Source organism: Flavobacterium aquatile LMG 4008 = ATCC 11947 (assembly GCF_000757385.1).
GTDB classification, from domain to species: domain Bacteria; phylum Bacteroidota; class Bacteroidia; order Flavobacteriales; family Flavobacteriaceae; genus Flavobacterium; species Flavobacterium aquatile.
Map to the genome: position 1 here is coordinate 1 of NZ_JRHH01000005.1, position 115,343 is coordinate 115,343.

98 protein-coding genes and 1 pseudogene (1 of these 99 running past the window's edge) are annotated in these 115,343 nt (G+C 32.2%); 52 read left to right on the forward strand and 47 right to left on the reverse strand.

What is annotated here, in order from left to right:
- A pseudogene (locus LG45_RS11915) lies at positions 1-1,523 on the reverse strand (hypothetical protein); the annotation flags it as partial.
- Between the two features lie 161 nt (positions 1,524-1,684).
- On the opposite strand from LG45_RS11915, the gene folE reads away from it, so the two are divergent.
- The 4 genes from folE to lgt all read left to right on the forward strand — a co-directional run bounded on the left by folE (position 1,685) and on the right by lgt (position 5,346).
- Positions 1,685-2,356: a GTP cyclohydrolase I FolE gene (gene folE / locus LG45_RS11920; RefSeq protein WP_035127512.1), complete on the forward strand. Its 672-nt coding sequence runs from the start codon at positions 1,685-1,687 to the stop codon at positions 2,354-2,356.
- Positions 2,357-2,550: 194 nt separating this feature from the next.
- Complete coding sequence (gene cysS, locus LG45_RS11925) at positions 2,551-4,032, forward strand: cysteine--tRNA ligase (protein WP_035127513.1); 1,482 nt, start codon at positions 2,551-2,553, stop codon at positions 4,030-4,032.
- 48 nt (positions 4,033-4,080) lie between these two features.
- Entirely contained in the window at positions 4,081-4,326 is a 246-nt protein-coding gene (gene yidD / locus LG45_RS11930; protein ID WP_035127515.1) for a membrane protein insertion efficiency factor YidD, read from the forward strand.
- A gap of 72 nt (positions 4,327-4,398) precedes the next feature.
- Positions 4,399-5,346 carry a prolipoprotein diacylglyceryl transferase gene (lgt, locus tag LG45_RS11935; protein ID WP_052087580.1) on the forward strand — a complete coding sequence of 316 codons (948 nt, stop codon included), beginning with the start codon at positions 4,399-4,401 and terminating at the stop codon, positions 5,344-5,346.
- 326 nt (positions 5,347-5,672) lie between these two features.
- Here lgt and secDF read toward each other — a convergent pair whose 3' ends face one another.
- From secDF to LG45_RS11975, 8 genes are all read right to left on the reverse strand, one after another.
- Positions 5,673-8,657 (reverse strand): protein translocase subunit SecDF, encoded by a 2,985-nt coding sequence (secDF, locus tag LG45_RS11940; protein WP_035127516.1) that lies wholly within the window; start codon positions 8,655-8,657, stop codon positions 5,673-5,675.
- A 224-nt stretch (positions 8,658-8,881) separates the two neighbouring features.
- Complete coding sequence (gene mdh, locus LG45_RS11945) at positions 8,882-9,814, reverse strand: malate dehydrogenase (RefSeq protein ID WP_035127517.1); 933 nt, start codon at positions 9,812-9,814, stop codon at positions 8,882-8,884.
- Between the two features lie 28 nt (positions 9,815-9,842).
- The gene (locus tag LG45_RS11950) at positions 9,843-10,829 is read right to left on the reverse strand and encodes a DUF6588 family protein (protein ID WP_089046954.1); all 987 of its coding nucleotides are present in this window, start codon (positions 10,827-10,829) and stop codon (positions 9,843-9,845) included.
- A 19-nt stretch (positions 10,830-10,848) separates the two neighbouring features.
- A complete protein-coding gene (gene gyrB, locus LG45_RS11955) occupies positions 10,849-12,789 on the reverse strand; it encodes a DNA topoisomerase (ATP-hydrolyzing) subunit B (protein ID WP_035127519.1) in 1,941 nt (646 codons plus the stop codon).
- A 428-nt stretch (positions 12,790-13,217) separates the two neighbouring features.
- Positions 13,218-14,834: an asparagine synthase B gene (gene asnB / locus LG45_RS11960; protein ID WP_035127521.1), complete on the reverse strand. Its 1,617-nt coding sequence runs from the start codon at positions 14,832-14,834 to the stop codon at positions 13,218-13,220.
- A gap of 193 nt (positions 14,835-15,027) precedes the next feature.
- Positions 15,028-15,477 carry a hypothetical protein gene (locus tag LG45_RS11965; protein ID WP_035127522.1) on the reverse strand — a complete coding sequence of 150 codons (450 nt, stop codon included), beginning with the start codon at positions 15,475-15,477 and terminating at the stop codon, positions 15,028-15,030.
- 90 nt (positions 15,478-15,567) lie between these two features.
- Complete coding sequence (locus tag LG45_RS11970) at positions 15,568-17,316, reverse strand: TonB-dependent receptor (protein ID WP_035127524.1); 1,749 nt, start codon at positions 17,314-17,316, stop codon at positions 15,568-15,570.
- Between the two features lie 30 nt (positions 17,317-17,346).
- Positions 17,347-20,361 carry a tetratricopeptide repeat protein gene (locus tag LG45_RS11975; protein ID WP_035127525.1) on the reverse strand — a complete coding sequence of 1,005 codons (3,015 nt, stop codon included), beginning with the start codon at positions 20,359-20,361 and terminating at the stop codon, positions 17,347-17,349.
- A 245-nt stretch (positions 20,362-20,606) separates the two neighbouring features.
- On the opposite strand from LG45_RS11975, the gene LG45_RS11980 reads away from it, so the two are divergent.
- The gene (locus LG45_RS11980; RefSeq protein ID WP_035127526.1) at positions 20,607-21,290 is read left to right on the forward strand and encodes a cell division ATP-binding protein FtsE; all 684 of its coding nucleotides are present in this window, start codon (positions 20,607-20,609) and stop codon (positions 21,288-21,290) included.
- Here the strand turns inward: LG45_RS11980 and LG45_RS11985 are convergent, their stop codons facing one another.
- Positions 21,291-22,112, reverse strand: a complete 822-nt coding sequence (locus LG45_RS11985) for a 2OG-Fe(II) oxygenase (RefSeq protein ID WP_035127527.1) — start codon at positions 22,110-22,112, stop codon at positions 21,291-21,293. It lies immediately after the preceding gene.
- A 46-nt stretch (positions 22,113-22,158) separates the two neighbouring features.
- Here LG45_RS11985 and LG45_RS11990 point away from each other — a divergent pair, with 46 nt between their 5' ends.
- Positions 22,159-23,055, forward strand: coding sequence for a glycosyltransferase family 2 protein (locus tag LG45_RS11990; protein WP_035127528.1), 897 nt, complete (start codon positions 22,159-22,161; stop codon positions 23,053-23,055).
- Positions 23,052-23,990 (forward strand): glycosyltransferase family 2 protein, encoded by a 939-nt coding sequence (locus tag LG45_RS16160; protein ID WP_131494661.1) that lies wholly within the window; start codon positions 23,052-23,054, stop codon positions 23,988-23,990. The genes LG45_RS11990 and LG45_RS16160 overlap by 4 nt, the downstream gene beginning before the upstream one ends.
- On the opposite strand, the gene LG45_RS12000 is transcribed toward LG45_RS16160, so the two are convergent.
- Both LG45_RS12000 and LG45_RS12005 read right to left on the reverse strand, forming a co-directional pair.
- Positions 23,977-24,381 (reverse strand): sugar 3,4-ketoisomerase, encoded by a 405-nt coding sequence (locus tag LG45_RS12000; RefSeq protein ID WP_035128389.1) that lies wholly within the window; start codon positions 24,379-24,381, stop codon positions 23,977-23,979. The genes LG45_RS16160 and LG45_RS12000 overlap by 14 nt on opposite strands.
- Positions 24,381-25,487 carry a glycosyltransferase gene (locus LG45_RS12005; protein WP_035127529.1) on the reverse strand — a complete coding sequence of 369 codons (1,107 nt, stop codon included), beginning with the start codon at positions 25,485-25,487 and terminating at the stop codon, positions 24,381-24,383. Before LG45_RS12005 ends, LG45_RS12000 begins: the two co-directional genes overlap by 1 nt.
- Before the next feature lie 34 nt (positions 25,488-25,521).
- Here LG45_RS12005 and LG45_RS12010 point away from each other — a divergent pair, with 34 nt between their 5' ends.
- Together LG45_RS12010 and LG45_RS12015 are read left to right on the forward strand one after the other, a co-directional pair.
- The gene (locus LG45_RS12010; protein ID WP_035127530.1) at positions 25,522-26,655 is read left to right on the forward strand and encodes a glycosyltransferase; all 1,134 of its coding nucleotides are present in this window, start codon (positions 25,522-25,524) and stop codon (positions 26,653-26,655) included.
- Positions 26,656-26,657: 2 nt separating this feature from the next.
- Positions 26,658-27,083, forward strand: coding sequence for a MaoC family dehydratase (locus tag LG45_RS12015; protein WP_035127531.1), 426 nt, complete (start codon positions 26,658-26,660; stop codon positions 27,081-27,083).
- 16 nt (positions 27,084-27,099) lie between these two features.
- On the opposite strand, the gene LG45_RS12020 is transcribed toward LG45_RS12015, so the two are convergent.
- From LG45_RS12020 to LG45_RS12050, 7 genes are read right to left on the reverse strand one after another with little or no spacing between them, the layout of a single operon-like run.
- Positions 27,100-28,452: a hypothetical protein gene (locus LG45_RS12020; RefSeq protein ID WP_035127532.1), complete on the reverse strand. Its 1,353-nt coding sequence runs from the start codon at positions 28,450-28,452 to the stop codon at positions 27,100-27,102.
- Between the two features lie 4 nt (positions 28,453-28,456).
- Positions 28,457-29,899 carry a hypothetical protein gene (locus tag LG45_RS12025; protein WP_035127533.1) on the reverse strand — a complete coding sequence of 481 codons (1,443 nt, stop codon included), beginning with the start codon at positions 29,897-29,899 and terminating at the stop codon, positions 28,457-28,459.
- Between the two features lie 21 nt (positions 29,900-29,920).
- Positions 29,921-30,646 (reverse strand): glycosyltransferase, encoded by a 726-nt coding sequence (locus LG45_RS12030; RefSeq protein WP_035127534.1) that lies wholly within the window; start codon positions 30,644-30,646, stop codon positions 29,921-29,923.
- Entirely contained in the window at positions 30,643-31,926 is a 1,284-nt protein-coding gene (locus LG45_RS12035; protein WP_035127535.1) for an O-antigen translocase, read from the reverse strand. The genes LG45_RS12030 and LG45_RS12035 overlap by 4 nt, the downstream gene beginning before the upstream one ends.
- Complete coding sequence (locus LG45_RS12040) at positions 31,926-32,495, reverse strand: acyltransferase (RefSeq protein WP_035127536.1); 570 nt, start codon at positions 32,493-32,495, stop codon at positions 31,926-31,928. Before LG45_RS12040 ends, LG45_RS12035 begins: the two co-directional genes overlap by 1 nt.
- A complete protein-coding gene (locus LG45_RS12045) occupies positions 32,496-33,593 on the reverse strand; it encodes a DegT/DnrJ/EryC1/StrS family aminotransferase (protein WP_035127538.1) in 1,098 nt (365 codons plus the stop codon).
- The gene (locus LG45_RS12050) at positions 33,590-34,567 is read right to left on the reverse strand and encodes a hypothetical protein (RefSeq protein WP_035127540.1); all 978 of its coding nucleotides are present in this window, start codon (positions 34,565-34,567) and stop codon (positions 33,590-33,592) included. Before LG45_RS12050 ends, LG45_RS12045 begins: the two co-directional genes overlap by 4 nt.
- Positions 34,568-34,684: 117 nt before the next feature.
- Here LG45_RS12050 and LG45_RS12055 point away from each other — a divergent pair, with 117 nt between their 5' ends.
- From LG45_RS12055 to LG45_RS12085, 7 genes are all read left to right on the forward strand, one after another.
- Positions 34,685-36,490, forward strand: coding sequence for a T9SS type B sorting domain-containing protein (locus LG45_RS12055; RefSeq protein WP_052087582.1), 1,806 nt, complete (start codon positions 34,685-34,687; stop codon positions 36,488-36,490).
- A 73-nt stretch (positions 36,491-36,563) separates the two neighbouring features.
- Positions 36,564-37,352, forward strand: coding sequence for a TrmH family RNA methyltransferase (locus LG45_RS12060; protein WP_035127542.1), 789 nt, complete (start codon positions 36,564-36,566; stop codon positions 37,350-37,352).
- A gap of 29 nt (positions 37,353-37,381) precedes the next feature.
- On the forward strand, positions 37,382-38,926 hold the full coding sequence (locus tag LG45_RS12065) for a serine hydrolase (RefSeq protein WP_035127543.1): 1,545 nt from the start codon (positions 37,382-37,384) through the stop codon (positions 38,924-38,926).
- A gap of 111 nt (positions 38,927-39,037) precedes the next feature.
- Positions 39,038-41,257 (forward strand): RelA/SpoT family protein, encoded by a 2,220-nt coding sequence (locus tag LG45_RS12070; protein ID WP_035127544.1) that lies wholly within the window; start codon positions 39,038-39,040, stop codon positions 41,255-41,257.
- Positions 41,258-41,361: 104 nt separating this feature from the next.
- Complete coding sequence (locus LG45_RS12075) at positions 41,362-41,826, forward strand: Fur family transcriptional regulator (protein ID WP_035127545.1); 465 nt, start codon at positions 41,362-41,364, stop codon at positions 41,824-41,826.
- Between the two features lie 44 nt (positions 41,827-41,870).
- Complete coding sequence (locus tag LG45_RS12080; RefSeq protein ID WP_035127546.1) at positions 41,871-43,142, forward strand: adenylosuccinate synthase; 1,272 nt, start codon at positions 41,871-41,873, stop codon at positions 43,140-43,142.
- A gap of 59 nt (positions 43,143-43,201) precedes the next feature.
- A complete protein-coding gene (locus LG45_RS12085; RefSeq protein WP_035127547.1) occupies positions 43,202-43,498 on the forward strand; it encodes a hypothetical protein in 297 nt (98 codons plus the stop codon).
- Positions 43,499-43,504: 6 nt separating this feature from the next.
- On the opposite strand, the gene LG45_RS12090 is transcribed toward LG45_RS12085, so the two are convergent.
- Positions 43,505-45,373, reverse strand: a complete 1,869-nt coding sequence (locus LG45_RS12090) for an alpha-amylase family glycosyl hydrolase (RefSeq protein WP_035128392.1) — start codon at positions 45,371-45,373, stop codon at positions 43,505-43,507.
- A 130-nt stretch (positions 45,374-45,503) separates the two neighbouring features.
- Here LG45_RS12090 and LG45_RS12095 point away from each other — a divergent pair, with 130 nt between their 5' ends.
- The 8 genes from LG45_RS12095 to LG45_RS12130 all read left to right on the forward strand — a co-directional run bounded on the left by LG45_RS12095 (position 45,504) and on the right by LG45_RS12130 (position 56,351).
- On the forward strand, positions 45,504-47,162 hold the full coding sequence (locus tag LG45_RS12095) for an OstA-like protein (RefSeq protein WP_035127548.1): 1,659 nt from the start codon (positions 45,504-45,506) through the stop codon (positions 47,160-47,162).
- Between the two features lie 85 nt (positions 47,163-47,247).
- Positions 47,248-48,378, forward strand: a complete 1,131-nt coding sequence (locus tag LG45_RS12100; RefSeq protein WP_052087614.1) for an aspartate aminotransferase family protein — start codon at positions 47,248-47,250, stop codon at positions 48,376-48,378.
- 516 nt (positions 48,379-48,894) lie between these two features.
- Entirely contained in the window at positions 48,895-50,289 is a 1,395-nt protein-coding gene (locus LG45_RS12105) for a tetratricopeptide repeat protein (RefSeq protein ID WP_035127550.1), read from the forward strand.
- A gap of 100 nt (positions 50,290-50,389) precedes the next feature.
- Positions 50,390-51,133: a shikimate dehydrogenase family protein gene (locus tag LG45_RS12110; RefSeq protein ID WP_035127551.1), complete on the forward strand. Its 744-nt coding sequence runs from the start codon at positions 50,390-50,392 to the stop codon at positions 51,131-51,133.
- A gap of 263 nt (positions 51,134-51,396) precedes the next feature.
- On the forward strand, positions 51,397-53,541 hold the full coding sequence (locus LG45_RS12115; RefSeq protein WP_081932079.1) for a DUF349 domain-containing protein: 2,145 nt from the start codon (positions 51,397-51,399) through the stop codon (positions 53,539-53,541).
- Positions 53,542-53,640: 99 nt separating this feature from the next.
- Positions 53,641-55,005: an oxygen-independent coproporphyrinogen III oxidase gene (gene hemN, locus LG45_RS12120; RefSeq protein ID WP_035127552.1), complete on the forward strand. Its 1,365-nt coding sequence runs from the start codon at positions 53,641-53,643 to the stop codon at positions 55,003-55,005.
- Positions 55,006-55,197: 192 nt separating this feature from the next.
- Positions 55,198-56,037 carry a 50S ribosomal protein L11 methyltransferase gene (gene prmA / locus LG45_RS12125; RefSeq protein WP_035127553.1) on the forward strand — a complete coding sequence of 280 codons (840 nt, stop codon included), beginning with the start codon at positions 55,198-55,200 and terminating at the stop codon, positions 56,035-56,037.
- A 38-nt stretch (positions 56,038-56,075) separates the two neighbouring features.
- Entirely contained in the window at positions 56,076-56,351 is a 276-nt protein-coding gene (locus tag LG45_RS12130) for an ATP-dependent Clp protease adaptor ClpS (protein WP_035127554.1), read from the forward strand.
- Positions 56,352-56,395: 44 nt separating this feature from the next.
- On the opposite strand, the gene LG45_RS12135 is transcribed toward LG45_RS12130, so the two are convergent.
- From LG45_RS12135 to LG45_RS12145, 3 genes are read right to left on the reverse strand one after another with little or no spacing between them, the layout of a single operon-like run.
- Entirely contained in the window at positions 56,396-56,830 is a 435-nt protein-coding gene (locus LG45_RS12135; protein WP_035127555.1) for a lipocalin-like domain-containing protein, read from the reverse strand.
- Between the two features lie 49 nt (positions 56,831-56,879).
- Positions 56,880-57,293 (reverse strand): DUF6691 family protein, encoded by a 414-nt coding sequence (locus tag LG45_RS12140; protein ID WP_035127556.1) that lies wholly within the window; start codon positions 57,291-57,293, stop codon positions 56,880-56,882.
- A gap of 9 nt (positions 57,294-57,302) precedes the next feature.
- The gene (locus tag LG45_RS12145; RefSeq protein ID WP_035127557.1) at positions 57,303-57,863 is read right to left on the reverse strand and encodes a YeeE/YedE family protein; all 561 of its coding nucleotides are present in this window, start codon (positions 57,861-57,863) and stop codon (positions 57,303-57,305) included.
- A gap of 100 nt (positions 57,864-57,963) precedes the next feature.
- On the opposite strand from LG45_RS12145, the gene LG45_RS12150 reads away from it, so the two are divergent.
- The 6 genes from LG45_RS12150 (at position 57,964) to LG45_RS12175 (ending at position 69,344) form a co-directional block, all read left to right on the forward strand.
- Positions 57,964-58,428, forward strand: a complete 465-nt coding sequence (locus LG45_RS12150; RefSeq protein ID WP_035127558.1) for a hypothetical protein — start codon at positions 57,964-57,966, stop codon at positions 58,426-58,428.
- Between the two features lie 95 nt (positions 58,429-58,523).
- Positions 58,524-59,342 (forward strand): 3-deoxy-8-phosphooctulonate synthase, encoded by an 819-nt coding sequence (gene kdsA / locus LG45_RS12155; RefSeq protein WP_035127559.1) that lies wholly within the window; start codon positions 58,524-58,526, stop codon positions 59,340-59,342.
- Positions 59,343-59,362: 20 nt separating this feature from the next.
- Positions 59,363-60,208 (forward strand): hypothetical protein, encoded by an 846-nt coding sequence (locus tag LG45_RS12160; protein ID WP_035127560.1) that lies wholly within the window; start codon positions 59,363-59,365, stop codon positions 60,206-60,208.
- A 74-nt stretch (positions 60,209-60,282) separates the two neighbouring features.
- Complete coding sequence (locus LG45_RS12165; protein ID WP_035127561.1) at positions 60,283-66,489, forward strand: choice-of-anchor L domain-containing protein; 6,207 nt, start codon at positions 60,283-60,285, stop codon at positions 66,487-66,489.
- 29 nt (positions 66,490-66,518) lie between these two features.
- Positions 66,519-67,460, forward strand: a complete 942-nt coding sequence (locus LG45_RS12170) for a PorP/SprF family type IX secretion system membrane protein (RefSeq protein ID WP_035127562.1) — start codon at positions 66,519-66,521, stop codon at positions 67,458-67,460.
- 18 nt (positions 67,461-67,478) lie between these two features.
- Positions 67,479-69,344 (forward strand): OmpA family protein, encoded by a 1,866-nt coding sequence (locus LG45_RS12175; protein WP_035127563.1) that lies wholly within the window; start codon positions 67,479-67,481, stop codon positions 69,342-69,344.
- 698 nt (positions 69,345-70,042) lie between these two features.
- Here the strand turns inward: LG45_RS12175 and LG45_RS12185 are convergent.
- Genes LG45_RS12185 through LG45_RS12195 form a run of 3 tightly spaced genes read right to left on the reverse strand, consistent with a single transcriptional unit; the run spans position 70,043 to position 74,894 of the window.
- Positions 70,043-71,440, reverse strand: a complete 1,398-nt coding sequence (locus tag LG45_RS12185) for a DUF5689 domain-containing protein (RefSeq protein WP_035127565.1) — start codon at positions 71,438-71,440, stop codon at positions 70,043-70,045.
- A gap of 13 nt (positions 71,441-71,453) precedes the next feature.
- Positions 71,454-72,071 (reverse strand): choice-of-anchor J domain-containing protein, encoded by a 618-nt coding sequence (locus LG45_RS12190; RefSeq protein ID WP_052087583.1) that lies wholly within the window; start codon positions 72,069-72,071, stop codon positions 71,454-71,456.
- Positions 72,072-72,080: 9 nt separating this feature from the next.
- Complete coding sequence (locus LG45_RS12195; RefSeq protein WP_035127566.1) at positions 72,081-74,894, reverse strand: TonB-dependent receptor; 2,814 nt, start codon at positions 74,892-74,894, stop codon at positions 72,081-72,083.
- A 136-nt stretch (positions 74,895-75,030) separates the two neighbouring features.
- Between LG45_RS12195 and LG45_RS12200 the strand changes: the two genes are divergently transcribed.
- From LG45_RS12200 to amaB, 5 genes are all read left to right on the forward strand, one after another.
- Positions 75,031-76,140, forward strand: a complete 1,110-nt coding sequence (locus LG45_RS12200) for an endonuclease/exonuclease/phosphatase family protein (RefSeq protein ID WP_035127567.1) — start codon at positions 75,031-75,033, stop codon at positions 76,138-76,140.
- A 112-nt stretch (positions 76,141-76,252) separates the two neighbouring features.
- Positions 76,253-76,807: a 3-hydroxyanthranilate 3,4-dioxygenase gene (locus LG45_RS12205; protein WP_035127568.1), complete on the forward strand. Its 555-nt coding sequence runs from the start codon at positions 76,253-76,255 to the stop codon at positions 76,805-76,807.
- A 186-nt stretch (positions 76,808-76,993) separates the two neighbouring features.
- Positions 76,994-77,920 (forward strand): magnesium transporter CorA family protein, encoded by a 927-nt coding sequence (locus tag LG45_RS12210; protein ID WP_035127569.1) that lies wholly within the window; start codon positions 76,994-76,996, stop codon positions 77,918-77,920.
- 10 nt (positions 77,921-77,930) lie between these two features.
- A complete protein-coding gene (locus tag LG45_RS12215) occupies positions 77,931-78,824 on the forward strand; it encodes a CorA family divalent cation transporter (protein WP_131494662.1) in 894 nt (297 codons plus the stop codon).
- Positions 78,825-78,871: 47 nt separating this feature from the next.
- The gene (amaB, locus tag LG45_RS12220) at positions 78,872-80,425 is read left to right on the forward strand and encodes an L-piperidine-6-carboxylate dehydrogenase (RefSeq protein ID WP_035127570.1); all 1,554 of its coding nucleotides are present in this window, start codon (positions 78,872-78,874) and stop codon (positions 80,423-80,425) included.
- A gap of 125 nt (positions 80,426-80,550) precedes the next feature.
- Here the strand turns inward: amaB and LG45_RS12225 are convergent, their stop codons facing one another.
- The 5 genes from LG45_RS12225 to LG45_RS12245 form a co-directional block, all read right to left on the reverse strand.
- Positions 80,551-81,126 carry a PhnA domain-containing protein gene (locus LG45_RS12225; RefSeq protein ID WP_035127571.1) on the reverse strand — a complete coding sequence of 192 codons (576 nt, stop codon included), beginning with the start codon at positions 81,124-81,126 and terminating at the stop codon, positions 80,551-80,553.
- Positions 81,127-81,138: 12 nt separating this feature from the next.
- Complete coding sequence (locus LG45_RS12230) at positions 81,139-81,705, reverse strand: DUF6646 family protein (RefSeq protein WP_035127572.1); 567 nt, start codon at positions 81,703-81,705, stop codon at positions 81,139-81,141.
- Positions 81,706-81,772: 67 nt separating this feature from the next.
- Positions 81,773-82,510 (reverse strand): metallophosphoesterase, encoded by a 738-nt coding sequence (locus tag LG45_RS12235; RefSeq protein ID WP_035127573.1) that lies wholly within the window; start codon positions 82,508-82,510, stop codon positions 81,773-81,775.
- Complete coding sequence (locus tag LG45_RS12240; protein WP_035127574.1) at positions 82,503-83,654, reverse strand: ATP-binding protein; 1,152 nt, start codon at positions 83,652-83,654, stop codon at positions 82,503-82,505. Before LG45_RS12240 ends, LG45_RS12235 begins: the two co-directional genes overlap by 8 nt.
- 78 nt (positions 83,655-83,732) lie before the next feature.
- Positions 83,733-84,602, reverse strand: a complete 870-nt coding sequence (locus tag LG45_RS12245) for an aldo/keto reductase (protein ID WP_035127575.1) — start codon at positions 84,600-84,602, stop codon at positions 83,733-83,735.
- A gap of 169 nt (positions 84,603-84,771) precedes the next feature.
- On the opposite strand from LG45_RS12245, the gene LG45_RS12250 reads away from it, so the two are divergent.
- The 8 genes from LG45_RS12250 (at position 84,772) to LG45_RS12285 (ending at position 93,911) form a co-directional block, all read left to right on the forward strand.
- Complete coding sequence (locus LG45_RS12250; protein ID WP_035127576.1) at positions 84,772-85,776, forward strand: AAA family ATPase; 1,005 nt, start codon at positions 84,772-84,774, stop codon at positions 85,774-85,776.
- Between the two features lie 51 nt (positions 85,777-85,827).
- Positions 85,828-86,694: a DUF58 domain-containing protein gene (locus tag LG45_RS12255; RefSeq protein ID WP_035127578.1), complete on the forward strand. Its 867-nt coding sequence runs from the start codon at positions 85,828-85,830 to the stop codon at positions 86,692-86,694.
- 102 nt (positions 86,695-86,796) lie between these two features.
- On the forward strand, positions 86,797-88,428 hold the full coding sequence (locus tag LG45_RS12260; protein WP_035127579.1) for a BatD family protein: 1,632 nt from the start codon (positions 86,797-86,799) through the stop codon (positions 88,426-88,428).
- A 2-nt stretch (positions 88,429-88,430) separates the two neighbouring features.
- Positions 88,431-89,435: a vWA domain-containing protein gene (locus LG45_RS12265; RefSeq protein WP_035127580.1), complete on the forward strand. Its 1,005-nt coding sequence runs from the start codon at positions 88,431-88,433 to the stop codon at positions 89,433-89,435.
- A gap of 92 nt (positions 89,436-89,527) precedes the next feature.
- Positions 89,528-90,568 (forward strand): VWA domain-containing protein, encoded by a 1,041-nt coding sequence (locus LG45_RS12270; protein ID WP_035127581.1) that lies wholly within the window; start codon positions 89,528-89,530, stop codon positions 90,566-90,568.
- Positions 90,569-90,608: 40 nt separating this feature from the next.
- On the forward strand, positions 90,609-91,331 hold the full coding sequence (locus LG45_RS12275) for a tetratricopeptide repeat protein (RefSeq protein ID WP_035127582.1): 723 nt from the start codon (positions 90,609-90,611) through the stop codon (positions 91,329-91,331).
- Positions 91,332-91,365: 34 nt separating this feature from the next.
- Positions 91,366-93,156 (forward strand): BatD family protein, encoded by a 1,791-nt coding sequence (locus LG45_RS12280; RefSeq protein WP_035128400.1) that lies wholly within the window; start codon positions 91,366-91,368, stop codon positions 93,154-93,156.
- Positions 93,157-93,161: 5 nt separating this feature from the next.
- A complete protein-coding gene (locus tag LG45_RS12285; protein ID WP_035127583.1) occupies positions 93,162-93,911 on the forward strand; it encodes a tetratricopeptide repeat protein in 750 nt (249 codons plus the stop codon).
- Between the two features lie 57 nt (positions 93,912-93,968).
- Here LG45_RS12285 and LG45_RS12290 read toward each other — a convergent pair whose 3' ends face one another.
- Positions 93,969-94,469, reverse strand: coding sequence for a hypothetical protein (locus LG45_RS12290; protein ID WP_035127584.1), 501 nt, complete (start codon positions 94,467-94,469; stop codon positions 93,969-93,971).
- Between the two features lie 8 nt (positions 94,470-94,477).
- Positions 94,478-94,990, reverse strand: a complete 513-nt coding sequence (locus LG45_RS12295; protein WP_035127585.1) for a CvpA family protein — start codon at positions 94,988-94,990, stop codon at positions 94,478-94,480.
- Positions 94,991-95,142: 152 nt separating this feature from the next.
- On the opposite strand from LG45_RS12295, the gene LG45_RS12300 reads away from it, so the two are divergent.
- From LG45_RS12300 to LG45_RS12315, 4 genes are all read left to right on the forward strand, one after another.
- Complete coding sequence (locus LG45_RS12300; RefSeq protein ID WP_035127586.1) at positions 95,143-95,499, forward strand: hypothetical protein; 357 nt, start codon at positions 95,143-95,145, stop codon at positions 95,497-95,499.
- A gap of 107 nt (positions 95,500-95,606) precedes the next feature.
- Positions 95,607-96,626, forward strand: coding sequence for a phenylalanine--tRNA ligase subunit alpha (locus LG45_RS12305; protein WP_035127587.1), 1,020 nt, complete (start codon positions 95,607-95,609; stop codon positions 96,624-96,626).
- 16 nt (positions 96,627-96,642) lie between these two features.
- Complete coding sequence (locus LG45_RS12310; RefSeq protein WP_035127590.1) at positions 96,643-97,881, forward strand: T9SS type A sorting domain-containing protein; 1,239 nt, start codon at positions 96,643-96,645, stop codon at positions 97,879-97,881.
- Between the two features lie 32 nt (positions 97,882-97,913).
- The gene (locus LG45_RS12315; RefSeq protein ID WP_035127592.1) at positions 97,914-98,321 is read left to right on the forward strand and encodes a hypothetical protein; all 408 of its coding nucleotides are present in this window, start codon (positions 97,914-97,916) and stop codon (positions 98,319-98,321) included.
- 93 nt (positions 98,322-98,414) lie between these two features.
- Here the strand turns inward: LG45_RS12315 and LG45_RS12320 are convergent, their stop codons facing one another.
- The 8 genes from LG45_RS12320 to LG45_RS12355 all read right to left on the reverse strand — a co-directional run bounded on the left by LG45_RS12320 (position 98,415) and on the right by LG45_RS12355 (position 104,804).
- Positions 98,415-98,639: a hypothetical protein gene (locus LG45_RS12320; RefSeq protein WP_035127594.1), complete on the reverse strand. Its 225-nt coding sequence runs from the start codon at positions 98,637-98,639 to the stop codon at positions 98,415-98,417.
- Between the two features lie 2 nt (positions 98,640-98,641).
- Entirely contained in the window at positions 98,642-99,637 is a 996-nt protein-coding gene (locus LG45_RS12325; RefSeq protein WP_035127595.1) for an NAD(P)H-dependent glycerol-3-phosphate dehydrogenase, read from the reverse strand.
- 405 nt (positions 99,638-100,042) lie between these two features.
- A complete protein-coding gene (locus LG45_RS12330; protein WP_035127597.1) occupies positions 100,043-101,209 on the reverse strand; it encodes an iron-containing alcohol dehydrogenase in 1,167 nt (388 codons plus the stop codon).
- Positions 101,210-101,275: 66 nt separating this feature from the next.
- Positions 101,276-101,857 (reverse strand): nicotinate (nicotinamide) nucleotide adenylyltransferase, encoded by a 582-nt coding sequence (nadD, locus tag LG45_RS12335; RefSeq protein ID WP_035127598.1) that lies wholly within the window; start codon positions 101,855-101,857, stop codon positions 101,276-101,278.
- A 96-nt stretch (positions 101,858-101,953) separates the two neighbouring features.
- Positions 101,954-102,526, reverse strand: a complete 573-nt coding sequence (gene gmk, locus LG45_RS12340; RefSeq protein ID WP_035127599.1) for a guanylate kinase — start codon at positions 102,524-102,526, stop codon at positions 101,954-101,956.
- 89 nt (positions 102,527-102,615) lie between these two features.
- Positions 102,616-103,476 carry a YicC/YloC family endoribonuclease gene (locus tag LG45_RS12345; protein WP_035127601.1) on the reverse strand — a complete coding sequence of 287 codons (861 nt, stop codon included), beginning with the start codon at positions 103,474-103,476 and terminating at the stop codon, positions 102,616-102,618.
- A gap of 82 nt (positions 103,477-103,558) precedes the next feature.
- Positions 103,559-104,452, reverse strand: a complete 894-nt coding sequence (locus tag LG45_RS12350; protein WP_035127602.1) for a DMT family transporter — start codon at positions 104,450-104,452, stop codon at positions 103,559-103,561.
- Positions 104,445-104,804: an arsenate reductase family protein gene (locus tag LG45_RS12355; RefSeq protein ID WP_035127603.1), complete on the reverse strand. Its 360-nt coding sequence runs from the start codon at positions 104,802-104,804 to the stop codon at positions 104,445-104,447. The genes LG45_RS12350 and LG45_RS12355 overlap by 8 nt, the downstream gene beginning before the upstream one ends.
- A gap of 71 nt (positions 104,805-104,875) precedes the next feature.
- Between LG45_RS12355 and LG45_RS12360 the strand changes: the two genes are divergently transcribed.
- Both LG45_RS12360 and LG45_RS12365 read left to right on the forward strand, forming a co-directional pair.
- Positions 104,876-105,313 carry an acyl-CoA thioesterase gene (locus tag LG45_RS12360; protein WP_035127604.1) on the forward strand — a complete coding sequence of 146 codons (438 nt, stop codon included), beginning with the start codon at positions 104,876-104,878 and terminating at the stop codon, positions 105,311-105,313.
- 5 nt (positions 105,314-105,318) lie between these two features.
- A complete protein-coding gene (locus LG45_RS12365) occupies positions 105,319-105,774 on the forward strand; it encodes a DinB family protein (RefSeq protein ID WP_035127606.1) in 456 nt (151 codons plus the stop codon).
- A 65-nt stretch (positions 105,775-105,839) separates the two neighbouring features.
- Here the strand turns inward: LG45_RS12365 and LG45_RS12370 are convergent, their stop codons facing one another.
- The 5 genes from LG45_RS12370 to LG45_RS12390 all read right to left on the reverse strand — a co-directional run bounded on the left by LG45_RS12370 (position 105,840) and on the right by LG45_RS12390 (position 109,860).
- On the reverse strand, positions 105,840-106,634 hold the full coding sequence (locus LG45_RS12370) for a YoaK family protein (protein WP_035127608.1): 795 nt from the start codon (positions 106,632-106,634) through the stop codon (positions 105,840-105,842).
- A gap of 4 nt (positions 106,635-106,638) precedes the next feature.
- Complete coding sequence (locus LG45_RS12375; RefSeq protein WP_131494663.1) at positions 106,639-107,097, reverse strand: hypothetical protein; 459 nt, start codon at positions 107,095-107,097, stop codon at positions 106,639-106,641.
- Between the two features lie 15 nt (positions 107,098-107,112).
- A complete protein-coding gene (locus LG45_RS12380) occupies positions 107,113-107,607 on the reverse strand; it encodes a hypothetical protein (RefSeq protein ID WP_052087585.1) in 495 nt (164 codons plus the stop codon).
- A gap of 157 nt (positions 107,608-107,764) precedes the next feature.
- Complete coding sequence (locus LG45_RS12385) at positions 107,765-109,141, reverse strand: sensor histidine kinase (RefSeq protein ID WP_035127611.1); 1,377 nt, start codon at positions 109,139-109,141, stop codon at positions 107,765-107,767.
- Positions 109,142-109,155: 14 nt separating this feature from the next.
- The gene (locus LG45_RS12390) at positions 109,156-109,860 is read right to left on the reverse strand and encodes a response regulator transcription factor (RefSeq protein ID WP_035127613.1); all 705 of its coding nucleotides are present in this window, start codon (positions 109,858-109,860) and stop codon (positions 109,156-109,158) included.
- Between the two features lie 188 nt (positions 109,861-110,048).
- Between LG45_RS12390 and LG45_RS12395 the strand changes: the two genes are divergently transcribed.
- Positions 110,049-111,191: a cystathionine gamma-synthase gene (locus LG45_RS12395; RefSeq protein WP_035127615.1), complete on the forward strand. Its 1,143-nt coding sequence runs from the start codon at positions 110,049-110,051 to the stop codon at positions 111,189-111,191.
- Between the two features lie 67 nt (positions 111,192-111,258).
- Here LG45_RS12395 and LG45_RS12400 read toward each other — a convergent pair whose 3' ends face one another.
- A complete protein-coding gene (locus LG45_RS12400; protein WP_035127616.1) occupies positions 111,259-112,047 on the reverse strand; it encodes a THC0290_0291 family protein in 789 nt (262 codons plus the stop codon).
- Between the two features lie 262 nt (positions 112,048-112,309).
- Between LG45_RS12400 and gdhA the strand changes: the two genes are divergently transcribed.
- Positions 112,310-113,653 (forward strand): NADP-specific glutamate dehydrogenase, encoded by a 1,344-nt coding sequence (gene gdhA / locus LG45_RS12405; protein WP_035127618.1) that lies wholly within the window; start codon positions 112,310-112,312, stop codon positions 113,651-113,653.
- 115 nt (positions 113,654-113,768) lie between these two features.
- On the forward strand, positions 113,769-115,343 hold the 5' portion of the coding sequence (gene porZ / locus LG45_RS12410; protein ID WP_035127619.1) for a type IX secretion system anionic LPS delivery protein PorZ. The gene runs 720 nt beyond the window's last position; 1,575 of the gene's 2,295 nt are visible here — the first part of the coding sequence; its start codon is at positions 113,769-113,771; its stop codon lies beyond the right edge, outside the window.

Here is a 115,343-nt window from a genome sequence, read left to right on the forward strand (position 1 = left end):
GGAGTTGGTGTAGCTGGTGCCGTATTTACTGTAATTACAAAATCACCTTCTGCACTACACGATGGTGTTGTAGCTGATTGTGAAAATACATAAACTACCTGTGAAGTCGTAATAACTGTTCCAACTGGAATTAAAGTACCTGCAGCTCCACCTGAAGCAAAATGATAAGTGCTTCCTGTTGGTAAAGCTGGTAATGTATAACTACCGCATACTGTTACGTCTGCTGGGTTGGGTGGTGTTCCAGTAATTATTGTTACTACAAAATCACCTTCGGATGTACAACCTGCTATTGCAGACTGCGAAAAAACATATATTGTCTGTGAAGTAGTTATAACGGTACCTGCAGGAATTTCGGTTGCAGGAAGACCTCCAGATGCAGAATGATACGTTTCATTAGCTGGTAAAACTGGTAAAGTATAACTATCACATGCTGTAACATCTGCTGGATTTGGTGGTGTTGGAGCTGGAGAAAGGATTAATTGAAATGAAGTTGTTAAAATACAAGCTGTATTATTATCTTCAATACTTATGTAAATTGTCTCTCCATTTGTACCAACATAATTTGTAGTGTTCGAAATGGTTAAACCACCAGTTCCATCCTGTGCAGCTAAAAGTGTATTGTGATATGAAATAGTATATCCAGACAATCCATTTAGAACAACAGGAGTATTTACAGTTAAATCAAAAATAGGATTGGTAATACATTGTACTAAATCATTTGGAGTTCCAGTAGCTGGAGTAGCTGGAATAGTTATTGTGGCGCTTGATGTTGAATTGGCAACACAACCAGGTTTATTAACTACAACTGTATATGTTCCTGGAGCAGAAACGGTGATACTTTGCACATTTCCAGGATCAACAAATCCTGCAGCAGTTGATGTCCACACATAAGAAGACGCAGCATCAATTGTAGCAGTTAAAATTGTTGTTGTACCAGGACAAACTTCAACATCTGGACCAAGTGAAAGCGGACAAAGAATACTACAATCTGCTTCTCCAACACCAGGTACGTTTGGATCATTTGTTTGCGTCATTGTAATTTGACCTGCTTGATTTGAAAAGTTTGTTATCAAAATCATGTAATATTGTCCTACTACAGTGTTTGGAATTGTAAAAGCCTCAATTGGAGATCCTGAGTAACTACAAGCTACAATATTATTAGGAACTGCTGTATTTCCATCGGGAAAATCATATAAACCAACACATGACGGAGATGCAAATGGACCCCAAGCTATAAAATCGACATCCTGATTATTATATATAGGTGCATTATTTCCTTGAGTTAATAAAAAATCAATATTACCTGATTGTGAAACTTGGATATAGAACCAAGCTGGATTAGGAGCTGAACCTAAACATCCTGGACTACCAATACTAGCAGAACCAGTAGTATTTGGAAAAGTAAAAGTGGAACCTCCTGCACAAAACGGATTAGCACCAGCACAAGTTGGACTTTGTGCATAAACGTTTGTTAAAATTGAACTAAACAGTAGAAATAATGATAATAAGTAGGTTTTCTTCATTGCAAATTTGTTTTCGAGGGCGAAATTTACATAAAATTAATATAATTTTATCTTAATTTTTAGATTTTTTTTCTAAACTCATTATTTTAGAGTGTCTTTTTGAAACAATAAATAATTATCTTTGCGAAATATAAAATTATTAAGTAATTTAAAAAATTGTAATGATTAATAATCAAGACTTATCCGATGAAATCGGGAATAATCATATTGCTACTAGCTCCAACAACCCTTTACGAGAAGATGCCTTTGATTTAAATGATGACCAAAAAATTGAACTTATAAAGAAAGACGTTGAGAGTATTTTAAAAACTCTTGGTATGGACTTAACAGACGATAGTTTAAAAGGCACACCTAACAGAGTTGCGAAAATGTTTGTTAAAGAAATTTTTGGTGGGTTAAATCCTAATAAAAAACCTAGCTCGTCTACCTTTGAAAACAAGTATAAATATAATGAGATGCTTGTAGAAAAAAACATCACAGTATACTCTACTTGTGAGCATCACTTACTTCCTATTGTTGGTAGAGCTCATGTTGCGTATATCTCTAACGGAACTGTTGTGGGCTTATCTAAAATGAATAGAATTGTTGATTACTTTGCTAAAAGACCTCAAGTGCAAGAACGTTTAACAATGCAAATTGTAGAAGAATTGCAAAAGGTTTTAAACACTAAAGATGTTGCTTGTGTAATTGATGCTAAGCATTTATGTGTAAACTCCAGAGGAATTAGAGATATTGAAAGTAGCACGGTAACGTCTGAATTTGGCGGTAGATTTAAGGAAGAAAATGTTAGACGTGAATTTCTTGACTACATAAAACTAGATACTTCTTTTTAAATACTGAATTTCGATTTTACAACTGAACGTAACTAGCCCAGATTGAAATGGAAATTCTTGCGCAGGAAAAAACTATTTTTTCTTGGATAAAAAAAGCGACCAACGGAAGCTCTTTTTTAGCCTTAGAAAAAAAGTTTTTTACAAGCAAAATTGCAATGGAAAGCTGGATTAGCTTCTAAATAAATAAAAAAATTATGTCATTATATAAAGATCAAACGCTTAGGATATATAATTCGCTGTCTGGTGAGAAGGAAGTTTTTAAACCTGTTCATGAAGGAAATGTAGGAATGTATGTGTGCGGACCAACTGTTTACAGCAATGTTCACTTGGGAAATGTGAGGACTTTTATGAGTTTTGACGTTATTTATAGGTATTTATTGCATCTTGGTTATAAAACTAGGTATGTTAGAAATATTACCGATGTTGGTCATATTGTAGATGATGTGGATGATGGTGAAGACAAAATTGCCAAAAAAGCGCGATTGGAACAGGTAGAACCTATGGAAATTGTGCAACGATATACTGTTGATTTTCATACGATTCTTGATAAATATAATTTTTTACCGCCAAGTATTGAACCAACGGCGACTGGACATATTATTGAGCAAATTGAAATTGTAAGGCAAATTATTGATAAAGGATTTGGTTATGAAGTAAACGGATCAGTGTATTTTGATGTTGTAAAGTTTAATGAAACGCACAATTACGGTAAGTTAAGCGGTAGAAATATTGAAGACATGCTAACCAACACGCGTGATTTAGACGGTCAAAGTGATAAGAAAAACGGTCAGGATTTTGCACTTTGGAAAAAAGCTGAACCCGAACATATTATGCGTTGGCCTTCACCTTGGGGAATTGGTTTTCCGGGTTGGCATTTGGAATGTACCGCTATGAGTACGAAATATTTGGGTGAAACATTTGACATTCATGGTGGTGGAATGGATTTGAAATTTCCGCATCACGAGTGTGAAATTGCTCAGAACGAAGCTTGTACTGGACATTCGCCTGTAAACTATTGGATGCATGCCAATATGCTTACTTTAAACGGTAAGAAAATGGCGAAAAGTACAGGAAATAATATACTTCCTAACGAAATTTTCACTGGTGACAGTCCGTTTTTAACTAAGGCTTTTGCTCCAAATGTGGCGCGATTCTTTATGTTGCAAGCGCATTATAGAAGTGTTTTAGATTTTTCTAACGATGCTATTTTGGCTGCCGAAAAAGGATTTAATAGATTGATGGAGGGAATAGATTTATTGAGTGAAATCGAAACAAGCGCTACTTCTACCCTTGATGTAAAATCTTGGAGTAAACTGTGTTACGAAGCGATGAATGACGATTTTAATACTCCTATTTTAATTGCACATTTATTTGAAGGAATCCGATTTGTAAATGTTTTAAATGACAAACGTGAAACAATAACAGCAGAAGATTTAGAATTATTAAAATCAACTTTAACTACCTTTACATTTGATGTTTTAGGAATTAAAAACGAAAAATCATCCAGTAATAATTCGGATAAATTAGAAGGCGTTGTAACAATGTTAATTGGAATGCGTGACGAAGCTAGAGCAAATAAAAATTGGGCGTTGTCTGATGAAATTCGTGATAAATTATTGGCACTTGGAATTCAATTGAAAGACGGAAAAGACGGAACTTCTTTTAGTATTCAGTAGTTAGATTGCTTGTTTAAGGTTTAAATAACTAGTTTTTGATTAGTAACAATGATAAAAAAGATAATCATATTTCCTTTTATAGTGCTGATTCGTTTTTATCAACAAGGTATTTCGCCATTTACACCGCAAACATGTAGATTTGAACCCACTTGTTCTAGTTATTTTATCGAATCATTGAAGGTTCATGGTTTGTTTTACGGAATGTTTCTTGGAATAAAACGCATTTTAAGCTGTCATCCTTGGGGAAAAACAGGTTATGATCCTGTACCCGAAAAAAAATGTTCTCATAAATAAAGTATAATACATTCTTTTATTCTGTGAATAGTATTAAATTTGAAATATAAAAAAGATTAAAATAATAAAATTATGATTTGGAATCCATCGGAAGGCATAGAAATAGGACCATTAACCATTCGTTTTTATAGCTTGATGTTTGTTGTAGCTTTCGGACTTGGCTGGTACATCATGAAACGTATTTTTATTAAAGAAGGTGAATCATTAGAAAAGTTAGATACACTTTTTATTTGGACCGTTTTAGCTACTTTGCTTGGTGCACGATTAGGACATGTATTTTTCTATGATTGGGAATATTTTAGAAACCATCCAATGGAAATTTTGCTTCCGTTTAAATTTGAACCCGAATTTCATTTTACAGGATTTCAAGGATTGGCTAGTCATGGAGCGGCAATTTCAATTATTATTGTAATGTATTTTTATAGCAAAAAAGTTATTAAAAGACCATTACTTTGGGTATTAGATAGAGTTGTAATTCCGGTTGCATGTGGTGCTATTTTTGTTCGATTAGGTAACTTCTTTAATTCTGAAATTGTAGGTAATGAAACAACTTCTCAATTTGGAATCAAATTTTTAAGAGATAAATATACTCCTTCAGATGTAATAAATATGACTGGAATTAAAGATATCAATAGTGCCTATAGTGCGATTGTTACTGATCCTAAATACACATCTTTATTACAACAAGTTCCTTTAAAACATCCTGCGCAATTGTATGAAGCTTTTGGATATATTTTTGTTTTTATAATCCTTTGGTTTTTATATTGGAAAACAAGTTATAAAGAAAAACATGGATTGATTTTTGGATTTTTTCTAGTTCTCCTGTGGTCTGTTCGATTTATTGTAGAGAATGTAAAAGAAAGTCAAGGCGGAATTGAAAAAAGCTTAGGCCTATTTTCTACCGGTCAATGGTTAAGTATTCCTTTTATACTTGTTGGAATTGTTTTTATATTTCTTGCAGAAAAACCACTACCAAAAGACTTGTTCGACAATGATGTAAATCCGGATAAGTTATTTTAAATTAAATATAATTATTATAAAAAAAGAGGCACTGTGAATGCCTCTTTTTTTTGTCTTAAATTCTTTTTAATTAAATTATTATCGTTCAAGTTATTTGCGTAAAATTTGTAGCAACAAACATTTAGTATTAATCCAATAGGTATCAAACCAATCAGAATTAAACTATACAGACGAAATGTGTTGAATCTTAAATTCAGAGTTTCGATCTTTAAGTTATAACTTTTAGATTATAAAAAAAAACATTAAAGACTTACTTCTAAAGTTATTTAAATCAAAAAAGCCACACATTTCTGCGTGGCTTTCTTTATATAAATTATAACTAATAGTTATTCATTTGCATGGTGACGTTTTTCAATTTCGTCAATTTCTTTTTTGTTCATTGAGTCAACTAAAACAGGAGTTGCGATGAATAATGAAGAGTATGTTCCAACTAAAATACCAATTAACATTGCGAAAATAAATCCTCTAATAGATTCTCCACCAAAGATAAACATGATTAATAATACTAAAATCATGGTTAACGATGTATTCAATGTTCTAGATAATGTAGTGTTAATAGAAGCGTTTACCACATCTTTAAAAGTACCTTTTACGTTACCTGCAAGAAATTCTCTAATTCTATCAAATACAATTACCGTATCATTCATTGAATATCCAATTACTGTTAAGATAGCTGCAATAAAGTGCTGATCCATTTCCATATGGAATGGCATTATTTTGTATAATAATGAATATAATCCTAATACAAAGATAACGTCGTGTAAGATTGCAGCAATTGCTCCAAGAGAATATTGCCATTTACGGAACGAGATTACTAAGTACAGACCAACAACTAACATTGCACCTAAAACAGCCCAGAATGAGTTAGTTTTAATATCGGCAGAAATTGTTGCACTTACTTTAGAACCTTGCAAAACTCCGTAAACTTTACCTTGATATAAATTCACAAACTTATCGTAAGAAATGTTGTTAAAATATTTGCTTAAACCGTCGTATAATTTTTTATTAACTTCAGCATCAACAGCAGTTCCTTCTTCTTTAATTTTATATTTAGTTGTGATTTTCAACTGATCTGAATCTCCAAAGATTTTAGCTTCTACTGGAGTTCCAAAAACTTGAGATAATTCTTCTGATACTTTTGTAGGCTCAACTGGTTTTTCAAATTTTACTTGGAATGTTCTTCCTCCAACAAAATCAACACCTTCATCAAGACCATTTACAAAGAAAATAGAAACTAAACTTACTACAACAACAAGTGAAGAAAATAAGTATGTCCATTTTTTCATTCCAATAAAGTCAATATGGAAACCTGTAAACCAATTTTTAGTTGTTGGTGTACAGAACATCAATGATCTATTACTTGCAATATCTCTATCAATGAAAATTCTAGCAATGAAGATTGATGTAAATAATGAAGTTACAATACCAATAAGTAATGTTAAAGCAAAACCTTGAATTGGACCTGTACCAAAAATGTATAAAATAGCACCTGTTAATACGTGAGTCACGTTAGCATCAATAATAGAACGCATAGCACCTTTCCATCCGTATGCAGCTTTTACAGCTTCGCCAAGAGTTTTACCTTCACGTAATTCTTCTTTTGCTCTTTCATATATAATGATGTTGGCATCAACCGCAGTACCTAATGTTAAAACGATACCTGCAATACCTGGCAATGTAAGTACAAAACCAAAAGCGGCCATAATTCCGAATAAGAAAAGTAAGTTTAATAATAAAGCTGCGTTAGCATACCAACCTGCTCTACCATAATAGAAAACCATCCATAAACATACTAATAAGAAACCTACAATTGATGAAGTTAATCCAGCATCAATAGCTTTTTGACCTAATGATGGTCCTACTACTTCCGATTGAACAATTTCTGCAGCAGCAGGTAATTTACCAGCTCTTAAAACGTTAGCTAAATCTTTAGTTTCTGTTACATCAAATGCACCTGAGATTTCAGATCTTCCTCCAGCAATTGGTCCAGAAGAAACTCCAGGAGCAGAATATACTACATCATCAAGAGCGATTGCAATAAATCCTTTTTCTGTAAAAGCTCTACCTGTTAATTCTTCCCAAACTTTAGCACCTTGACCGTTCATTTGCATAGAAACGGCTGGTTTACCCATTTGATCAAATGTATCGCTTGCATCTGTAATAACACCACCACTTAATGGAGCAACATCATCACGATTCCCTTTTAATGCATATAATTCGAAAGTTTCTGTAGCTTTTTTAGTTTTTTCGTCAACTACAGTTGTTCCTTTATTCCATACAAATTTTGCATAACGCTTATCTGCAGGCAATAAACCTCTAATATCTTTTCTTTTAAAATAACCGTTTACAGCAGCAGTATCTTTAGCAGCGATAACTCCCAAAACTGGTCCACCACCTTGTCCTACAAACTTGTCTAATAACGGATTGTTACCTTTAGTTGTTGCAGCTGAATCTGTTTTTTCTGCACTTGTAAGTAATTTTGCTAAAGTATCTTCTTTAACAGGATTTACTTCTTTAGTTGCAACAGCAGCATTTTCAGTTAGTTTTAAAGCGTCATTTGCAGACATTAAAAACTGACCTAATTCATCTATTTTATATGTTTCCCAAAACTCTAATTGAGCTGTACTTGATAATAATTTCTTGATACGATCTACATCTTTTGCACCTGGTAATTCTACCAAGATACGACCAGTTTGACCTAATTTAGCGATGTTTGGTTGTGTTACACCAAATTTGTCAATACGTTTTCTCAAAACGCCAAAAGCACTTTCTACCGATTCATCAACTTTTTTTCTGATTACCTTTTTAACTTGGTCATCAGTCATATTAAAGTTAACAACATCCGATAAATTTCTGTTAGCGAAAATATCTGGAGAAGCTAATTTTGTAGTTCCTTTATTGGCATCAAATGCGTCAAAGAAAGCATCAAGGTAACTTTGATTTCCTTTTTGGTTTAATTTTGCATCTTCTAATGCTTTGTTGAAAGCTGGATTTTTAGAATTGTTAGCAAGACCTTTTAAAACATCTTTAACCGAAATTTGAAGAATTACGTTAATTCCTCCTTCAAGGTCAAGACCTTTGTTAATTTGCTTACCTCTTACCTCTTCAAAAGTGTAATCTGTAAAACCTAAATTAAATACTTTCTCTTTACTGATAGAGTCTAGATACTTTGTTTCTTTATCTTGGTTTCCACCAGCAAAAGCTTTAGCATCATTTTCTACCTTGTTTGAAACAAAGGTGAAAGAAAGTTGGTAAATACTTACCAGTGCAAATAGAATTGCGAAAAATTTAATAAGTCCTTTATTCTGCATTATTACTAAAAATTAATTAATTTTTGTTTGTTGGTATTTCAAAAAGTCAATAAACATAAGGTAATTTACTGATTCTCAATAAAAATCATAAAAAATACTAATCTACACTTTTTTTGAAACGTGCAAATATATAATTAACCTAAAGATTAACAAATTATTTAGGGATTAATATCAAAAAAAAGACTGCAAATTTTGCAGTCTTTTATTACCTTATGATTTTAACTTTATAAAATCGATTTCAAATCGGCATTCATTGCTCTAACTGCATCAGCACTTTTAGCAAATTTTGCTTTTTCGTCCTCGTTTAATTTAATGTCAACAATTTTTTCAACTCCGTTTTTACCGATGATACATGGAACACCAATACATATATCATTTTGTCCGTATTCACCTTCTAAAAATACTGAACATGGAATCATTTTCTTTTGATCGTGTAAAATACTATCAACTAAATAAGCCACAGATGCTCCTGGTGCGTACCAAGCCGAAGTTCCTAATAAACCAGTTAAAGTGGCTCCACCAACCATAGTATCGGCAGCAACTTTTTCTAATTCTTCTGAAGATAAAAATTCAGAAACTGGAACACCATTATATGAAGCAAGACGCGTTAACGGAATCATAGTTGTATCACCATGACCACCAATTACCATACCTTGAATATCATTTGCAGGTTTGTCTAATGCTTGCGATAAATAACATTTAAAACGTGAACTGTCTAAAGCGCCACCCATTCCGATGATTCTGTTCTTAGGTAATCCAGTAGCTTTTAAAGTCAAATAAGTCATTGTATCCATTGGATTTGAGACCACAACAACAATAGCATTTGGCGAATGTTGTAATAAATTTTCAGCAACCGTTTTTACAATTCCAGCGTTAATTCCGATTAATTCTTCACGAGTCATTCCAGGTTTTCTTGGAATTCCAGATGTAATAACCACTACATCACTTCCAGCAGTTTTAGAATAATCATTAGTACTTCCAGATACTTTGGTGTTGTATCCTAAAGTGGTTTGCGTTTGCATGATATCTAAAGCTTTACCTTCAGCAAAACCTTCTCTAATATCTAATAATACGATTTCACTCGCAATTCTTCTGTAAGCGATTGCATCTGCGCATGTTGCACCAACGTTTCCTGCTCCTACTATTGTAACTTTCATTTTATTGTGTGTTTATATTTAAAAAAAATTAAAATTCGTATTGAACTGATAAATTTGAATTCACAAATTTACCAAAAGCAATCGTAGATTGTATAAAAATTTTGCTAATTTGATATCTACCCGAAATTTCGCCCATAAAATTGGCTTTAGTCTTATAGATTTCTTTCAATCTTTGATTTAAAATATATTGCAACGGAATAGTTTCTTCGATTGCGCCTTTTGTACCAGTTAATTTGTATTTGAAATCACTAACATTGGCAATAAATCCTGCTAAAACTTCAATTTTTTTGTACTCTTTTGAAGCATTTAGTTGCATTTGATACGTATCAACCAAACCACTTAATCTATTGATTCCGAGGTTTCCAAAATCGGTTTGAATGTCTAAAAAATCAAAACTTACATCCTCATTGGAATACGTTGCGGTCGCTGCCAAATTAATTTTATTTGCTTCTAATGATTTAAAGTACTGACTCAAATTATGCTTTATTCCGAAGCCATATACTTGATATTCACTTCGTTTTAGATTTACTCTTGGTGAATATTTCACTAAAACTTCGGTTCCATACCAAAGCGAAAGCGCTCCAGACAAATGCGGATAAATCACTACATTCTGATTAATTCCTTTTGGTGTTTCAATTCGTATAGGTTCACCATCTAAATCTCCAGCAAGATAAATTTGATCTCCGTTTCCAATTGCAGTAGGAACTGTTGCAGATGTTGCTCCGCTTTCAATACTTAGCAATTGAAAATCGCTGTTTTTAATTTGAAACTCCCTGTCACTATTTGGAACGAAAAAGAAATTGGTATTGACTCCGACAGTTACATCCCACAATTTTCTCTTTTTTGCTGAATAAACCCAACCCGAAGAAGATTGATAAACCGCAGCATCGGTTGCTGGTGTAATGTATTTATCAGAAAAAAATAGGGCATCGTCAATGAGATACCCTAAATCTTGTAACAATTGATCTGATTGAGAAAAGGATTTGCCTGAAAAAATCAAACAAATCCCAATCATTATATATTTTGAAAACTTACTAAGCATCGATATTTGCATACACTGCATTTTTCTCGATAAATTCTCTTCTTGGCGGAACCTCATCTCCCATTAACATTGAGAAAACTCTATCGGCTTCGGCCAAATTGTCAATATTAACTTGACGTAATGTTCTGTAAGCAGGATCCATTGTAGTTTCCCACAATTGCTCGGCATTCATTTCTCCAAGACCTTTGTAACGTTGGATTGCAGCGCTTCCGCCCATTCTTTCGTTAGCTAAATCACGTTGATCGTCTGTCCAAGCGTATTCTTTTTTGTTTCCTTTCTTTACTAAATATAAAGGTGGCGCAGCGATATAAACGTGTCCGCCTTCAATTAATTCACGCATAAATCTAAAAAAGAAGGTAAGAATTAATGTGGCAATGTGACTTCCATCGACATCGGCATCACACATAATAATTACTTTATGGTATCTTAATTTATCTAGATTTAATGCTTTAGAATCTTCTTCCGTTCCAATGGTTACACCAAGAGCAGTGAAGATATTTCTAATTTCTTCGTTTTCAAAAACTTTGTGGTGCATTGCTTTTTCAACGTTCAAAATCTTACCTCTTAATGGCATGATGGCTTGAAAGTTTCTATCGCGACCTTGTTTTGCCGTTCCACCAGCCGAATCTCCTTCGACAAGATATACTTCGCATTTTGCAGGATCTTGTTCTGAACAATCAGATAATTTTCCTGGTAAACCTCCACCACCTAAAACGGTTTTACGTTGTACCATTTCACGTGCTTTTTTGGCAGCGTGACGTGCTTGAGCAGCAAGGATTACTTTTTGAACAATAATTTTAGCATCGTTTGGATTTTCTTCCAAATAATTTTCAAGCATTTCTGAAACCGCTTGCGAAACTGGAGAAACTACCTCTCTATTTCCTAGTTTGGTTTTAGTTTGTCCTTCAAATTGTGGTTCTGAAACTTTTACCGAAATAATAGCTGTTAAACCTTCACGGAAGTCATCACCCGAAATTTCAAATTTTAATTTATCTAAAAGTCCAGAAGCATCTGCATATTTCTTTAAAGTACGAGTTAAACCCATACGGAAACCTTGCAAGTGCGTTCCACCTTCGTGCGTGTTAATATTATTTACGTAAGAGAAAATATTTTCGGAGTAACTTGTATTGTAAACAAGAGCAACCTCAACAGGAACTTCTCCTTTTTCGTGCTCCATGCTTATTACGTGAGAAATAATTGGTTCTCTACCAGCATCTAAAAATCGAACGAATTCTTTAAGCCCTTCTTTAGAATGAAAAACTTCACCTTCAAAATCGCCGTTGTCTTTAGTATGTCTTTTATCTGTAAGTGTGATTGTAATTCCTTTATTCAGGAAAGATAATTCACGCATACGTGCTGCAAGTGTATCATAAGAATACTCAATTGTTTGAGTAAAAATGGTTTTATCAGGATGAAAAGTAACCATTGTTCCTCGCTTTGTTGTTTCACCAACTTGCTTAACCGGATACATTGCTTTACCTTTTTCATATTCTTGCTCGTACACTTTTCCGTCTCTAAAAACGGTTGCTTTTAGGTTATCAGAAAGTGCATTAACGCAAGAAACACCAACTCCGTGAAGTCCACCCGAAACTTTATAAGAATCTTTATCGAATTTTCCTCCTGCACCAATTTTGGTCATTACTACTTCTAGAGCAGAAACGCCTTCTTTTTTGTGCATATCAACTGGAATACCACGACCATTGTCTTCTACGGTAACCGAATTGTCTTCATTAATAAATACGCTTATTGTGTCGCAATGACCTGCTAATGCCTCATCTATCGAGTTATCAACTACTTCATAAACTAAATGGTGTAAACCTCTAACGCCAGTATCTCCGATGTACATGGATGGTCGCATTCTTACGTGCTCCATTCCTTCTAATGCTTGAATACTGTCGGCTGAATAGCTATTCTTTTTAATTTCGTCGCTCATATTAAATTGTATCGTGAGTATGATTTTTGTCTAACACGCAAATATACAAAAGTAAAGACGATTTTAAAGCGATTTTAAGCAATTTATCGTTTAAGTTATTAACATTTACCTCTTAATAATTTTTAATGGATTTAAAGCCAATTTTTGAAGTTTAGAAATCGTTGTTATTTGCAACTATTTGATATACTGACAACTACTATCTAGCCCTGATACTGAAATTGTTTGAGCTCTCCCGATTTTTATCGGGAAGCGAGTTTCAGTAGCAGGAAAATGGATTACAAATAAATACCGAACGATTCGCTTCTAATAAAAAGATGAGATTGCTTCGTGCCTCGCAATGACAACAAAAAACGCTTACCAAATGGTAAACGTTTAAGTACCTGAAACTGGCTCAGATTTAACAAACAAACTAAACTTTTATATAACTATTATATTGATACGGTTGCTTTGGCAATTTCGGTATCGGCTTGCACGTGTGCCGCATTTGCTCTACCTGATGGATCTTGATTTTCTTGCCATTTTGGTATCCATTTTCTAACGGTTTGTGCCGCGCTTACTTGTGGATAATATTTATTGAAAATGGTTCTGTAATAAAATGCTTCTTTGGTTGCAGGTGTGTTGTATGGAAATAATTGGGCTGCGCTTTCCATTTGCTCATCAGTCACTTGTGAGGCACAAAATTCGATTAAGGTGTCAATCCAACTGTAACCAACTCCATCAGAAAACTGTTCTTTTTGACGCCATAAAACCTCATCTGGAAGATATGGATTGTCTGGTGTATCGAATGCTTTTCTTAGAATATATTTCTCTTTTCCATCGTAGGTTTTTGGCTGTTTTTCTTCACCTTTGATAGTCATTGCAACATCTAAAAATGCTTTGTCTAAAAACGGAACGCGTGCTTCTAATCCGTGAGCCATCGTTGATTTATCGGCACGAAGTAAATCGGCGGTAAATAATTTTTGTACTCTTTCGATAGTTTCTTTTTGGAAATCTTCGGTAGTTGGTGCATTTCTGAAGTATAAATATCCACCAAAAATTTCGTCTGCACCTTCACCAGAAAGCACCACTTTAATTCCCAAATCCGTAATAGCTTTTGACAAGAAATACATTGGTGTACTTGCTCTAACTGAAGTAACATCGTACGTTTCAAGATGCCAAATTAATTTATCTAAAATTTCAATTCCTTGTTCGATAGTAAAGTGAACTTCGTGGTGTTTTGTACCTAAGAATTCGGCTACTTTACGCGCTGCTTTTGCATCTGGTGCATCAGCATCCAATCCGATTGAAAACGAATGTAAATCTTTACCTTTTTCTTTCAATAAACGAGCTGCGATTGATGATGTTAAAGACGAATCTAAACCGCCAGAAAGCAATACTCCAATTGGCACATCGCTCATTAAACGTTTGCGGGTAGCTTCGGTTAAAGCTTCTCTTATTTCTAGTAAATCAAGCTCTTTTGTTGCTTTTGTATAGTCTTCATATTCTGGTTTGTAATATTTTACAAAACCGGTTTCTGGAGTGTAATAATGTCCTGGAGGAAATGTTGAAAATGTTTTACATTGGTCGGCAATTGGTTTCATTTCGGAAGCAAAATAAACTCTTCCTCTTTCGTCCATACCATAATACAATGGCTTCACTCCTAGTGGATCGCGACCTGCAATATAGTTGTCACCATCGATTACTACGAAAGCAAAATCGCCGTCTAACATATCAACAAAATCATATCCGAATTCTTCGTATAAATGTACAATAACTTCAGAATCAGATTTGGTTTTGAATGTATGACCTTTTAAAACACCATCTCTTAAAGCTTGATGGTTGTATATTTCGCCATTGTGAATCATCCAAGCAGAAGACGTTCCTTGAATTGGTTGTTTACCCGAATGTAAATCGATAATTGACAAACGTTCGTGACTTAATATATGTCCGTTTTCTGTAACATGAATATCACTTTCGTCTGGACCACGATGTGACATTCTTTTAGAAAGTTGTTTTACTAATTGTTCGTCTTTACCTTTTCCGATGATTGCTAATATACCACACATACTCTTTTCCTTTTAATTATACTACGTTTTATTTGATGAAGCAAAATTGCAGTATTGATTCAAATATTAAAACTAAAAAAGAATATTTAGTTATAAATTTAAAGTAAAAATGTATTTATAAGATATATATGAAAGTAAACTGGTTTGAAAATGCAGTTGTGGGTTTGAGATTGTAAAAAAGGGAATTCAAAATTTATTCAATAGACTGAACTAGATACTTTGTCGTATTTATCTCAAACGAAAATCCAACTTCATTTCCCATTAATTTATTTCCAAGCGGAGATTGCGGAGAAACAGCGATTATAGATTTGTTATCGACTGTGATTTTGGGTAAAGCGGCGCTTATAAAAAGTAACATTCCGTTGGCTTGAACTAAACTTCCTAAAGCTATCTTAGTATGATTTGCGGAAGCATCAATTTTATCAATAATGGCTTTTTGAGCTAAAATTTCTTTTAGTTTATGATTTAGTTTTTCTTGTTCGATATGCATCATTGACAAAGCAGTTTCGTGTTTGTCACCAGCCGAACCTTTTGCATCGTTTTGAGCATCTTCGGTTAATGCTGTAATCATGTCGCGAAAAACATCGATTTTATCTTGAAGTAATTGTTGGTGTTGTTGAAGGATGTTTTCTTTTAAATTCATGTATTTTTATTTAACTGCAAAGTTCGCAAAGTTTAGTACATTAAACCTTGCGAACTTTGCTTTTTTTATTTTCGAATTTCTAATTTCTAATTAGAAGTCAAATTTATAATTTGCTCCAACCAATCCTTGAACTCCTTGAACAGAATAATTTAACCAACGTTGGTATTTTTGGTTGGCAATGTTATTTCCTTTTAAGAAAAAGGTCAATCTATCGCTGTATTTATAAACTACGTTAGCATTTAAATCGAAGTAACTATCTAAAGTATAATCTACAATACTATTGGTAAGTAATGAACTATCAATAAACTGATCTTTTCGTTCTCCAACAAAGAAAACATTAACTCCAGCAGACCATTTTGGTGTGATGTTAAAATCTAAATTAGAACCAATTTTTAATCCTGGTAAATTCCATGCTTCTTTTTGATCTTTTTCAGAATAACTACTAAAAGTTCCGTTGATTCCGAAGGATACATTTTTAGAAAAATCGGCTTTTAATTCTCCAAAGAAACTTAATGTTTTTACTGCATCATAAACTACATTAAACGAATTTCCATAGGTATAACCTTCTGTATTAGTATTTTCTTGATTGTAAATATTGTTTTTAAATAAAGCTCTATTGTCTTCGTTTAAATAAGAACCACGAACATTATAGCTTATAGAATTGGCCAATTTTCCTTTCAAACCAACATAAATATCAAATTTTTGATCGGTTGGCGCCACACCTAATGTTGGTGAAACAAAGAAATTCTCTTGTGTGAATTCTTGAAACGAATTTTGTTTCAAATTTCCTTCCGCTCCAGCATAAGCAATCATTAAATCGCCAACAACTTTATAGGAAGCAGTAATATTTGGGTAGATGAAAAACTTGTTATCACCTTCTTGATTTGCCATCGAATAGAACAAACCAATTCCAACATTTACTGATAGATCATCTTTCAAAATTTGGAAACTTGGCTTAAAACCAATATTTGTATAACCATATTTAATTTCAGATAGACCTAAATAATCTTTGTCAAAACTTCCGCTGATGTAATCCAATACGAAATCTGCTTTAATATTTTCTTCTAAAAATTCAAAGGCAAAAGAAGGTTTTGCAACAAATCTGTTTTCGGCAGATGAAAATGCATCTGAAAAACGATTGAATTTTATTGAAGCTTCTTTGAAAACGCTTTCTTTAAGGGATAATCTTCCGCCAAGAGAGATATTTTGATAGGTTTGCTTTGGATCAATTGCGTTGATAAAAGCATCTCTATCGGCAGGCAAAAGTGTTTCGTATAAATCTGGATTTAAGCCATACCAATTGTACATTTGACGAGAATAACCTAAATCGGCATTCCATGACATTTCTCTCGTTCTGCTTCCGTAAGTTAAATCTAAAGAAGTATTCGAAAATTTATCGTCTAAAACCACTTCTTTAATTCCGCCTTGCGAAGAAAGATGGCGCAACATTGCTCCGATATAATTATTGTTTTCTAGTGTTTGAGTTACAAATAATTCGGCGTTGATATTTCCGTAATTTCCAGCTGCTAATGTGGCATAGTTGCTGAACAATTTTTCTTGTTCTTCTTTATCAACATTTGCTGCTTTTCCTTTAGAAGGTGTAAAAGTTGATGCTACCGGAAAAGAGAAAATATTGTATTGAATATTCTCTTTTTTAGTATTATCGTCATCATCTAATGACGGTGTTTCCTTCACTTTAAAAGCATCTGAAATTGTTGGCGTGTAGGGTTTTACCACATTTACAACTTCGTTACCAATATTTTGATCTTTCTTTTGTGCAATTGTAAGTTGAGTCATTAACATCAAAAAACCTACATATATAAATTTATTTACTTTCATAATTTTCTAAATCTGATTTTTGATATCTGATTACTTATTGATTGACGAATTGGTTTTAGCTTCTTCCGTTTTAACGATGTCTAATTCTGTTTTTGCTTCTTCAACAACATCTGGATAATCATTGAAATTATCAATTACACTTTCCAAAATTGATGTTGCTTGAAAACTGTCTTTTAATCCATAATAATTTTTAGCCATAACAACCAATCCTTTCGCACCAAAATATTTGTAACCCGAATAATCTCTGGCTAATTTTTGAACTGATTTATTTGAATCATCGTATTTTAAATCTTTATTTTTGAAATAAGCATCATAATACAAAGCTTCGGCAGCTAATTCACCTTTGGCAATTTTCAATAAATTTGCATAAGCTGTTCTTGCTTTACCTTCGTCATTCGCTTTTATCGCCGAACGTGCAACGATAATTTGAGCATCGCTTTTTACTTTATTATCTGTTTTTGGATTTGCCAAAACTTTATCAGCATAAACAACCGCGTTTGGATAATCTTTCTGATCGTAATAGGAACGCATCAAATTGGCTTGTGCAAATGTTATATTTTGAGGAAAATCGGCATCTGTTTCTAATCGTTTTAAAACCGGAATTGCTTTTGCAAAATCATTTTTCTTCAAATGAATTTCGCTTAAACGAGCCAATGCTTGCTCTGTAAATTCACTTTTTGACTGCGCAATTACATATTCGTAATTCGGAATTGAATTCGCTTCTAAACCGTCAGCATAATACGATTGTGCCAAATAGAAATTAGCTTTCAACGCATGAATTCCTCTAGGAAATTTAGCAACATAACTACTTAAAGTTGCGATTGCTTGCTTAGTATTATTTTGCAAATATTGTTTTTCGGCCGCTTCGTAAGTATCGTTATCTAATTCAGAATCTGAAACTTCTACAAAATCTAATGTTCTAACCCAGGTTGCATACTCATCAACTTTTCCATTATCAACATAAATTAATCGTGCTGTTGCAACCGCTTCAAGTGCTTCTGGACTTTTAGGATAATCGGCAGCCACTTTTTTGAATTTAGTAATTGCTTGATCGTCTTTACTTGCATTATAGTAAATCAAACCTTGACGTAAAACTGATTTCGATGAGTACGTTCCGTTTTTGAATTCGCTTAGTAATTGATCGTACGTCTTCAATGCTAAATCGGTTTTGTTATCGGCAACATAGGTATTTCCTAATTCAAACAAGGCATCATCACGATATTGTGAAGTTTTAAAAGTTGCTAAAAACTTATTGAAATCTTCAATTTTTTTATCGTTTTTACTCACAAATCCATAGCTAATTGCTTTTTGGAATGCAGCATAATCGGCATCAACACTTTTCAATTCGATAGCTTTGTTGTAAGCATCCATAGCTGGCCAATATTTGGAAGTTACGAATCGGCTGTCGCCTAATCTTAAGTACGAATCATTCAAACGTGTTTTGTCGTCTTTCGAAGTTTCTATAAAACTTTGAAAATAATTACCAGCTTGATCGTATTCCTTTTGTTTGAAATAGCAATAGGCGATGTTGTAATTGATGTTTTTAAATTCTGGCGTATTTTTAGCTTCGGCCATTCCTTCAAATTGTTTGAAACTCAATAATGCTTCATTAAAATTGTCTAAAACATATTCTGTTTCTGCTTTCCAAAAAGTAGCTCGAGCCGTGAACTTGGCATCTTTTTGCTCTTTTAATGAAGCCTTAAACATTTTTTGAGCTTCTTGATAACTTCCATCGGTAAACAATTCCAATCCGCGGTAGAATGTTACTTTTTGATATGCCAAACGATTTTCTGGGCTTTTATTTTTTTCTAATAAAGTTAGCGCTTCTTTATAGTTTTTAGAAGTTATGTACGAATTAATCAATAAATTTTCGACTTCATTTTTACTTGGCGAATTTGGATATTTTGCCATAAAAGTAGCTAAAACATCTGGAACCGATTGATAGGAATTTCCTATTTCGTAACTTAATTTGGCATAATTCAAACTAGCATCTTCTTGAATTTTTAAATCAAAATCCATTTCAGAAGCATTTTTGAAAGCATTTAAAGCTTGTTGCTTTTTGTCGGTTTTCATGTAACTTTCACCCAAGTGATAGTAAGCATTTTGCGCTACAAAATCTTTTCCATCGATGATTTTACTGAACTGAACAATAGCATTTTCGTAATCTTTTTGTTGGTAATAGGTGTATCCTAACTGATAGAAATCGGTGTTGCTCCATTTACCTTTTTTGCCTTTATATTCTTTCAAGTAAGGTAACGCTTCGTTGTATTGCTTCAAATTGAAATAACTTTCACCAATAATTTTATTCAATTCTGATTTTTCTAAAGCGTTAGATTTTGCCATCGCAGCTTTTCCTAATTCGATTGCCTTTTGAAAATTACCCAATTTAAAATTCATGTCTGCCTGAAAATAAGACAGCTTTTCTTTGTATTTCTCTTCACCCGAAACTTGGTCGAATTGTTTGGTTGCTTCTTTATAATCATCGGCTTCATAAGCCATAAAACCTAAGTAATACTTGGCTTGCGAACCATATTCTTGTGAATTTTGAACTTTATTGAAATACGTTGTGGCTTCTTTTTTCTTTTTGGCAGTGAAATACGCATATCCTTTTTGGAAATTAAATTTTTCTTGCTCGGCATACGTCAATCCGCTTTCGTCTACTTTATCGAAATATTCTAACGCTTGTGGATAATTTCCTTGTTCAAAATAATATTGTGAAACGCCAATGTAAGCCTGATTTTGTTTAGAACTTGTTGGATACTCGGTCACGAAATCTTCCATCAATTGATCAGCATTACTTTGATTTAATTTGATGGCGCAAAATGCAATGTAATAAGCACAATCGGCTTGTACATCTTGCGATACATTATCTTGTTTAACTCTATCAAAAATAATTTGTGCAGCAAGAAATTGCTTGTCATTATATAAAGAAACGGCTTTGTCAAACTCCGTTAATTGATGAATGTAAATCTCTGTTTGCTGTGCCGATAGTGTCGCAGAACCAACCAATAAATTCAGTATAATAAACGCTGTTATTTTTTGCATTGTGTGTAATTTAATTAATCTCTCAAAATTATCATTATAGTATGGATAACGAGCTATTGTTTGGTTTTATTATAAACATTTTTCTTAACAATTGTTAAAAGTTGGATGGTCGAAGTTGGAAGTTGGATGATTTGCACAATAATATTCATATATTAAGCTAGTTGCATTTAAATTTGGAATTTTATAAAATATATTTTGAAAACCTATGTTATCTTATTACTTTTACCCAATAAACAAAATTCCTTATGTCACAACCTGTATTATCTTTAAAAAACGTAACGATTTATCAAGAAAACAAAGTCATTTTATCGCAAGTAAATCTTGACGTAAATCATGGTGAATTTCTTTACATTATCGGAAAAACAGGCTCAGGGAAAAGTAGTTTTATGAAAACACTTTATGGTGATTTGCCATTAACAGAAGGCGAAGGACACATTGTTGAATTTGATTTAGCAAAATTACAAGAGAAAGATATTCCGTATTTGAGAAGAAAAATCGGAATTGTTTTTCAGGATTTTCAATTACTTCCAGATAGAAATGTGACTAACAATATGCTTTTTGTATTAAAAGCGACTGGTTGGGTTGATCCAGTTGAAATGCAAAATAAAATTGATGAAGTTTTAGATAAAGTTGGAATGCGCGGATTTGCCAATCAAATGCCTCACCAACTTTCTGGTGGAGAACAACAACGTGTTGCCATTGCCAGAGCTTTATTGAATGACCCAGAATTTATTTTAGCCGATGAACCAACAGGAAATTTAGATCCACAAACCAGCGCTGAAGTTCTTGAAGTACTAAAAAACATTAATGCCAACGGTAAAACGGTAATTATGGCAACCCACGATTATGCTTTGCTGATGAAATTCCCTTCAAAAACTTTGAAATGTGAAGATGGTTCTATTTTTGAAGTGGTTCAAAGATCGGTATAACTACTTTTTATAAACGTGTGGATTCTCTTTAATTCCTTTCTTGAAGAACTTTCTCAAAGTCATTCTTGCCCAAGTATCGAGTTGTAAAATAACATCTGAAAACTTATTTTCCGGTCTTCCGCGAAATGATGTTACGTGAAAAGTATCTGATTCTAATAATGGATTTTTAGAGAAATAATAGTTAGAAACACAACAACGAAATCCATCATAAACTACTGGAGAAACCGAATGTAATGAACTCTCATGCGTTGCCATTACTGCCAATCTATTAAATTTTGAGTGAATCGTTATTTGTTTTTGCTTTAATCCATTTGGCCACAATTCTAGATTGCCACCGTATTCTTCGTTCCAATTTGGAGTTACATAATAAAGCAAATTTAAAACGCGCCAATATTCGCGGTCTTTATCGTGAGAATTATCTAAATGCGGATTCAAAAATTGATTCTTTCCCATCATTGAAATTCCGCCAGCGTATAGATTTTCGTCTGGAATTGCTTGATCAATATTACAAATTGAAGACACTAAATCTACAATTCTTTTGTCTTGAAAAGCATAAATAATTTCTTCAAGTAATGGATTATACAAATTCATTTGCGCAGCAATGTACTTGTCTTCACGAATACTTTTCTTTAGAACCATTTGCGAAACTGGAGGAAATACTTCATTAATTTTTGAAGCAATTTCAATAGGAAGTAAATCATCCAAATAGAAAAAACCTATTGCATCTTTAGAATCTGCAAACTGATTTTTAAGTTCAACTTTATTACTTTCAATTTTAGTAAAAATTAAATCGGCTAACTCAAATCGGTTATAATTTTCCATTGTTTTGAATAAAAAATACTTACTTTGCAAATATAATAATAAAAGAATGTTGTCAATAGTAATTCCAACTTATAATTATTTCACGCTTCCATTAGTAAAGGAATTGCAACAACAGGCAACTTCAGAAACTATCAATTTTGAAATTATTGTTTTGGATGATGCTTCCGATAATTTACAAATTAGAAATCAAAATCTAGAAATTAACACATTAGATAATTGTAGATTTTTAGTTAATGATAAAAATTTAGGTCGTGGCCAAACGATTAATAAATTGGTTTCCTTGGCAAAGTACAACTTACTAATAATATTAGATTGCGATACCAAACCAAAAGACCATTTATTTATTCGAAATTATTTACGATTCAAAGAAAGTTCAAATGCAAAAATAGCTTTTGGAGGAATAATTTATGCAGATGAAAAACCGAAGCCAAGTGAGATGCTTCGATGGGTTTACGGTAGAAAACGAGAATCTGTCTCTGTTGAAAATCGGATAAAAAATCCTTATAAATTGGCATTAACTTCGAATCTTTTGGTAGAAAAACAAGTTATGATTGACAATCCTTTTCATGCAGAAATCACTGAATACGGATTTGAAGATATGGTTTTAATGCTTGATTTAAAGAAAAAAAATATTGAAATCAATCATGTCGACAATCCGTTATATCATTTAAAACTAGATACTTCTATTGATTTTATAACTAAATTTCATAGTTCGCTACGCAACTTAAAGAAATTATCAGACAAAAAAATCATCTCCCACAACGATTCTCAAATAACAAAAGTTTTTTATTGGATTAAAAGATTTAAATTAGTTGCTCTATTCGCATTTGCATTTACTAAATTTGAAAAAATACTGGTACAAAATCTAGTTTCTCAGTCGCCTTCAGTTTTTCTATTTGATTTGTATCGATTGGGTTATTTTTGCAAAATAAATTTAAAATGAAACCTTACTTTTCAGTAATTATTCCTTTGTACAATAAAGAAAACTTTATTCTTAATACTATAAAAAGTGTTTTGAATCAGACTTTTACTGATTATGAAATTATACTTGTCGAAGACTGTTCTACTGATAAAAGTCTTGAAATTGTTTCTAACAATGTGAATGGTAAAGTTAGAATTATTAGGCATGAAAAAAACAAAGGACTTTCGGCCTCTAGAAATACCGGAATTAAAAATGCGAATGCAAATTATTTAGCTTTTCTTGACGCCGATGATTTATGGAAAGAGGACTATCTACAAGAGTTATTTCAACTGATAAATGAATTTCCTAGAGCTTATTTATTTGCAACAAATTATGAAGAATTTTATGCTGACGACAAGATTTTACTGCCTGAAAATAATTCTAAAAAACTACAAAACAATTCATTAATAACTGATTTTTTCGAGATTAGTTTGGCGCAACCATTGTATTGTCCGTCAAGTTTTTGTGTTGAAAAATCAGTATTTGAAACTATTGGTTATTATGACGAAACAATAACTTTTGGTGAAGATGTTGATTTTAACATTCGAGCTAATAGTGAATTCATCCTCGCCTACTCTAAAACTCCTTTGGTTCACTATTTAATGTTGTCTGAAAATCAAATTACCCAAAGTAAAATAAGTGGAAAAATCATTACTAACTTTGATAAGTTTGAAATTAATAATTGCAGTAAATCATTGAAAAAATTTCTTGATTTTCATAGATATATAATGGCAAAACATTATAAATTAGAGGGAAATTATGAAAATTTCATGAAGATGAAAAACGGAATTTCTACTTCAAGTTTAAATAATCAACAACTTATATTATTGAATTTGCCTTCATCAGTTTTGAAATTTGCAAATCAAATTAAAGCTCTATTTTTATCAAAAGGAATCCGATTTACTACTTATGATTAGTTTTTAAATAAGCAACAAAATCATCATAATTTCTGATGTAATCTTCTTCACTAAAAACGTCTGAAGCGATAACTAAACATACCGAACCAGAAGAAAAATTCTCTAATTCTCGCCAAATATTTCTGTTAATTAGTAAACCTTTATCAGGTTTATTTAGAGTAACTTTTTGCGTTTTATCTCCGTCTTTTAAAATCACATCAAAACTTCCTGAAAGCGGAATTAAAAACTCTAACTGTTCTTTATGAGCATGTCCGCCTCGTTTCGCCGAACTTGGAACATCAAATAAATAATAAACGCGTTTCACTTCAAACGGAAGGACATTACCTTCAATTATAGCAATATTCCCTCTGTAATCTTCAATTTTAGGAATTTCAATTATTTGGATATTCATTAGTTTAGCGAATTTAAAAGTTGCAACCATTGATTTCCAATATTTTCAATCGAAAATTTCTCAACACTTGACTTTGCATTATTTTTACAATGTAAATATAGCTTTTTGTCAGAAATCATTTCGTTCATAGCAACAATCATTTTCTCTTTATTTTGATTCTCTACTAAAATACCGTTTTCGTTATTACTAATAATTTCATTTGGACCCGATTTACAATCGAATGAAATAACCGGAGTTTCACAAGCTAAAGATTCTAGTAAAACCGTAGGAAAACCTTCATTTTTACTAGTTAAAATAGTAAATATTGCTTTCAAATAAAAAGGAAATGGGTTTTCAATTTTTCCTTTAAAAATGATTTTGTCCTGTAAATTTAATGACAAGACTTGTTTTTCATATTCCAATTTTAAGTTGCCTTCACCTATTATCAGTAATTTATAATTTGAATTTGGCAAATCCGATTTAGAATAACAATCAATCAATTTGTCGAATTGTTTTACATCATTATTCATGTTTCCAACTGCCAAAATATAATCGAAATCTACATCAATTGGATATTGCGATTGTTTCTTAATGAATTCAAAATCAATTGGATTGTAGATAGTTTGAACCTGATAGTAACTGTATTTTTCGATAACTTTAGTTTCAATTGCTTTAGAAACTGTCACAATTTTTTTAGCATTTGAATAAATAGATTTTGCAAGAAAAGTAGTTTTAGGAAAATATAGATTGGTCATAAAACTATGAACCATCTTTATAACTGGCGCATTGTAAACAAATTTTGTAATGAAATATTCCTGCCATTGCTTATTGATTACTCGCGTTTCAATTATAAAATCGAATTGATTTTGCTTGAAAAATCGATTCAAAATTTTTAATCTGTGTATTCTATCAAAAAGATTAAAACCTCCTTTTTTTAGTTTGCCAAGATTTAAAATTTCACCAGCAAATTCATACTCAACGCGGTCAATTACAATAACATGATGCACGTCACAATTATTGGCAACGAAGAATTGTGATAAAATTGCCGAACATCTTTCGGCACCACCACCAGCAAGCTGTTCAGAAACAATACAAATTCTAAAAGACTTTTTTGCAGTAACGCTCAATTTTTGATTATTTTAGCAACAAATATAAGCAAAAGTGAGAATATTATTAATTGGTGAGTTCAGTCGTCTGCACAATTCCTTAAAAGAAGGATTGGAATTGTTGGGACACGAAGTTTGTATCGTTGCCAATGGCGATGGCTTCAAGAATTACCCGGTTGATTTATCCACAAGAGCAAAATGGTTTGAAACAAAAATTGGCATATTTTTTAAAAAATTACTTTATAAAACGATTGGCTTTGATGTATTAAAATTGGAGTTTGGAATTCGGTTTTATTTTCATTTGAACAAATTAAAAAACTACGATGTTGTCCAATTGATTAATGAAGCGCCAATTCAAACTATTCCTTGGCTAGAACGCTATCTGCTAAAAAAAATCTTTCATCAAAATAAGGATGCTTACCTTTTATGTTGCGGAGTTGACTATTTAGTAGCCAAACATTTGGTCGAAAAAAAGGAACGGTATTCGATTATGAATCCGTATTTTGAAAATAAAAATTTGTATGTCGAATATAAATTTATTTATGATTTCTTAAGTAAAAATCATAAAAAAACTCACGATTTAGTTTATAAAAACATCAAAGGAGTTTATGCTTCAGATATTGATTACGTAAATCCGATAAAGAATGAAAAAAAAATTATCGGATTGCTTCCAAACCCAATAAACGCTGATAAAATTAAGTTTATCGATTTAAAAATTGATGGTACAATAAAAATTTTTCTCGGTATTAATAGTAGCACTTATAACACGAAAGGAATTGTTTTTTTTGAGAAAGCATTGGAAGTTGTTAGCAAAAAATATGAGGATAAAATTGAGATTATAATCGCTCAAAATTTACCCTATCAAGAGTACATAAAACTTTATGATAGTTCGCATATTGTTCTAGATCAGGTCTATGCTTTTGATCAAGGTTATAATGCGCTAGAAGCAATGGCTAAAGGAAAAGTTGTGTTTACTGGTGCCGAAAAAGAATTTGAAAATTATTACAATTTACAAGATGAAGTAGCCATAAATGCATTGCCAGATGTTGATTATTTGGTAACAACTTTATCTTATTTAATAGAAAATCCAACAAAAATTACTGAGATTGGAATTCGGTCACGAAAATTTATTGAGAAAGAACATGATTACAGATTTATTGCAGAAAAATACTTAAAAACTTGGGGTTAAAAATGAATACAATACAAAGACCAAAGATTGATGATGTTTTCACATTTGATTTTACTTTCACAGAAGAAGAAATTCAACTTTATGCCAAAATTTCTGGAGATTGCAATCCAATTCATGTATCAGAAAGTTATTCTAAAGACACTATTTTTGGACGTTGTATTGTTCATGGATATTATAGTATTAGTATTTTTTCAAAGGTTTATGGAACCCTTTTATATCCAGAAGAACATATTTTAATCAGTCAGAATGCAAAATATTTAAAACCTATATTTACAGGAATTGAATATACTTCAATCTTCACAGTGAAAGAAATTCATCCTGATAAAAACAGAGTTTTATATAAAAACGAAATTTTCCAAAAAGAAACTGGCGAACTTAAAGTTACTGGCGAAGCATTATTGATGAATCGAAAACATTATAGTTGGTAAATCAATTTAAAACGTTTTAAGTAAGAAACTTATTTAAGCCAAACGGAAGTTTAAGATGGTTTTTAATGAAAATTATGCCAATCAAAATCATAATATATTCGAACGGAAAACTATAACGAGCATTGGTTCCATATGTAATTAAACCTTGTAAAATTGAAGTTGCAAAAACAATTGTAACTAAAATAAATTCGTTTGTAATTATTTTATTTTTGAAAAATCGATATAAGTAAAATGGTACTAAAAGGATGAAGCCATATTTAAAAATATTGAATAATTTTCTTTGAACGAACCAAGCGCTATCAAAAATTAATTCTTGATTTTTAGATTTAAACCCTTGAATGTCAATCGCAATACTTGGTCTCCAAAAATACAACCAAGATTTAGTAATCACTTGCTTACAATAGTCTTTTGGATTATTCTTTATAGTTTCAACAGAATATTTTGCTAGTTCATTAGACATTTCAGCAAAACTTAATTTTTTATAATCGTAAACTCCAATTGTGTAAATTTCCAAAATTGCCATTGCGGCACTTTGATTTTTGTTTTTTTGTAAAATTAAATCTCTACGTTCGGCATAAGGTTCATAAATCCATTGGTATTCTTTTGGACCTTTTTCGGCAAAATACACGCAATTTTGTGATAAATTAAAACCTAAAAATGTTGACGATGTAAATGTCCCAGTATTGATTTTATTGACATAAGACCAACCAAAATAAGACACTAAAGAAAAGAATAAAACAATAATTCTGGGATTAATAATTCTTTTAAAATTGAAATTTTTCAATACTATAAAACCATAAATAATAAATGGAATAAAAGCAAAAAAAGGTTTGATAAGCGTTAAAAAACCTAATAAGAAACTCATTAACACATCTATTTTAAAACTTTGATTATCAATGTAATTATTAGAAATTAAATAGAAAACAATGGAAAGAAAAAAAAGACATAAACTTTCTACCAAAATAACAGATTCATAAAAGTAAATGTTGAATAAACTTTGCAGAAAGAGCACAATCCATAAACTATTTGTCCTTGAAAAATTAAAATTTAATATGGTTTTATACCAAAATAATGCTGCTATAATTCCTAAAATATGCTGATATAAAACTACAATTTTAACGGAATTAAAAGCTAGTAAAAGTAAGATTGGATAACCAGGAGTTCGCTCACCATTATATCCTAGCAAATTAAAATCTGCAATTCTTTTAGCCAAATTTTGATAAGTAACAGAATCATTTTCAATTATAATTTTATCGTATAAAAATAAATTCAGAATCACTCTGTAAAAAATGGCGAATAAAATTAGAATGATAAACTCTCTATTTTTAAAAGCAAACAAATTGATAGAATCTTTAAATTTAGTATCCATAAGTCTATTTTGAAAAGCTGTTATTTCCTTTGTTCCAAATTAGATTACTATTTAAAACATAATCTCTAACAAATAAAAGTAAGATAAAAACAATTAAATATTCAAATGGGAAACTGTATTTTCCGTTAGTTCCGTACGTTGTAAGCGCTTGTAATAGTGAAATACACCAAATAAGCACTGAAAAAACTGTTTGAAAATTAAACATCTTTTTTACAAGAAGCATGTAAATATAAAACAACGATATGGGCAAAAATAAAAATTTTAGGATTGTAAAAAGAAGATTTTGAAAAGTTGAAATTTTTGTTATCCAGAAATCAGTATTTTGATTTTCAAATTTTATAAAATCTTTAATATCAAAGGTTATCCAAAAGTCAAGCCATGATTTTGTAATTACTTGTTTCAGATAATCTTGAAAATTTGCTTTAATTGTGGCATCAGCAAATTTTCCAAATTCATTTGAGAGATCTGCAAATTCCATATTTTTATATTTGAACTCACCTGCATTAATCGCAAACCAAATTGACATTGATGGATCTTCATTCTTCTTAATAGCAATTTCTCGATGTCTAACATAAGGTTCAATAATCCAATCGTATTCTTTTGGTCCTTTTTCTGCAAAGTAAACGCAATTTTGAATCTTATTTATACCAAAATAAGTGGTTGAAGTATAATATCCAGTGAATTTTTGAACAACTAAGGACCATCCGAAAAATAGCACTAATGGTGCAATTAAAATAATCAATTTACGATTTAAAATTGTTTTAATACTGGGCTTATTTATAAAACGTAATGCAAATAAAATACAAGGTATAACGACAAAAAATGGCTTTATTAAAACCAAATATCCTAAGATAAAACTGAAATAAATTTCAAAACGTATAGATTTTTCTTTCGTTAAATACTCATCGGAAATATGATAAGCTATAATCGATATAAAAAACAATACTAATGCTTCGACTAATATAAAGGTTTCATAAATAAAAATTGATAAAAAGCATTGTAATAAAACTACTGTAAAAAAGCTAAAATCAAATGAAAACTTGAGCTTTAACAAAGTTCTATACCAAATTAAAGCCGTTAAAATTCCTAATAAAAATTGAAGAATAACCGCACCACTTTTACCTGTAGCAATAAATATAAATAAAGGATAACCAGGACTTCGTTCACCAATGAAACTTCCTTTTTTACTTTGCTCTTTTTCGATAAAGGCATTATTAGTATTGGTGTTTAGATTATGATCGTTATCCTTTTGTTCATCAAATAATTTATCAAAATACAGTTTTCCATGTTCTGATATTTTTTCAGAAAAATGATTAAATGCCCAACTATCTGGACATTCAGAAACTTTAAAGCCGTATAATGAAAATAAAAATAGCCTTATAAAAACACAAATCAAGATTAGTCTTAATTCATTTTTTGAAAAGTATTTGTAGAACGTAAAACTCATTTTTTTATCAATTAAATAATTCTATTTACAACTATCAAAATAAAGTATACCCAACTGAAAAGGGACTTTTAAAAAATCTGAAAATTTTATTTTAGAATTTCCAATTTCTTTCCATTCATATAATGGAATTTCGGCGACACAATTTTGCAAATTATTACCATTCTTTTTTAAGCGTAAAAGTAATTCCACATCAAACAACCATTTAGTTTGAAAAGGTTTTTCGAACAGTGTTGCGCATAACTTTGCATTAATAATTTTAGCTCCACATTGCGTATCGTAAACCGGAGTTTTTAGAATAAAATGACTAACTATTGTTGCAAAAACTCTTCCTAAATAATGTCTTAAAAGAGACCGTTCAACTTTATTTCCAATTAATTTAATTCGGCTTCCCATTATAAAAATAACTGTTTCGCTTGTAGAAATATAATCGTAAAGTTTTATAAATTCATTGACTGGAGTAGCTAAATCTGCATCTAAATATCCTATAAAATTATATTTTTCAATAGCTGTTTTTAAAACTCCATTTCTAATTGCTTCTGCTTTTCCAACATTTTTAGGTAATGACAAAACAGTGCAGTTTTGATGCGTATTGGAAAGTGACTTTAAAATAGTATTTGTATTGTCAGAACTACCATCGTCCACCAATAAGAAATCAACATCAGAATAACGCTGAAAAAGATTTGCAAAAGATGGCGAAAATCTAAATTCTTCGTTGTAAAAAGGAATTATACAGAGTAGTTTTATCATAATTTGCTTTGTTTCAAATAAAACAATTTTCTAAACATAAACAAAATTAAAACAAACGTAATCAAATTAGCATAGAAATAGGCTTGTAAAACTCCTTCAACTGCGCTCGTTTTTAGCAAATAATAGGATAATAAAAAATAGGATAAATTAAATAGGATTTCTCCAATAAAATACCTTTTCATCATTGTCTTTACAACAATTTGAAAACCAAAAGCCAAGGTTATTACTTTGACAAAATCGCCTGCTAATTGCCAAATTAGTAATTCATTAATACTTGAAAACTCATCTGAAAATACAAACCTTATAATTAGCGCCTTACAGAAAAAAATTACTATTAGCATAATTATAAACAAAGGAACTAATGTTTTAAAATAAGACTTTAATTCGGTTTTAAATTCTTCGTCTGTATTTAAAGAGGCTAATTTAGGCATATAATACAGTGATAAACCTGTATTAAAAAAAAGCATATAAAAAGAGGAAAATCTATTCACGGCATCCCAAACGCCAGCTTCATTAATAGAATAATTTTGAACGATTGTATTTCTGATTAAAATTAGTGTAAATGGAGCAATAACTGCACTCAATAACGCCATCAAAATGAATTTTTTTATTACATTAAAATACTTGCTACTAATTACTTTTTGTAAATCAAATTTAAAGTATTCCGCATCTTTTAATACAAAAAGAAAAGTGATAAAAACCATTAAAAGTTCTCCAATCGCAATCGATAAAAGTCCGCCTACAATATTTTTTTTCCAAATTAATAACGCTGTTACAAGAAAAATCAACACATTTGAAATAATTTGCATTATTACAATGCTTTTAAATTTTTCTAATCCATTGTAAATAGCCAACCAAAATGTATTTATTACCATTAAAGGTAAAAGGAGTGCAAAAAACTGAATTGGAATTTTATAGGAGTTAGTATAAAATAGAAATTCAGAAATAGTTTCTGAAAACAATAAAACTAAACATGTTAAAAGGAATGAAACTAGTAATAATATCCAAAAAAAAGTGGAGTAAATAATTGACAGTTCTTTTTTATCACTCTTATTTTCGACAAATAATTTAACAATGGAATTGCTTATTCCCATTGTAGCAATAGACTTTATCATGACAGAAAAGTTTCTAAAACTTCCCATTAAAGCCATTCCAGATGAACCCAAATAAACAGAAATAATTCGCGTTGAAAGTATACCTAATACAAAACTTATTGCCACCGAAATTGAGTTTAGTGACAGTACTTTTAATAATTTGTTTTGATTAAGTAATTTTAACATTATAAATTTCGTATCACTTTAGCCGGACTTCCAGCAGCAAAAACATTAGGAGGAATATCTTTAGTAACCACAGAGCAAGCTCCGATTATTGAATTCTCACCAATAGTTACACCTTTAAATACAACTGAATTATAAAAAATCACAACATTATTTTCAATTCTAATCTTTGCAGATTTAACATCTCCATCCATTCTTTTCGAAGGATCAAGATCATGACCATCGGTATCAACAAGAAAACAATTAATACCGATCATTACATCGTTACCCAACGAAATACCTGTTGTAGCCTGGATTGTTGCTCCATTTGCCATAACAACATTATTTCCAAATTTAACTTCAGTATCTTTTCCGGATGCAAGAATATAATTATAACTTGAATAAGTATAATGCGCTGCAACAACGCCTATTTGAACATTTTCACCAAAAGAAATTTTGCCTTCACCTTTTAAAAGTAGCGGAATAAATAGCTTGGGATTTCCTGTAACATTAGTGCAATTTGAAAGTAATTTGTACTTCCAAATTCTACATTTAACAAAAAACAATTGTTTTAATTTATCTACAATACTCATTTAATATCTATTTAAAATTTCAACTACAAAACTAACCTCTTCATCGGTCATTATTGGACTAATAGGCAAACTCAAAACCTCATCATGTATTTTTTCTGAAATTGGAAAAGATAAGTCATTCCAGTTTTGAAAAGCTTTTTGTTTATGTGGCGCTATTGGATAATGAATTACAGTTTCTATTTGGTTTTTTAATAAATAATCCTGCAATTGTTGACGATTTTTACTTCGAATGACAAAAATGTGAAATACATGAGATTTTAGTGAATCAACTTTTGGAAGTACAATTTTACCATTCTTAATTTCAGATAAATAACGTTTTGCAATTTGTCGTCGCTTATCATTTTCAGCATCTAAAAAAGGTAATTTTACGTTTAAAAAAGCCGCTTGAAGTTCATCCAATCTTGAATTGATTCCGATGAATTCATTGTAATATTTTTTATTAGAACCGTAATTTCGAAGTGAATAAAGCACTTTTGCCAATTCGTCATCATTGGTAGTAATCGCACCAGCATCACCAAGAGCACCTAAATTTTTTCCAGGATAAAAACTAAATCCGGCTGCGTTAGATAAATTTCCTGCCTTACCAGTTTCCAACTTACTTCCATGTGATTGCGCCGCATCTTCAACAACTAGTAAATTGTATCGTTTTGCAATGGCATTTATTTTATCCATTTCTGCAAGTTGTCCGTATAAATGAACCGGTAAAATGGCTCTAGTTTTTGAAGTTATTTTCTCTTCAATTAAATCAGGATTGATATTGTATGTTTCCATATTTGGTTCTACTAAAACCGGAATTAAATCGGCTTGTAAAATTGCCAAAATCGTAGCAATATAAGTATTTGATGGTACAATTACTTCATCACCTTTTTGAAGTTTTCCCAATGCAATATATCCTTTAAAAATCAGAATTAATGCATCCAATCCGTTGGCTACTCCAATGCAATATTTTGTACCGCAGTAACTGGCAAAATTGGTTTCAAATAATCCTACTTCATCGCCAAGAATAAACCAGCCTTTCTCTAAAACCAATTTCATCTTTTCTTGAAATTGCTCTTGATATACTATATTTATTTTCTGTAAATCGAGGAATTTTATCATTGTAAAACCGATTCTAATAATGTATAATTTTTGGTGTCTATTTCATAAAAACTCTGAACAGCAGTTTTTGTTCCGAAAGTTTCTTTCCAAAAAAGTAATCCTTCGTTTATCTTTCTGCCTTGTTCTTCATTGGAAATTCCAAAGTCAAAGAAATTTTTATCATTAAATACATTCGTAATTAAATGATGGTATAAAAAATCTAAACTTCCCAATTCATTTTTATCGTTATTTCCAGAAATGTATTGCGGGTGAGCCACATTATTGGTCACAAAAACTGTTGTTCCTGCTACAATTTTATCATATTGGTAAACGTTAAAATGACGAATATTATTTGGAAAATAACTGTGTAACAAAACAATTTCTTCCAACGAATGAACTGGATTAGTTTGATGTTTTTTACTCATATTCGGAATTAAAATTTCATTCCAAAATAACTCAAAATTGAGTTCTTCTTTAACAACTAAATCATTGCGCTCACCTCTTTTTACACATTGTTTTCTATCTTTCGAAAAAGCAAATGGTTTCGACAAATCAATTACAGAAAGTGCGTCTCTTCTTATTAATTTTGCTTGCAGAATAAACAAACAATAGTCCATTTCATTTGATAAAAAGTCACAATAAAAACCTGGTATTTCTTTAATGTTTAATTTTGAAATTCCATTACCATCGAGAAATTCTAAAATACTTTTAAAGATTAAAATCGTAGAACTTAATTTTGCTTTTTGACTCAAAACCAATCCGCCATAAGTCAATCCGCTGTGCGAAAAAACAGTATCTTCTACTCTATTTGCTGGCAAAACGGCAACTAATTTATTTTCATCAAAAACTAATAGAGAACAATCTTGAAAACGATCTTTATGGTATTCCATAAAATTTCTATGAAATAAAAATGTAGCGTTTTTGGCAACACTTATAAAAGCATTCCAAACCTCAAAATCTGCTGTCGTGTATTGTCTAACTAGGTATTTTTTCACACTATATTTTAAAACTTTGGAAAATTACGGAATTATTTATTAACAAAACCGATTTCAAAAATAGTTATAATTAAAAATAAATGACTATTTTTAAACTTCTAATATTTAAATTTTAAAGTGAATTTAAAACTACATTATTATTGCTTTAGTATTTTTTTGCTCTCCATTTGTTCAATTTACGGACAAAATGTAGCATTATACAATCAATTTAATGGTCGTTACGACTTTACTTTTATAGGAAACACAATGAATGTTGCCGAAAATACAGCAAATGATCCATGTGTAATTTTAACTAGCTCATCGGCAACTTATAATATGAATCCTGGCGATGTTGTGCAAAGTGCCTATTTGTATTGGGCTGGCTCTGGTACAGGTGATTTCAATGTGAATTTAAATGGAACACCAATTGTCGCAGAAAGAACTTTTGCTCTTACTTTGGCAAGTTCTGGAATGCCATTTTTTAGTGCTTTTGCAGATGTAACTTCGTTAGTTTCAACAACTGGTTCAGGAAATTATACTTTATCAAATTTAGATGTTTCAAGTTTTTTAAATCCAAATGATTATTGCATTAACGGAACTAACTTTGCAGGTTGGGCAATCGTAATTGTTTATCAAAACAATGCTTTGCCACTAAATCAGCTCAATGTTTATGATGGTTTGCAAAATGTTCCAAATGCGCTTACCATCAATTTGAGTAGCCTCAATGTTATTGACAATGCCGATGCCAAAATTGGTTTTGTAGCTTGGGAAGGCGATCGAAATATTGCTGTAACTGAAACGCTTACTATAAATGGAAATATCATTAGTAATCCGCCATTAAACCCAGCAAATAATGCATTTAACGGAACAAATAGTATAACAGGAAGCACGACGTTGTACAATATGGATTTGGATATTTATAACATAGAAAATAATATCGCCATTGGTGATACGTCGGCACTTATTCAGCTTACTTCGGGTCAAGATTTTGTAATGATTAATACGGTTGTAACCAAATTAAATAGCCAATTACCAGATGCAACTATTAGTATTGACGAAATTATTGAAGAATGTAATTCGCGATTAATAGAAGTCAATTTTACAGTTTACAATACTTTAAGTACCAATGAACTTCCTCCAGGAACACCAATCGCAATTTATGCTAACGGTGAGTTCATTCAATATACAGAAACTACTTTGCCAATTCCTATTGATGGTAGTTGGAGTAGTCAAGTTACTATCGAAATTCCTGAAAATATTCCTGATGGTTTTACACTTTTATTTGTAGTCGATGATGACGGAACTGGAACAGGAATTGTAACCGAATTATTAGAAAACAACAATACCGATCAAGAAATTATAACGTTTAATATTTCTCCTAATTTTAATGATTTAGAACCAATAATTAGCTGTAATCAAGGCCTGACAAGCGGAACATTTGACTTTGTAAATTATGACGAACTAGTTTTAGCCAATTCAACAGATGCTTTTATTGGTTATTACGAATCGTATGAAGATGCAGAAAATGATGTTAATGAAATTTTAAACATAACAAATTACAATGCAATTGCAACGCCAAAAGAAATTTTTATTCGAGTTGAAAACGAAAATTGTTTTGCAATCACTTCCTTTTTATTAGAGGTACGAAATTGTCCGCCGACAGTTTATAATTATGTTTCGGCAAATAACGATAATTATAATGAAACATTTTTCATAAAAGGATTAAGTGATATTTTTATAAATTTTGAATTGGAAGTCTACAACCGCTGGGGAAGATTAGTTTGGCAAGGAAACAATCAAACTGAGGATTGGGACGGATTTTCTACGAAAGGATTTAGATTGGACAATGATCTTTCTCCAAAAGGAACTTATTACTACTTACTTTTCTTAAACGATCCCGATTATCCGCAACCATTAACCGGATTTTTATACCTCGAAAAATAACGATAAACCATTTTAAGATGGTCATTTCTAAAAAACTCTGTAATTTAGCAACCTAAAATCAAGCTTTTTTCCATTGAAACAAATAACCTCTTCACAAAATCCGTTTATAAAATCGTTAGTTCAACTGCAAGAAAAAGCGAAATCTCGAAAACAATCGGGTACGTTCTTAATTGAGGGAAAACGTGAAATCGAACTTGCAATAAAAGGAAATTACGAATTGGAAACGGTATTATTTTTACCCGAATTAATTTCAGAAGAGCAACTTACTAAACTATCAAAATTGGGAATTAATTTGATAGAAATCAATAAAGAAGTCTATCAAAAACTAGCCTATCGCGATACAACCGAAGGAATTATTGCCGTTGCAAAAACGAAATCCTTAGCATTACAAGATTTAGAATTGCCTAAAAATCCATTGATTTTGGTAATGGAATCCATTGAAAAACCTGGAAATATTGGTGCAATGCTTCGAACGTGTGATGCTGCAAATATCGATGCCGTAATTATAGCTAATCCAAAAACCGATTTATACAACCCAAACATTGTTCGCTCAAGTGTAGGTTGTTTATTTACCAATCAAATTGCTACTGGTTCAACCGAAGATGTCATTAAATTTCTGAAAGAAAAAAATATTGCTATATTTGGTGCTACATTACAGAACTCCAACTTCTACCACACACAAGATTATACTATTCCAACTGCATTAGTCGTTGGCACAGAAGCAACTGGCTTAACTCAAGCTTGGCGCGATGCCGCAACACAAAACGTGATTATTCCGATGCAAGGCGAAATCGATTCTATGAATGTTTCAGTAGCTTCTGCCATTTTATTATTTGAAGCCAAAAGACAACGCGGATTTTAAACAAATAAATAATCTCAGAATTAAAAATAATGAACTATAAAATTTTCTTAGCACTTTTTCTAACTAGTTTTAGCATAAATGCTCAAATTACAGAACCACAACTTGACGAATTAGTTAACAATACATTAAAAACTTTTAACGTCCCAGGAATTGCAGTTGCCATTATAAAGGATGGAAAAATTGTTGTTTCCAAAGGTTATGGAATTGCCAATATTAAAACCCAGAAAAAAGTTGATGGAAATACACTTTTTGGGATTGCTTCTAATAGTAAGGCCTTTACTGCGTCAGCTCTAGCCATGTTAGTCGATGAAAAAAAGATAAACTGGGATGATAAAGTAGTAAAATATCTTCCCGATTTTAAAATGTACAATGATTATGTTACCAATGAATTTACCATTCGTGATTTATTAACGCATCGAAGTGGATTAGGTCTTGGAGCAGGAGATTTAATGATTTGGCCCGACGGTCATGATTTCACTCCTAAAGACATTGTAAAAAACATTCAGTACCTAAAACCTGTTTCCGGATTTAGAGCACAATATGATTATGACAATTTATTGTATGTAATTGCTGGTGAAGTAATAGAAAAAGTTTCAGGAAAAAGTTGGTGTGATTATGTCGATGAACGCATTTTGAAACCATTGCAAATGAACAACAGCGCTGCTTCATGGAATCGTCTAAAAGACAGTACAAATACGATTGCCCCACATGTTCCAACAGATGGAAAACTTGAAATTATTCCAAGATATAAAAATTCGATATTTGATGCAGCAGCCGGAATTTATGCAAGCACAAACGACTTATCTAAATGGGTTATTGCACAATTAAACAAAGGAAAGTACGGCGAAAACCAGAGATTATTTAGCGAAAAGCAACATTTAGAAATGTGGACGCCACAAACCATTTTACCTAACAGAAATAATTATCCTTACAAAAGTAATTTCAAAGCTTATGGCTTGGGATGGCAATTGACCGATATCAATGGTTACTTACAAGTTTCTCATACCGGCGGATTAGACGGAATTGTAACGCAAACTATTATGTTTCCAGAAATTCAACTTGGAATAATAGTTTTAACAAATCAACAAAATGGCGCCGCTTTCAATACAATTTCTAACACAATCAAAGACAGCTATTTAGGATTACCTTATTTTAATCATTTAGAATATTTGTCTAAAGGAAGAAAAGAACAAGAAGACGATGCCGATAAAGTAACAGCTGAAGTTTGGGAAACTGTGTCAAAAAATGCAGCTCAAAATTACATCAAAAAGAATGCTTCAAAACTAATTGGAACCTATAAAGATAATTGGTTTGGAGAAGTTAAAATATCCGAGAAAAAAGGAAAACTTTACTTTGCTTCTTCGCGTTCCAAAAGACTTGTTGGTGAAATTTTTTATTACAAAAATAATAGCCTAGCTGTAAAATGGAATGTGAGAAGTTTTCATGCCGATGCGCTTATCAATTTTGATGTAGATACCAACGGAACAATTACTCATTTTAAAATGGATGCTATTTCTCCAATGACCGATTTTAGCTATGATTTTCAAGATTTAGATTTTACTAGAGTTAACTAATTATGGTGTTTTAAACTTACTGAAAAAGCTAAAAATAAATGTAGAATTTGTTGGATACAATTTGCACAATTCAATTCTTATTATTATTTTTAGCTAATTGAAGATTAGGCCATGATAGAGATCGATTTAGAAGAAGAAAAAAAAGCATTAGCTCGCGAGTACAAAGAATTACTACGTATTAGTTATCAAACACTTACACCTGAAGATAAAAAACTTATTAGAAAAGCGTTTGATGTGGCAGTTGATGCTCACAAAGACCAACGACGTAAATCTGGTGAAGCCTATATTTTTCACCCTATCGGTGTTGCCAAAATTGTTGCTTCAGAAATTGGACTTGGACCAACGAGCATAGCCGCGGCTTTACTTCACGATGTGGTTGAAGATACACCAATTACAGTAGAAGATATTGAAAAACAATTCAATCCAAAAATTGCGCAACTTGTAGAAGGTTTAACCAAAATCTCTCAAGTTAAAAAAGACATGAACATCTCAATGCAAGCGGAAAATTTCCGTAAAATGCTGTTGACTTTAAATGATGATGTTCGTGTAATTCTGATAAAAATCGCCGACAGATTGCACAATATGCAAACTATGGATTCAATGCCCGATTACAAACAAGTAAAAATTGCATCAGAAACGTTATACATTTATGCGCCACTTGCCCATCGATTGGGATTGTACAACATCAAAACAAAATTAGAAGATTTAGGATTAAAATATACAGAACCAGCTGTTTATAATGATATTGTAAGCAAAATGAAGGAAACAAAAGAAGAACAAGACGAATATATAAAATTAGTTTCTGATGTTTTAAAGAAATCACTTAACGATGAAAGTGTTGATTATACGATAAAAGGTCGACCAAAATCGATTTACTCCATTCGACGAAAAATGCTGGCTCAAAATGTAAGTTTTGATGAAGTTTACGACAAATTTGCACTTCGAATTATTTACAAATCCAACCAACACGACGAAAAATTCTTGGCTTGGAAAATCTATTCCATTGTAACCGATCATTATCGTCCAAGTCCAAGTCGTTTGCGCGATTGGATTTCTTCACCAAAATCAACCGGATACGAAGCACTTCATATTACCGTTATGGGTCCAAAAGGTCGATGGGTTGAAATTCAAGTTCGAAGTGAACGTATGGATGAAATTGCAGAAAAAGGATACGCAGCACATTACAAATACAAACAAGGTGTTACCGAAGAAAATGGTTTGGATGTTTGGTTGAACTTGCTCAAAGAAGCACTAGAAAACTCCGAAACTAATGCGGTAGATTTTGTAGAGGATTTCAAAATGAATTTGTACGCAAAAGAAATCTTTGTTTTTACTCCAAAAGGTGAAATTAAATCACTTCCAAAAGGAGCAACTTCATTAGATTTTGCTTTTAGCATTCACTCAGAAATTGGAATTAAAACTAGAGGAACAAGAGTTAACGGAAAACTAGTTCCATTGAATTACGAATTAAAAAGTGGTGATCAAATAGAAATTATAACTTCTATAAATCAAAAACCAACTATAAACTGGCTCGATTATGTTACCACTTCAAGAGCCAAAAATAAAATCAGAAACGTTCTCAACGAGAATACCAAGAAAATTGCCGAGGAAGGAAAAGAATTATTAACTCGTAAATTAAAACATTTAAAAATTACTTTAAATGAAAATGTGGTTAACGAATTAGTAAATTTCTTCAAATTAAAAACGAGCTTAGATTTGTTTTACCGCGTCGGAATTGGTTCTATTGAAAACCAGCAGTTGAAAGATTATGCGGCTCAAAAAAGCAATACGTTAATCAATTTCTTTAAGAATAAAATCAAACGTTCTCCAAGTACAAATTCTGAAGAAATTCACCGTCAAGAAATTACTAACAATTACGATTTATTGGTTTTTGGAGTAGATCAAGACCGATTAGATTATAAATTATCGTCGTGCTGTAATCCAATTCCAGGTGACGAAGTTTTTGGCTTTGTAACGATAAACGAAGGAATAAAAGTACACAAAAAGGATTGTCCAAATGCCATTAGTATGCAATCTAACTATGCTTACAGAATTATGCAAGCCAAATGGGTTGACTCGTCACAACAAGAATTTAGAGCAGTTCTAAGAATCACCGGAATGGACACTTTGGGATTAACTAATGAGTTAACAAAAGTAATTTCAAACCAAATGCACGTAAACATTCAGAGTATCTCTTTGAGTGGCGAAGCAGGAATTTTTAATGGACAAGTAACTGTTGTAGTTCAAAACAATACCATCCTTAAAAAACTAATGGACAACATTAAAAAAATTGATGGAATTGATAAAGTGTCAAGAGAAAATAAGAACTAAAATAATAACGAATTTTCCTATTATTAACAACACGTTTATAACTTATGTGAAGTTTAGCAGTTAAACTTTTAAACTTTTAAACAAAAAATTTATCTTTGCCAGATATGACACTAATTGCTAACGATAATACTAAAAATCAAGAAACTGTAAAGAATGTTTTTACAGCTTATCTTGAGAACAAAGGACATCGAAAAACTCCTGAACGCTATGCTATTTTGCAAGAAATTTACAATAGCGAAGAGCATTTTGATATAGAAAACTTGTACATCAAAATGAAGAACAAGAACTATCGTGTATCTCGTGCCACTTTGTACAACACCATAGAATTACTTTTAGATTGTGGTTTGGTTAGAAAACATCAGTTTGGACAAAATCAAGCGCATTACGAAAAGTCCTATTTCGATAAACAACACGATCATATCATCATGACCGATACTGGTGAAGTAATCGAATTTTGCGATCCAAGAATTCAAACAATCAAAAAAACTATTGAAGACATTTTTGGTGTAGAAATTACCAATCACTCTTTATATTTTTATGCAAATAAAAAGTCGGAAGCTGGAAATTAAAAGCTAAAAAACTTAAAATAAAAACAACACACAATACAAAAACAATGACTGTAGATTTACTACTCGGATTACAATGGGGTGACGAAGGAAAAGGAAAAATCGTTGACGTTCTAACTTCTAAATATGATATTATTGCTCGTTTTCAAGGCGGACCAAATGCTGGACATACCTTAGAATTTGACGGAATAAAACACGTTTTAAGAACAATTCCTTCTGGAATTTTTCACGACAACAACATCAACGTAATTGGAAATGGCGTTGTAATTGATCCAGTAGTTTTCAAAACTGAAGTTGATGGTTTAGCGAAATTCAATTTGGATATCAAATCGAAATTAATCATTTCAAGAAAAGCACACTTAATTTTACCAACTCATAGACTGCTTGATGCAGCTTCTGAAGCTTCAAAAGGCAAAGCTAAAATTGGTTCTACTTTAAAAGGAATTGGACCAACTTATATGGACAAAACTGGTAGAAACGGAATTCGTGTTGGTGATATTGAACTAGCCGATTTTAAAGAAAAATACCGCGCTTTGGCCAACAAACACGAAGAAATGATCAAGTTCTACGACGTTGCCATCCAATACAATTTACCCGAATTAGAAAAAGAATTTTTTGAAGCTATTGAAGATTTAAAAAAATTAGATTTTATCGATAGCGAAGAATACTTAAACCAAGCACAAAAAGCAGGAAAATCAATTCTTTGCGAAGGCGCACAAGGATCATTATTGGATGTTGATTTTGGAACCTATCCATTTGTAACCTCTTCGAATACTACTGCTGCCGGAGCTTGTACTGGATTAGGAATTGCTCCAAACAAAATTAAAGAAGTCTTCGGAATTTTCAAAGCTTACACAACTCGTGTTGGTTCTGGACCATTTCCTACAGAAGATTTTGGTGCTGCTGGCGATATGATGGCAAGCGTTGGAAACGAATTTGGAAGCGTTACAGGAAGAAAAAGACGTTGCGGTTGGTTGGATTTAGTAGCATTAAAATATGCTATTCAAGTAAACGGAGTAACGCAGTTAATGATGATGAAAGGCGATGTTTTATCAGGATTTGAAACATTAAAAGTGTGTACCTCTTACAACTATAAAGGAGAAAATATCCAACATTTACCTTATAATATAGAAGAAGAAAATGTTCAGCCAGTTTACACTGAATTTAAAGGCTGGAAAGCCGATTTAACCGGATTAACAACTTATGAAAGTTTACCAAAAGAACTAAAAGAATACATCGAATTTATAGAAAAAGAAGTTGAAGTTCCAATAAAAATTGTCTCTGTTGGACCAGATAGAAAGCAAACAATACTTAAATAAATTCCAAAATATAAAATCCCAAATTCCATCTGAAATTTGGGATTTTTAATAAAAATGCGATGCTAAAAAAGACCTTTGCAACAATCTTATTTCTTTTACTTTGTAATACAATTTACGCACAAGAAAGTCAAAAAATAACTTTAAAAGAATTTATAGAACAAGTAAAAGAGAAAAACGAATCTATAAAAAAAGCTGATAGTGTCAATGTTATGATAAATGATTTACTGATTGAAAATCACGGCGATTACAAGATTGATCCTAAAAATATTTCCCGAATGGAAATTCTAGTAATTGAACCAGAGAAAAACACTGCAGGTGTAAAACCTAGCATAATTATTTCAACTAAAATAAAATAATTAGTACTAAATTTTAAACACAAAACTCTCACTAACTCCAATACTAACTTTCACAACTCCTACTCCATTTTCAACTTTTAAAGTAGCTTTGCTTCCGTATAATTGATCTTTCAACGGATAGCTTCCATCTTTTAAATTCCATTTTGCAATAACATCAGAAGGAATTTTTAAATCGAAATTACTTTTGGTTACCCAAGAAAAATTAGCAACAACTAGCAACTTTTCGTTATCTGACCAACGTACAAAAGAATAAATTCCAGAATCATAACCTTCTGTTTCAGCTCTATTTACCGATTGTATTTCTTGAAATTCACCCATCAAAGCATCACTTTTAAGCGAAAAATTCAATAATCGTTTGTAGAAATCACGAAGATTTTTTTCTGATTCCGATAATTGTCCGCCATCAAATTTTCCGCCATTCATCCAACGTTGATGATTTGGAACTCCAACATAATCGAATATTGAAGTTCTAGAGCGAGTTCCAAATCCGCCATTTTCATTTCCAGCTTCGCCAACTTCTTGTCCAAAATAAATCATTGTTGGTGATGAACTTAACGTTGTAGAAACGACCATAAGCGGCTTTCCTTTTTCTGGCGTTCCGGCAAATTCAGGACTAGCTAATCGCTGCTCATCGTGATTGTCTAAAAAGTGCAACATGTGATGCTCGATATCAGCCATACTTTTTTGAATATCCGAAAGTCCATCGGGCAATTTCTTTCCTTGAATTACGTCTTTCAAATAATCATAAGTCGCCACTTTATCATACAAATAATCCATTTTTCCTAAGTGGATGTAATTTCTATATTCGTTCGGATTATAGACTTCTGCCAACAAAAAAGCATTTGGATTTTTCATCTTAATTGCCGAATTCATATAACTCCAAAATTCATACGGAACCATTTCTGCCATATCATATCTAAAACCATCAATACCTTTTGCAGTCCAATACAAAGCAATATCTCTGAATTTCACCCAAGAACTTGGAACACTTTTATCCTTCCAAAATTCAAAATGTTCTTTATAAGATTTTGTATCGAATCCAGTAGGCAATTCAGGAAAATCTTTAGAACCATCAGGTCGAACGCCATAATTTACTTTTATAGTTTCATACCAATCATTAAAATCAGGCTTTGCCAAACGCGAGCCATTTCCGGTCCATTTTGCAGGATTTTCATCAAATTTGCCATCAATTAATGGATTTTTTTCTCCATTTAAAGGTTTGTAATTAGCAGATGTTGGAACTTGAAAAGCTTGTCCCGGAATATAATAAAAATTATTATCACGAGCATATTCAACAGAAGTATTGTCATCGGCACCAAAATCACGAACGCCTTTTGGATTATTTTTACCTTCATATTTTCTAGCAATATGATTGGGTACAATGTCAATAAGTAATTTCAAACCGTTTTTGTGAGTTCTTGCAATTAATGCTTCAAATTCTTCTAATCGTTTTGCAGGATTAACAGCCAAATCTGGATTTACATTATAATAATCTTTCACCGCATAAGGCGAACCAGCACGACCTTTCACTACTTCTGGATCATCATTTGAAATTCCAATAGAAGTATAATCATTTACTAAAGCATGATGTGGAACTCCTGTGTACCAAATATGTGTAACTCCTAAATTTTTAATTTCGGTTAATGCTTTATCAGTAAAATCATTGAATTTTCCAACGCCATTTCCCTCAATTGTTCCCCAAGGTTTGTTGGTAGTATTCTGATTTCCAAATAATCTCGTAAAAACTTGATAAACCACTTTCTTCTTTTCCACAACGGTAACTTTTTTATTTTTTGATATTTGATTGGTATTTTTAATTTGAGAACATGCCGATAACGATAGTGTTATCATTCCAAATACTACAGCTCTTTTCATTTTGAAGTTGTTTAAGTAACCCATTCAACAAATATAAAAATTTGATGCACATTTATAACATGTAATAAAAAAATCTTAATAAACATTTGAGTTGGCTCTATTTTTATAAATTTGCTTAAAAATACAACCCTTGAAAAAATACATCTTCTTTGTTGGATTGCTTTTACTGAGTTTTTCAAATGCTTTCGCACAAAAACCAAGTACAATTGTAATCGAGAATTCCGATTTTTCTGATTTGAATGAAATTGAACTTCCGGGTGCATTTTTATTGACAGGAAATGTTCGTGCTGTTCATGATGGTGTGGTTTTAACTTGTAATAAAGCTTACTATTATAAAAACGAAAATTACATCAAAGCCTTTGGTGATGTGCAAATGGTTCAAGGTGACACCCTATTTTTAAACGGAAAATATGCCGAATACAATGGAAATGTAAAACAAGCATTCGCTACAGGAAATGTGGTAATGCGTTCGCCAGAAATGTCATTGGTAACCGATACAATAAATTTTGATAGGGTAAAACAGGAAGCCTACTACAATTCTAACGGAACCATTGTCAATAAAGAAAACACCTTAAAAAGTAAATCAGGTCGCTATTATGTAACACAAAAAAAATATCAGTTTCTTACTGCTGTTACCATTACCAATCCAGAGTATGTTATCAAATCGAATCATTTAGATTATTACACCAATTCGGGTCACTCCTATCTTTTTGGACCATCAACAATTACTGGAAAAGAGAATTTTATTTATACCGAAAAAGGATTTTATGATACCAAGAAAAATAAGGCGCATTTTGTAAAAAACTCTTATATAAAATACAACGATCGATTAATAAAAGGAGACAGTTTGTATTATGATAGAAATCAAGAATTTGCATCGGCAACGCGAAATGTAAAAATCACAGATTCGATAAATAAAGCCATAATCAAAGGACATTATGGAGAAGTTTACCGTAACAAAGACTCACTTTTCATAACCAAAAGAGCATCTGTTCGAACTTTAATGGAACAAGATTCTATGTTTATTCACGGAAAAAGATTAGTCGTAACTGGTAAACAAGGCGAAAGAGTTATTCGCGGCTACAACAACGTACGTTTCTTTAAAACCGATATGAGCGGAAAATGTGATTCGCTTCATTCTGATCAAAAACGCGGATTGACACAACTTATTGGAAGACCTATTTTATGGAATTTTGACAACCAACTAACTGGCGATGTCATGCATTTAATTGGAAATAATCAAACTGAAAAATTGGATTCTTTAAAAGTGCTCAACAACGCTTTCATAATATCCAAAGACACGATTGGAACTGGCTACAATCAGGTAAAAGGACTCAATCTCTATGGGAAATTTAAGGACAACAAACTCTATGAAGTGGATATTGAAAAAAATACCGAGGTCATTTATTATTTGCGAAATGACGAACAAGAATTGATTGGAATTAACAAAAATACGAGTAGTAAAATTAATATGATTCTTGACGGAAAAACAATCGAAACCATAACGTTTTTCAATAATGTTGATGGAGAAATTTATCCCGAAGCCGAATTACCCGAAAACACCCGGAAACTCCGAGGTTTTGTATGGCGTGGTGATGAACGAATAAAAACAAAAGAAGATATTTTTCCACCAGAAGAAAATGAATATGATGTAAAAGCAGCTGCCGATGTAAAAGCAGAATTAAAAGACGACGAACTTCCAATGGAACCAAGAAAAGAAACACTAGAATACGATAAAAAACCAGCTGCTAAAAAAGTTTCGACAAGTAAGAAATCTGCGAAAAAATAGACTGATTTTTATCATCAAATAAACGAATACCAAATTGAACGATTTTCTAAAATACCAAGCACAAACTTCACCTTATCCTCTAGGAATGGAAGTGTCGTATGCCATTGGTTCTTATATTTACGACACTAACAATAAAAAATATCTCGATTTTGTTGCTGGAGTTTCGGCTTGCTCGCTCGGACACCAAAATCAAAGAGTAAATCAAGCCATAAAAGACCAATTGGACAAATATTCACATGTGATGGTTTACGGTGAATATTCTCAAAGTCCGGCGGTACAATATTGCAAATTATTAGTTGAGAATTTACCCAAAGAATTGAATAAAGTTTATTTAGTAAATTCAGGAACAGAAGCTTGTGAAGGCGCATTAAAACTCGTTCGACGTGTTACTGGAAGAAGCCAATTAATTTCGTGTCACAATGCCTATCACGGAAATACGATGGGTTCAATGAGTGTGATGGGATTTGAAGAACGCAAGCAAGTATTTAGACCATTGATTCCCGATGTTGATTTTATTACCTTCAATAATGAAGAAGATATTCAAAAAATAACTACCAAAACAGCCGGAATAATTATAGAAAGCATTCAAGGTGGCGCAGGTTTTATCCAACCCGAAAACGACTTTTTAGCCAAAGTAAAAAAGCGTTGCGAAGAAGTTGGAGCTTTAATGATTATTGACGAAATTCAACCTGGCTTTGGTAGAACAGGAAAATTATTCGGATTTGAAAATTACAATGTCGTTCCAGATGTGGTAATTATCGGAAAAGGAATGGCTGGCGGAATGCCTGTTGGCGGATTTATTGCCAACGAAAAATACATGGATTTATTGAGTCACGATCCAAAATTGGGACACATAACAACTTTTGGTGGTCATCCTGTCATTGCGGCAGCATGTTTAGCAACTTTGCAAGAAATTATAGAAAAAGACTACACTTCGCAATCATTAGAGAAAGAAAAACTCTTTAGATCACTTTTGGTACATCCTTTGATACAAGAAATTAGAGGAAAAGGATTGATGCTTGCAGCAATGACATCAGATGAAGAAATAACAAATCAAGTTATTCTAAAATGTCAAGACAAAGGATTAATATTATTTTGGTTATTGTTTGAGGGAAAAGCCATCCGAATAACGCCACCATTAACAATTTCCGAAGAAGAAATTAGAGAAGGTTGCAGGATTATTTTGGAAGTGATGGATGAGATAGTTGCGGGTTAAAAGTTACGAGTTGCGAGTTTTATTGATACTTTTTAAATTTTAAACGTAAAGCATAAAAATTGTGAATGTAAAACTCAAATATTTTATTTCAATATTTTCATTAATTATAATATTTATTGCAACAGAATATCTACTAGTACCTTATGCGCAAAAGTCGGTAAATAGTCATACTGGAGGAAGTGACTTTTTTAGTATTCTTTTTAATTTGATTGCATTAATAATTTTTATCAGATTAATAGTTAGATTATATAAAAAAGTAAAATCTTCTGAAATAATCATTATAATTGCATACTTTATAACATTCATATATTTAGGATACAAATTTTATAATTTAGTTTGTTATGGTTGTTCACAAGGATAAATATTTTACTTAATTAAGCAAAAACCCGAAACTTGAAACCTGAAACCCGAAACTTAATTTGTGTTAATTAAATTGTTCAAAACAATTACCAAATTCTCCAACATTAAAGCAATTGTTACCTACTTTTATTAAGGATAATTTTAAATAAATAAGCTATGCATTTGGATCACGACGAAGAAGACTACAATTTATCCTTATCAAAATTTGAATCGATGTTGAAAACCAATAAAGTTTTCTTTTTTGATTCAGAAGAATTTGAAGAAATCATTCTTCATTATCTTGATATGGGTAAAGCAAGTTTGGCCAAAAAAGCTTTAAAACTTGGACTGGAACAACACCCAAAATCTACTGGACTTAAACTAGTTCAGGTTGAAATGTTGGTCTATGATGACAAACTCGAATTAGCCGAAAAATTGCTTAACGAGTTGTATGCCATTGAGCCAACTAACGAAGAAATTTTTATCCAGAAAGCCAATATTTATTCGAAGCGCGACAACCATGAAAAAGCGGTTGAACTACTTCAAGAAGCCCTAAAATATACCGAAGATTTCGCCGATGTCTATAACTTAATTGGTATGGAATACCTTTTTATGGACAATTTAGAAAAAGCCAAAGAGAACTTTATGAAATGTCTTGAAGAAGATATTGTAGATCAATCTGGACTTTATAATGTGGTGTATTGTTTCGAATTTTTAGATCAAAATGCAGAAGCAATTGAGTATCTTAAAAAATACATTGATAAAAATCCGTACAGTGAAATCGCTTGGCATCAGCAAGGTAGATTACATTATGGTTTGAAAGAATATGAAAACGCAGTTCGCGCTTTTGAATATGCTACCTACATAGACGATGAATTTCTTGGCGCTTTCATGGAAAACGGAAAAGCTCTTGAAAGATTAAAGCGTTACGAAGAAGCTATAGAAAATTACCAAAGAACTATTGACCTTGACGATCCAACATCGTATGCATTATTGCGAATTGGGAAATGTCACGAAAAATTGGGTAACAAAGCCGAAGCATTAAAATATTTCAATAAAACAGTTCATGAAGATCCGCTTTTGGATAAAGGTTGGATTGCTATTACTGATTTTTATGTGCGTCAGAAAAATTTCCAAAAGGCATTGTATTATGTAAACAAAGCTTTGGCAATTGATGATCAAAATCGTGCTTATTGGAAACGTTATGCTACCATAAATAAAGCAATGAATTTCTATGAAGAAGCCGAACTTGGTTATAGAAAAGCAGTAGAATTTGGCGATTATCAATTAGATACTTGGTTATTTTGGGTAGATATTTTACATTTTTTAGGAGAATATGATAATGCAGTAATGACACTTTTACAAGCATCTGAAAGTTTTCCAGAAGAATATGAAATAGAATATCGTTTAGCCGGATTGTATTTTATGTTGAATGAAGAAGAAAAAGCAACGTTCCATTTAAGTAATGGTTTACGATTGAATTTTAATAATCATACGATGTTAGAAGAATTATTTCCAACGATATGGTCATTAAAAAAAGTGCAAACTTTTATAAAAAAACACAAAAAATAAAATTTACTATTTATAAATTTAAACCATTAAGAAATTAAGAACATTAAGATTAAAACTTAATCAACTTAATTTCTTAATGGTTTTAAAATGAAAACAAAAATTGGAAGATCATAAAAAATTCGGATTAATAGGTAAAAATATTTCCTACTCTTTTTCAAAAAAATACTTTACAGAAAAATTTTCGTCCGATTTATTTGATGATTTTACCTACGAAAATTTTGACATCGAATCTATTAATGATTTTCCAGAAATTTTAAAAAACAATCCCGATTTAAAAGGTTTGAATGTAACCATTCCTTATAAAGAAGCGATTATTCCGTTCTTAGATACCATGTCGGATAAAGCATTTAAAATTGGAGCGGTCAACGTAATACGATTTACTAAAAAAGGAAACTTAAAAGGCTATAATTCCGATTGGTATGGATTTAAACAATCGTTAGAACCACTTTTACAGCCACATCATAAACGTGCTTTGATATTAGGAACTGGTGGCGCTTCAAAAGCCGTTGCCTTTGCACTTGACCAACTTGGAATTTTCTACACATTCGTATCGAGAGAAGCAACGGAAAATGCCATTGATTATGATCGAATTAACGTTACAACTTTTGATAATTTTCAGATAATAATTAATTGCACACCACTTGGTACAAGTCCGAATGTTAAGGAGTTTCCTCCTATTCCTTATCAGTTTTTTACAGATAAACATATTGCTTTTGATTTAATTTACAATCCCGAAGAAACGCAGTTTTTAAAGAAAGCTAAGAAAAAAGGCGCTGTTACAAAAAACGGTTATGAAATGTTAGTTTTTCAGGCGGAAAAAGCTTGGAAAATCTGGAATAAATAGAAAAGTTTTGTTGACTCTGACTTCTATTCAATACAATTACAAACTAGCCCCGATTAAAGTGAAAATAAAAAATGTCCCGATTGTTTCGGGACATTTTTTATTGCAACGGAAAGCGGGAAAATGGATTGCAAAAAATTCCCAAGCCATTCGCTCCTTAAAATAAAACGAACAGAAACCATTGATTTTCTTTGAATTTTGATGCTACTTTAGTATCTTTCGCGCTCCGAAAAGGAAAAATATTGTATAACCTTACACATTTTAAAATGTTAGAAGAAAAGAATGATAACCTGTCAGTTAACGAAAACGAGACAGATGGAAACGTAAACAATGCATCTCAAGAAGCAATTCAGACTGAAAATCAAGAAGTTGAAGCTGTAACTGAATTGGTTCCTGATACAGAAGTCGAAGCACCGTTAGTTGCTGAAGCTGAACAAGAAACGGTTCTAGAAGTGGAAGAACTTGTAGGCGAACAAATTACAGAGACACCGAAAGATGTTCCAACAATTGAAAATACATCTAATGTAATTGCTGAAAATGTTATTGAATTAACAGACGAGCAAGTTGCTGATGACACAATGGTTTTGGAAGATGAAAATGATTTTGCAATGAACGCAATTGCAAATGCTAATGCTGAAGAAAGCGAAGACGAAACGGTTAAAGGTAGACACGATATTCCGTTGCAGGATTATGAAGCTTTACCGATGGAAAAATTGGTTGAAGAGTTGGAAACACTAGTTGCAACTGATCAAGTAATGTCTGTTCGTGAGCATGTTGAAGAAGTTAAAAAAGCATTTTTATCTAAATTTCATCATTTTATGGATGAGAAGAAAGATGAATTTCATGCAGAAAATCCAGATACTACAGAGGATTTTCATTATAGTTTTCCGTTAAAAACAAAATTTGATTCGTTATACAATCAATATAGAGATAAAAAAAATGTACATTTTAAATCGCTTCAAAATAACTTAAAAGCGAATTTAGAAAACAGAATGGCGATTGTAGAAGAGTTGAAAAACTTAGTAAACAATTCGACGGGAAATATTGCCAATTCTTTAAAACAGCTTAACGACATTAGAGATCGTTGGAACAATGCTGGCCCGATTCCGAAAGATAAATACAACCACGTTTGGAATAATTATCATTTTCATATTGAGAATTTTTACGATTTCTTGCACTTGGATAGAGATGCGCGTGATCAAGAATTCAAACATAATTTAGAATTAAAAAACAAAATTATAGCTCGTGTAGGTGAATTAATTGACGAAACTGATATCAACAAATCATTCCGTGAATTGCAAGATTTACACCGCATTTGGAAAGAAGATATTGGTCCGGTTTCAAGAGAACACCGCGAAGAATTATGGAAGCAATTCAGTGAGTTGACCAAACAAATGCACGACAAACGCGAAACTTTTTACGAAAGTTTTAAAGCAAAAGAAACCGAAAATCTTGAAAAGAAAAACGAAATCATTGCACAACTAGAAGTTTTAGCACAAGAAAAAGTAGATTCGCACCAAGCTTGGTTGAACCAAATTGTAAAAGTGGAAGCGTTGAGAAATCAATTCTTTGCAACAGGAAAAGTTCCTGGTGAAGTGAATGAAGCAACTTGGGCAAAATTTAAAAATGCAGTTCGTGATTTTAATGTTTTGAAAAACTCGTTCTACAAAGACATTAAAAAAGATCAAAACGATAATTTAAGTAAGAAACAAGCGCTTGTTGATAAAGCAAATGAGTTGAAAGAAAGCGAAGATTTTGCCGCTACAACTCCTTTAATGAAGCAAATTCAAGAAGATTGGAAACTTGTTGGACATGTGCCAAGAAAATTTTCTGATAAACTTTGGAACGAATTTAAAGCAGCTTGTAACCATTATTTTGAGCGTTTAAAAGACAGCAAAAAAGAAGAAAATGCAGAAGAAGTTGCCGCTTTTGAAAAGAAAAAAGAATATTTGGAAGCGTTGCGTTCATTTGAATTAGTTGGTGATCACAAAACCGATTTGGATGCCATAAAAGCACACATTGAAGCATGGAAAGCTATTGGAAGAGTTCCTTTTAACAGAAGACATGTTGAAGGAAAATTCAATAAAATTCTAGATGCTTTGTTCGAAAAATTAAGCTCAAGCAAAAAAGAAAGCGAGCAATTGCGTTTTGCAAATCGTTTAGACAATATTTCTGGTTCTGAAGACAGTAGAAAATTAGACAACGAAAAAATCTTTATCATGAGAAAAATTGATGAAGTACAAAACGAAATTTTCCAATTAGAAAACAACATTCAGTTCTTCCAAAATACTAAAAATGCTAAGAAAGAAAATTCAATTGTAACCGAAGTTAGAAAAACAATTGAACGACATAAAGAAGATTTAGTTTCATGGAAAGATAAGTTGAAACAAATTAGAAATTTGAATAAATAAAACAAAAGCTCACTTTAATCGGTGAGCTTTTTTTTATGACAAATATCATTTTTTTTTAATCCTTCTAAGTTTACTTTTGGAACTTAAAAGTAATCCATTATGTCAGTTTCCTTAATTCAAAAATACAATGTTCCTGGTCCGAGATACACAAGTTATCCAACCGTTCCTTACTGGGAAGAAGATTTATTTTCGTTAGACCAATGGAAAAATACTTTTATAAAATCATTCAACGAATCTAATGCTACTGAAGGCATAAGTTTATATATTCATTTGCCTTTTTGCGAAAGCATGTGTACCTTTTGTGGTTGCAACAAACGAATTACGAAAAATCACGAGGTAGAAAATCCGTATATTTTAGCCGTTTTAAAAGAATGGAATTTGTATTGCGATTTATTATCAACAAAACCTATAATCAAAGAAATCCATCTTGGCGGCGGAACACCAACTTTCTTCGCACCAGAAAATCTAGAAACCTTAATAAACGGAATTTTCACACGATCCATCAAAGCCAAAGAACACGAATTCAGTTTTGAAGGTCACCCAAATAATACCACAAGACGCCATTTACAAACACTTTATGATTTAGGATTTCGTCGAGTGAGTTTTGGCGTTCAAGATTATTCGCTTAAAGTTCAAACAGCAATTCACAGAATTCAACCTTTTCATAATGTGGCAAAAGTCACCTTTTGGGCTAGAGAAATTGGATACAAATCTATCGGTCACGACTTGATTTTTGGATTGCCATTTCAAACATTAGATGATGTTCTTGATACAATTGATAAAACCAAATCGCTTCAACCCGATCGCCTTGCATTTTACAGTTACGCACACGTTCCTTGGATAAAAGGCAACGGACAACGTGGTTACAAAGGCCAAGATTTACCCAAAGATGATGAAAAACGTCAACTTTATGAAGCTGGAAAAAATCGATTATCGCAGAATAATTATCATGAAATTGGAATGGATCATTTTGCTTTAGAAACCGATAGCATGTATAAATCATACAAAAACAAAGAGTTGCACCGCAATTTTATGGGCTACACATCTTCCAAAACTCAGTTGATGATTGGTCTTGGAGTTTCATCTATTAGCGATAGCTGGTACAGTTTTGCTCAAAATGAAAAGACCATTGAAGACTATTACAAAAGACTAGAAAACAACGAATTACCAGTTTTTCGCGGTCATATTTTAACAAATGAAGATTTAATTATCAGAAAACACATCCTAAATTTGATGTGCCAATTTGAAACCTCTTGGAAAAAAGATAAGGACTTTTTCACAGAATTACCCGAAATAATCAACCAACTTCATGAAATGGAAAACGATGGTTTAGTGAAAATTACAAGCCAATCGATAGAAGTTACTGAAAAAGGAAAACCATTTGTGAGAAACATCTGCATGGCATTCGACTTGCGACTAAAACGAAATCTGCCACAAACAGAATTGTTTTCAATGACAATTTAATTTTTTTCAGGAGCGAATCAGTAGTAATTCTGGTAATCCATTTTCCTGCTTTCCGTTTCAATCTCGTCAAAAAAGACGAGATTTTCTCTACAATCAGGGCTAGATAGTAATCCATTTGAATAAAATCAATTTTCAAAAAGAAATTTGTATTAAATACAACACTACATTTCTATCTTTGCAAAAAAATACTTCATGTCAAATATTTATTTAGGATATCATTTTACTGTAGAACCAAAAGAACTAGGTTCAGAAATACTAATTGCTGAATTGGGCGAAAAACCATTTGAAAGCTTCATAGAAACCGAAACCGGATTCAGTGCTTTCATCCAAAAAGACCTTTGGACAGAAGATGTTCTAGAAGATATTTACGTCTTAACATCACCAGAATTTACCATTTCTTACACCATTGAAGAAATAGATCAAGTAAACTGGAACGAAGAATGGGAAAAGAATTTTGAAGCTATAGACGTTGACGGAAAATGCCATGTACGTGCACCATTTCATCCAAAAACAGATGCCGAATTTGACATCATAATCGAACCAAAAATGAGTTTTGGAACAGGTCATCACGAAACTACTCACATGATGATTCAGCATTTATTAAAAACCAATGTCGAAGGAATGAAAACATTAGACATGGGTTGCGGAACAGCCATTTTAGCCATTCTAGCAGAAATGAAAGGTGCTAAACCAATCGATGCTATTGATATCGATAATTGGTGTTACTTAAATTCTATAGAAAATGCCGAACGTAATAATTGTAAAGAAATTACTGTTTATGAAGGTGATGCTTCTCTCCTAGTTGATAAAAAATACGATTTAATAATTGCCAACATCAACCGAAATATATTGCTGAACGATATGCAAGCGTATGTTGATTGTTTAAATCCGAACGGAACCATATTATTTAGCGGTTTTTACACCGAAGACATTCCGTTTATTGATGCATCGTGTACCGAAAAAGGTTTGACTTATGTTAAAAAATTCGAAAGAAACAATTGGGTTTCCTTGAAGTATGTAAAAAATAATTAATTTTGCACCATCAAAGAAATTAGAATAAAGAATTATAAATGAGTACAATAGAAAAAGTTCAAGAAGAAGTTTTAGTCGACGAGCAAGTAGGAATTAACAACGAGATAATTCTGTACAATGATGATGTAAATACTTTTGATCACGTTATAGAAACACTTATTAGAGTTTGCAAACACGATGCACTGCAAGCAGAACAATGTGCCATTTTAGTACATTATAAAGGAAAATGTTCTGTAAAAAACGGAAGTATTGAAGAACTCACACCGTATTGCTCCGCACTTTTAGATGCTGGACTAAGTGCAGAAATACAATAAAAAAATCCCGAGTTAATCGGGATTTTTTTATTGATAAATTTTAATTAGGCTTTTTTAAGTACTGTTATTGAAGTATATTTAATACCTTCTAATTCATAATTAAAATAAACTTTTAGAGTTGAATCAGATAATTCTTTAATTTTCCCTGAAGTTGGTGTTGAACCACCAAAAGTAGTTTGAATATTATTACCAGTTTTAACATAAATTCCTGAGTTACTTTCAACTTCTTGACAAACAACCCCATACCTTTTCCTCTCTAAAGTTCCGTCTGATTTAAACTCAATATAATCTTTTGTACAACCTGTCACATGTTGATGTAAATATAATTCTTCATCACCATCAATTAAACTACCCATTTTATACAATTCCCATTTTCCAACAATTTCACCAGATGTTGATGGTCCATCATCGTCTCCACACGAAGTTAAATTCAATCCTAAAACCAAAACTGAAAGAAATAGAAGAATACGGTTTTTCATAATTTTTATAATTTATTCTGAACCAATTATATACAAAAAAGACTACTAATTAATGAGGCAAATTATCTTTTACGACACCATAAATAAAAGTACCGAGTAAAGCTCCAAAGAATATAAAAATCACACTTATAAATCCAGAACCCAACAAGATAAAGATTGGTCCAGGACATGCACCAACTAAAGCCCAGCCTAGTCCAAAAAACAAACCACCAATCCAATAGCGAAAAGTGCCTTTTTCTTTTTCTTGAATTTCAATTGGTAAACCTTTTATATCTTTAAGTTTATTTCTTTTTATGATTTGAATTCCAATAACTCCGGTTGCAATTGCAGTCATTATAATTCCATACATATGAAATGAATCAAACTGAAACATTTCATAAATTCGATACCAAGAAACTGCTTCCGATTTGGTAAGTACAATTCCGAAAACAAATCCAACAAATAAATATTTTAATAAATTCATGATTTCAATTTAAAAGATTATGGGAAGCACAAAATGCGCAACTATTAAACCGCCAATAAAAAATCCAATAACCGCTTTCAACGATTGAATTTGGAAATTACTCAAACCCGAAATTGCATGACCAGAAGTACATCCTCCAGCATATCGAGAACCAAATCCTATCAATATTCCCCCAATGATTAGAAGAGCTATAATTTTGGGAGAATTAAAAACCACATCAGCACTGAATAGTGCATCGGGAAGTGATTTCGAATTTGGTGCATCAATTCCTAATTTTTCCAGTTTTTTAATTGTAACTGGGTTTAGGGCAACATTAGAATCATCGTGCATATAATTTGTAGCTACGAATCCACCAATCATCGCACCAAAAACTACTACTAAATTCCATCGTTGCGCTTTCCAATCCCAATCAAAAAAAGAAAATCGTTTTCCAATTCCTGTCATAGAGCACAAACTTCTCAGGTTGGAAGACATTCCGAAAACTTTTCCAAAATAAATTAAGCTTAACATTACAACTCCAATTAGAAATCCAGAAATTGACCAATGCCATGTTTGAGATAAAAAATCCATTTCAATTATTTTTTTACAAAAATATAGATAGTGGTTTGATATTTGATAATTATTTAACATATTTGAATAAAAAACACGATTTATTATTTTAATCATCAAAATGAAAACACCAAAATCAGCCGTTATCCTATTACTTTTATTAGTTTTAGCTTCTTGCGGAAGTATAAAATCGACCTTAAAAAATGTAGATAATACAGCTAAAAAACCAGCCATTAAAGACAAGCAATTCGTCATTACAGAATATAGTAATGATGCAAAATATGGATACAACCAAGATTATCCAATAAATTTGGGTTTTGATAATGAAAAGATTGCACCTAAAAATGTGGCTTATTTTTTTAATGCCTTAACTGATAAAAATGGAAATAGTGTAAAATATGAAAAGATAGAAACTTGTTGTCCGTTTCCATCAAAAAGAACTAAAATCGGAGCTGGAACATTGGATGTTTACGAAATAACATTAGACAACAATAAAAAAGTAAAACTGTACCTTAATATTTATGAAAAAGGAAAAATTATGTGTCCGAATGGATTTGAATTAAAAAAGCAAGCTATTGTTAATTAAGACATAAAAAAATATTTTTCAACAAATTTAAGACCTTCTAATTCAACAATTAGAAGGTTTTTATTTTTATCTTTGCACCACTAAAAAATTTACAAATGAAATTAAATAATATCCCACAAATAAAGAATATTGATAGTGGAAACTTCTTCATTCTTGCTGGTCCATGTGCAATTGAAGGTGAAGAAATGGCTATGAGAATTGCAGAAAGATTGGTATCAATAACCGATAAACTTCAAATTCCTTACGTTTTTAAAGGCTCATTTAAAAAAGCGAATCGTTCAAGAATTGATAGCTTTTCTGGAATTGGAGACGAAAAAGCATTGAAAATATTAAGAAAAGTTTCAGAGACATTTCATGTTCCAACTGTTACCGATATTCATACCAATGAAGATGCCGCTATGGCTGCAGAATATGTAGATATCCTTCAAATTCCTGCCTTTTTAGTGAGACAAACCGACTTGGTTGTTGCTGCTGCAAATACTGGAAAAACAGTAAATCTTAAGAAAGGACAATTTATGAGTCCAGAAAGTATGAAACACGCCGTTCAAAAAGTTTTGGACTGCCAAAACGAGAATGTAATGGTAACCGATAGAGGTACAATGTTTGGATATCAAGACATGATTGTAGACTTTAGAGGTATTCCTACAATGCAAAATTATGCAACAACAGTTTTAGACGTTACTCATTCATTACAACAACCAAATCAAACCGCTGGTGTTACTGGAGGAAGGCCTGACATGATTGAAACTATTGCCAAAGCTGGAATAGCAGTTGGTGTTGACGGACTTTTTATTGAAACACATTTTGACCCTGCAAATGCAAAAAGTGATGGCGCCAATATGCTTCATTTAGACTATTTTGAAGGTTTGATGACCAAACTTGTCGCAATCAGAAAAACAATAAATCAATTTTAATTTTTTACAACTTTAAATAAATGTTATTAAAATATAATTTAAGAATTGTTATAGCAACAATTCTAATAACACAAATTTCATTAGCACAAGATACTACAGCACCAGAAAAATATACAGCACACAATAAAGGTAAATTCTTTGTTTATTGGGGTGGAAATAGAGAAACTTTCACCAAATCGGATATTAGATTTTATGGAGAAGGTTATGATTTTACACTTCAAAATGTAACGGCTTATGATAAACCTAAAGGATGGCATGTAGATTATGTAAATCCTGCAAGAATGACAATTCCACAAACCAATTTAAGAATTGGATATTTTATAAACGACCATTACAATATTTCAATTGGTGTAGACCATATGAAATATGTTATGGCTCAAAATAGAGCTGTTGATATTAATGGTTTTTATCCAAATCCAGGAACGTACGGAGAATCACTTCCCAATGGACAAGTGTTGTTAACAGAGGATTTCTTAACATTTGAACATACAGATGGGTTAAATTATGTTAATACAGAATTCGCAAGAGTTGATGATATTTCAAAATTATTTAGAATCACAAATACCGATAAATTTCAAATAAATCTGACTGAAGGAGCTGGAATTGGGTTACTTTATCCAAAAACAAATGCAAAATTATTAGGAAATAACAGACACGATGATTTTCATGTTTCTGGATATGGAGTTTCTGCTAAAGTTGGATTAAATTTTACCTTTTTCAAACACTTTTTTATTCAAACCGAATTAAAAGGTGGCTACATAAACTTGAATGACATTCGAACCACCGAAAATTCAAGCGATAGGGCTGAACAAAAGTTTTTCTTTTTACAGAAAATTATAGTTTTGGGAGGAATTTTTAAATTATAATTAAACAAATATTAATTATTTTTTATATTTTTGGAAATCTATTAACAAATCAAACAAATTTCACAACAATAATTATGAAGAAAATTACTTTACTAGTTTTTACTTTATTACTTTCATTTGCTGGTTATGCGCAATTCCCCATACCTGGTACAGAAGGTTTTGAAAACACAACTGGTCCAGGTGCAGGTACAACTTGGACATTAGGCACTGGTAACTGGGCCGTTTTTGACAACGGCGTCGGTTTAGGTCAACGTTGGGGTATCAATAATGGTGTTGTTACACCACCTACTCCTCCCTTAGTTTATGCAGGCACAAACGCTGCGTACATGAACAGAGAGAACATTGGAATTGGCAACACCTCAGAGGATTATCTTGCAACACCACTTATTACAATTCCTGCAAATGGGCAACTGCGTTTCTTTGCTCGTACTTTCACCAATGGAAATACTGGAACTATCTATCAAGTAAAAATTGCATCTGCAACGGCAACTCAAACGAACCCTGCCGAATATACACTACTCGAAGAATATACTGAAAATGATTTAACTGTTGATGAAGATGGAGTGCAAAATCCTTTTAATATTTATACAGAAAAAGTAATTGATATACCAACCAATCTTGGTCCACAAGTATACATTGCATTCGTAATGAAATATACTCAAACTGTTACTGGTATTAGTGGTGACAGATGGTTATTAGATAACGTAAGAGTTGCAGAAAAATGTTTAGATCCATCTGGCTTGACAGCAACTAATATTTTATTTAATCAAGCCGATTTATCTTGGGCAAATCCAAGTGGCGCAACTTCATGGGAAATTGAAATTATTCCTGTGGCTTCAGCTCCAACTGGAACTGGAGTTGTTTATAGTGGTCCATTACCTTATACTGCCACTGGACTTTCTCCTAATACATCTTACAGATATTATGTAAGAGCACTTTGTGGCGATGGAATAAATAGTGAATGGGTAGGACCATTTGTCTTCAACACTCCAATTGCACCTCCAATATGTGGAGGAAATTATTTAGACCCAGGAGCTGCTGCCAATTATGGCAATAATGCCGATAATACTGTAACAATTTGTCCGGTAACTCCTGGAGAAGTTGTAACGGTAACTTTTACAACATTTAATACCGAAGCTAATGCAGATGGTTTATATGTTTTTAATGGAGCGACTACTGCTGCTCCACAAATAACTAGTACAAACCCTGCAGGGACTGTTCCTGGCGGATTGGCTGGTTCATTTTGGGGAACATCAATTCCTGGCCCATTTACATCTTCAAGTCCTGATGGTTGTTTAACTTTCAGATTTAGAAGTAATGCAACGACAGTGGCTTCAGGTTGGACTTCTAATGTTACTTGTGGACCACCACCACCATGTCCAAAACCAATATCTGTTGTTAGATCAGGTTTAACAGCAACTTCTGTAAATTTAGCATGGACTAATACAGGTACAGCAACACAATGGGAAGTTCTTGCTTTACCATGTGGTTCACCTACTCCAACAGCTGCAACACCTGGTTTTGTTGCTGCTCCAACAAATCCGTTTACACTTAATGGTTTAACTCCAGATACTTGTTATGACTTTTACGTAAGAGCAGTGTGTACTCCAACAGAGTCTAGTGAATGGACAACAGTTGTTTCTGGAACAACATTGCAAGTTCCTCCTGGATGTGGAACTACATTCTCTGATCCAGCTGGTTCTGGAGCAAATTATGCTAACAACTCAAATTATAACGTTACAATTTGTCCTACTACTCCTGGAGAAGTTGTTACAGTAACTTTTACAAGTTTTAATACACAAGCAACTGCTGATGGATTATACATCTATAATGGAAACTCAGTTACTGCTCCATTAATGTCAAGTGGTAATCCGGCAGGTACAGTTCCTGGTGGAGTTGCAGGATCTTATTGGGGTACAACCAACCCAGGTTCATTTACTTCATCAAGTCCTGATGGTTGTTTAACCTTCAGATTTAGAAGTGGGGCAGCAACAAACGCACCAGGATGGACATCAAATATCACTTGCGGACCAGCACCAGTTTGTCCACAACCACAATCATTAGTTACTTCTGCAGTTACATTTAATTCAGTTAACTTAGCTTGGACAGAAAATGGAACTGCTACCTCTTGGCAAGTTCTTGCTTTACCTTGTGGTTCTCCTGCTCCAACGGCAAGTTCAACAGGTTGGGTAACAGCAGGAACAAATCCATTTACATTAACAGGATTAACTTCAGAAACTTGTTATAACATTTATGTAAGAAGTGCCTGCTCATCAACAGATGTAAGCACATGGCTTGGACCAAGAACTATTACTACTGCAATTGCTCCACCAGTATGTGGAGGAACTTTTGTTGATAATGGTGGTTCATTTGCAAGTTATTTAGACAATAGTGATGTTACTTGGACCGTTTGTCCTACAGTTCCTGGAGAACAAGTTACTGTAACATTTACATCTTTTTCTGTAGAAACTGGTGCTGACGGTTTATACGTTTTTAATGGAAACTCAATAGCTGCAGAACAAATAATAAGTTTAAATGGTCCTGGAACAGTTCCTGGTGGATTAGCTGGATCATTTTGGGGAACAACAATACCTGGCCCATTTACTTCATCAAATCCTAATGGCTGTTTAACTTTTAGATTTAGAAGTGGAGCTACAAACAATTCAGCAGGATGGATAGCAAATGTAACTTGTAATCCAGCACCTACTTGTTTAGTTCCAACAGCAGTTACCGTTTTAACAACAACAGAAAACTCTGTAACAGTTTCATGGACAGAAAATGGAACAGCTACAGCATGGGAAGTGCTAGTTTTACCTTTTGCCGCTCCGGCTCCAACTGCGGGATCAACTGGTTGGCAAGCAGCAGCAACAAATCCTTACACTTTTACTGGATTAAATTCAGGAACACAATATAAAGTTTATGTAAGAGCAGTTTGTAGTAGTACAGATAGCAGTGCTTGGTCATTTCAATCAATTTTCAATACTTTAATCTCAAATGACGAATGTGCTGATGCTGTTGTAGCTGTTGTTAACCCAGATACAGCATGTGGTGCTGTTACTCCAGGAACGATAATTGGAGCAACTCCATCACCAGACGCAAATACATGTCCTGGTAGTGATGATGATGATGTTTGGTTTCAATTTACTGCAACTAGTCCATCACATTTAATAAGTTTAATTGATATAACAGGAAGTACAACCAATTTAGTTCATGGACTATTCACAGGAGTATGTGGTTCATTAAATCAAATTTATTGTAGTGATCCAGAACAAAGTCTTGCTACAGGATTAGTAATTGGTCAAGTATACTACGTTAGAGTATATACATCTACTGCAACACCTAATCAAAGTTCAATATTCAATCTTTGTATAGGTACACTTTTACCTCCAATAGCAACAAGTACTACAACATATACCAATTTAGAGTTAATTGAAGATATCTTATTAAATTCTACATGTGCTAATGTTTCAAACATAACATCATCAGGATCTACAAATTTTGGTGCAACTCCAGCAAATAATAGTATTGGTTATTTTACTAAAAACGGATCTGGCTTTCCATTTAATGATGGTATAGTGCTTTCTTCAGGGTTTGTTAACAACTCACCTGGACCAAATGATGTTATCTTGAGTGATACTGCTACAGGATGGGGTGGTGATGCCGATTTAGCGGCCATAGTAACAGCTGCAACTGGTGAAGTAATGAATTCACAAAATGCTACAAAATTAGAATTTGATTTTGTACCGTTAACCGATCAAATCAGTTTTAATTTTATATTCGCATCAGACGAATACGGAGCTTTCCAATGCAGCTATTCTGATGCTTTCGCATTTTTGTTGACAAATACTGTAACTGGCGTCACTACAAATTTAGCTGTTGTACCTAATACAACAACTCCTATTTCGGTTGTGACTATTAGAGATGCTTTATTTAATACTGGATGTTCATCAGTTAATCCAGAATATTTCGGAACTTATTATGGAGCTCCAAATGGTGACAATATTTTAGCAGCTCCTATTAATTTTAATGGATCAACTATCCCAATGACAGCATCAGCAACGGTAATACCAGGAACACAATATCATATTAAACTTGTTGTTTCTGATAGAAATGACTCTGCTTTTGACTCTGCTGTGTATCTTGAAGGTGGAAGTTTTGATATTGGTAATGTTGAATTGGGTACAGATTTTCTTGTATCTAATAATAATGCACTTTGTTATGGATCATCTTACTTAATTCAGTCTGGTCTTGATCCTGCAGATTATACTTTTACTTGGGAACAAAATGGTGTAGTTATCCCAAACCAAACTGGACCAAATTTAATTGTATTAACTAATGGTACTTACACTGTAAATGCTCAATTTATTGGTACAACATGTCTTGCTACTGATTCACTAGTTATTGAGTTTTATAATGAAATTCTACAAGGAACACCTGTGAATCTTACAGCATGTAATAATTCAACATTTGCTCAATTTGATTTAAGTCAAAATAATACAAATACACTTGGCAGTTTAAATCCAGCAGATTACAATATTGCATATTATCCAACTGTTGATGACGCTGACAATGAAACAAATGCTTTGCCACTATTATATACTAATGTTGTTCCAAGTTTACAAACTATCTACATTAGATTAGAAAATAATTTAACTGGTTGTTATTTAATAAGTGAATTTAATCTTATCGTTCAAGATTTAACTCCACAATTTACAATTACTCCAGACTCATCAATATGTGCTGGAACTAACGGAACAATCACTGTAACTCCAATTAATTATGTTGCTGGCGATGTTACTTACACTTGGACTTTAGATGGTAATCCATTACCAGATACAAATGGAACAATTACAGTTAATCAAGCAGGAACTTACTCAGTGTTAATTAATAACTCTGGTTGTACTGCGACTGGTCAAACAGTTATCACTATTACCCCTATTCCAGTGCCTGATGATCCAATAGATGTAACCTCTTGCGGTTCTTATGTATTACCAACATTGACTATTGGGAATTATTATACAGGTTCAAATGGAACAGGAACACCATTATTTGCTGGTGATACAATTACAAGTACACAAACAATTTATGTATTTGCTTCAAGTGGAACTATACCAAATTGTACTGCAGAGAATAATTTCTTAGTAACAATTACACCATTAACAGCAGCTACTTTTACTCCATTTGGTACTCTTTGCCAAAATGCAACAGCTCCAGCATTACCAAATACATCTAACAATTTATTTACTGGTTCTTGGAGTCCGTTAGCAATTGATACATCAGTAGTTGGAACATTCAATTATACATTTACTCCAGATGCTGGTCAATGTGCCGATGCTACGACAATTTCTGTTACAATCGTTGCACCAACGGTTGCTTCATTTACACAAATTGGACCATTATGTAGTGGTACAACAGCCCCGACTTTACCTTTAACTTCTTCAAACGGAATTACTGGTAATTGGAGTCCAACAACAATTGATACTTCAGTTGCAGGAACATTTACTTACACGTTTACTACTACAGACGCTTGTGCTACTGGCACAACAATGAATGTAGTGATTGTTTCTTCGCCAAATGTTTCAGCTGTAGCAAATGTAAACGCATGTGATAGTTATACACTTCCGGCTTTATCAGTTGGTAATTACTTCACAGGTGCTGGTGGAACAGGTTCACAATTAGCTGTTGGCACAGTTTTAAATACAACTCAAACAGTTTATGTTTATGCAGCCAACACAAATGGTATTACTACTTGTTCTGATGAAGAAAGTTTTGTTGTTACAATAACAACTTCTCCTCAATTCACAGTTGAAGGTGGATGTGATGGCGCAGTTTATGTTCTTGAAGTTGTTAATGCTAATTTTGATTCTGCACTTGCAACATACTCATGGACCAATCCATCAGGAACTGTAATTGGGACTAATAGTCCAACAATTACAGTAACTACACCTGGTAATTATACTTGTCAAGTTACAGTTGGTGCTTGCAGTACTTCATTTGTTTTTGAAGCAAATTCTACAACATGCTTAATTCAAAAGGGTATTTCTCCTAATAATGATGACTTAAATGATTCATTTGATTTAACTGGTTTCAATGTAAAACAGTTAACATTATTCAATCGTTATGGTGGAAAAGTATATGCTAAAGCGAATTATACTAACGAGTGGAATGGTCAATCTGATAAAGGTGATGAATTACCAGACGGAACTTACTATTATGTAATTGAACGTGATGGTATGGAAGCCAAAACAGGATGGATTTACATCAATAGAGAAATAAACTAATTAACAATAAAACTATAAAAACCAATAAGATGAAAAAATTATATTTCTTAACACTAATCGCTCTGGTATCATGTATAGATGTTAGTGCACAACAAGATCCAAACTACACTCAATACATGTATAATCTTAGTGTGATAAATCCTGCTTATGCAGGTTCAAAAGAAAGTCTATCTGGAGGATTATTATATAGAAAGCAATGGGTTGAAATTGAAGATGCACCAACAACAGGAACATTCTTTTTGCATAGTCCAGTTGGAAAAAATGTAGGTCTTGGAATATCTGCAATTACTGATAAAATTGGGCCTGTTGAAGAGAACAATATCTTTGCAGATTTCTCATATACTTTAAATTTAGGTGGTGAACACAAACTTGCATTTGGTATAAAAGGTGGAGCAACTTTCCACAAAGTTGGTTTGTTTGATGAAATTGGAAATGGAAATGTACCAGATCCTAATGACCCAGCATTTGCTGAAAACACAAGCAGAACTTTATTAAATTTAGGTTCAGGTCTTTTTTATTATACTGATAAATATTACGTATCGTTCTCGATGCCAAATATTTTAAAAGGGAAATATCTTGATTATAGATTTGATGTTGATGGTCAGGATTATAAATTTGGTACAGAAACATTACATTATTTCCTTACTGGAGGTTATGTTTTTGACTTAACACCTAACGTTAAGTTTAAGCCATTTGCAATGATAAAATCATCTATCAATGCTCCAACATCTTTTGATTTGTCTACAAACTTTTTGTTTAATGAAAAATTCGAAGTTGGCGCAACATACCGTTTTGAAGATTCATTTGGAGCAATGATTAATTATGCAATTACACCTTCACTAAGAATTGGTTATGCTTATGATCACATTGTTTCTGATTTAAATGTAACAACTCCATCTTCTCACGAGTTTATGTTGTTATTTGATTTAAACTTCTCGAAAAAAGTATCACAATCTCCAAGATTTTTCTAACATAAAAATAAAGACAAAATGAAAAACCTATATATAGTATTAAGTTTTGGTTTAATGAGTATTTCACTTGTTGCACAAAACAAAGACACAAAAGCAGCAGATAAATTATACAGCAGATATGAATACGTTGATGCTGCAAAAGCATATCAAAAATTAGTTGACAACGGTAAAGGTGACGGTTATGTTTACAAACAATTAGCCGACACTTATTACAATATGTTCAATACAGCTGAGGCAACAACTTGGTATGCAAAAGCCACTGAATCGACTCAAGATGCAGAAACATATTTTAGATATGCACAGATGCTAAAGTCGAGTGGTAAATACGAAGAAGCTAATAAGCAAATGGCAAAGTTTGCTGCATTGTCACCTAACGATCAACGTGCTAAAACCTTTAAAGAAAATCCAAACTATGTGCCTAAATTAGTTGGAAAAACTCCAGGTTACACAGCTAAATCTCTTGAAGTAAGTAGCGATAAATCAGATTTTGGAGCAGTTTTATATGATAACGATTTATATTTTACTAGTGCTAGAAATAGTTCTAGAAAAAATTACGGATGGAACGAAGAACCATTTTTAGATATTTATAAAGCAACTTTGGGTGATAGCGGAACATTTTCTGAAGCAACAACTGTTTCTTCTTTAAATTCGTCTTTCCATGATGGACCACTTACAATTAGTACTGACGGAAATACTGCTTATTTTACAAGTGATAGTTTTAGAGAAGGTTCATTTGAAAGAGATAAAAAAAATAAACTTAAATTAGGAAAAAACAATATCTACAAAGCTACCAAAGATGGTAATGGTTGGGGTAATGTTAAATCTTTATCTTTCAATAGCAAAGAATATTCTACTAGTAACCCAAGTTTAAGTAGAGATGGAAAAACATTATACTTTTCTTCAGATATGCCTAATAGTTTAGGTGGAGTTGATATTTGGAAAGTGGCTGTTAATGAAGATGGAACTTATGGTACGCCAGAAAATTTAGGTTCTAAAGTAAATACTGAAGGTAACGAAAGTTTTCCATTTATAGCTGATGACAATAAAACTCTTTTCTTTGCATCAAGTGGAAAGCAAGGTTTAGGTGGTTATGATGTTTATCAAATTGATTTATCAAATGGATCTGATGCTCAAAACCTAGGTAAACCAATCAATACCGAAAAAGATGATTTTGCTTTTACATTTAATAAAGCTAAAAACCAAGGTTTCTTTTCTAGTAATAGAAATGGTAATGATGATATCTTTAGCGCTACACCAATTTGTTCAGTTGATGTTTTAACTACTGTTACTAATGCAAAAACTGGAGCGACTTTAGCAAGTTCTAAGGTTTCTATCTTAGATGATAAAAACAATATAATTGCTACAGAAACTTCTAACGGAAATGGTGAAGTTAAATTTAAAGTAGAATGTGATAAAGCATACACTATCCAAGCATCTAAAGATGGATTTGAAGGAAATACTTTCCCAGTTGCAAAAACAAAAGGAGGAGAAACTAAAATTACTGCTGCATTACAACCAATTGACGTTATTGTAACACCTACAGAAATTATTTTAAAACCAGTTTATTTTGAATACAACAAAAGCAACATTACACAAGAAGGTGCATTTGAGTTAGATAAATTAGTTCAAGTAATGAAAAACAACGATCAAATTGTTATAATGGTAAAAGCTCATACTGATTCAAGAGGTACTGACCAATACAATTTAGATTTATCTGATAGAAGAGCAAAATCTACAGTACAATATGTAATTTCCAAAGGAATTAGTGCTTCAAGAATATCTGGAAAAGGATATGGAGAATCTGAACCAAAAGTTCAATGTGAACCATGTACAGAAGAAGAATACTCTCAAAACAGACGTTCAGAGTTCTTGATTGTTAAATAATTAAGTTCTATACTATTAAAAACCGAGATGAAAGTCTCGGTTTTTTTGTTTTATAAAAGTAGTATAGTAGTAGTCAAACAATCTAATTTTGATTTTAAACAAATTAAGAGCAGATTTATATAATTATAATATTTTTACAGTCACTTTAGTTTTTAGCCCAAATAAGGCTTCTAAATATGTTTAAACCCGCTATTATCTTAGTCTTGATAATTAAATTATTATAAGAATGTATAAATTTTTATTCTATAAATTATATCGTTTTGCAGTTTCAAATGAAAAATCTGGTTCTATAGATTGTAGTTTTATATCTCTTGCTACGATGTTTGAAATATTACATTTATTAATTTTTGGTCTTTTATTAAAATATTTTAAAATAGATTTCCATTTAAGCACCAAGTTCACGCCTGTTCTATTGCTAATTTTAGGTGGTTTGATCAATTATTTTTTCTTTATCAGAAACAAAGCAATACATAAAATAAATAGCAATTTTCAAAAACAGAACTATTTAGAAAGATAATTTTTTTTTTGGCTATATAATAGTGCTGTTTATTCAAGTGTATATTTTGAAAAGAATCGGAAAAGCTTAATATTTTTTTCAATTAAATCAATTCTTCTATTTTTATAAGTCGAATTAGCTAACAAAAAAGAGCCGTTTCAAAACTATTGAAACGGCTCTTTTATTTTTTTTATAAAATGAATTAGTTAATAACTATATCATCAATTTGAACTGTAGTTGTAACTGTAGTTGTTCCGATATATTCAAATACAAAATAACCTGTTCCAGTTAAAGTTGGAGGGATTTCGTATATTCCTGCAGAATTAAAAGCATTTTCAGAAGAACCAATAGCTGGATATGAAATGCCTGTAAAACCACTTGTAATATTTGTAAACAAACTCATGTTTACTTGTTGACCAGGTGTATAATTTTCACTTTTAACATAATATACTTTTAAAGCTAGACCTGCATTAAAACGAATTTCTTCTTTAAAAGTAAATGTACTTGCAGCAGTAAAATCTACTGGCACAAAGAATAATGTATTAGCTGGAATTCCTGGACTACCAGATCCATTAAATGAAGACATTTCAATGTATTTGTTTGAACTAAAACTTTTTAATTGCCAGTATCTTGATCCTTTAGCTGCATCATTTATGTATTTTGGAAAATTTGTTTGATTAGTTGTATTGTATGATGTAAAAGGTTCGTTTAAAGAAGCTGAAAAAACATTAGCATTACCTACAATTGCTGGATAAACATCTACTCTTGGATTGTTTAATTTAATATCGCTTTCATATCTAACAATAAATTGAAAATCTGAGTTGAATTTAGATAAAACTCCACGTATTTTTCCGCTTCCTTGAGCTACTTCGTTTCCTGTAAATATTGCAAAACTACTAAAACGAATAATTCTTTGTGTTCCACCAGTTAAAGCTGTTAATAAATGATTAGTTGCACCACCACCTGAATCTACGTCATAATACGTTCTGTTGTTTGTACCATCGTTGATTGAACTATCAGTAAATTGAACTTCATCTAATTCAACCAAAGTATTCTGGTTTGCATTTGTGTAAGCTTCAGCTAATGTAAGTGTTCTTACAAAAGTATCTTCATCAACAATTGTTGCAGATGGAAACAAATGATTTTTATATTCAAATACTGATATTCTTCCAATTCCACCTTCAAATAAAGATCCAATTTGTAATGAACCAAATACTTCAGCAGTATATAATCCTTTTAATTTGATATACACTTTTCTTCCAGGTGTAAAACCTTCACCGTATAATGTGGTTACATCAATTGGCACACTAAATCCAATTGGTGCAGATCCATCAGCAGGAATAGTTTGAAATGAAATAGACTTGTAAAACGTTCCGCTTTCGTCACTAGATGTTACATAAGCTTCAATAATATCGTCTGCTGTATATTCTACAGGAGTTGTTGTTGCATCGTCATTTACAGCCGCCACGGTTGTTGTTGTAGTTAATTCAAAAGTTTCCAATGTATTCGTTGGAGTTGAATAAGAATCATCATTAATACAACTTGTGATGCCAAGGGAAATCGTTACTAATAACAGCGATTTTAAAATTATTTTTTTCATAGTATTTTATGATTTATTGTTTAATAAATACTCTAATGTCATCAACTTGGTACGATCCGTCTAAAGTAGTATTTGTTCCAGATCCTCTAACTTTAAAAGCGATATTAACATTGCCTGTGTATCCAGATAAATCTATTTCACCAGATTTAATGAAAGCAAAATACGCACTAGATGTTGTTGGTAAAGTAGCTTCTAATGGTTCCCAAGTTGCAGTTGTTACATTGGTACCGTCAAAATCTGTAGAAATTAATACTTCTAATGAATTTGATGATGAAGTTACAAAACTTTGTGAAGCACGAAAAACAAATCTTTCATTTTCTTGTGTGTCTAAGTTTATCGATGGAGATACAAGCCAACCTATGTTTACTGCATCACCAGATTGAAATGAACTAAATTCAGCATAAGGATTATTACTAAAAACTTGTTCTTTCCATTTAGCATTTCCAACTTCATTAAAGTTTATCCAGCCTTGCGTATCAAGAATGGTGTCGTCTACTGCACCAATTGAAAAATCTTCAGAAAAGACTAATGGTACAAAATCAGGAGTTTTTTGATCATCTTCTGGAGAACATCCAGTTAAAGATAGGATTGAAACGAATCCTAAGATGAAGAATATTTTATTTATTTTCATAGCTTTTAATTAAAAATTAATGTAAAAATTCACGAAATAGGTTCTACCGTATCCGTAAAAATATTTAGGAGCAAATGCTGGAGTTCCGCTAGAAACATCTTGATTTACTTCTCTAAAGTTAGCATTTCTTGTTTGCTCGAATCCACCAGTTTTATAAATTACGTCAAAAACATTATTTACAGATGCAAAGAAACCAAATGTTTTACCATCAATTCTCCATGATTTTCCTCCTGTAAGGTTAACAAGTGTAAAATCGGCAAAACGTTCTTGTTTTAATAATTCTCTTGCTCTTTCGTCAGTAGCTTCAGGGAAAGGTAAGTTAATATTATATGGATCTTGTGGGTTTCTAAAGAAATTATCTGTTCTTAATAAAGCAGAAGAATCTAAATAATTATTTGCTAAGTAATTTGCATTAGCACCAATCCACCAAAATGCAGGATCTCTATATTCTAATCCTAACGAAGCAGCAGTTTGTGGTCCACCAGCTAAACGATATCCTTTTAGTTTTGCAGTACCAAAATCAGTAACAGGATTTGTATTAGTTGGGCTAGCTAAATTGTCATTATTTAGTGAAACAGTTGGATTGTTTTTATAAGTGTATTCTCCGTATGCTCCACTTGCAATCACTTTAATTGTAGAAGTAATTTGATATTCAATTCCTAATTCAGCACCAATGTTTTGTTTTTCAATATTTGTAACTGTCTCAGCAACGAAAGCATCACCACCATCATTATCAACATCTTCAAAAATACCTTCACCGTAGAAAAATGAAGTTTCTGTAGCATTTTTAGTGTTAGCATAATAAGCTGTTAATCTCGATTTAAGTTTAGGTGTTCTTATAATGTAACTTGCATCCATACTAGTAATTTTTTCACCAGTAAGACCTTCGATTGAGTTGTTGTTTAGACGTGCGTTTGGATATACGTTTCTTAAAGTAGGAGCTTTAGTTATGTAAGCTGTATTGAAATTTAAAAATTGTCTTCCAGAAATTTTGTACGTTAATCCTCCTTTAAAACCAAAGTTTTCATAGATATATTTAGCACCTTTTCCAAATGAATTCGTTGGATATAAACCGTTTCTATACAAACCTTCTCTTTGGTATTGTGTTCTATTGAATGTTTGAGCTAAGTAAAAATCATATTTGTTATATGAAAATTTAAATTGAGTAAATGCATCAATGGTAGTAGCCAATAAATTGTAGTTGTAAGCAAATTTTTCTCCAACGCCAACTTGTCTATTCGGATTATTTAAATCAGCTTGTTGCTCAGATCCAGACTGAAAATTATCAACATCATTATAATATTGACCACCTAATAGATCTAACATATTAGCGAAGTTGTTAGATTTTAATTTTCTAAAAGTTGCACCAGCATTCATTACAATATTGTCAGCAAGTTGCGAATTTAAAACAGAGTTAGCTGTCCAGATTTTATCATCTGTTCTGTCTTCATATAAAATGTAAGCACTATGACCATCAGATGTTTGATTGGCTTGGTAAAGTGTATTCCAATTGATTTGTCTGTTTGCTAAGAAGCTTTCTCTAGCTGCAATACCATTTGCAATATTTTCTGGAGAATTACCAATAAAATTAGTGTAGTCAACTAAGTCATACTGTGAAGTATAAAAGCTTGGTAAATTTCTGTAGTAAGTTGGGTCTGGATTATCAGCACCTTGATTGTCAATTCTACTATTTCCAATTTTACCAAATTGGTGGGTAATACTTGTGTTTAAATTCGTTTTATCAGATATTTTCCAAAAATGATTTAACATTAAAATTGGTTCTTCAACATCTTTATCTCTAGAATTTCTCTTTTTACCATCTTGCCAACCCCAATATGAGTTGTATTTTACTCCTGCAAGTTTTGTAACCTCGTCAGTATTTGGAGAGCTTTTTCCTCTACTGTTTTCAGCATATATAGAGGTGAAGTTTAAAGAGTGTTTATCATTGATTTTTTTCTCAACAGAAGCAAAAAATGAATTAGCACTATAATCAGTTCCTTCAAAATAACCTTCTTGTGCCCATCTTCTTGAAGCTGAGATTACAAATGCCCATCCGTCTTTATCCATTCCAGAAGCATGTGTTCCCATTGTTCTCCAACTGTAGTTGGTATTTGTTCCAGAAAATGAAACTCTTGAACCTGGTCTATAGATAGATGCTCTTGTGTTGATTTCTTGTGTTCCTAAAATTCCACCAAAAGTGTAATCTGATGGCGCAGAACCCATTGTGAATTCTTGGTTTCTAGTGGCATCATTCAAACCACCCCAATTACTCCATTGTGGTCTTCCATCATATATTTTGTTCATCACTACTCCATTAATCATAGTGGTAGCATTTTCGTTGTCAAGACCTCTAATTCTAAAACGAGCTTGACCCCAATTAAAAGCTGCACTTTGTTGAAAGGCATCTCTTGAAGCTTGTAGTAATCCAGCGGTATTGTCTGAACCACTATTATCATCACCTAAATCATTTTCAGTGATAGTAATCAAACTTAATTGCTGCTCCTCTGTAATATCTTCTTCAAATACAACAACTCCTAAATCTAGGATTTTTCCTTCTTCAACCTCAACCTTAATAAGTTGGTTTTTGTATCCAGAACTCTTGATTTGAAGTAATTGCTCTCCTGCAGGCACATCTTTAAAAGTGAAACTACCCAAAGCGTCGGTAATTTGCGTTTGATTTGTGTTTTGGATTGAAGTAATCACATTTTGTAATGGCTTCTGTGTTTTCGAATCTACAACCTTACCAGTAAAACCAGTGCCTGATTGAGCAAAAACTACAGCCACATTCATTACAAATAAAATACTAATGACAAGTTTTTTCATAAAAAAAATTAACGTTATTTTATACTTTTATTAAGAAAACGATTTCTTAACGGCGTCAAAGGTACATAATTTCAGAATATTAATTACTTTTGGCTCGAAGTTTGTAAAAACTTGACATTAAATTAATATCCCTTTTATGAAAATTAAAAAAATTATTGCCCTTTTTGTTGTTTTATTCGCAACTTTATCAGCAAATGCGCAGGCTAAAAAGTATAATGTGCATACAGTTGCATTTTATAATCTAGAAAACTTCTACGACACAATTAATGATCCAGCAACTAGAGATGACGAGTGGGTTTATTCCAGAGATTATTATTTAAAAAAGCAAAATAATATTGCTAAAGTCATATCTCAATTAGGAACAAAAGAAAACCCCAATTCGCCTACTATTATTGGTTTGGCTGAAGTAGAAAACAGAAGAGTCCTTGAAGATTTAGTAAAGAATCCATTATTAATAAACAAAGATTACGGAATTATACATTTTGATTCTCCAGATAGAAGAGGAATTGATTGTGCTTTTTTATATCAAAAGAAACACTTCAAAATAATTAGTTTTACTAATGTACCTTTATATATATATGAGAATGACACAAAAAGTTCAAGTAATAAAAAAGAGAAAAAAGAAAAGAAAGAAGCTGAGGAGGAAGTTGATGATAGAGTAGACGAATCTGATGTTACAAGAAGAATTTATACTCGTGACCAAATATTAATGACAGGTTTTTTAGATGGTGAGGAAGTAAGTTTTATTGTAAACCATTGGCCGTCTAGACGTGGTGGTGAGAAAATAAGCAGTAAATTAAGAGAGCGCGCTGCTGGGTTAAATGTTAAAATTATAGATTCTTTACAAAAGATTAATCCTGATGCCAAAGTGATATCTATGGGCGATTTAAATGACGGACCATTTAATAATAGTCTTAAAAAGATACTAAATGCGAAAGGTGAAAAGAAAGATGTTCAGCCTTTAGGAATTTACAATCCTTCTGAGCAAATGGCAAAAAAAGGAAATTCAACCTTATTTTACAGAGATGCTGGAGATATTTTTGATCAAATTATCATGACTGAACCACTCATAAGAGAAAATACTGTTGGTTATAAATATTGGAAAGCAGGAGTTTTTAATCTGCCTTTTATGGTACAGACAACAGGTCAATATAAAGGTTATCCGTTACGGAATAACTATTCTATATCTCCAGGTTATAGCGATCACTTCCCGGTTTACATATATCTCATAAAGGAGAAAAAATAATAGTTTAAAGGTTAGTTCGCGCTAACCTTTTTTTATGTTAAAAAATCAAAAAATCTTTGTGCCGTAATGTCTTTGTGGCAAAAAACTGTAACTTCGTAAAAACAAATTTCTCATGGCAATTGCAAAACCGTTCAACCTAAATAAATGGATTGACGAAAACCGTCATTTACTAAAACCACCAGTTGGAAATAAAAATATTTACATCGATTCCGATGATTATATCGTTATGATTGTTGCTGGTCCAAATGCCCGAAAAGACTATCATTACAACGAAACAGAAGAACTATTTTACCAACTCGAAGGCGACATAAAAGTCATCATTCAAGAAAATGGCGAACGTAAAGAAATGACCATGACCAAAGGCGATATGTATTTGCATCCAGCCAAAACTCCACATTCTCCAGTACGTTCAGAAGGTTCAATCGGATTAGTAATAGAAAGAAAACGCGCAGGAAAAGGTTTCACCGATGGACTACTTTGGCATTGTGATAACTGTAATCATAAATTGCATGAAGTCTATTTTGAACTGCACGATATCGAGAAGGATTTTCTACCCCATTTCAAGCACTTCTACAATTCCAAAAAATTGAGAACCTGTGAAAACTGCGGCACAACCATGGAATCCGACCCAAGATTTATAGATAAAGACAAAGATTACGAGTCTTAATTTCATCTAATTAATAACTTTTAAAAATAAAAATTATTAAGTAATTATTAAGAGATTTTTTATATTAAAAACAATACTTTCGCAAAAAATTTATCCATCATGGACGATTATTATTCGAGGAAAAAAATTATTAAACAGGAATAACGTTCATGTAATTGTTGGCGTTATCCAAAATCTATTTGCAATATGATAACGTTTTACAAAAACGAAAATGGTTTACTTAAAACCGATAAAAGAGAAGAAAATTGCTGGATAAACGTAGTTTGCCCAACTAACGAAGATAAAAAATTCTTACTTAATGATCTTCAAATTCCCGAAGCTTTTTACAATGACATTGAAGATATTGACGAAAGACCACGTATTGAAATTGAAGACGGTTGGTATTTAATTATTCTCCGCATTCCTTTTAAAAGTGACGATGCCAAACTTCCGTTTAATACAGCTCCGATGGGATTGATTTTTAAAGATGAAGTTTTCGTGTCGTTAACATTTCATAAAACAGATATTCTTTCTGATTTTGTTGTCTATTCACAACGTAAAAAAATTATAGTTGAAAATCATTTTGACTTAGTTTTGAAATTACTTTTGTCATCAAGCGTTTGGTTTTTAAAATATTTGAAGCAAATAAATCAACGAATAAAACATGCTGAAGATAACCTTGAAAAATCAATTAAAAATGAAGAATTGCAAGCATTACTTCAAATAGAAAAATGTTTGGTTTTCTTTGTCACTTCTATAAAAGGTAATGATATTTTGTTTAGAAGATTAAAAAATCTTAAAGAGCATCGAGATAATTTTAATGAAGATTTACTTGAGGATGTAGAAATTGAATTAAGACAAGCAGAAGAAACCACAAACATATACAGTAACATTTTAACTGGAATGATGGATGCTTACGCTTCGGTTATTTCTAACAATTTGAATGTTATTATGAAACGTTTGACTTCAATTTCAATTATATTAATGATTCCAACGTTGGTTGCTAGTTTCTATGGAATGAATGTTCCAAACAATCTTGAAGAAAATCACTACGGATTTATAATTGTGATGATTATATCACTAATTATTTCAGTTTTTGGGGTTTTCTTATTTAAAAAGAAAAACTTGTTTTAAAATTTTATTTATGATTAAAAGTATTCATAAACTCAACTTTGAAAATTTCAATTGGCTTGATGTTAAAAGTCCAAGTGAAGCACAATTTTCTGAAATTGCAAAAGAATTTAACCTAGAAATATATGCTGTAAAAGATAGCTTAGAACCTGGGCATTTGCCAAAAATTGAAAAAATAAAAGACTTCAATTTCGTTATTTTAAGAGCTTACACCGCCAAAGAAACAGACAACATCTCTACAGTTGAAGAATTATCTAATAAGGTTGCTTTTTTTTACAATGATAATCAACTCATTACAATTCACAGAACACCTTTTCCTTTTTTAGAAAATCTTTCAAAATCGGATAGAAAATATGATTCTGTTTATGATTTACTCATAATTATTTTCAAGCAAATAGTATTAACCTATTCTTCACCATCACAATGGCAAACAGATCAAATTGACGAAGTTGAAAAAACAATTTTCTTAAAATCGGATGCGAAAATTTCGCTTGAAGATTTATATTTTCAAAAAGCAGAAACTAGAATTAGTAAAAAATTATTAGTGCTTTCGCAAAATGTAATTAATCAAATTGTTGTTCCCGAGAAAAATCAAACGGCACTCCAAGACGTAAAAGACAATTTAGTGAAATTAATATTAGAGTATGATGAGTCATTAGAAAATGCCAATAACTTGATGAATACTTATTTATCGGTAACGGCACAAAAAAACAATGACGTAATGAAATTACTTACGATATTCTCTGCATTTTTTCTTCCACTTACTTTTATTGCAGGAATATATGGAATGAACTTCGATTTTATGCCTGAACTTCGATGGAAATATGGTTATTTATATGTAATTATTTTTATGATTATCCTATGTATAATTATATATTCATGGTTTAAAAGAAAAAGAATTCTTTAATTCAAATAATTAGAATAAATTTGCAATGCAAACAAATAAACTTAAAAATGTCAACAATATCGCAACAATTCGGAATGACCGAAGCATTGGCTCAACTAGGCGTAAAAGCCATCAACGAAGGAACATCAACAGGACAAAACAACTTTTCTAACGGAGAAATTCTAGAAAGTTATTCACCAGTTGACGGACAATTAATAGCATCAGTAAAAACGACAACACCAGCCGATTACGAAAAAGTAATGCAATCTGCAACCGAAGCTTTCAAAACGTTTAAAATGATGCCTGCGCCACAACGTGGAGAAATCGTACGTCAGTTTGGAGAAAAATTACGCAAAAACAAAGAAGCTTTAGGAAAATTAGTTTCTTACGAAATGGGTAAATCGTTGCAAGAAGGTTATGGTGAGGTTCAAGAAATGATCGACATCTGCGACTTTGCAGTTGGATTATCTCGTCAATTACACGGATTAACAATGCACTCAGAACGTCCTGGACACAGAATGTACGAGCAATATCATCCACTTGGAATTGTCGGAATCATATCTGCATTCAACTTTCCTGTAGCAGTTTGGGCTTGGAATACAGCATTAGCATGGATTTCTGGAGACGTTTGCGTTTGGAAACCATCAGAAAAAACGCCACTTTGTGGAATCGCTTGTCAAAACATAATTGCCGAAGTTATCAAAGAAAATAACCTTCCAGAAGGAATTTCGTGCTTAATCAATGGTGATTATAAAATAGGAGAATTATTAACTTCAGATAAAAGAGTTCCATTAATTTCGGCTACTGGTTCAACAAGAATGGGTAAAATTGTGGCACAAACTGTTGCTGCTCGTTTAGGGAAATCATTATTAGAATTAGGAGGAAACAACGCAATCATTGTAACTCCAGATGCTGATATTAAAATGACAGTAATCGGAGCAGTTTTTGGAGCTGTTGGAACGGCTGGTCAACGTTGTACTTCAACTCGTAGATTAATTATCCACGAAAGTATTTATGATAAAGTAAAAGATGCCATCGTTTCGGCTTATGGTCAATTAAAAATCGGAAATCCATTAGATCAAAACAATCACGTTGGGCCACTTATCGATACGCATGCTGTTGAAATGTACAACAAAGCATTAGAAAAAGTAGTTGCCGAAGGAGGAAAAATCCTTGTTGAAGGCGGTGTTCTTTCAGGCGAAGGTTACGAAAGCGGTTGTTATGTAAAACCAGCCATTGCAGAAGCAGACAACTCATTCGAAATTGTTCAGCACGAAACTTTTGCACCAGTTTTATATTTACTAAAATATTCAGGCGATGTTCATAGCGCAATCGAAGTTCAAAACGGTGTTGCTCAAGGTTTGTCATCGGCAATTATGACTAACAATTTGCGTGAAGCAGAAGCCTTTTTATCTGTTGCAGGTTCCGATTGTGGAATTGCAAACGTAAACATTGGAACTTCTGGAGCAGAAATTGGTGGTGCTTTTGGAGGAGAAAAAGAAACTGGTGGAGGAAGAGAATCAGGTTCTGACGCTTGGAAAATCTACATGAGAAGACAAACAAATACTATCAATTATACTACAAGTTTGCCATTGGCACAAGGAATAAAATTTGATTTATAGTTCGTTCTTTAAGAGAAAAGAATATAGAACACAGAAAATAGAAAAAGCGTCCTGAAAAACTTCGGGACGCTTTTTTATTTGTTTAATTTTTCGAAATATTAATTCGTAAAATTCGTGTCAAAAAACTACTTCGTTTTCTTCACATATTGCGTTAAAATAAAAATACTTTGGTTTTCAACACGACCTTCAATTAGGTTAGCATCATCCCAAACTAGTTTTATATTGTGAACTGCAGCACCACGTTTTGCTGTAAAAGTTGCTCCTTTAACATCTAAATCTTTTACCAAAACTACAGAATCGCCATCTTTCAAGATATTTCCGTTAGAATCTTTGTGAACAATTTTTCCTTCGTCATCATCTGCTTCTCCTGTTGCTTTTGCCCATTCTAAAGCATCTTCATCAAGATACATCATTTCTAGCATATCGTTGTTTTTCAATCGGGCATGCATTCTCCAAGAAACAATTTGAACCGGAAGATTTTCATTCCACATACTATCACTTAAACCACGCCAATCATTAGCATTGGTAGTTTCTGGATTTTCTATTTGGTCTTTTAATGTTTTTGTAATTAAAATACAGTTTTCTGGAATGTCATCTGTTTTTGGTTCAACCAAATAAACCACTAAATTCTCATCGCTTCCGCTAATTTCACATTTTGAACCACTTCTGTCTTTTAATCTTTTTTCTGTTACAACGCTCATTTATTCTAATTATTATAAGTTAAATGAAGCACCAATATTCAAAACGAATTGGTTATTTAGTTTATCAAAAACATCATCATTTGAACCATATTTTGCTAATGGAAAGTTCATTTCTGAAAATACACCAAAACCATCTGTAAAGAAATATCGTGCTCCAAGATGTGCACCAAAGTTTCTTAAACCTAGATTAAGTCCAGGATAAACGTCTAATTTTTCACTAAAATTAAGAACATTACCAATGTTGGCATTAAAACGCGCTTTAACATCAAATCTATCCATGAATTTTGCATCTTCTTTTTTAGGAATATATGCACCATCAATTATTGGATCATAATTAGGATTATTCATTACGTATTCTGTTTCGCTCATTGTGTAACTTTTGGTATTCAATAAATAGGAAGAAACAAATCCGAAAGACATGTTTTCACCAAGGCCAAAATCTGTAGAAACAGTAATTCCTGTTCCCCATTTTTGCATATTAAGGCCTACTTGAAATTTAGTATCTCCTTTTCCTTTAAAAGCTTGTGCATTTACAAAACTTGCTGATAAAACAAGTAAAACGGTAATTAATTTTTTCATTTCATATATATTTTAAAGTGCAAATATAAGGCATTAGAAAATAAGAATTTGTAGAATTAGTTTGAAATCAATTTCTTCCTTTTTCTGTTGGATATAAATTGGGTAATGGTTCACTTTGCCAAAATTGTTTTGTATCAACATCCATTACAGTAAGTGGACCTTTGAAAGCTGCTCCAGTATCAACATTCCAAACACACGCTTTTTGTATCGGAATGGTTTCTCCAATTTTAGTCACTGGCGTATGACCGATGTAAATCTCTTTGTATAAAGTAAATCGTCTTGGGTAATAAACATTATCTAGTTCCAAGGTTTTATCTAATGCCAAAGCTGTTTCCCAAAGTGTTCTATCCCAATAAAATAACTTCGGAAAATATTCATAATTAATGCCATTCATATTAGTAAATCCGGCATGAATGAACAACCTATTTTGATCGTCTAAATAATAGTTTTCTAATGATTTTAAAAATGCAATATGCTTATTTATAGTAGATTGTGAAACTTTTGAATAGGCAATTACTGTTGCTTCACCACCATGTTTAAACCACATGCCTTCATCTATATTTTCGTTTTTGTTTTGTAACCAATCTAGAAGTAATTCGTCATGGTTTCCTCTAATGAATATGCAGCTTTGATGCTCATTCAATTTTATTAAATAATCAATAACATCGGGTGATTGACTCCAACCATCAACATAATCGCCTAGAAATATTAAAGTATCATTTAGTGTAACATTAGCACGTTCTATTATTTGATGCAAAGCACGTAAACCGCCATGTATGTCTCCAATTACTAATGTTCTACTCATTATTTTTATTATATTTTACTTTTCTTAAAACACGCATTACTTCTTTAAAATTTACATAAACGGATGGGTTTTTATGTTGTTTTAATAAAGGTTTTGCTTCAATTAATTTTTGTTTAGCTTCATCAAATCCGTTGAGGTAACAAATCATAAAAGTAGAAGGAACGTTTATTAAATCTTTATTTTCTCTGTCTGATAATTCTAATCCTTTTTGCAATTTGTTTAGCAAAGATAAATTAGAATTATAAATATGAAACAAAACTTTCTTATTGAATTGTGGAGGTTCAAATAACATTTCGGTTTCAATTTTATAGTAACCATTATCAAAGAAAGACAACTTTTGTTGTTCCAACGGATAATAACTCGTTTTGTCATTCAATCCCAAAGGAACATATTCGGTTATCGTAAAAGTATTTTCATCATAGTCAATTGTGACATCATCTTGAGCGGAATAAAACAACTTAATTTGCTCGTTAACTAATTCAATATCAACTCGAGTAAAAAAAGTTTTATCTCTAATTTTTTTAGGAATTCCTGCCCAACAAATCACAAACAATTCCTTGAAGACTTTATACTTTGAAGGCATATCTTTGTGGCGATTGTTTACAAAATCAATCACGCCATCAAGTGTATTTGAAATGCTATTTCTTGAACTATTTTCAATGCTTAAAACCGTTTCAAGATTGAGTTTAGAATACGGAATTTTATCTTCTGTTGGCGTAGTATTACTTCCTCTTCTAACAAAAGTGGCATTCGCTAAGATGGTATGAATATTTTTCTTAAAATAGGATGTTTTCGATTTGGGTTTAATCGTAACCAATCCCACAACTTTGTCTTTTGGCAAGTTGGGAAAAGGCACGTTTTCGTATTGAATTTTAGGAGGATTTTCCAAAAAAGCATTTACTAAATTTTGAATCCGACTGTCGTCAAAAAAATCGTCGCCGGTTATTTCGTTATTTTCATCTTCAACACCAACAACGATATAAGAATTATTAGAAGGATTAGAATTAGACAAAGCACAAATATGTTTTAAAAACTTTGCTTTTCCTTCTTTGGTATGCAAATTCAACTGACGCTTCTTGTCATAAAAACTACACTCATCATTGTGAGCTAGTAAGTTCTTGATAAGAAGACGTTTGTTTATCATTTTTTAGTGATGAGTGAAAAGTAAAAAGTGATTAGCAGAAAATCTCTTAACTAATCACTTTTTACTAATTACTAAATTTTAAGCTACTTCATTTCCCATGCTTTCGGTCCAAATGGCAAACCAATCTTGTTGATCTAGATTCAGTTCAACAGCTTTCATTAATGCCTGAATTCGAGCAATATTTACCGTTCCGGCAACTGGAAATACGTTGGATGGATGTTTTAAAATCCAAGCCAATAAAATGGTGTCCGATCCAACCCCATATTTTTCAACTAATTGTGCTAATAATTTTTTTAATCTTCGCGTTTGATCAGAATCTTCTCTAAAAACCGTTCCCAAAGGATTCCATGACATTGGTCGAATATTATGCGTTTGCATATAATCTAAACTTCCATCCAACATAGGTTCGTGATGCGTTGCCGAAAACTGAATTTGATTGTAACTAATTTCGGTTTTACTTTTGATTAATTCGGTTTGCGAAGTAGTAAAATTTGATAATCCAAAATCAACAATTTTTCCATCTGATTTCAGTTTTTCAACGGCTTCTGCAATTTCATCGGCAACCATTAACGGACTTGGACGATGCAAAAGCAAGACATCCAAGAAATCGGTTTTAAGATTTTTTAACGAATTTTCTACACTCCAAATGATGTATTTTTTCGAGTAATCATAATGTTTAATTTTGTTATCTCGACAATTTGAAAGTTGAATTCCGCATTTAGAAATTAGCTGCAATTTATCTCTAGAAATTTTGCTTTCGCCAAATGCTTTTCCGAATTCAGCTTCAGTTGTATAACCACCATAAATATCAGCATGATCAAAAGTGGTAATTTTATTTTCGATACAAAGATGAATCAAATGTATCATTTCTTGCGTGTTGAGTTTTTTATCCCAAACGCCCCAATTCATCGTTCCTGCAATTATTGGGGATAATGTAGTTTTTGCCATAATTCTTTTTAAAAGTCTAAAATTACTAAAACAAAATCATAAATCATCCTTAAAAACTACATTTGGCAATAAGTTTTAACGCATTGTTAACATTCTATTCGTGTTAAAATATTCAATTTTGAAATGTTAAAATTTTATACTTAATTGTGCCTCGAAAAAAATAGAATTTATGGAAGAAAATGTTGCTGCTTTAGATATTAGAGCCATCAATGAAAAGATAGAAAGAGAAAGTGCTTTTATTGACTTATTGACCATGGAAATGAACAAGGTTATTGTGGGTCAAAAACACATGGTAGAACGATTGTTGATTGGGCTTTTAGGTCAAGGACACATACTTTTAGAAGGTGTTCCTGGATTAGCAAAAACACTAGCAATTAATACATTATCTCAAGCCGTTCAAGGCAGTTTTAGTCGTATTCAGTTTACCCCAGATTTGCTTCCAGCAGACGTTGTGGGAACTATGATTTACAATATTAAAGCCAATGAGTTTTCAATAAAAAAAGGACCAATTTTTGCAAATTTCGTTCTTGCAGATGAGATCAATCGTGCGCCTGCAAAGGTACAATCGGCTTTGCTTGAAGCGATGCAAGAAAAACAAGTTACCATTGGTGATACTACTTTTAAGTTAGAAAGACCATTTTTAGTTCTTGCAACACAAAATCCAATTGAACAAGAAGGAACGTATCCGTTACCAGAAGCGCAAGTCGATCGTTTCATGCTAAAAACAGTAATCGATTATCCAAAAATGGATGAAGAGCGAATGGTTATTCGTCAAAATTTGAAAGGTTCGTATGAAAAAGTAAACGCTGTTGTTTCTGTTGAACAAATTTTACGCGCACAAGAAGCCGTTCGTGAAGTTTACATGGACGAAAAAATCGAGAAATACATTCTTGATATCATTTTCGCAACACGTTTCCCAGAAAAATATAAACTAGAATCGCTAAAACCATTAATCAGTTTTGGTTCATCACCTCGTGGAAGTATCAACTTGGCAACAGCAGCCAAATGTTATGCTTTTATAAAACGTCGTGGTTACGTAATTCCAGAAGACGTTCGTGCAGTTGTGCATGATGTATTGCGTCACAGAATTGGAATTACTTACGAAGCCGAAGCCGAAAATGTAACTTCAGTTGACATCATCAACAAAATCGTAAACGAAATAGAGGTTCCTTAATCTTTTTTCTTTAAAAAAAACTTAGTGCCTTTGCGCCTTTGTGGCAAAAACATGGAAACAAAAGACTTACTAAAAAAAGTTCGGAAAATAGAAATCAAAACCCGAAGATTGAGCGATCATATCTTTTCGGGTGAATATCATACGTCTTTTAAAGGACGCGGAATGACTTTCTCTGAAGTGCGACCTTATCAATTTGGCGACGACGTTCGTTCGATCGATTGGAATGTAACGGCGCGATACAACGAAGCTCATGTTAAGGTTTTCGAAGAAGAACGCGAATTAACCATGATGCTTATGGTTGATATTTCGGGTTCTGAAAGTTTTGGGACTAAAAATCAGTTGAAAAGCGAAATCGTAACCGAAATTGCAGCAACCATGGCATTTTCGGCAACTCAGAATAATGATAAGATTGGTTTGATTTTGTTTTCGGATGCGATCGAATTATATATTCCACCCAAAAAAGGAAAATCACACGTACTTCGAATTATTCGCGAGTTAATCGAATTTCAACCAAAAAGTAGAAAAACCGATTTATCTCAAGCGCTAAAATTTTTATCTTCAACTCAAAAAAAGAAAGCAATTGTATTTTTGATTTCCGATTTTATGGTAGAAGACGATTACGAAAAAACATTAAAAATTGCAGGGAAAAAACACGACATAACTGGAATTCGTGTGTATGATATTCGGGAAGAAAAAATGCCAAACGTAGGAATGGTAGAAATGGAAGATGCCGAATCGGGCGAAATTATGGTTGTTGACACAAGTTCTAAAACTGTTCGATTAAATTACGAAAAAAACTATCAGGAGAAAGTCACTTTCTTTAAAGAAATATTTTCTAAATGCGGTTCGGGAACAGTAAATACGCGTGTTGACGAAAGTTATGTTAAAAAATTATTGGGTTATTTTAAATCAAGATAAAATGTTTTACCACAAAGACACGAGGAAGGCACAATGCTCACAAAGATTTTTCTTAGCGCGCTTCGTTAAGCTTAGTGAACTTCGTGGTTAAATTAAATTAAAATGAAATTCAAATTATATATATTATTTTTTCTACTTACAACGTCACTTTTTGCACAAAAAGTAACGACTTCTATAGATTCTACCAAGAAAAAAATAGGAGCAGAATTTAAGTTAACCATTAAAACATCGGTTAATAAAACCGATAAAGTTGTTTTCCCTAAATCTAAAAGTTTTGGTGCATTAGAAGTTATAGAATCCTATAAAATTGATACGATTAAATCTAATGATAAAATCGAATTAATTAAAAAATACGGATTAACGCAATTCGATTCAGGAAAATATACCATTCCAAGAATTCCAATCATCATCAACGGAAAAACAGCCTATTCTGATAGTTTGAAAGTTGAGGTTTCAAATGTAAAAGTTGATACTTTAAAACAAAAAATGTTTGATGTTAAAGACATTGCACCAGCAGAAAGTGTTTCAAACGGTTGGTGGAAATATCTTTTGGGAATTTTAGTGCTAATCGGACTTGGATTTTTAGGGTATTATTTATTCAAAAAATTCTACAAAAAACAGGAAAAAGTTGAAGAAATAATATACACATCACCAATAGAAAAAGCCACTTCACTATTACAGCAATTAGAGAAAAAAGAGCTTTGGCAAAAAGGAGAAGTAAAATCCTATTACTCAGAATTAACAGATATTGCAAGAAATTATATAGAAGAAGAAATTCATATTCCAGCGATGGAAAGCACTACATCAGAACTTATTGTGAGTTTGAGAAATGTAGCAAAAAACAAAAAATTAAAACTGTCTAAAGAAACTCTTGAGAATCTTGAAAAGGTGCTGATGCAAGCCGATTTAGTGAAATTTGCGAAAGTAAAACCTTTAGATTTTGAAATCGAAGAAGACAAAAAACGCATCACAAGTACAATAGTAACCATTCACAAAGCAATTCCAGAAGTTGTTGAAGAAAAAGACGAATTGGATGCGTGGAACGAACAACAAAAAGAAAAGGCGCGTTTAAAGAAATTAAAAAAAGAACAACAGAAAAAATTTATGTATGCTGGCGGATTAGTTGTTGCCTTACTTATTTCAACTTTGCTTTATTTTATTGCGACTAGAGGATTTGTAGATGTAAAAGACACAATTTTACGAAATCCATCAAAAATTCTTTTAGAGAACGAATGGATTAAAAGTGATTACGGAAATCCTGGTGTAATTGTTGAAACACCTGAAGTTCTTCGAAGAATGGATCCTAAAAAAGCTTTGTCTAAAGATGCATTTGCCATTTTAAAAGAAATGCAAATGTTTAGTTTTGGAAGTTTATATGAACCACTTTATGTTGAGGTTTCTACTTTAAAATATAAAAAAGAAACCAATGTTAATTTTGATACCGTTCTTGAAGGAATTACCAAAAACTGGGAAAAAATTGGAGCACAAAATATTCTTTTCAAACAAGAAGATTTCAATACAGGAAAAGGAGTTACTGGTGCACGAGCTTATGGTTCGATGACCGTTGTGGATAAAGAAAATGATGAAAGTGAGAAAATGTATTATGAGATTTTATTGTTTAAACAAGACGGCGGATTACAGCAAATCATCGTTTCTCACAGAGATGGCGATCAATATGGAGATGCAATCTTGCAACGAATAATAAAATCAGCCGAACTAAAACAAGCGCAATAATAATGGAAAAAATATCATTTTTAAATCCAGAGTTTTTTTGGTTGTTGCTGCTAATTCCAGTAGCAATCGCTTGGTTATTTTGGAAAAGAAAAGAACAATCGGCTACATTAAAAATAAGTTCTGTTACGGGATTTAAATCGTCTAAATCAACTTTAGCCAAACTAAAACCTTATTTAAATGTTCTTCGATTATTGGCTTTAACTTCATTAATCCTCGCATTAGCTAGACCAAGAACAGTTGATATTAGTAACCAAACTAAAACCACAAAAGGAATAGATATTGTAATGGCAATTGACCTTTCAAGCAGTATGTTGGCCAAAGATTTAAAGCCAAACCGAATGGAAGCCTTGAAAGAAGTCGCAGCAAATTTCGTAGTTGGACGACCAAACGACCGCATTGGAATTGTAGTTTATGCAGGCGAAGCTTATACAAAAACTCCAGTTACAAGTGATAAAGCAATTGTTGAAGATGCAATAAAAAACATGGCTTTTGATGGCGTTCTGCAAGACGGAACCGCAATCGGAATGGGTTTAACAACAGCCGTAAACCGATTGAAAGATAGTAAAGCCAAAAGTAAAGTGATTATTTTGATGACTGATGGAGTTAATAATTCAGGATTTATCGAGCCAGAAACAGCTTCAGAAATTGCTAAAGAATACGGAATTAAAGTATACACAATCGGAATTGGAACTAACGGAATGGCACAATTTCCTTATGCATACGCACCAAACGGAAAAGATTTTTTATACAAAATGCTTCCAGTAGAAATCGATCAAGAATTGATGAAAACAATCGCGAAAAATACAGGAGGAAAGTATTTTAGAGCCGTTAGTAATACAAAATTAGAGCAAATTTATAGCGAAATAAATAAATTGGAAACCACAGAAATCGAAGAATTAAAATACTACGATTATGATGAAAAATACCGACCATTTATCTTATTAGCAGGAATTTTGTTATTGATTGAAATCGGATTGAGAAACACACTATTTAAAAGTTTTATATAGTCAATTACAAATTATAAATTACGAATTACGGTTTCAAATCATGAAATTTTTATAATTCTTAATTTATAATTCGTAATTCGTAATTTAAAGTTATGTACGAATTAGAAGAAAAAGGTTATTTATATCTACTGATTATCATCCCAATTTTGGCGGTGCTTTTTCTGTATGTTCAATTTTGGAAAAGAAAAAAGCAAAAAGAATTTGGTGATTTGGATTTAATCAAAAAATTAAGTCCAGAGAAATCGGTTTTTAAACCAGCTTTAAAAATTATAATGGTTCTTTTAGGATTGACATTCTTGATAATTGCTTTGGTAAATCCAAAAATGGGAACCAAAGTCGAAAAGGTAAAACGACAAGGAATAGACATTGTTTTTGCTGTTGACGTTTCTAAAAGTATGCTCGCCGAAGACGTTGCGCCCAATAGATTAGAAAAGAGTAAACAACTTGTTTCTCAATTAATTAATCAACTTGGAAGCGATAGAATTGGTATTGTTGCCTATTCTGGAAGCGCATTTCCTGTATTACCAATGACATCCGATTATGGTGTTGCTAAAATGTTTTTACAATCGATGAATCCCGGAATGATATCGTCGCAAGGAACATCAATAGATCAAGCAATCGACTTAGCATCGACTAAATTTTTTGATAAAAAAGACAAAACCAATAAGTTGTTAATTTTAATTTCTGATGGTGAAGATCACTCTGCAAGCTACCAAGATGCAGTTGAAAATGCCACAAAAATTGGAATAAAAATCATCACAGTTGGCGTTGGAACAGAAAAAGGCGGACCAATTCCATTAAAAAGAAACGGAATTTTAGAAGGTTATCAAAAAGATAAAGATGATCAAACGGTAATTACAAAAAGAGACGCGACCATTCTAACTGCAATTGCAAAAGGTTCTAAAGGTGGATATATTGATGGAAATTCAACCAAATTAGTTTTGGATTACGTAAAAAAAGTATTAGATAATACAGAGAAAACCGAATTTGGAGCAACACAAATGGCCGATTTAAAATCGCAATTCCAATGGTTTTTAGGATTTGGATTCTTCCTATTATTTTTGGATGTTTTCTTATTAGAAAGACGAACAAAATGGGTTAGAAAAATGAATTTATTTAATGAAAAAGAATAAATCCTGCCAGGTTTTTAAAACCTTGTAGGTATGATTTAATATGAAAAATATAATTATTTGTTTATTAATGCTCACCACTTTTGCACTTCAAGCGCAAGAGAAAGATAAGTATTTGCCAAAAGGAAACGAAGAATTTGCCTCAAAAAACTATGTCGATGCCGAAGCAAATTATAGAATTTCGCAAGCTAAGTTTGCTAAAAAATCGAAATCTTCTTATAATTTGGGAACATCAATTTACAAACAAAATCAACCTGAGGAAGCCAAATATCAATTTGCCAGAGCGATACAAGATGCTAAAACAAAATCGGAAAAGCATTCGGCATTTCATAATTTTGGAAACACTTTAATGAAAGAAAAAAATTATGAAGGCGCGGTTCAAGCTTACAAAGACGCTTTAAGAAATAATCCGTCTGACGAGCAAACTCGATATAATTATGCGTTAGCAAAAAAAATGCTAAAAGACCATCCGCCTAAAAACGATGACAAGAAAGACAAAGACAAAAATAAAGATAAGAAAGACGAAAAAGACAAGGAAAAAGATAAAGACAAAAAAGACGACAATAAAGATAAAAATAAAGACAAAAAAGACGGAGACGATAAAAAAGACAAGCAAGACAAACCACAACCTAAACCAAGTGGTGCCAACAAGCAACGTATTGATAATTTGTTAGATGCCGTGAGTAATGAGGAGAAGAAAGTACAAGAAAAGGTAAACGCCCAAAAAGTTCAAGGAAAGCCACAAAAACCAGAAAAAGATTGGTAATTAAACAATTGCAAATCAAAAATTAAGAATGAAAATGAAAAAGTATTTATTGCTTTTATTTACAATAGTTGTTACAAATTCACTTTTTGCTCAAGTAAAGTTTGAGACACGAGTGAGCCGAGATGAAATTGGCATCAATGAAAATGTGAGAGTAGAATTTTACATGAATGTTGATGGCGATAATCTTGGTATTCCTAACTTTGATAATTCTGGATTTAGAGTTATTGCTGGTCCGAGCCAAATGGTAAGCCAGTCTTGGGTTAACGGAAGAAGTTCTTTTAACAAAGCCTATTCGTTTACACTGATGCCTTTAAAAAAAGGAAGACACACCATAAAAGGCGCCACAATGGAGTTCAACGGACAGGTTTATAAATCGCAACCTGTTACAATTACTGTTGGAAATGCGGTGCAACAACAGCAAAATCCTTACAACAATAATCCGTATTATCAACAACAGCAACAACAAAGACAACCTCTAAATGCTGGTAAAGATGGTGTACATCTGGTTGCCGAAATTTCTAAAACCAATCCGTATGTAAACGAACCAATCACGGTTGTTTACAAAATTTATGTGAGCAATCGTTCGGCGGTAAGTGGTTGGAATGAAACCAACAAACCAAAATACTCCGATTTTTGGAGTCAAAATATTGATATTAAAAACCTATCTATTCAACAAGGAACTTTTAAAGGAGAAAGTTACCGTTACGCTGTTCTTAGAAAAACCGTTTTATATCCACAAAAAGCAGGAAATCTGCAAATTGAACCCTTGACTTTAGAAGTTCAAGTTGAAGTTCCAACCGGTAGATATGATGTTTATGGAAATCCAGAAACGGTTTTACAAACCAAGAGAGTTTCTGCTGGTGCCAAAACAATAAATGTAAAAGCATTACCCGAAGCAGGAAAGCCAGAAGGATTTTCGGGCGCTGTTGGTAAATTTGACTTCAAGGTAAATGCATCCAAAACAACTTTAAAAAGTGGTGAATCACTAGATTTAAATGTTCAAGTTGCTGGAACTGGAAATTTAAAATTATTCAGTTTGCCAAAACCAGTTGTGCCGTCAACATTAGAATTATTCGACCCAGAACATACTGAAAATGTTTCAACTCCAATTTCTGGAATGACCGGAAGTATTTCTGATAAATATACTATTATTCCAAACGAAAAAGGCACTTTTGTTATTAAACCAATTTCATTCTCCTATTTTGATTTGTCATCAAATAGTTATAAAACAATAACTTCCAATCAAATTGTGTTGAATGTTGCTCAAGGCAAAAATAACGCCGTTGCTTCCAATCCGAATAAAGCGGAAGATTCAGTGAAAAAATCATTTGCTTTTATCAAACAAAAAACAACATTAAAAAACATAAAACCAGATGATTTCTTAGGTTCTGGATTGTTCTACGGATTGCTGTTTTTACCGTTTTTGATTGTTCCAATAATTGTAATTTTCAAGAAGAAAAAAGAAGCTTTGGATGCCGATATTGTTGGAAACAGAAGAAAAAAATCAAATGCTTTAGCGAAGAAATATCTATCAGAAGCCAAGAAACAAATTAACAACAAAGAACCATTTTATATTGCATTAGAAAAAGCAATGCACAATTTCTTGAAAGCTAAATTAAGCATCGAAACCTCAGAAATGAGCAAAGAAAAGATAACCGAAATTCTGTTGTCTCGAAATGCCAATTCTGAAACAGTAAAAGAGTTCATTGTCTTGACAGAAAGTTGCGAATTGGCTCGATATGCGCCATCATCAAGTACCATAATTCATCAAGATTATGACAAAGCCGTCGAAATTATTTCTGAATTAGAAAAACAAATTAAATAGTAATCATGAAGAAGTTTTTTTATCTATTTCTATTTATTTCTGCATCTGTTTTTGCAACCGATGTTTCTAATCCGTTTGTAGAAGGTAATAACTATTACAATAACGGAAAATACGAAGCTGCTATTACAAGTTACGAAAGTGTTTTGGCATCAGGACAACAATCGGCAGAACTCTATTTTAACTTGGGAAATTCTTACTATAAATTACACAAAGTTGCACCAGCGATTTATAATTTTGAAAAGGCATTACAGCTAAATCCGAACGATCCAGAAATTCAAACCAATTTAGAGTTTGCTCAAAAAATGGCAATTGATGATATAAAAGTCATCCCAAAAGTTGGTTTTGATAAACTACTTGCCGATTTTACTTCAAGCTATCATTATGATACTTGGGCTTGGATTGCAGTAGCATTTGGCTTTATTTTTCTATGCTTTTTTATCGGATATTATTTTTCTGGAACAGCTTTCAAAAAACGAATTTACTTCACCGGAATGTTTGTGGTTTTAATCTTAATAATCATTTCAGTTTCATCAGGAATTTTCGAAAAAAACCGATTGGAAACTGAAAAATCTGCCATTGTTTTTGCCGAAACCGCTTCGTTAAAAGGCGAACCAAAAGCCACAAGTCAAGAAACAATTTTGCTTCACGAAGGAACAAAAGTATTCATTCTAGAAAGCAACGCCAATTGGAGAAAAGTACAACTTACAGACGAAACTACAGGATGGATTGAAGCTGAAAGTATTAAAGAACTGTAGATTTCAGTTATCAGGTTGCAGATTTCAGATTTCAGTTTAAATTATCCACACAGTTTGTCATTCCGTAGGAATCGCATTTTTTATTGAAAGATTATTCAGTATTAAATCCAAATCAGATTCTGAAATTGAAGTTAAATTTAAATTGTATTTTGTTCCAATAAATGTTTTGTTTTTAATGCAAATTGAAATTTCATTATTGTTTTTTACCTCAAGTTTTTTGATATAAAAAGTGCTTAAATAAGCGTATTTATTGGGAAATTCACTTTTTATAACCAGTGGACCTTGATATAAATTAGTAGGATAGGAATATCTTAAATAAATAAAACATTCTTTTTTAGTAAAACGAAATTTACAATAATCAAATTCACTTCCAAAATTCACAAAAAGATTAACGGCTATCATTGACGATATTCGTAAATCTTCAGTTTCTTTGTCCTCATCAGACCGTAAAGATTCTATTAATCGCCTATCTTTCTTTAATTTGAAGTATTGCGTAGCTCCAAAATAAATTACTAGTATTGAAAGAAAAATTCCTAATATTGAGTATAAATCTTCCATATTCAAATTTATTTTTCATCATTGGAAACACTACTTTTCAAATCCAAAAACCAATCCGTCAAAACTGGCAACATAAATTCAGAAGTTTTTAAAATCGGATTGAAAAATATAGAATTTTCTTGAGTTTCTTTAGAAATTAAAGCATTGTCAATATTCACCTTTTGAAATAGACTCAACACTACGCCAAGCATTAAAACAGTTTTTAAAACGGCAAAAAAAGCACCGCCTAATTTATTCAACCATCCTAAAAAAAGTGTGCTTGCTATTCCAGAAAATACTTTTGCAAGCAAATGAATGGCTATAACAATCAAAATAAAAGTTAGGATAAAGGCAATTACCTTAACTGATTTTGAAGTTCCGTCACCAATTACATTTCCAACAAGATGCGAGAATTTCACGGCAACATAAATTCCGATGAAGAACGAAATAACAGAGGCAAATTCTACAAAAAGTCCATTCTTTAAACCTTTAAAAACGCTGTAACCAAGTAAAACGGCAAATAAAATATCAATAAAACTCATAGAATAATTTTCAAGTCACAAATATAAACGAATTTTTATATTGTCACATTGAGCGCAGTCGAAATGCTAAATGTGATATATTTGCAAATCATTATAGATAAAGAAAAACGCTATTCTTAATTTTCTTTACTCTATTTTCTAAAAAAAATCATATGTCTCGAGATATACAACTAAAAGAACGCTGGGAAAAAGTCGTTGAAATTCTGTCCAATCAATTTTCGCAAGGAGAAGATTTAGATTTGGATGCCATAATTTACCTTATTGGAGTTCAAGAATTAGGAAAATTTCATCGCGAATTCAAAAAAGACGAAAAAGTAAACCTAATGCACATTGCAATTTGCAGATTATTAGAGCCTTATGGATATTATGAATTTGATTTTGTAGACAAAGACGGTTGGCCACATTACAAAGTAAAAGAAGAATTACCACCATTAAAAGCAGGCGAACAAACCATTTTAATGAAAGATGCCATTGTGAATTATTTTTTAGAAAAAGAATTAATTGATTAATGATTGTGGATTAAAGATTTTTGAATTAAGATTTATTTAAAAAACTTCCAACTTCCAACTTCCAACTTCTAACTTTTCCTTAAATTTGCACCTTCAAAGAAAGACCGATGATAGATAAGATTAAAGAACACATAGAAGAAGCTAAGGCATTCAATACTAAAAACAAAGAAGCGTTAGAAACGTTTCGTATCAAATATTTAGGAAGTAAAGGTTTGCTTAAAGAACTTTTTACGGAATTTAAGAACATACCTAACGACCAAAAGAAAGACTTCGGACAAGTAATCAACACGTTGAAATCTGTTGCCGAAGAGCGAGTAAAAACCATTCAAGACGAGCTAGAAAGCAAGGAAGAAGTAAAAGGTTTTTATGGCGATTTATCTCGTCCAGGCGAACCGTTGATTATTGGTTCTCGTCATCCTATTTCATTGGTAAAAAATCAAATTATTGATATCTTTTCAACCATAGGATTCAACGTTTCTGAAGGTCCAGAAATTGAAGACGATTGGCATAATTTTACTGCATTAAACTTGCCAGAATACCATCCAGCAAGAGATATGCAAGACACGTTTTTCATTCAAACAAATCCTGATGTTTTGTTGCGTACGCATACTTCATCGGTGCAAGTGCGTTACATGGAAAACAACAAACCACCAATTAGAACCATTTCGCCAGGAAGAGTTTTCCGTAACGAAGCGGTTTCATCTCGTTCGCACTGTATTTTCCATCAAGTAGAAGGATTGTATATTGACAAAGACGTTTCGTTTGCCGATTTAAAACAAACATTATTATATTTCACAAAAGAAATGTTCGGAAAATCTAAAATACGTTTACGTCCATCGTATTTTCCTTTTACAGAACCAAGTGCCGAAATTGATATTTATTGGGGTTTAAAAACTGAAACTGATTACAGAATTACAAAAGGAACCGGTTGGTTGGAAATTGGAGGTTGCGGAATGGTAGATCCAAATGTTCTAAAAAACTGCGGCATCAATCCAGACGAATTCTCAGGTTTCGCTTTCGGAATGGGAATCGAACGTATCGCAATGCTTTTACACCAAATTGGCGACATTAGAATGTTCTTTGAAAACGATGTTCGTTTCTTAGAGCAATTTAAATCAAGTATTTAATTAAATTAAAATAATAATGAAGAAAATTTTACCTTTTTTGTTTATGATGAGTAGTTTTGTAGCTTTCTCACAATTACAAGTTCACACTGTGAATTTGACTACAAATGATTTAGTTTACGATTCAGTTACAAATAAAATTTATGTAAGTATTCCAAGTGCAAATGGTTCTAATGGAAATAGTATTGGTGTTATTAATCCAAACACTTATTTACTAGAAAACACCATATTTATTGGCAGTGAACCTACTGTTTTAGCAATTTCAGACAATGGGCAATATATTTATTCTGGCTTTAGTGGTACTTCAACCGTTAGAAGATTTGATGTAGCCACTCAAACGTCAGGACTTCAATTTAGTTTAGGAAGCGACTCTTCAACAGGTTCTTATTACGTTGAAGATATTGAGGTTATGCCCGGTCAACCAACAACCATTGCTGTGTCAAGAAAAAACAATGGATTCTCACCGAGACATGAAGGAGTTGCAATATACGACAACAATGTTATGAGACCAACCACAACTCCAGATCATACAGGAAGTAATAGAATTGAATTCACTGGTTCTAACTCATTAATTGGTTACAATAATGAAACTACCGAGTTTGGTATTAGACGATTGGCGGTTAATAACTCAGGTGTAACTAATGTTAGTGTTACATCAAATGTATTAAGTAATTTTGGTTTGGATTTTATATACAAAGACAATTATATGTATGCTTTTGATGGTAAAGTTGTAGACATTACAACAGCACCATATGTAAGTGGACAATTTTCAAATGTTTCTGGGCCAGTTGTTTACGACACATATTACAATAAAGTTTGTTTTGCTAGTTTTGATTTTTCAGGAAATATTACTTTTAAAAGATTTAATCCTACAACTTACTTATTGTTCGATAGTTTACCAATTTCACAAGCTTTTGGTGCTGTTGAAACTATTATTACTTGTGGAAATGGTTGTTATGCTTTTAATACAAGTGACAATAAAGTCGTAATAATAAAAGATTCTACTCTAGCACAGAATGAAAATCCAGATAATAAACAATTGGTTTTTTATCCAAATCCTGTTAAGGACTATTTAAAAATTGATAGTAATATCGAAATCAATGAAGTTGTAATTTATGATTTAAATGGACGAATTGTTAAGAATTCTAATTTTGATGGAAGTCAAATGTATCTTGGTGATCTAGAAAATGGAATATATATGGTAAAAACAATTGATGTTGATGGGGTTTTTAAATTAAATAAAATTATTAAAAGATAATTTTTGAAATCATAAATTTTCATGGTTAGATTATGAAATCAGACATTACCATACCAGAAGTAGAAAATGTATTCCTTGCAGCCGTCCAAGAATGGAGCGACGACTTCATGGAGAAAGTTTGGTACGTTTATTTAGTAAACGATTCTGACTACGATTTAGACAGCGTAATGGTAGTTTCTAAAGCATTTGGAACCATTGATGGTGAAATGAAAAAAACGTCGCTTTTGCGTCACGCATTCATTAAAGTTCCTGCTGTTTCTGTTGTAAAAGTAGAAATGATAGAAAATAGTGTTCTTCGATTGAACAACGAATTTATGGTCACGTATTTCATAGGAAGTACTTTATATGACAAAAAATTCATCTTCCGAGCACAAACTATCACACCTGATTATGTAGAAGAAGTGCCTATTTTATTCGTTGATGGCGTTATTGTGAGATAGCAACTCTTTTTGTCATTCCGTAGGAATCTCAATAGTTACTCACATTTTTGATGAAGGTAATTAGAATTCTTCTGATTTTCAATAACAAAGATATTATAGCTTATCGATTTTCTCACTCTTCATTTTCTGTTTCCAGTTGTAATATCCTAAGCCAAAAATTCCTACTGCGAGGTAAATTCCTGCACGAATATAGAAATTGGTACTTGAAAGTTGTTCCACAAAAGGTTTTTCTTTGATTTCAAATAAGGTCATGAAAATAATCATAAAGATTCCCCAAAAACCACCCATTTTAATTTGATATTTCCATCTTTCGCTCATAACTAATCCAATTTGTCGGTTAATTTTTTAAATACTGATTTGGCATCTTTTCCTTCGTATAAAATTTCATAAACCGCATCGATAATTGGCGTTTTTGCACCGTATTCTTGGTTTAATTTGTAAGCACTTTTTACGGCATAATAACCTTCGGCAACCATAGACATTTCCATCATCGCCGATTTTACTGTGTAGCCTTTTCCAATCATGTTTCCAAACATTCTATTTCTAGAAAAAACCGAATATCCTGTAACTAACAAATCGCCCAAATAAGCTGAGTTATTGATGTTACGTTTCATTTTGTGTACTTTTCTAATGAATTTCTTCATCTCACGAATAGCATTACTCATAATCACCGATTGAAAATTGTCTCCATAACCTAAACCATGAGCAATTCCGGCAGCGATTGCATAAATGTTTTTAAGCATGGCAGCATATTCAGTACCAATAATGTCGTCTGTGATTTTGGTTTTGATGTAATTTCCAGCAAGGATTTTTGCAACAATTTTAGCTTTGGTAGCATCGCCACACGCAATTGTAAGATACGAAAGTCGTTCTAAAGCCACTTCTTCCGCATGACATGGACCAGTAATTACACCAATGTTCTCGTACGGAATATCATATTTTTTATGAAAATGTTCGCCAACAATTAGGAACGTTTCTGGAACAATTCCTTTTATGGCAGAAAATATAACTTTGTTTTTTAAATCGACTGTTAATTTTTCTAATTCAGTGCTTAAAAAAGCTGACGGAATGGCGAAAATAAGATAATCGGCATATTCAACAGCTTCGTTAATATCGGCTGTTAGTTTTAGCTTATTGGTGTCAAACTCAACCGAACTTAGATAATTAGGGTTGTGTTTGTGAGTTTTTATATGATCAATTGCCGATTGGTTGCGCATGTACCACGCAATTTCGTTTAGATTTACGCAAAGCATTTTTGCAATTGCTGTTGCCCAACTTCCTCCGCCAATTACTGCAAATTTTGGATTTGTATTCATTACTATATCGTTTGAAAATCAAAAATACTCTTTTTTTACGGTATTGGCAAACCATTACTGACTTGTTTAGCCCTGATTGTAATGAAAAGCATTGTGCAGTAAAAAGCTATTTTTTCTTATCTTAAAAAAGCGACCAAAGAAAGCTCTTTTTAAGATTTAGAAAAAAAGATTTTTGCAAGCAATCTTGCAATGGAAAGCAGGATAAGCTTCTAAAAAGGGTTGAAATTTAACTTATATTTATGATTTTCAGTGCAATAACAATACAACACAGCCGTTATTATTGATATGATTTCTGTTAGGTTGTTATCATATAAGTTAAGTTAGTTAAAATTTTGTTTTGGGTTTTGAAAAAAGGCGTTCAGGAAATAAATCTTGAACGCCTTTTAATTTGTATAAACTGCTGAATTAGTAACTCATTTCTACAATTTCTCTAACTTTTTCGGGTGTAATGTTTTGCTTTTCACCAAGACCTTTCCAACCTCTTTCTGTGAAACGGTTTACGATAAACTCGGCCGTATCTTTGTAGTTTTCAGTGTTTTCAGAAAGTTTGGTTTTCATTCCCATCGTGTGGAAAAATTCGACTGTTTTTTCAATGGCTTTTTCGGCTTTTTCATCTACAGAATTCCCTGTGATTTTGAAAACGCGTTCGCCGTATTGTGCCAATTTATCTTTTTTGGTTTCAAACATTACTCGGTACAAACTTGGAGCAATAATTGCCAAAGTTCGAGCATGATCTATTTCGTATAAAGCGGTTAATTCGTGACCAATCATGTGTGTTGCCCAATCGCTTGGAACGCCTTTTTGGATTAATCCGTTTAAGGCCATAGTTGCACACCACATATAGTTGGATGCCAATTTATAATCACTTGGATTTTCTACAACATTTGGACCAATTTCTACTAACGTTTGTAAAATGCTTTCTGCAAATCGATCTTGCAAAAGTGCGTCATGCGGATAGGTTAAATATTGTTCCATAACGTGTGTAAAAGCATCGATTACACCATTCTGAATTTGACGTTTTGGCAATGATGTAATTACGGTTGGATCGCAAATAGAAAATTTTGGAAACAAAGCACTTCCTCCAAGAGTTAGCTTTTCTTGAGTTGCTTCGATGGTTACCACTGCACCCGAATTCATTTCTGAACCTGTTGCTGGTAAGGTTAAAACAGTTCCGAATGGAATCACTTTAGATAAATCGGTGAAAAGCACACGATTTTTTAAAATATCAATCGGATTTCCTTCGTAATGCGTTGCGCCCGAAATGAATTTTACGCCATCAATTACGCTTCCACCACCAACGGCAAGAATGAAAGTGATGTTTTCTTGTTTGATAATTTCAACGGCTTTCATCAACGTTTCAAATCTCGGATTAGGTTCGATTCCCCCAAATTCTATGATTTCAAAATCTTTTAAGGCTGAAGTTACTGCCTCGTGAACGCCGTTTTTAAAGATGCTTCCGCCACCATAAGCCAATAAAACTTTAGCATTTGCAGGAACAAGTTTTGATAATTTTTCGGTTTGTCCTTTTCCAAATATGTAGTTGGTAGGATTGTATAATTCGAAGTTGTTCATTGTAAAAATATTTAGATTGCAAATTTACAAAACGATTAAAGGAACAAGTGGTAAAGGAATGTTAAGTTATTTTCTGTAAAAATTATTGTCATCCACATATTCCCATACTTTTTCAGATAATAACGGACGAATATTTTTTTTGTTTTTGATGCTTTCGCGAATAAATGTTGATGAAAGTTCGATGACTGGCGCACCAACTCTATGAATTTTTGGATGATTGACAAATTGTTCATCTATTTCACCCGAATTTAATCTTGGGTAAATATAAATCTCGTGATTGTCGAGAATGTATTCGTAGTTCTTCCATTTGTGAAGCGAATTCAAATTGTCTTCACCCATAATTAACGAAAATTCATATTTAGGAAATTTGTCTTTTAAATGCGCTAATGTATTTACAGTATAATTGGGTTGAGGTAATTTAAATTCGATATCAGAAGCTTTTATTTTGGGATAATCTTCGGTAGCCAAATTCACTAAATGTAATCGATGGTAATCATCCAATAAAGTGCTTTTCTGCTTCAACGGATTGTGTGGCGTTACAACCATCCAAATTTGATCTAAATTAGAATGCTCTGCCATGTGATTGGCAATGATTAAATGTCCAATGTGAATTGGGTTGAAGGTTCCGAAGTATAGTCCTATTTTCATTTTTTTTATCACAAAGTTTCACAAAGTTTTTCGCAAAGTTTCACAAAGTCTTTGTGTTTCTTGATGTAAACTGTGCGTGACTTTGTGAAATAATTTTTATTTAGAAATAAAATCCTTTACCAACTGATATGCATCTTCTTTGGCAATATCCAAATCATAATTCTTAATGATCTTGTCAAATTGTGGTGCAGTGGCAAGTTCAACGTGAGCTTTTGCAATTCGCATATTTATTTTTTCGTCACTTTCTGTAGAGCGTTCTTTTAATCTACGTTTTAGTTCGTCCACGCTTGGTGGTTTTACAAAAACGGCTAAGGTTTCTTGAGGAAATTTGTGTTTAATTCGCAATCCGCCCGAAACATCAATGTCGAAAATTACGTTTTTGCCTTTTGCCCAAATACGTTCGACTTCACTTTTTAAAGTTCCATAATAATTGTTGGTATAGACTTCTTCCCATTCTACAAATTCTTCGGCTTTGATATGCTTTTTAAATTCTTCCCAAGTGATGAAATAGTAATCTTTTCCGTCTACTTCTTCACCGCGAGGTTCGCGTGTTGCACAAGATATTGAAAATTCTAAATTCAAATCTTCTTGCGCCAATAAATGCCTTACTATAGTGGTTTTTCCCGAACCTGATGGCGCTGAGAATACTAATAATTTTCCTTTGTTCATTCTTAGTTGTGTTGATGTTCTGTCACTCTGAACTTGTTTCAGAGTCTTGTTTTTTTAGATTCTGAAACAAGTTCAGAATGACAAATAAATTACAAAACGTTTAAAACCTGCTCTTTAATCTTCTCCAATTCATCCTTCATCATCACCACCAATTTCTGCATTTCAGAATGGTTAGATTTTGACCCCATGGTATTGATTTCTCTTCCCATTTCTTGCGTAATGAAACCTAGTTTTCTTCCGTTGGCTTCTGTTCCTGCAAGGGTTTCTATGAAATAATTTAGGTGATTTTCCAGACGTACTTTCTCTTCAGTAATATCGTATTTTTCTAGATAAAATATCAATTCTTGCTCAAAACGATTCTGATCTACATTCGCTTGAAGTTCGTCAAGTGCTGTTTTCAATCGGGTTTTTACGGTTTCAATTCGTTCTGCATCATACGCAACCGCATTGTTCATTAGCGTCATGATGTTTGCAATTCTGTGTAGAAATTCTTTTTCTAATGCAACGCCTTCGTCTCTTCGAAATTGCATCATATTTTCTAGCGATTGATCGATTACAGTTTGAATTTGTTTCCAATCGTTTTCGTCAATTTCGTCGCGCTCTGTTTTTAAGGCATCGGGCATTCTTACAGCCATTTTCATCAACTCAGTTTCATCAGCATTAGGAATCACTGCTTTCATTTGGTTGATGTAACCTTTTACAATTGGCACATTGATTTTAGACGATGTTTCTTCGCCAGTAATTTCGATGTATAACGAAAAATCAATCTTTCCTCGCTCTAATTTTTGCGAAAGCTGGTTGCGTAAACCCAATTCCATTTCTCTAAAAACAGATGGCATTCGTGTATTTAAATCTAAACCTTTACTGTTTAGCGACTTTATTTCTACGGTAATTTTTTTGGTTGGTAATTGCAAAGATGCTTTCCCAAAACCAGTCATTGATTGTATCATATTTTTTTATAAGTATTCAAAGATAATAAAAGTAATTAGTAATTAGTGAATAGTAATTAGCTTAAAAACGGCTAATTACTAATTACTTTTCACTAATCACTTTTTTTTGTGTAACCAAATAAACTCCAACAAATATTAAAATGGCCGATGTTATTTTAATCCAAGTTAGTTCGTCTTTTCCTAAACTGATGGCGAAAATTGTGGCAAACAAAGGTTGTAAATAGATAAAAACGGCAACGATTGTTGGTTTCAATTCGCGCATGGAAATTAAATTCAGCAAATAGGTAAAAAATGTTGAAAACACTACGACAAAACCAATTTTCCAATAAATATCATTTGGAATTATCGTCCAGTTTATCGCTTGAAATTCGTTCCATCCGAAAGGTAAAACCATGATAAATCCGAAGGTGTAAATCCATTTTACAAATGTAAAAGCGTTGTATTTATCCATCAGTTTTTTCACAACAATTAGATAAAAACCATACGAAACGGCATTTATAAAAACCAGTAAATTTCCTAAAGTTGCATTCGGCGCATTCACCATAGATTTTCCGTATAGAATTAAAGTTCCGGTTCCAACAAGTCCTAAAATTAAGCCGAAAACTTTGCGTTTTAGCATGCGTTCTTTCATGATTATTGCCGAAAGAACTAGCACAATCATTGGCGTTGTAACCATTAAAACCGCACCCATAATTGGAGAAGTGTAACTCAATCCTTTAAAAAAAGTTAGCATGTTTAAGGCAACACCAAAAAATGCCGCTGCTATAATTCTAGGAAAATCTCCCATTGCAATTTTTTCTTTCGGACCAAAAAAGGATACCAACCAAAATAAAATCATTGCACCAAAAACCCGAATCACTATAAACCCAAATGGTTCGATGTATTTAGGCATTACGTCTTTGGCGACTGTAAAGGTCAATCCGTAAATTATGGAAACGAAGGTTGCGGCGATTAAAGCCCAAGTTCTTTTAGACATTTTCTAATGCTTTCATTACTTGCAACATGTTTTGTTGCGTGTTTCCGATGTAAATTTTGTCTTGAATTATAAAAACTGGACGACTTATAAAAGTGTAATGTTCTAAAATATACTTGCGATAATCGTCTTCTGTTAGGTTTTTGTTTTTCAAATCCATCGATTTATACAACTGCGCTTTTTTGCTGAACAACGCTTCGTAACTTCCAGAAAGTGAGCGCATATATTCTAATTCTTCCACTGTAATAGGATCTTGTTTTATGTCGTGGTACTTCAAATTCGCACTTTTTGGCAACGATTTTATAATTTTTCTACACGTGTCGCAACTTGCTAAATAGTATATGGTATCGGTCATTATTTTTTCTTTTTGCAAAGAAAATTCATTTGAAACTTATAATCTGTATTTTTGTATAAAATTTATAAAAAATGAGCACTTTTACTAAAGAAATACATATTCGCTGGGCCGATTTAGATCCAAATTTTCACGTTCGGCATTCGGCTTACTACGATTTTGGAGCACAACATCGTGTTGAAATTCTAGAACAATTAGGTATGACTGTTAGAGTAATGCAAGAGCAACATTTTGGTCCAATTTTGTTTCGCGAGGAATGTGTTTTTAGAAAAGAAATGCGAATGAATCAAACCGTTTTCATCTCAACCAAAGTAGGAAAAGTAAAAGAAGACGCTTCTCGATGGACGCTAATTCACGAATTTAAAAACGACAAAGACGAACTCATGGCAACCATAACGGTCGACGGCGCATGGATGGACACCAAGCTGAGAAAAATTGCCAATCCAACACCACAAATTGCAATTGATGTTATGAATTTAATGCCAAAATCAGACAACTTTACTCAATTATAAAAAGTATGGAAACAGCATTCAGAATAAACGAAACCAGCAGAAAAGTACTTTTAGGTTTTTTAGAAAAGTATTCGTTAGAAGAATTAAATAAAATTCCCGAAGGTTTCAGCAACAATCTCATCTGGAATATCGGTCACATCATTGTTGTTCAGCAGCTATTGGTTTATAAATTGTCTGGTTTACCAACAATGATTAGTAATGAAATGATAGAAAAGTATCAAAAAGGAACTAAACCTGAACATAATGTTGGCCAAGAAGAAGTCGATGAAATAAAAGTTTTATTGTTTTCGACATTAGAAAAAACCAAGCACGATTTTGAGGAAAATATATTTCAAAATTATATCGAATTCACTTCAATGTCGGGTTTTACAATGAAATCTGCTGCAAATGCAATTGAATTTAACAATTATCACGAAGCTGTTCATACAGGAATTATGATGCAAATTAGAAAGTTTATTTAAAAAAAGAATCCCAAACAGTAACCAATAATCTGTTTGGGAAATCAACCTAACAATAATAATATTATTTAAGAGGCAATCGATTTTTCTTTTTCTATTCGAACATAACCATTTACATTTTCTAAATTAATTTTTAGAAGTTTTCTATTGCGTAAATACAGTTTTAATCTAAGTTTATACAAATCATAAACGATGATAACTACCAAAACTAAACTTACCAAATAAAACATTTTGAAACTTAAACCTACATAGGTAAAACCAGCTAAAATTGCTCCAATCAAATAAGATGCGGTAATGGCAACAAGTAATTTTGCTTTTCCAATAAGTGCTTCGTTATTTCGGTATTCTTTTTTTGTAAACATTGAAAATAGAATTCCTAAATCGGTTGTTGTTCCTGTTAAATGGGTTGTTTTTACCGAGAAATTAGAAATACTTGCAGTTAATCCGTTTTGTAAACCCATTGCAAAAAGCATCAATGCTAAAAGGTATTCGGTTTCTACTAGAGTTTCTTTATAAAAATATTCGCCATAAATTCCAACAAACATCAAACAAAAAATTTCTAGTATTAACGGAATGGCATGCGCCAAATAAGAATTTCTCTGATTGATGTGAATTACAAACATATTAGAAACAAAACTTCCAAAAAAGAATAGAAAAATCCATGAAAAAACTACTGCAATTTGATAGTAATTTCCTTTAACAATTTCGGCAGCTAAAATGGCGTAATGTCCTGTTACATTTGATGAAAATGAGAAAAATAACAGTAACGAACCAATGTTCACCATTCCAGCAGCGAAAGCCGATAGCGATCCAAGTTTTATGTTGTCTGATAGCGATCTGCTATTACTATATTTTCTGAGCATGGTATTATATTTTTTCAAATGTTAATCTTGCGATGCCACGAGTATGGGTGTCTGTATCAAAATTTAGAACTAGTTTATTTTCTGAAAGTTCAGTTAAACTGTAGTGTTCGCAATTATTGTTGTCGTATTTTATCTCTAAAATGTTTCCTCTTCCCTTAATCGTCCAATTCACTTCTTTAGAATAATTACTTCCTTTTAAAATTAGTTTTCCGTTGGGTTTAAAAGTCCAGCTTTCGGCTTTATGAATTACTAGATTTTCACCAACAACGTCTTTTACAAAATCGGAAACATTATCATAGTCGTTAGTAATTGTGTCGTTTTTATCTACTTTTTCATATTCCCAAACCAATTCTTTCCATTGACCTTCTATTATATGTTCTGGATTATTAGACATACTAATCAATAGGACGAAAAGAGAAATCCCAAGTGTGAAAAAACCAATATATCGTATCCAAATTTTCATAGCAATTTTTTTAAATTATCCCATCGACATTTGATTGAATACCTCTGCAACTTTTCCTTTTTCAGAAAAATTAGCATTTGGAATAGCGTCAACTGTAATAACGTTTGCCGATGATTTTTCTATGAATCGAGATAAATCGAAACTTTTTTTGTTGGTAAAAACTGGTTTTTTATCAGATACATAAATGTCAACAACACGATTTCCTTCTAGATAATTATTGAATGCGGCAACATTGTAACCAGTAAATAAATCGATTCTAAGTGAACTAATTTGTGAGTCGAATTTGTTTTTAATCACCTCACAAGCTTCCTCAAATTCTGGAGTTGTTAAGCTTTCAATTTGTTGGTATTTTGAAGAAAATAATAAATCCCTGATAGAATCATTCAAACTCAAACCGTGAAGAAGAATAATGTCTAGTTTTACATTGGATTCATTTGTACTCAAAACCGACTTTAAAATATTTAGTGATTGAACTGTAAAATCTGTTGGAATTAAAACTGTTTTTCTCATAGCTTTTATATTGTTATTTGTTACAATACAAATTTATGAGCACCACATTAGAGCCATCTTAATCTGAGATTAGAATGTTATTAAAATGGAAGCCACGAGATTAAAATGAGATTAGAATTGCTTAAATAAAAGTTAAGATTCTTATTTTGGAGTTAATTTACAGATTTTCAAGCTTTAATATTGGTAAAGTTATCTGTACAATTGTTCCCTGATTTTCGGTAGAATTCACCAAGATTTTTCCGTTGTGCATTCTTATGATATTTCGGGTCAATGGAAGACCAATTCCGTAACCTTCATAATTTTTAGTATTAGAAGCTCTAAAAAACGGATCGTAGATGTATTTAATTTCGTTTTCAGGAATTCCAATTCCGGTATCTTTGGTGATGATGTAAACAAAATCATCTGAAGCACCGATAGAAACTGTTACCGTATCAAAATTAGAATACTTACAGGCATTGCTAATAATATTGCTAAACGCCAAATGCAGTAATTGAATATTTCCGTTTACCTTTAATTTTAATGGATTTTCGGGTAGTAATTCCATGTCGAAGAAAATTTTATTTTTAGAATTCATGCTTTCTAAATTCTCTTTAACATCCCAAAGAAGTTGATCGATTCTTACTTTTTCAAATTTTTGAATTTTTCCGTTAAAACCTGTTTGAGCAAGAAATAAAAGTGCTTTGGTTTTATTGTCTAATTTTTCTGCTTCTTGCAAAATAATTTTCAGCGTTTCTATATAATCTTCTTGCTGACGAGGTTTAGAAAGTGCCACATCGGCTTCACCAATTATTGCTGTTAATGGCGTTCTAAGTTCGTGCGATGCATTGCTGATAAAGTTATTTTGAGTTTCAAATGAGGTTTCAATTCTATCCAACATATCGTTGAACGTATTTGATAATTGATTTAATTCTACATTCCTATTTTGATCATTTAATCGAAGATGTAAATTTTCGGAACTAATTTCTTTTACTTGTTCTGTAATTGCAGAAATAGGTTTAAAAATGTTTTTAGAATAGTAAAATGCTAAATACCAAAGAAGTAAAAAAGCACAACCAATTGCGAAAATTAGTGTATTAATTAAATTTTTTGCCTGATTAATTTCAAAATAATTCTCGGCTGCAGTAATAACAATAAACTCTCCAGACTTTGAGGGAAATTTGATTCCTTTATATAAATATTTTTTCGAAATGAATTCGGCATTTCCATTCTTAAGTACGTTATTAAAAAAGTCTTCACTTAGGCCAATTCTTTTTGCTTCATTTTTTACATTCAAATAAGCGCTAATAGGAATAAAATAGTCTTTTTCATGAGGTAATTTTTCGGAAGTTTCGCTTAATGAAAAAGTAGTTTTTGTTGGAATTTTTTCACCTTCAAATCGTTCTTTTGCCACTTTATTTGCTCTAGCTTCAAGAAGTTTAAAAAGATAATTTTCAGAATAATTGGATACTGAAAAATAGATAAATAAACTAAATAAGAAGATTACAATTAAAAACGGAATTAGATACAACAAAAAAGTTCTTGAAGGTGTTTTCATGCTTACACTAAATTTTAATTTTCTTTTAAAACATAACCCATTCCAATAATGGTATGAATAATTTTATCCTCTGATTTTAAATCTATTTTCTTTCTCAGATAATTTACGTAAACATCAACAACATTGGTTCCTAAATCATAATTTACACCCCAAACTGCCTCAAGAATTTCTTGCCTAGAAAGTACTTTGTTTTTATTTTTCACAAAAAACAACAACAATTTAAACTCGGTTGAGGTTAATGATATTTCTTCATCAGCTCGAGTCACTTTTTTGGTGTAATCATTAATTACTACATCCAAAAAGGTGAAAATATTTTTATCGTCTATTTTTTGCTGCGTTGATTTAGATGTTTTTCCGTCAATTCTTCGAATAAGATTTTTAATTCTTGCAACAAGTTCGATAAATTTAAAAGGTTTTACCAAATAATCATCGGCACCATTTTCTAATCCTAAAACAATATTTTCTGGAGTTCCGAGTGCGGTTAAAAACAGAATTGGAACATTAGTATTTTCTTCACGAATAGCTTTGCAAACCTCTAATCCGTTCATTTCGGGCAACATGATATCTAGGATAATTAAATCAAAAGAATTTTCTAATGCTAACTTGAGTCCGGTTTTACCATCAAAGGCAACGCTTACTTCAAATCCTTCTTCCGAAAGTCCTTTTTTAATAAATGAAACCACTGGTGCTTCATCTTCTACAAGAAGTATTTTTTTCATGGATAATTATAATGTATTTGTCAAATGATAATTGGGGAATGCTAAATTTTATGATTCATTTGATATTGCAAATTAAAAAAAATCATTCGAAGTTACTACCTTTGTAACCTAATTTTAACTAACAAGAAAATCATCACAGAAAAAAGAGGTTGATTCCATTGTTATAATGAAAAATAAAATCAATACAAATGAAATTTAATACTAAAGTTATACACGGTGGACAACACCACGAAAAAGTTACTGGTGCAGTAATGACTCCAGTTTTTCAAACTTCTACTTATGTACAAACAAGTCCAGGAAAACCAGTTGGAGATTACGAGTACAGTCGCGCAGCTAACCCAACGCGACAAGCTCTTGAAGACGCTTTGGCTTCTATAGAAAATGGCGCACGCGGATTGGCATTTGCATCTGGCTTAGCAGCAACTGATTGTTTACTTAGAATGTTCAAAGCTGGTGATGAAATCATCGCAATGGACGATTTATATGGCGGAACTTATAGATTATTTACTAGATTATACAAAGATTCGGGTATCAAATTTCATTTTGTTGATATGAATGATTTGGAAAAATTCCAATCGTTAATCAATGAAAATACAAAATTGGTTTGGGTAGAAACACCGACAAATCCGTTAATGAAATTAGCAGATATTGCAGAAATCGCTAAAATCACTAAAAAACACAACTTGCTTTTTGCAGTAGACAATACATTCGCAACACCTTATTTACAAAAACCATTAGATTTAGGTGCTGATATTGTTATGCACTCAGCAACGAAATACCTTGGTGGACATTCCGACGTTATTGCTGGAGCACTAATTATTAAAGACAAAGAATTGGGTGACGAATTGCACTTTAAACAATTTGCAACAGGAGGAACACTTGGTCCAATGGACAGTTATTTGGTTTTAAGAGGAATTAAAACGTTGCATTTAAGAGTTCAAAGACATTGTGAAAACGGAATGAAAGTAGCTCAATTTTTAAGCAATCATCCTAAAGTTGCCACTGTTTATTATCCAGGATTACCAAGTCATCCGTTTCATGATATCGCCAAAAAGCAAATGAGTGATTTTGGCGGAATGGTTTCATTTACATTCAAATCGGGTAAAAAGGAAGATGCAATTTCATTTTTAGAAAAAGTAAAAGTTTTCACTTTAGCAGAATCGCTAGGTGGCGTTGAAAGTTTGGCCAATCATCCTGCGTTAATGACGCATGCATCTATTCCAGAAGACAAACGTCTTGAAGTTGGAATTACAGATGATTTAGTGCGATTAAGCACAGGTGTTGAAGATATAGAAGATTTGCTTGCCGATTTAGAACAAGCTTTTAAATAATATAAATTATAACAAAAAAACCCGATTCATTACTATTGAATCGGGTTTTTTTATGTTTTTTAGAAATCTATTGTAAGTAATAAATGTATCCAAAGTTTAGCCATACATTCCAATCGTTGGCTTTGTTTTCTTTGTAAATATCTGGATCTGGATTTAAACCATCAACCCAATTAGAGAAATAATATTGCCATCTAAGGTCAATCATTAAATCGGATAATGGCGTTAATTTATATCGAGTACCAACACTTGATACTACAGACCAAGTAGTACCGCCTTTTCTATCAAAAGCATTAATGTATTTTTCTGGAGTAACTGTTAATAATTCGCCTAGACCTGGTCCAAGTTCAGACATTGACGTTGGTTTATAGAAACTAAATTGTCCACCCAAACTAATGAATGGTGCCCAACTTCCAATAGTTGCAGTAAAGTCTCTAATACTGTATGGAAAAAATTCCAATTGCATTCCAATATTTGTAACAGCTGTACTTCCTTTCATAGCGCGTAATTGTTGAGCCGTTAGAGAAGTTTTGTCTGGATCAACCCATCTTCCAAAATGCTGAAGTTGCGTTTTATTATAAGATAGTTCGCTTCTAAGTTTGAAGTGATCGTTAAAATACGTTTCTGGTGTATAACAATTACACTCGGCTTTGTAAGAAAAGTTGAGATAGTGAATTAACCCAATTCCGTAGCCAGTATTGCCTGAATTGGTTGAAAAATCATACCTTTCTCCATAATCGGATTGAAAGGCAACTGGTCCAGCTATGACTCCAATTTCATGAGAAAAACCGAACTGTGCATTTGATTGATTTATGAAACCAATGAAAAGCAAAGATAACATTTTGAGATACTTGGACATTTGGGATATAATTAATTCAATTCGTGACAAATATATAAAAACATCATTCACTAATAAAATAAAATAAATAAATACTTAGATATCTACGAAAAAATGCAGAAATAGTTTTAAATCTACAGAATAATTTCAATTGTCTATAAAAAATCTTAAGAAAAACATAAAAATTATGGGAATTTTAAAAAAAGTAGGTGCATAATTTTAATAAAATGTATCTTTGCCGAATATTACGAAAACGTTTTCTTAAACACTAATATTATAATTTATGTCACAAAGTATCAACAACTTTATTGAAGCAGTTGCTAAAAGAAATCCTAACGAGCCAGAATTTATGCAAGCCGTTAAGGAAGTTGCAGAAACAGTAATTCCTTTTATCGAAGAAAATAAAAAATACGAAGGCAAAATGCTTTTGGAAAGAATGGTTGAACCAGAAAGAGTAATCATGTTCAGAGTAACATGGATTGACGATGCTGGAAAAACTCAAGTTAATAGAGGTTACAGAATTCAAATGAACTCTGCAATTGGTCCATACAAAGGAGGAATTCGTTTTCATCCTTCAGTAAACTTAAGTATCTTAAAATTCTTAGCTTTCGAACAAACTTTTAAAAATTCATTAACTACTTTACCAATGGGTGGAGGAAAAGGTGGAGCTGATTTTGATCCAAAAGGAAAATCAGATATCGAAATTATGAGATTTTGTCAAGCATTCATGACAGAATTATCGAAACACATTGGTGACAATACCGACGTTCCAGCTGGAGATATTGGTGTTGGAGGAAGAGAAGTTGGTTACATGTTTGGTCAATATAAAAGATTAAGAAATGAATTTACTGGAGTTTTAACTGGAAAAGGAATTTCTTTTGGAGGTTCATTAATTCGTCCAGAAGCTACAGGTTACGGCGATGTATATTTTGCACAAAGTATGCTTGCTACTAAAGGAGATAGCTTTACTGGTAAAACAGTAGTTGTTTCTGGATCTGGAAATGTGGCTCAATATGCTGCTCAAAAAGCAACAGAACTTGGAGGAAAAGTAGTTACAATGTCAGATTCATCAGGATATATTCACGATGCTGATGGTATTGATGCTGAAAAATTAGCCTATGTAATGGAAATTAAAAACGTAAACTACGGAAGAATTTCTGATTACGTAACTAAATATCCAAACGCAAAATTCGTTGCTGGAAAACGTCCATGGGAAGTAAAATGTGATGTAGCGTTACCATGTGCAACTCAAAACGAATTGAACGAAGAAGAAGCAAAAATGTTAATTAAAAACGGATGTATCTGTGTTGCTGAAGGTGCAAATATGCCTTCAACTCCAGAAGCTGTTACTGCTTTCTTAAACGCTAAAATATTGTTCGCGCCAGGAAAAGCTTCTAATGCTGGTGGTGTTGCTACTTCTGGTCTTGAAATGTCACAAAACTCGTTACGTTTAAGCTGGACTTCAGAAGAAGTTGATGAAAGACTAAAAAGAATTATGCACGATATTCACGCTGCTTGTGTTCAATATGGAGCAGATTCTAAAGGATATGTTGACTACGTTAAAGGTGCAAATATTGCTGGTTTCGTAAAAGTTGCCGATGCAATGCTAGCTCAAGGAATTGTATAAAAACATTCATCTTATATAAAAAATGCCTTCAATTTTTGGAGGCATTTTTTGTTTACGCATATTAAATAGAAGTTATTTGCGTTTATACTATATTTGTAAATCTGAATTAAAAAAAATGCGCTATAAATTTTTAATACTAACTCTTTTTCTATCAGTATTTTCGTTTTCTCAAGGCAATTTACTTTGGAAAGGATATTTCTCTTACAATAAAATCTACGATATTTCCGAATCTACAAATGCAATTTATGGAGCTTCAGAAAACGCACTTTTTATTAAAGGAATTTTCACTGGTGACATTACAACAATAAATTCTATAGACGGATTAAAAGCAGATGAAATTTCAGCTATTTACAGGAGTGATTCAGCCAATTTGACCTTTGTAGGAAATTCTAACGGACTTTTATTAGTAGTAAAATCAGACGGATCAATTGTGCCAAGAAGAGGAATTATCGATGAAGTTCCAGTTGCTCCAACTATTAAGCGCATAAATCATTTCTATGAAATTGAAGGCAAAGTATACATCTCTTGTGATTATGGAATATCCGTATTCAATTTAACTACATTAGAATTTGACTCTACTTATTTTTTAGGCCCATCAGGAAGTTATTTAAGCGTTAGACAAACAACTGCCAAAGACGGATTTATTTATGCCGCAACCAATAACGGAATTAGAAGAGCTTCTTTGGCGAATCCTTTTCTTGAAGATTTCAACCAATGGACCGATATTTCTGGATTTCAATGGTCAGGAATTGCATCTTCAGAAAATCAAATTATTGCAGCTAGAACCGATAATAAAATCTTTAGATACAATGGATCAGCATTTGTTGAGCAAGTGACTTTATCCGAAAATATAATCGATGTTAGAGCATCCAATAATTATTTTATTGTAACAACTTTAAATCATGTTTATGTTTACAATCAAAGTTTAGTTCAAATAGCTCATATTTTATCAAGTCAAATTATCGATATTCCAGTTACTTTTTCATGTGCAACGGTAATTGAAGAAATTATTTTTATAGGAAGCAATGAAAACGGAATTATTTCAATACCAATTTCAACGCCTACCACGTACGAATTTATAATGCCAGACGGACCAGTTTTGAACGATGTTTTTAGAGTAAAAAAATCAACATCAACACTTTGGGCACTTTATGGCAAATACAACAGAAACTACAATCCTTATAATTTAGAACCTCCATATGGTTTTTTTCAATATCCAATAAGTAAATTAACTCAAGAAGACGGTTGGGATGTGATTCCTTATGCCGATTTATTTGGAGCAAAATCATTATCAAATATTGCTTTCAACCCAAATAATGAAAACGAATTGTACATAAGCTCTTATTATTCTGGACTTTTAAAAGTGGTTGATGGAGTTCCAACTGAATTATTAAACAATACAAACACTGGTTCCAATGGAATTCAAGCACCAAGTGTTGACGAAGGGTCGCGTATAAACGGACCAGTTTTTGACAGAAGTGGAAACCTTTGGATAACCAACAATTTTGTAGCTAAAGCTTTGAAAGTACTAAGAGCAAGCGGTTCTTGGGAATCTTACGATTTATCAGATGTTATTCCTGAAACTAATTTTGAAAGTTATGCAATTCCTGTGGTGGATAAAAACAATACTAAATGGCTCCCAACTTTAAGAAATGGATTGATTGCCTTTAACGAAACATCGAACAAATCA

Coding starts and splice junctions, on each gene's coding strand:
- LG45_RS12075 (WP_035127545.1), top strand. CDS start 41,362: ATGACACTAATTGCTAACGATAATACTAAAAATCAAGAAACTGTAAAG.
- LG45_RS12230 (WP_035127572.1), bottom strand. CDS start 81,705: ATGAAAAAATTAATTACCGTTTTACTTGTTTTATCAGCAAGTTTTGTA.
- gdhA (WP_035127618.1), top strand. CDS start 112,310: ATGTCACAAAGTATCAACAACTTTATTGAAGCAGTTGCTAAAAGAAAT.
- LG45_RS12200 (WP_035127567.1), top strand. CDS start 75,031: ATGAAAATTAAAAAAATTATTGCCCTTTTTGTTGTTTTATTCGCAACT.
- LG45_RS12380 (WP_052087585.1), bottom strand. CDS start 107,607: ATGAGAAAAACAGTTTTAATTCCAACAGATTTTACAGTTCAATCACTA.
- LG45_RS11980 (WP_035127526.1), top strand. CDS start 20,607: ATGTCACAACCTGTATTATCTTTAAAAAACGTAACGATTTATCAAGAA.
- LG45_RS12295 (WP_035127585.1), bottom strand. CDS start 94,990: ATGAGTTTTATTGATATTTTATTTGCCGTTTTACTTGGTTACAGCGTT.
- LG45_RS12210 (WP_035127569.1), top strand. CDS start 76,994: ATGATAACGTTTTACAAAAACGAAAATGGTTTACTTAAAACCGATAAA.
- LG45_RS12310 (WP_035127590.1), top strand. CDS start 96,643: ATGAAGAAAATTTTACCTTTTTTGTTTATGATGAGTAGTTTTGTAGCT.
- asnB (WP_035127521.1), bottom strand. CDS start 14,834: ATGTGTGGTATATTAGCAATCATCGGAAAAGGTAAAGACGAACAATTA.
- LG45_RS12360 (WP_035127604.1), top strand. CDS start 104,876: ATGAGCACTTTTACTAAAGAAATACATATTCGCTGGGCCGATTTAGAT.
- prmA (WP_035127553.1), top strand. CDS start 55,198: ATGTCAAATATTTATTTAGGATATCATTTTACTGTAGAACCAAAAGAA.
- folE (WP_035127512.1), top strand. CDS start 1,685: ATGATTAATAATCAAGACTTATCCGATGAAATCGGGAATAATCATATT.
- LG45_RS12400 (WP_035127616.1), bottom strand. CDS start 112,047: ATGTCCAAGTATCTCAAAATGTTATCTTTGCTTTTCATTGGTTTCATA.
- LG45_RS12215 (WP_131494662.1), top strand. CDS start 77,931: ATGATTAAAAGTATTCATAAACTCAACTTTGAAAATTTCAATTGGCTT.
- LG45_RS12025 (WP_035127533.1), bottom strand. CDS start 29,899: ATGAGTTTTACGTTCTACAAATACTTTTCAAAAAATGAATTAAGACTA.
- LG45_RS11990 (WP_035127528.1), top strand. CDS start 22,159: ATGTTGTCAATAGTAATTCCAACTTATAATTATTTCACGCTTCCATTA.
- LG45_RS12300 (WP_035127586.1), top strand. CDS start 95,143: ATGTCTCGAGATATACAACTAAAAGAACGCTGGGAAAAAGTCGTTGAA.
- LG45_RS12175 (WP_035127563.1), top strand. CDS start 67,479: ATGAAAAACCTATATATAGTATTAAGTTTTGGTTTAATGAGTATTTCA.
- LG45_RS12015 (WP_035127531.1), top strand. CDS start 26,658: ATGAATACAATACAAAGACCAAAGATTGATGATGTTTTCACATTTGAT.
- LG45_RS12265 (WP_035127580.1), top strand. CDS start 88,431: ATGGAAAAAATATCATTTTTAAATCCAGAGTTTTTTTGGTTGTTGCTG.
- LG45_RS12355 (WP_035127603.1), bottom strand. CDS start 104,804: ATGACCGATACCATATACTATTTAGCAAGTTGCGACACGTGTAGAAAA.
- LG45_RS12365 (WP_035127606.1), top strand. CDS start 105,319: ATGGAAACAGCATTCAGAATAAACGAAACCAGCAGAAAAGTACTTTTA.
- LG45_RS12185 (WP_035127565.1), bottom strand. CDS start 71,440: ATGAAAAAAATAATTTTAAAATCGCTGTTATTAGTAACGATTTCCCTT.
- LG45_RS11970 (WP_035127524.1), bottom strand. CDS start 17,316: ATGAAAGTAAATAAATTTATATATGTAGGTTTTTTGATGTTAATGACT.
- LG45_RS12260 (WP_035127579.1), top strand. CDS start 86,797: ATGAAATTCAAATTATATATATTATTTTTTCTACTTACAACGTCACTT.
- LG45_RS12325 (WP_035127595.1), bottom strand. CDS start 99,637: ATGAATACAAATCCAAAATTTGCAGTAATTGGCGGAGGAAGTTGGGCA.
- kdsA (WP_035127559.1), top strand. CDS start 58,524: ATGAAATTAAATAATATCCCACAAATAAAGAATATTGATAGTGGAAAC.
- LG45_RS12085 (WP_035127547.1), top strand. CDS start 43,202: ATGCTAAAAAAGACCTTTGCAACAATCTTATTTCTTTTACTTTGTAAT.
- LG45_RS12290 (WP_035127584.1), bottom strand. CDS start 94,469: ATGGAAGATTTATACTCAATATTAGGAATTTTTCTTTCAATACTAGTA.
- LG45_RS12115 (WP_081932079.1), top strand. CDS start 51,397: ATGTTAGAAGAAAAGAATGATAACCTGTCAGTTAACGAAAACGAGACA.
- lgt (WP_052087580.1), top strand. CDS start 4,399: ATGATTTGGAATCCATCGGAAGGCATAGAAATAGGACCATTAACCATT.
- secDF (WP_035127516.1), bottom strand. CDS start 8,657: ATGCAGAATAAAGGACTTATTAAATTTTTCGCAATTCTATTTGCACTG.
- LG45_RS11965 (WP_035127522.1), bottom strand. CDS start 15,477: ATGAATTTAAAAGAAAACATCCTTCAACAACACCAACAATTACTTCAA.
- LG45_RS12330 (WP_035127597.1), bottom strand. CDS start 101,209: ATGAACAACTTCGAATTATACAATCCTACCAACTACATATTTGGAAAA.
- LG45_RS12130 (WP_035127554.1), top strand. CDS start 56,076: ATGAGTACAATAGAAAAAGTTCAAGAAGAAGTTTTAGTCGACGAGCAA.
- LG45_RS12145 (WP_035127557.1), bottom strand. CDS start 57,863: ATGGATTTTTTATCTCAAACATGGCATTGGTCAATTTCTGGATTTCTA.
- LG45_RS12385 (WP_035127611.1), bottom strand. CDS start 109,141: ATGAAAACACCTTCAAGAACTTTTTTGTTGTATCTAATTCCGTTTTTA.
- LG45_RS12320 (WP_035127594.1), bottom strand. CDS start 98,639: ATGAGCGAAAGATGGAAATATCAAATTAAAATGGGTGGTTTTTGGGGA.
- gyrB (WP_035127519.1), bottom strand. CDS start 12,789: ATGAGCGACGAAATTAAAAAGAATAGCTATTCAGCCGACAGTATTCAA.
- LG45_RS12045 (WP_035127538.1), bottom strand. CDS start 33,593: ATGATAAAATTCCTCGATTTACAGAAAATAAATATAGTATATCAAGAG.
- LG45_RS12040 (WP_035127536.1), bottom strand. CDS start 32,495: ATGAGTATTGTAGATAAATTAAAACAATTGTTTTTTGTTAAATGTAGA.
- yidD (WP_035127515.1), top strand. CDS start 4,081: ATGATAAAAAAGATAATCATATTTCCTTTTATAGTGCTGATTCGTTTT.
- LG45_RS12190 (WP_052087583.1), bottom strand. CDS start 72,071: ATGAAAATAAATAAAATATTCTTCATCTTAGGATTCGTTTCAATCCTA.
- LG45_RS12245 (WP_035127575.1), bottom strand. CDS start 84,602: ATGGCAAAAACTACATTATCCCCAATAATTGCAGGAACGATGAATTGG.
- LG45_RS12250 (WP_035127576.1), top strand. CDS start 84,772: ATGGAAGAAAATGTTGCTGCTTTAGATATTAGAGCCATCAATGAAAAG.
- LG45_RS12280 (WP_035128400.1), top strand. CDS start 91,366: ATGAAAAAGTATTTATTGCTTTTATTTACAATAGTTGTTACAAATTCA.
- LG45_RS12030 (WP_035127534.1), bottom strand. CDS start 30,646: ATGATAAAACTACTCTGTATAATTCCTTTTTACAACGAAGAATTTAGA.
- LG45_RS12070 (WP_035127544.1), top strand. CDS start 39,038: ATGATAGAGATCGATTTAGAAGAAGAAAAAAAAGCATTAGCTCGCGAG.
- nadD (WP_035127598.1), bottom strand. CDS start 101,857: ATGAAAATAGGACTATACTTCGGAACCTTCAACCCAATTCACATTGGA.
- LG45_RS12020 (WP_035127532.1), bottom strand. CDS start 28,452: ATGGATACTAAATTTAAAGATTCTATCAATTTGTTTGCTTTTAAAAAT.
- LG45_RS12350 (WP_035127602.1), bottom strand. CDS start 104,452: ATGTCTAAAAGAACTTGGGCTTTAATCGCCGCAACCTTCGTTTCCATA.
- mdh (WP_035127517.1), bottom strand. CDS start 9,814: ATGAAAGTTACAATAGTAGGAGCAGGAAACGTTGGTGCAACATGCGCA.
- LG45_RS12150 (WP_035127558.1), top strand. CDS start 57,964: ATGAAAACACCAAAATCAGCCGTTATCCTATTACTTTTATTAGTTTTA.
- LG45_RS12195 (WP_035127566.1), bottom strand. CDS start 74,894: ATGAAAAAACTTGTCATTAGTATTTTATTTGTAATGAATGTGGCTGTA.
- LG45_RS12275 (WP_035127582.1), top strand. CDS start 90,609: ATGAAAAATATAATTATTTGTTTATTAATGCTCACCACTTTTGCACTT.
- LG45_RS12285 (WP_035127583.1), top strand. CDS start 93,162: ATGAAGAAGTTTTTTTATCTATTTCTATTTATTTCTGCATCTGTTTTT.
- LG45_RS12240 (WP_035127574.1), bottom strand. CDS start 83,654: ATGATAAACAAACGTCTTCTTATCAAGAACTTACTAGCTCACAATGAT.
- hemN (WP_035127552.1), top strand. CDS start 53,641: ATGTCAGTTTCCTTAATTCAAAAATACAATGTTCCTGGTCCGAGATAC.
- LG45_RS12370 (WP_035127608.1), bottom strand. CDS start 106,634: ATGCTCAGAAAATATAGTAATAGCAGATCGCTATCAGACAACATAAAA.
- LG45_RS12235 (WP_035127573.1), bottom strand. CDS start 82,510: ATGAGTAGAACATTAGTAATTGGAGACATACATGGCGGTTTACGTGCT.
- LG45_RS12135 (WP_035127555.1), bottom strand. CDS start 56,830: ATGAAAAACCGTATTCTTCTATTTCTTTCAGTTTTGGTTTTAGGATTG.
- LG45_RS12270 (WP_035127581.1), top strand. CDS start 89,528: ATGTACGAATTAGAAGAAAAAGGTTATTTATATCTACTGATTATCATC.
- LG45_RS12225 (WP_035127571.1), bottom strand. CDS start 81,126: ATGAGCGTTGTAACAGAAAAAAGATTAAAAGACAGAAGTGGTTCAAAA.
- LG45_RS12165 (WP_035127561.1), top strand. CDS start 60,283: ATGAAGAAAATTACTTTACTAGTTTTTACTTTATTACTTTCATTTGCT.
- LG45_RS12170 (WP_035127562.1), top strand. CDS start 66,519: ATGAAAAAATTATATTTCTTAACACTAATCGCTCTGGTATCATGTATA.
- LG45_RS12390 (WP_035127613.1), bottom strand. CDS start 109,860: ATGAAAAAAATACTTCTTGTAGAAGATGAAGCACCAGTGGTTTCATTT.
- LG45_RS12105 (WP_035127550.1), top strand. CDS start 48,895: ATGCATTTGGATCACGACGAAGAAGACTACAATTTATCCTTATCAAAA.
- LG45_RS12065 (WP_035127543.1), top strand. CDS start 37,382: ATGAACTATAAAATTTTCTTAGCACTTTTTCTAACTAGTTTTAGCATA.
- LG45_RS16160 (WP_131494661.1), top strand. CDS start 23,052: ATGAAACCTTACTTTTCAGTAATTATTCCTTTGTACAATAAAGAAAAC.
- LG45_RS12035 (WP_035127535.1), bottom strand. CDS start 31,926: ATGTTAAAATTACTTAATCAAAACAAATTATTAAAAGTACTGTCACTA.
- LG45_RS12160 (WP_035127560.1), top strand. CDS start 59,363: ATGTTATTAAAATATAATTTAAGAATTGTTATAGCAACAATTCTAATA.
- LG45_RS11975 (WP_035127525.1), bottom strand. CDS start 20,361: ATGCAAAAAATAACAGCGTTTATTATACTGAATTTATTGGTTGGTTCT.
- LG45_RS12315 (WP_035127592.1), top strand. CDS start 97,914: ATGAAATCAGACATTACCATACCAGAAGTAGAAAATGTATTCCTTGCA.
- amaB (WP_035127570.1), top strand. CDS start 78,872: ATGTCAACAATATCGCAACAATTCGGAATGACCGAAGCATTGGCTCAA.
- LG45_RS12140 (WP_035127556.1), bottom strand. CDS start 57,293: ATGAATTTATTAAAATATTTATTTGTTGGATTTGTTTTCGGAATTGTA.
- LG45_RS12090 (WP_035128392.1), bottom strand. CDS start 45,373: ATGAAAAGAGCTGTAGTATTTGGAATGATAACACTATCGTTATCGGCA.
- cysS (WP_035127513.1), top strand. CDS start 2,551: ATGTCATTATATAAAGATCAAACGCTTAGGATATATAATTCGCTGTCT.
- LG45_RS12395 (WP_035127615.1), top strand. CDS start 110,049: ATGAAATTTAATACTAAAGTTATACACGGTGGACAACACCACGAAAAA.
- LG45_RS12375 (WP_131494663.1), bottom strand. CDS start 107,097: ATGAAAATTTGGATACGATATATTGGTTTTTTCACACTTGGGATTTCT.
- LG45_RS12100 (WP_052087614.1), top strand. CDS start 47,248: ATGGAAGTGTCGTATGCCATTGGTTCTTATATTTACGACACTAACAAT.
- LG45_RS12305 (WP_035127587.1), top strand. CDS start 95,607: ATGATAGATAAGATTAAAGAACACATAGAAGAAGCTAAGGCATTCAAT.
- LG45_RS12345 (WP_035127601.1), bottom strand. CDS start 103,476: ATGATACAATCAATGACTGGTTTTGGGAAAGCATCTTTGCAATTACCA.
- LG45_RS12080 (WP_035127546.1), top strand. CDS start 41,871: ATGACTGTAGATTTACTACTCGGATTACAATGGGGTGACGAAGGAAAA.
- gmk (WP_035127599.1), bottom strand. CDS start 102,526: ATGAACAAAGGAAAATTATTAGTATTCTCAGCGCCATCAGGTTCGGGA.
- LG45_RS11950 (WP_089046954.1), bottom strand. CDS start 10,829: ATGATTGGGATTTGTTTGATTTTTTCAGGCAAATCCTTTTCTCAATCA.
- LG45_RS11985 (WP_035127527.1), bottom strand. CDS start 22,112: ATGGAAAATTATAACCGATTTGAGTTAGCCGATTTAATTTTTACTAAA.
- LG45_RS12000 (WP_035128389.1), bottom strand. CDS start 24,381: ATGAATATCCAAATAATTGAAATTCCTAAAATTGAAGATTACAGAGGG.
- LG45_RS12205 (WP_035127568.1), top strand. CDS start 76,253: ATGGCAATTGCAAAACCGTTCAACCTAAATAAATGGATTGACGAAAAC.
- LG45_RS12255 (WP_035127578.1), top strand. CDS start 85,828: ATGGAAACAAAAGACTTACTAAAAAAAGTTCGGAAAATAGAAATCAAA.